Source organism: Micromonospora sp. NBRC 101691, from assembly GCF_030269285.1.
In the GTDB taxonomy this organism is placed as follows: domain Bacteria; phylum Actinomycetota; class Actinomycetes; order Mycobacteriales; family Micromonosporaceae; genus Micromonospora; species Micromonospora echinospora.
This window is the reverse complement of sequence record NZ_BSTB01000001.1, coordinates 57,672-173,014: the sequence shown is the minus strand read 5'-3', so window position 1 is coordinate 173,014 and position 115,343 is coordinate 57,672. Positions and strand designations below refer to the sequence as shown.

General features: G+C 73.1%; 89 protein-coding genes (2 of these 89 cut by a window edge). 51 read left to right on the top strand and 38 right to left on the bottom strand.

The features are described 5' to 3' along the window. Window positions 1-559, top strand: partial view of a GTP-binding protein gene (locus tag QSK20_RS00655; RefSeq protein ID WP_285786591.1) — the 3' portion only. 38 nt of this gene lie to the left of the window's left edge; 559 of the gene's 597 nt are visible here — the last part of the coding sequence; the start codon falls outside the window, past its left edge; it ends in the stop codon at window positions 557-559. A 25-nt stretch (window positions 560-584) separates the two neighbouring features. Here the strand turns inward: QSK20_RS00655 and QSK20_RS00650 are convergent, their stop codons facing one another. Genes QSK20_RS00650 through QSK20_RS00625 form a run of 6 tightly spaced genes read right to left on the bottom strand, consistent with a single transcriptional unit; the run spans window position 585 to window position 8,459 of the window. Further along, window positions 585-1,814: an ATP-grasp domain-containing protein gene (locus tag QSK20_RS00650; RefSeq protein ID WP_285786590.1), complete on the bottom strand. Its 1,230-nt coding sequence runs from the start codon at window positions 1,812-1,814 to the stop codon at window positions 585-587. Window positions 1,815-1,868: 54 nt separating this feature from the next. Further along, window positions 1,869-3,299 carry an MFS transporter gene (locus tag QSK20_RS00645; RefSeq protein WP_285786589.1) on the bottom strand — a complete coding sequence of 477 codons (1,431 nt, stop codon included), beginning with the start codon at window positions 3,297-3,299 and terminating at the stop codon, window positions 1,869-1,871. After that, entirely contained in the window at window positions 3,296-4,453 is a 1,158-nt protein-coding gene (locus QSK20_RS00640; RefSeq protein ID WP_285786588.1) for an AMP-binding protein, read from the bottom strand. Before QSK20_RS00640 ends, QSK20_RS00645 begins: the two co-directional genes overlap by 4 nt. After that, window positions 4,450-5,448: an ATP-grasp domain-containing protein gene (locus tag QSK20_RS00635; protein ID WP_285786587.1), complete on the bottom strand. Its 999-nt coding sequence runs from the start codon at window positions 5,446-5,448 to the stop codon at window positions 4,450-4,452. The genes QSK20_RS00640 and QSK20_RS00635 overlap by 4 nt, the downstream gene beginning before the upstream one ends. Continuing rightward, entirely contained in the window at window positions 5,445-7,727 is a 2,283-nt protein-coding gene (locus QSK20_RS00630) for an alpha/beta fold hydrolase (RefSeq protein WP_285786586.1), read from the bottom strand. The genes QSK20_RS00635 and QSK20_RS00630 overlap by 4 nt, the downstream gene beginning before the upstream one ends. A 45-nt stretch (window positions 7,728-7,772) precedes the next feature. Then, window positions 7,773-8,459, bottom strand: coding sequence for a class I SAM-dependent methyltransferase (locus QSK20_RS00625; protein ID WP_285786585.1), 687 nt, complete (start codon window positions 8,457-8,459; stop codon window positions 7,773-7,775). Window positions 8,460-8,978: 519 nt separating this feature from the next. Here QSK20_RS00625 and QSK20_RS00620 point away from each other — a divergent pair. Continuing rightward, on the top strand, window positions 8,979-10,970 hold the full coding sequence (locus QSK20_RS00620; RefSeq protein ID WP_285786584.1) for a pectate lyase family protein: 1,992 nt from the start codon (window positions 8,979-8,981) through the stop codon (window positions 10,968-10,970). Window positions 10,971-11,110: 140 nt separating this feature from the next. Here the strand turns inward: QSK20_RS00620 and QSK20_RS00615 are convergent, their stop codons facing one another. Both QSK20_RS00615 and QSK20_RS00610 read right to left on the bottom strand, forming a co-directional pair. Beyond that, on the bottom strand, window positions 11,111-13,966 hold the full coding sequence (locus QSK20_RS00615) for an aconitate hydratase (protein ID WP_285786583.1): 2,856 nt from the start codon (window positions 13,964-13,966) through the stop codon (window positions 11,111-11,113). Between the two features lie 241 nt (window positions 13,967-14,207). Beyond that, window positions 14,208-14,864 carry a C39 family peptidase gene (locus QSK20_RS00610; RefSeq protein ID WP_285786582.1) on the bottom strand — a complete coding sequence of 219 codons (657 nt, stop codon included), beginning with the start codon at window positions 14,862-14,864 and terminating at the stop codon, window positions 14,208-14,210. A 406-nt stretch (window positions 14,865-15,270) separates the two neighbouring features. Between QSK20_RS00610 and QSK20_RS00605 the strand changes: the two genes are divergently transcribed. Further along, window positions 15,271-16,938 (top strand): right-handed parallel beta-helix repeat-containing protein, encoded by a 1,668-nt coding sequence (locus QSK20_RS00605; RefSeq protein WP_285786581.1) that lies wholly within the window; start codon window positions 15,271-15,273, stop codon window positions 16,936-16,938. Window positions 16,939-16,942: 4 nt separating this feature from the next. Here QSK20_RS00605 and QSK20_RS00600 read toward each other — a convergent pair whose 3' ends face one another. Continuing rightward, window positions 16,943-17,131 (bottom strand): hypothetical protein, encoded by a 189-nt coding sequence (locus QSK20_RS00600; RefSeq protein WP_285786580.1) that lies wholly within the window; start codon window positions 17,129-17,131, stop codon window positions 16,943-16,945. Between the two features lie 19 nt (window positions 17,132-17,150). Between QSK20_RS00600 and QSK20_RS00595 the strand changes: the two genes are divergently transcribed. From QSK20_RS00595 to pulA, 4 genes are all read left to right on the top strand, one after another. After that, window positions 17,151-17,831 (top strand): hypothetical protein, encoded by a 681-nt coding sequence (locus tag QSK20_RS00595; RefSeq protein WP_285786579.1) that lies wholly within the window; start codon window positions 17,151-17,153, stop codon window positions 17,829-17,831. Window positions 17,832-17,868: 37 nt separating this feature from the next. Then, entirely contained in the window at window positions 17,869-18,258 is a 390-nt protein-coding gene (locus QSK20_RS00590) for a DUF6841 family protein (RefSeq protein WP_285786578.1), read from the top strand. Between the two features lie 113 nt (window positions 18,259-18,371). Beyond that, window positions 18,372-19,052 carry a cellulose binding domain-containing protein gene (locus tag QSK20_RS00585; protein ID WP_285786577.1) on the top strand — a complete coding sequence of 227 codons (681 nt, stop codon included), beginning with the start codon at window positions 18,372-18,374 and terminating at the stop codon, window positions 19,050-19,052. A 205-nt stretch (window positions 19,053-19,257) separates the two neighbouring features. After that, window positions 19,258-24,750: a pullulanase-type alpha-1,6-glucosidase gene (pulA, locus tag QSK20_RS00580; RefSeq protein ID WP_285786576.1), complete on the top strand. Its 5,493-nt coding sequence runs from the start codon at window positions 19,258-19,260 to the stop codon at window positions 24,748-24,750. 156 nt (window positions 24,751-24,906) lie between these two features. Here the strand turns inward: pulA and QSK20_RS00575 are convergent, their stop codons facing one another. Then, window positions 24,907-26,505, bottom strand: a complete 1,599-nt coding sequence (locus QSK20_RS00575; RefSeq protein WP_285786575.1) for an autotransporter outer membrane beta-barrel domain-containing protein — start codon at window positions 26,503-26,505, stop codon at window positions 24,907-24,909. A gap of 543 nt (window positions 26,506-27,048) precedes the next feature. Then, a complete protein-coding gene (locus tag QSK20_RS00570) occupies window positions 27,049-28,530 on the bottom strand; it encodes an aminopeptidase P family protein (RefSeq protein WP_285786574.1) in 1,482 nt (493 codons plus the stop codon). 112 nt (window positions 28,531-28,642) lie between these two features. Here QSK20_RS00570 and asnB point away from each other — a divergent pair, with 112 nt between their 5' ends. After that, on the top strand, window positions 28,643-30,604 hold the full coding sequence (asnB, locus tag QSK20_RS00565) for an asparagine synthase (glutamine-hydrolyzing) (RefSeq protein ID WP_285786573.1): 1,962 nt from the start codon (window positions 28,643-28,645) through the stop codon (window positions 30,602-30,604). A 46-nt stretch (window positions 30,605-30,650) separates the two neighbouring features. After that, a complete protein-coding gene (locus QSK20_RS00560) occupies window positions 30,651-31,583 on the top strand; it encodes a carbohydrate kinase family protein (protein ID WP_285786572.1) in 933 nt (310 codons plus the stop codon). Between the two features lie 357 nt (window positions 31,584-31,940). Here QSK20_RS00560 and QSK20_RS00555 read toward each other — a convergent pair whose 3' ends face one another. Both QSK20_RS00555 and QSK20_RS00550 read right to left on the bottom strand, forming a co-directional pair. Further along, complete coding sequence (locus tag QSK20_RS00555; protein ID WP_285786571.1) at window positions 31,941-32,771, bottom strand: MBL fold metallo-hydrolase; 831 nt, start codon at window positions 32,769-32,771, stop codon at window positions 31,941-31,943. Next, window positions 32,768-33,163, bottom strand: coding sequence for a thioesterase family protein (locus tag QSK20_RS00550; protein WP_088983095.1), 396 nt, complete (start codon window positions 33,161-33,163; stop codon window positions 32,768-32,770). The genes QSK20_RS00555 and QSK20_RS00550 overlap by 4 nt, the downstream gene beginning before the upstream one ends. 76 nt (window positions 33,164-33,239) lie before the next feature. Here QSK20_RS00550 and QSK20_RS00545 point away from each other — a divergent pair, with 76 nt between their 5' ends. Beyond that, complete coding sequence (locus QSK20_RS00545; RefSeq protein ID WP_285786570.1) at window positions 33,240-34,322, top strand: phosphatase PAP2 family protein; 1,083 nt, start codon at window positions 33,240-33,242, stop codon at window positions 34,320-34,322. Here QSK20_RS00545 and QSK20_RS00540 read toward each other — a convergent pair. The 3 genes from QSK20_RS00540 to QSK20_RS00530 form a co-directional block, all read right to left on the bottom strand. Beyond that, the gene (locus tag QSK20_RS00540) at window positions 34,312-35,604 is read right to left on the bottom strand and encodes a PH domain-containing protein (RefSeq protein ID WP_285787161.1); all 1,293 of its coding nucleotides are present in this window, start codon (window positions 35,602-35,604) and stop codon (window positions 34,312-34,314) included. The genes QSK20_RS00545 and QSK20_RS00540 overlap by 11 nt on opposite strands. Before the next feature lie 95 nt (window positions 35,605-35,699). Further along, window positions 35,700-36,227 (bottom strand): PH domain-containing protein, encoded by a 528-nt coding sequence (locus QSK20_RS00535; protein WP_285786569.1) that lies wholly within the window; start codon window positions 36,225-36,227, stop codon window positions 35,700-35,702. 18 nt (window positions 36,228-36,245) lie between these two features. Next, the gene (locus QSK20_RS00530) at window positions 36,246-36,482 is read right to left on the bottom strand and encodes an HAD family hydrolase (protein WP_285786568.1); all 237 of its coding nucleotides are present in this window, start codon (window positions 36,480-36,482) and stop codon (window positions 36,246-36,248) included. 268 nt (window positions 36,483-36,750) lie between these two features. On the opposite strand from QSK20_RS00530, the gene QSK20_RS00525 reads away from it, so the two are divergent. The 7 genes from QSK20_RS00525 to QSK20_RS00495 all read left to right on the top strand — a co-directional run bounded on the left by QSK20_RS00525 (window position 36,751) and on the right by QSK20_RS00495 (window position 43,896). Then, complete coding sequence (locus QSK20_RS00525) at window positions 36,751-37,872, top strand: AAA family ATPase (protein ID WP_285786567.1); 1,122 nt, start codon at window positions 36,751-36,753, stop codon at window positions 37,870-37,872. Next, window positions 37,851-38,846 carry a DUF58 domain-containing protein gene (locus tag QSK20_RS00520; protein ID WP_285787160.1) on the top strand — a complete coding sequence of 332 codons (996 nt, stop codon included), beginning with the start codon at window positions 37,851-37,853 and terminating at the stop codon, window positions 38,844-38,846. Before QSK20_RS00525 ends, QSK20_RS00520 begins: the two co-directional genes overlap by 22 nt. Continuing rightward, entirely contained in the window at window positions 38,843-39,793 is a 951-nt protein-coding gene (locus tag QSK20_RS00515) for a VWA domain-containing protein (protein WP_285786566.1), read from the top strand. The genes QSK20_RS00520 and QSK20_RS00515 overlap by 4 nt, the downstream gene beginning before the upstream one ends. A gap of 638 nt (window positions 39,794-40,431) precedes the next feature. Continuing rightward, on the top strand, window positions 40,432-41,136 hold the full coding sequence (fabG, locus tag QSK20_RS00510) for a 3-oxoacyl-ACP reductase FabG (protein ID WP_285786565.1): 705 nt from the start codon (window positions 40,432-40,434) through the stop codon (window positions 41,134-41,136). Window positions 41,137-41,178: 42 nt separating this feature from the next. Next, on the top strand, window positions 41,179-41,946 hold the full coding sequence (gene fabI / locus QSK20_RS00505) for an enoyl-ACP reductase FabI (RefSeq protein ID WP_285786564.1): 768 nt from the start codon (window positions 41,179-41,181) through the stop codon (window positions 41,944-41,946). A gap of 110 nt (window positions 41,947-42,056) precedes the next feature. Continuing rightward, window positions 42,057-43,082 (top strand): ferrochelatase, encoded by a 1,026-nt coding sequence (locus QSK20_RS00500; protein ID WP_285786563.1) that lies wholly within the window; start codon window positions 42,057-42,059, stop codon window positions 43,080-43,082. 34 nt (window positions 43,083-43,116) lie between these two features. Next, window positions 43,117-43,896, top strand: a complete 780-nt coding sequence (locus QSK20_RS00495; protein ID WP_285786562.1) for an HAD-IIA family hydrolase — start codon at window positions 43,117-43,119, stop codon at window positions 43,894-43,896. Window positions 43,897-43,987: 91 nt separating this feature from the next. Here the strand turns inward: QSK20_RS00495 and QSK20_RS00490 are convergent, their stop codons facing one another. Beyond that, a complete protein-coding gene (locus tag QSK20_RS00490; protein ID WP_285786561.1) occupies window positions 43,988-44,779 on the bottom strand; it encodes an Rv1486c family protein in 792 nt (263 codons plus the stop codon). Between the two features lie 154 nt (window positions 44,780-44,933). On the opposite strand from QSK20_RS00490, the gene QSK20_RS00485 reads away from it, so the two are divergent. Then, window positions 44,934-45,761, top strand: coding sequence for a DUF3097 domain-containing protein (locus tag QSK20_RS00485; RefSeq protein ID WP_285786560.1), 828 nt, complete (start codon window positions 44,934-44,936; stop codon window positions 45,759-45,761). Window positions 45,762-45,902: 141 nt separating this feature from the next. Here the strand turns inward: QSK20_RS00485 and QSK20_RS00480 are convergent, their stop codons facing one another. Next, entirely contained in the window at window positions 45,903-47,219 is a 1,317-nt protein-coding gene (locus tag QSK20_RS00480) for a serine hydrolase domain-containing protein (RefSeq protein WP_285786559.1), read from the bottom strand. Between the two features lie 92 nt (window positions 47,220-47,311). On the opposite strand from QSK20_RS00480, the gene QSK20_RS00475 reads away from it, so the two are divergent. From QSK20_RS00475 to QSK20_RS00460, 4 genes are all read left to right on the top strand, one after another. After that, complete coding sequence (locus QSK20_RS00475; protein WP_285787159.1) at window positions 47,312-47,782, top strand: NfeD family protein; 471 nt, start codon at window positions 47,312-47,314, stop codon at window positions 47,780-47,782. Window positions 47,783-47,786: 4 nt separating this feature from the next. After that, complete coding sequence (locus QSK20_RS00470) at window positions 47,787-48,896, top strand: SPFH domain-containing protein (protein ID WP_285786558.1); 1,110 nt, start codon at window positions 47,787-47,789, stop codon at window positions 48,894-48,896. Between the two features lie 206 nt (window positions 48,897-49,102). Then, the gene (locus QSK20_RS00465; protein ID WP_285786557.1) at window positions 49,103-49,882 is read left to right on the top strand and encodes a hypothetical protein; all 780 of its coding nucleotides are present in this window, start codon (window positions 49,103-49,105) and stop codon (window positions 49,880-49,882) included. Window positions 49,883-50,016: 134 nt separating this feature from the next. Then, window positions 50,017-52,215, top strand: a complete 2,199-nt coding sequence (locus tag QSK20_RS00460; protein WP_285786556.1) for a transglycosylase domain-containing protein — start codon at window positions 50,017-50,019, stop codon at window positions 52,213-52,215. A gap of 62 nt (window positions 52,216-52,277) precedes the next feature. On the opposite strand, the gene QSK20_RS00455 is transcribed toward QSK20_RS00460, so the two are convergent. Then, window positions 52,278-53,306, bottom strand: coding sequence for an Lrp/AsnC family transcriptional regulator (locus tag QSK20_RS00455; protein WP_285786555.1), 1,029 nt, complete (start codon window positions 53,304-53,306; stop codon window positions 52,278-52,280). Between the two features lie 93 nt (window positions 53,307-53,399). On the opposite strand from QSK20_RS00455, the gene QSK20_RS00450 reads away from it, so the two are divergent. From QSK20_RS00450 to QSK20_RS00420, 7 genes are all read left to right on the top strand, one after another. Continuing rightward, window positions 53,400-54,722 carry an alkaline phosphatase family protein gene (locus QSK20_RS00450; RefSeq protein ID WP_285786554.1) on the top strand — a complete coding sequence of 441 codons (1,323 nt, stop codon included), beginning with the start codon at window positions 53,400-53,402 and terminating at the stop codon, window positions 54,720-54,722. Between the two features lie 31 nt (window positions 54,723-54,753). Then, complete coding sequence (locus tag QSK20_RS00445) at window positions 54,754-56,127, top strand: ABC transporter substrate-binding protein (protein WP_285786553.1); 1,374 nt, start codon at window positions 54,754-54,756, stop codon at window positions 56,125-56,127. After that, a complete protein-coding gene (locus QSK20_RS00440; protein WP_285786552.1) occupies window positions 56,124-57,080 on the top strand; it encodes a carbohydrate ABC transporter permease in 957 nt (318 codons plus the stop codon). Before QSK20_RS00445 ends, QSK20_RS00440 begins: the two co-directional genes overlap by 4 nt. After that, entirely contained in the window at window positions 57,077-57,937 is an 861-nt protein-coding gene (locus QSK20_RS00435) for a carbohydrate ABC transporter permease (RefSeq protein ID WP_285786551.1), read from the top strand. Before QSK20_RS00440 ends, QSK20_RS00435 begins: the two co-directional genes overlap by 4 nt. A 20-nt stretch (window positions 57,938-57,957) precedes the next feature. Beyond that, window positions 57,958-59,292, top strand: coding sequence for a Gfo/Idh/MocA family protein (locus tag QSK20_RS00430; protein WP_285786550.1), 1,335 nt, complete (start codon window positions 57,958-57,960; stop codon window positions 59,290-59,292). Between the two features lie 3 nt (window positions 59,293-59,295). Continuing rightward, window positions 59,296-61,443 (top strand): alpha-N-acetylglucosaminidase, encoded by a 2,148-nt coding sequence (locus QSK20_RS00425; RefSeq protein WP_285786549.1) that lies wholly within the window; start codon window positions 59,296-59,298, stop codon window positions 61,441-61,443. Between the two features lie 132 nt (window positions 61,444-61,575). Beyond that, window positions 61,576-62,169: a hypothetical protein gene (locus QSK20_RS00420; protein ID WP_285786548.1), complete on the top strand. Its 594-nt coding sequence runs from the start codon at window positions 61,576-61,578 to the stop codon at window positions 62,167-62,169. Window positions 62,170-62,283: 114 nt separating this feature from the next. On the opposite strand, the gene eda is transcribed toward QSK20_RS00420, so the two are convergent. From eda to QSK20_RS00385, 7 genes are read right to left on the bottom strand one after another with little or no spacing between them, the layout of a single operon-like run. Beyond that, window positions 62,284-62,907 carry a bifunctional 4-hydroxy-2-oxoglutarate aldolase/2-dehydro-3-deoxy-phosphogluconate aldolase gene (eda, locus tag QSK20_RS00415; RefSeq protein WP_285786547.1) on the bottom strand — a complete coding sequence of 208 codons (624 nt, stop codon included), beginning with the start codon at window positions 62,905-62,907 and terminating at the stop codon, window positions 62,284-62,286. 10 nt (window positions 62,908-62,917) lie between these two features. Next, complete coding sequence (locus QSK20_RS00410; RefSeq protein ID WP_285786546.1) at window positions 62,918-64,237, bottom strand: FGGY-family carbohydrate kinase; 1,320 nt, start codon at window positions 64,235-64,237, stop codon at window positions 62,918-62,920. Further along, window positions 64,234-65,205 carry a 1-phosphofructokinase family hexose kinase gene (locus QSK20_RS00405; protein ID WP_285786545.1) on the bottom strand — a complete coding sequence of 324 codons (972 nt, stop codon included), beginning with the start codon at window positions 65,203-65,205 and terminating at the stop codon, window positions 64,234-64,236. Before QSK20_RS00405 ends, QSK20_RS00410 begins: the two co-directional genes overlap by 4 nt. A gap of 5 nt (window positions 65,206-65,210) precedes the next feature. Beyond that, the gene (locus tag QSK20_RS00400; RefSeq protein WP_285786544.1) at window positions 65,211-66,197 is read right to left on the bottom strand and encodes a sugar phosphate isomerase/epimerase family protein; all 987 of its coding nucleotides are present in this window, start codon (window positions 66,195-66,197) and stop codon (window positions 65,211-65,213) included. 29 nt (window positions 66,198-66,226) lie between these two features. Then, window positions 66,227-67,258, bottom strand: a complete 1,032-nt coding sequence (locus QSK20_RS00395; protein WP_285786543.1) for an ABC transporter permease — start codon at window positions 67,256-67,258, stop codon at window positions 66,227-66,229. After that, window positions 67,255-68,808 carry a sugar ABC transporter ATP-binding protein gene (locus tag QSK20_RS00390; protein ID WP_285786542.1) on the bottom strand — a complete coding sequence of 518 codons (1,554 nt, stop codon included), beginning with the start codon at window positions 68,806-68,808 and terminating at the stop codon, window positions 67,255-67,257. The genes QSK20_RS00395 and QSK20_RS00390 overlap by 4 nt, the downstream gene beginning before the upstream one ends. A gap of 19 nt (window positions 68,809-68,827) precedes the next feature. After that, window positions 68,828-69,892: a sugar ABC transporter substrate-binding protein gene (locus tag QSK20_RS00385; RefSeq protein WP_285786541.1), complete on the bottom strand. Its 1,065-nt coding sequence runs from the start codon at window positions 69,890-69,892 to the stop codon at window positions 68,828-68,830. 407 nt (window positions 69,893-70,299) lie between these two features. On the opposite strand from QSK20_RS00385, the gene QSK20_RS00380 reads away from it, so the two are divergent. The 8 genes from QSK20_RS00380 to QSK20_RS00345 are packed head-to-tail and all read left to right on the top strand — an operon-like array spanning window position 70,300 to window position 77,488. Continuing rightward, window positions 70,300-70,881, top strand: coding sequence for a glucose-6-phosphate isomerase family protein (locus tag QSK20_RS00380; protein ID WP_285786540.1), 582 nt, complete (start codon window positions 70,300-70,302; stop codon window positions 70,879-70,881). Continuing rightward, complete coding sequence (deoC, locus tag QSK20_RS00375; RefSeq protein ID WP_285786539.1) at window positions 70,868-71,551, top strand: deoxyribose-phosphate aldolase; 684 nt, start codon at window positions 70,868-70,870, stop codon at window positions 71,549-71,551. Before QSK20_RS00380 ends, deoC begins: the two co-directional genes overlap by 14 nt. Beyond that, window positions 71,548-72,486, top strand: coding sequence for a hypothetical protein (locus QSK20_RS00370; protein WP_285786538.1), 939 nt, complete (start codon window positions 71,548-71,550; stop codon window positions 72,484-72,486). The genes deoC and QSK20_RS00370 overlap by 4 nt, the downstream gene beginning before the upstream one ends. Further along, window positions 72,483-73,289, top strand: a complete 807-nt coding sequence (locus QSK20_RS00365) for an MBL fold metallo-hydrolase (RefSeq protein ID WP_285786537.1) — start codon at window positions 72,483-72,485, stop codon at window positions 73,287-73,289. Before QSK20_RS00370 ends, QSK20_RS00365 begins: the two co-directional genes overlap by 4 nt. Next, entirely contained in the window at window positions 73,286-74,173 is an 888-nt protein-coding gene (locus QSK20_RS00360) for a MurR/RpiR family transcriptional regulator (protein ID WP_088983124.1), read from the top strand. Before QSK20_RS00365 ends, QSK20_RS00360 begins: the two co-directional genes overlap by 4 nt. After that, window positions 74,170-75,696 carry a xylulokinase gene (locus QSK20_RS00355; RefSeq protein WP_285786536.1) on the top strand — a complete coding sequence of 509 codons (1,527 nt, stop codon included), beginning with the start codon at window positions 74,170-74,172 and terminating at the stop codon, window positions 75,694-75,696. Before QSK20_RS00360 ends, QSK20_RS00355 begins: the two co-directional genes overlap by 4 nt. A 5-nt stretch (window positions 75,697-75,701) precedes the next feature. Beyond that, the gene (locus QSK20_RS00350; RefSeq protein ID WP_285786535.1) at window positions 75,702-76,556 is read left to right on the top strand and encodes a class II fructose-bisphosphate aldolase; all 855 of its coding nucleotides are present in this window, start codon (window positions 75,702-75,704) and stop codon (window positions 76,554-76,556) included. Next, window positions 76,553-77,488 carry an NAD(P)-dependent oxidoreductase gene (locus QSK20_RS00345; RefSeq protein ID WP_285786534.1) on the top strand — a complete coding sequence of 312 codons (936 nt, stop codon included), beginning with the start codon at window positions 76,553-76,555 and terminating at the stop codon, window positions 77,486-77,488. Before QSK20_RS00350 ends, QSK20_RS00345 begins: the two co-directional genes overlap by 4 nt. Before the next feature lie 412 nt (window positions 77,489-77,900). Here the strand turns inward: QSK20_RS00345 and QSK20_RS00340 are convergent, their stop codons facing one another. Continuing rightward, the gene (locus QSK20_RS00340; protein WP_285786533.1) at window positions 77,901-79,106 is read right to left on the bottom strand and encodes a glycosyltransferase; all 1,206 of its coding nucleotides are present in this window, start codon (window positions 79,104-79,106) and stop codon (window positions 77,901-77,903) included. A 410-nt stretch (window positions 79,107-79,516) separates the two neighbouring features. Here QSK20_RS00340 and QSK20_RS00335 point away from each other — a divergent pair, with 410 nt between their 5' ends. Beyond that, on the top strand, window positions 79,517-80,728 hold the full coding sequence (locus QSK20_RS00335) for an esterase/lipase family protein (RefSeq protein WP_285786532.1): 1,212 nt from the start codon (window positions 79,517-79,519) through the stop codon (window positions 80,726-80,728). 59 nt (window positions 80,729-80,787) lie between these two features. On the opposite strand, the gene QSK20_RS00330 is transcribed toward QSK20_RS00335, so the two are convergent. The 4 genes from QSK20_RS00330 to QSK20_RS00315 form a co-directional block, all read right to left on the bottom strand. Continuing rightward, a complete protein-coding gene (locus QSK20_RS00330; RefSeq protein WP_285786531.1) occupies window positions 80,788-81,597 on the bottom strand; it encodes an SRPBCC family protein in 810 nt (269 codons plus the stop codon). After that, window positions 81,590-82,222 (bottom strand): ArsR/SmtB family transcription factor, encoded by a 633-nt coding sequence (locus tag QSK20_RS00325; protein WP_285786530.1) that lies wholly within the window; start codon window positions 82,220-82,222, stop codon window positions 81,590-81,592. The genes QSK20_RS00330 and QSK20_RS00325 overlap by 8 nt, the downstream gene beginning before the upstream one ends. A gap of 88 nt (window positions 82,223-82,310) precedes the next feature. Further along, a complete protein-coding gene (locus QSK20_RS00320; protein WP_285786529.1) occupies window positions 82,311-93,542 on the bottom strand; it encodes a non-ribosomal peptide synthetase/type I polyketide synthase in 11,232 nt (3,743 codons plus the stop codon). After that, window positions 93,539-94,750, bottom strand: coding sequence for an MFS transporter (locus QSK20_RS00315; protein ID WP_285786528.1), 1,212 nt, complete (start codon window positions 94,748-94,750; stop codon window positions 93,539-93,541). The genes QSK20_RS00320 and QSK20_RS00315 overlap by 4 nt, the downstream gene beginning before the upstream one ends. A 156-nt stretch (window positions 94,751-94,906) precedes the next feature. On the opposite strand from QSK20_RS00315, the gene QSK20_RS00310 reads away from it, so the two are divergent. Both QSK20_RS00310 and QSK20_RS00305 read left to right on the top strand, forming a co-directional pair. Further along, a complete protein-coding gene (locus QSK20_RS00310) occupies window positions 94,907-95,734 on the top strand; it encodes a TrmH family RNA methyltransferase (protein WP_285787158.1) in 828 nt (275 codons plus the stop codon). 51 nt (window positions 95,735-95,785) lie between these two features. Then, the gene (locus tag QSK20_RS00305) at window positions 95,786-97,459 is read left to right on the top strand and encodes a PucR family transcriptional regulator (protein WP_502888816.1); all 1,674 of its coding nucleotides are present in this window, start codon (window positions 95,786-95,788) and stop codon (window positions 97,457-97,459) included. A gap of 52 nt (window positions 97,460-97,511) precedes the next feature. On the opposite strand, the gene QSK20_RS00300 is transcribed toward QSK20_RS00305, so the two are convergent. Both QSK20_RS00300 and QSK20_RS00295 read right to left on the bottom strand, forming a co-directional pair. Beyond that, entirely contained in the window at window positions 97,512-98,381 is an 870-nt protein-coding gene (locus tag QSK20_RS00300) for a sulfotransferase domain-containing protein (protein WP_285786526.1), read from the bottom strand. Between the two features lie 218 nt (window positions 98,382-98,599). Next, complete coding sequence (locus tag QSK20_RS00295) at window positions 98,600-99,949, bottom strand: MurL-like N-terminal domain-containing (RefSeq protein WP_285786525.1); 1,350 nt, start codon at window positions 99,947-99,949, stop codon at window positions 98,600-98,602. Window positions 99,950-100,003: 54 nt separating this feature from the next. Between QSK20_RS00295 and murD the strand changes: the two genes are divergently transcribed. From murD to QSK20_RS00280, 3 genes are all read left to right on the top strand, one after another. Further along, the gene (gene murD, locus QSK20_RS00290) at window positions 100,004-101,347 is read left to right on the top strand and encodes a UDP-N-acetylmuramoyl-L-alanine--D-glutamate ligase (RefSeq protein ID WP_285786524.1); all 1,344 of its coding nucleotides are present in this window, start codon (window positions 100,004-100,006) and stop codon (window positions 101,345-101,347) included. A 71-nt stretch (window positions 101,348-101,418) separates the two neighbouring features. Beyond that, window positions 101,419-102,141, top strand: coding sequence for an AzlC family ABC transporter permease (locus tag QSK20_RS00285; protein WP_285786523.1), 723 nt, complete (start codon window positions 101,419-101,421; stop codon window positions 102,139-102,141). A 6-nt stretch (window positions 102,142-102,147) separates the two neighbouring features. Further along, entirely contained in the window at window positions 102,148-102,447 is a 300-nt protein-coding gene (locus tag QSK20_RS00280) for an AzlD domain-containing protein (RefSeq protein WP_088983139.1), read from the top strand. Window positions 102,448-102,625: 178 nt separating this feature from the next. On the opposite strand, the gene QSK20_RS00275 is transcribed toward QSK20_RS00280, so the two are convergent. The 3 genes from QSK20_RS00275 to QSK20_RS00265 all read right to left on the bottom strand — a co-directional run bounded on the left by QSK20_RS00275 (window position 102,626) and on the right by QSK20_RS00265 (window position 105,879). After that, window positions 102,626-103,108, bottom strand: a complete 483-nt coding sequence (locus tag QSK20_RS00275) for a GNAT family N-acetyltransferase (RefSeq protein WP_285786522.1) — start codon at window positions 103,106-103,108, stop codon at window positions 102,626-102,628. A gap of 179 nt (window positions 103,109-103,287) precedes the next feature. Continuing rightward, window positions 103,288-104,778, bottom strand: coding sequence for an acyltransferase family protein (locus tag QSK20_RS00270; RefSeq protein ID WP_285786521.1), 1,491 nt, complete (start codon window positions 104,776-104,778; stop codon window positions 103,288-103,290). 111 nt (window positions 104,779-104,889) lie between these two features. Next, window positions 104,890-105,879, bottom strand: a complete 990-nt coding sequence (locus tag QSK20_RS00265; protein ID WP_285786520.1) for an N-acetylglucosamine kinase — start codon at window positions 105,877-105,879, stop codon at window positions 104,890-104,892. Window positions 105,880-106,081: 202 nt separating this feature from the next. Here QSK20_RS00265 and QSK20_RS00260 point away from each other — a divergent pair, with 202 nt between their 5' ends. The 4 genes from QSK20_RS00260 (at window position 106,082) to QSK20_RS00245 (ending at window position 110,501) form a co-directional block, all read left to right on the top strand. Next, complete coding sequence (locus QSK20_RS00260) at window positions 106,082-107,041, top strand: MurR/RpiR family transcriptional regulator (RefSeq protein ID WP_088983142.1); 960 nt, start codon at window positions 106,082-106,084, stop codon at window positions 107,039-107,041. A gap of 137 nt (window positions 107,042-107,178) precedes the next feature. Next, window positions 107,179-108,612 carry an N-acetylglucosamine/diacetylchitobiose ABC transporter substrate-binding protein gene (gene ngcE, locus QSK20_RS00255; protein ID WP_285786519.1) on the top strand — a complete coding sequence of 478 codons (1,434 nt, stop codon included), beginning with the start codon at window positions 107,179-107,181 and terminating at the stop codon, window positions 108,610-108,612. A 36-nt stretch (window positions 108,613-108,648) separates the two neighbouring features. Then, the gene (locus QSK20_RS00250; RefSeq protein WP_285786518.1) at window positions 108,649-109,560 is read left to right on the top strand and encodes a carbohydrate ABC transporter permease; all 912 of its coding nucleotides are present in this window, start codon (window positions 108,649-108,651) and stop codon (window positions 109,558-109,560) included. A gap of 11 nt (window positions 109,561-109,571) precedes the next feature. After that, window positions 109,572-110,501 (top strand): carbohydrate ABC transporter permease, encoded by a 930-nt coding sequence (locus tag QSK20_RS00245; protein ID WP_285786517.1) that lies wholly within the window; start codon window positions 109,572-109,574, stop codon window positions 110,499-110,501. Window positions 110,502-110,690: 189 nt separating this feature from the next. Here QSK20_RS00245 and QSK20_RS00235 read toward each other — a convergent pair whose 3' ends face one another. Then, the gene (locus QSK20_RS00235) at window positions 110,691-111,938 is read right to left on the bottom strand and encodes a helix-turn-helix domain-containing protein (RefSeq protein WP_285786515.1); all 1,248 of its coding nucleotides are present in this window, start codon (window positions 111,936-111,938) and stop codon (window positions 110,691-110,693) included. A gap of 301 nt (window positions 111,939-112,239) precedes the next feature. On the opposite strand from QSK20_RS00235, the gene QSK20_RS00230 reads away from it, so the two are divergent. The 3 genes from QSK20_RS00230 (at window position 112,240) to QSK20_RS00220 (ending at window position 113,530) form a co-directional block, all read left to right on the top strand. Continuing rightward, window positions 112,240-112,395 (top strand): hypothetical protein, encoded by a 156-nt coding sequence (locus QSK20_RS00230; RefSeq protein WP_352232266.1) that lies wholly within the window; start codon window positions 112,240-112,242, stop codon window positions 112,393-112,395. Window positions 112,396-112,497: 102 nt separating this feature from the next. Continuing rightward, on the top strand, window positions 112,498-112,920 hold the full coding sequence (locus tag QSK20_RS00225) for a DUF6924 domain-containing protein (RefSeq protein ID WP_285786514.1): 423 nt from the start codon (window positions 112,498-112,500) through the stop codon (window positions 112,918-112,920). A 34-nt stretch (window positions 112,921-112,954) separates the two neighbouring features. Beyond that, a complete protein-coding gene (locus QSK20_RS00220) occupies window positions 112,955-113,530 on the top strand; it encodes a dihydrofolate reductase family protein (protein ID WP_285786513.1) in 576 nt (191 codons plus the stop codon). Here QSK20_RS00220 and QSK20_RS00215 read toward each other — a convergent pair. After that, window positions 113,477-114,223: a helix-turn-helix transcriptional regulator gene (locus tag QSK20_RS00215; protein WP_285786512.1), complete on the bottom strand. Its 747-nt coding sequence runs from the start codon at window positions 114,221-114,223 to the stop codon at window positions 113,477-113,479. The two genes, QSK20_RS00220 and QSK20_RS00215, sit on opposite strands and share 54 nt — an antisense overlap. 54 nt (window positions 114,224-114,277) lie before the next feature. Here QSK20_RS00215 and QSK20_RS00210 point away from each other — a divergent pair, with 54 nt between their 5' ends. Then, on the top strand, window positions 114,278-115,343 hold the 5' portion of the coding sequence (locus QSK20_RS00210) for a bifunctional 3'-5' exonuclease/DNA polymerase (RefSeq protein ID WP_285786511.1). Its footprint extends 614 nt past the window's final position; only the first 1,066 of its 1,680 coding nucleotides appear in the window; the start codon lies at window positions 114,278-114,280; its stop codon lies beyond the right edge, outside the window.

The following is a 115,343-nucleotide window of genomic DNA, read 5'->3' as shown; positions in this document are numbered from 1 at the left end:
GCCCACCGCGATCAAGATCCTGATCGCGGGTGGTTTCGGCGTGGGCAAGACGACCATGGTCGGTGCGGTCAGCGAGACCCGCCCGCTGCGTACCGAGGAGGTCCTCACCGAGTCGGGGGTCGGCATCGACGACCTGTCCGGGGTGGAGGAGAAGTCGACCACGACCGTGGCGATGGACTTCGGCCGGATCACCATCAGCGACGACCTGGTGCTCTACCTCTTCGGTACGCCGGGCCAGGACCGCTTCTGGTTCGTCTGGGACGAGTTGGCGCTCGGGGCGATCGGCGCGGTGGTCCTCGCGGACACCCGTCGGCTGGCGGACTGTTTCCCCTCGATCGACTACTTCGAGGGGCGGGGCACCCCGTTCGTGGTGGCGGTGAACTGCTTCGAGGGCGCCCGGCGGTACCGGCTCGACGAGGTGCAGGCGGCGCTCAACCTGGATCCGGACGTGCCGGTGCTGCTCTGCGACGCCCGGCAGCGCCAGTCCAGCAAGGAGGTGCTCATCACCCTGCTGGAGCACGCCATGAAGACGCGGGCCGCGCGCAGCGCCGCGGGGTGACCGGGAACGGCGGCGCCGCGCCGGTTCACGGGACGGGCGCCGTCGTCAACCGGTAGCGCTCGATGGTCCTGCGCACGTCGCGCCGTACCGTGACCTCGTCGGGGCCGTGGAAGCGGAACGTACCGCCGACGTGGAGGTAGCCGCCCGTACCGTCGAAGACCTCGCCGACCTCGGGGAGGACCTCGGCGTAGATCCCGTCGACCTCGCCCCGGGGTGAGGTCCGCGCGACCACCCGGCTGGGCAGCGGACGCGGCTCGGGGAAGATCAGCCAGCCACCCCCGGTGGGGGTGGTGTGCGCCGTGGCGGGGGTGGCCGGCGGGAGGCCGACCGTCGTGCGGAACGTCTCCGCGAGCAGGTCGATGCCGAACAGCTCCCGGTGCACGTCCGGCACCGGCCCGCCGCCGGGGCGCAACCCCACCTCCAGGAAGACCAGCTCGTCGTCGGGGGTGTGGAACAGTTCCAGGTGGAACGGGCCGTCCACCAGTTCGAGCGCGTCCAGACAGCGCGCGGCGAAGTTGGTCACCCGGTCGCGGAGCGGGCCGTGGTCGAGCAGCACCGAGCCGAGCGGCGCGCCGTTGGCGAAGGCGAAGCAGGTGTTCACGTACGCCGAGGCGCTCACGAAGTGGAAGTGGCCGCCCAGGCGTACCCCGTCGACGTGCAGCACCCGGCCGTCGACGAACTCCTCGCACTCGTGTGCGGCCAGGTCCCGTCCGCTCAGGGCCACGGCCAGCTCCCCGACGGTGTCCACCCGCAGCACCCCGGCCGAGGCGACCCCCGCGCGTGGCTTGACGATCACCGGCAGCCCCAGGTCGGCGGCGACCTCCTTGGCGAGCCGGGTGGGGTCCGCGCCGGGGACGAGTTCCACGAACCGGGGAGTGCGCAGCCCGGCCCCGGCCACCCGTTCCTTCATGTACGGCTTGTCGCGGAAGCGCCGGACGAAGTCCAGGCTCCACCCGGGCAGGTCCAGGGACTCCCGCAGTCGGGCGGCGGTGAGCAGGTCCCACTCGGAGATGCCGACCACGCCCGAGAAGGGTCCCAGCCGCGCGGTCAGTGCCCGCGCCGCCGGCAGCACCGTGTCGAGGTCGAGGTCCGCCACCACGACGGTGTCGAGGGCGTTCGCGGTGTCCAGGACCGACGTGCCGGCGGCCAGGGTCAGGTAGGCCATCCGCCCCTCGTGCGGGCGGAGATACCGGTGGTACTCCCCGAACTCGTTGCCGAAGCGGTTGAGGACCAGGTAACGCGGTACGTCGCTCACGCCGTCTCCGCTCTCTGCCGGTCGGCGGGGGACCCCGGGCCGGTCGATCCGCCGCTACGCCCGGTCATCGCTCATCTCCGCCGGCGTGGCCTCGGCCGGCGGGGCGGCCTCGGCCGGTTTCGCGGACGCCTCGGCGGCCAGGCAGACCAACGCGCCGACCGTGGCCGTGCCGACCAGGAGCAGCAGCACGGTGCGGACGGTGTCCACGGACGGGATCGTGCCGGTGCCCTCGCCGAGCACCGCGCCCATCACGGCGGTGCCCACCATCGAGCCGACCTGCATCGACGTGACCAGGACCCCGGCCGCGCCACCGGCGGACTCGGGCCGGACCCGGTGCAACGCGACGGTGGCCAGGGGGGTGAAGAGGAACGCGTTGCCGATGCCGATCACCACCATCGGCGCGACGAGCCCGGCCCAGCCGGCCCCCGGGCGGGTCTGGGCGAAGGTCCAGAGGAGACCGGCGACCGTGGCGGCCATCCCGAAGAACAGCAGGTGCTTGCCCTCGACCTTCTCCGAGAGCTTGCCGGCCACCGGGTCGAACGCGACCGAGAGCAGCGACGCCACCATGAGCAGCAGCCCGGCCCGCCAGGCGCCGAACTGCAACACGGACTGGAACGCCACCGAGAGCACGACGACGAGCCCGATCACGGTCAGCGAGACCACGACGGAGAAGACGTTCATCACCGCGAAGTTGCGGTCCCGGAAGAGCGCGAACGGCACCAGCGGCTCGCGGTCCTGGCGTCGCCGCTGCTGCGCCAGGAAGACGGCGAAGAGCACCAGCCCGGCCGCGATGACCGCCCAGATACCGCCGTTCCACGAGTAGCGCGCGCCCTGACTGACCCCGAAGGCCAGCAGGAGCAGGAAGGCCGTGGCCAGCACGACACCACCGAGGTCGAGGCGGTGTTCCTTCCGCCCGCCGGTCGCCGGGATGGTCACCGCGGCGAGGGCCAGCATGACCACGCCGACGGGGATGTTGACCAGGAAGACCCAGCGCCAGTCGAGGCTGCCCACCAGGAAACCGCCCACGACCGGGCCGAGTACGGCCGCCGTGCCACCGACACCGCCCCGGATCCCCAACGCCATGCCGCGCCGCTCCGGCGGGAACGCCTCGACCAGCAGGGCCATCGTCTGCGGGACGAAGAGGGCCGCCCCCACGCCCTGGATCGCGCGGGCGGCGATGAGCTGGGTGGGACTGTCGGCCAGGCCACCGGCGAGGCTGAAGACGGTGAAGACCGTGACGCCGAGGAGGAAGATGCGCCGGCGTCCGTAGAGGTCGCCGAGCCGGCCCGCCGTGATCAGCAGGGCGGCGAGCGCGAGGATGTAGCTGCTCAACGCCCAGACCACCTGGTCCAGGGAGGCGTCGAGGTCCCGCACGATGTCGGGAATGGCGATGGCGAGCACCGCGATGTCCAGTTGGGACATGAAGTACGCCAGGCACAGGACGGCCAGGATGGCCCACGGGTTGCCGCGCAGTCTCGTCGTCACCGGTCACGCCAGATCATCGGGGGCACCTTGTTGGTCCGTTCCACGCGGTGCAGTCGCCCGACCCGCTCGACCGTCACCGCCTCGGGATAGGTCTGCAGGATCGGGGGAAGGTCGTACCAGGTCCGCACCAGCCAGTCGCGGATCCGGGCCGGATCCGCGTCCCCGGTGAAGCGCACGGTCAGCTGCCGCACCGAGTGTCGCGACTCCGGACTGCGGGTGAGGACGAGTTGCGCCTCGGTCACGCCGGGATTCTCCCGTACGCCCGCGACGATCTCGCCGATGCCGAAGAGCGAGCCGTAGAGCTTGATGGCGTCGTCGGCGCGGCCGACCACCCGCAGCGCCCGTGGCCGCCCGCACCGGCAGGAGGCGGCGGCGACCCGGTCGCCGAGCCGGTAGCGCACCGTCGGCACGGTCCACCCGTCGCCGGTACGGGACAGCAGCGCTCCGTCGTCGTCGAGTTCCAGCAGCTGGTCCGGCATCAGGTGCAGCACCGACAGGTCGCAGCCGGGATCGTTGGTGGCGATGACGAACGTCTCCACCGAGCCGTAGTTCGCCCAGAAGCGCGCCTGCGGGAAGGCCGCCCGTACGGTCGCCTCCTTCGCCGGGGTCCACGGCTCGGCCATCCAGATCACCCGCCGGACGTCGAGGCCGACGCCGTGGTCGAGCACCCCCTGGGCCAGGTCGGCCAGCGCGGTGGGCGTACCGGCCAGCGCGTCGACGCCGACCTCCCGGAAGATCGGCAGCCAGTCCGCGACCTCGTCCGGGCCGTACGGACCGGCGGGCAGGACGTGGCACCGGCTGCGCTCGGCGAGGGTCTGCATGTAGTAGTGCGACGCCCACAACCGGCCCGGCGTGAAGAGGTTGAGCAGCACGTTGCCCGGTTCGAGCGGTCGCCAGACGGCGTGCAGCCGGTCGATGGCCTGGTGGTGGGCGACGAAGGTCAGCTTCGGTCGACCGGTGGTGCCGCCGCTGGACATCACCGCCGCGCCGCCGTCTGCGGTGAGGTGCCGCGACGTCGCGAGGATCTCGGCCGGGCCGGTGACGGCGAGGTCCGCCAGCCCGGTGACGGTGTCCGGCACCGGCGCCCCGCCGAGCGCGGCCAGCTCCTTCGCCTGCACCAGCAGCGCCTCCCAGGGCAGCTCGCCGATGGTCATCGACGCTCCCGGTCGGCCAGCCAGCGCGCGTGGCCCCGCTGGTACGCCTCGAACCGGGCGGTGACCAGGGACCGGGCGACGACGTCCTGCTCGGCGTCCATGGAGAACCCGATCGCGCCGTCCACCTCGATCTCGGAGAGCCAGAACCGCTCGCCGTCGGAGATGAAGTCGACCGAGAAGTACGGCGTGGGCAGGCGCTCGCTGAGGTAGGCGACGGTGCTGTCGAGTTCGGCCGGCAGGTCGGTGAACGCCCGCTCGTGCCGACCGCCCACGGTCTTGGTGACCATCAGGCAGTAGCCCTCCTTGTTGCCCTGCAACACGGTGTGCGCCCGCCCGTCGACGACGTAGACCCGGGTCTCGCGGGGGTCCTTGACGTAGAGCTGGGCCACCAGCGGTGTCTCCGCGCCACCGGCCAGTCCGATGACCCCGCGCAGGTCGTGCACGTTGTGCACCACCGAGATCCCGAGGCCCATGCCCCAGTTCGCCGGCTTGACGATCATGGGGTAGTCGAGGTTGGCGAAGGCCTCGTCGTAGTGGCCCGTCATCGCCTCGCGCCCGCTGGCCACCCGGACCGTGGGCAGCGGCGGCACCGGGCTCTGCGCCAGGTGCACGACGGTCGCCAGCTTGTCCTCGCCGAGGTAGGTCAGCCAGGGCGGGATCGGCAGGTAGAAGCCGAGCGTCTCCAGGACGGTGAAGAGGTACACCTGGTTGGCGACGTCGACCACCTGGTGCGGCAGGGAGTAGATGGCCGTGACGAAGATGGTGTCCTCCGGCGTGACCCGCTCGCCGTTGAGGAACACCTTCGGGCGCGCGGGATCGGTGCCGTCGACCGCCACCTCCTCCGGCTTGTGCAGGCTCATCCGCAGCCCGAGGGTCTCGGCGATCTCGCGGTAGGCGCCCCAGACGCCCTGCTCCTCGTAGTCGCGCTGCCAGGCGGTGCCCCGGTCGGGGTAGATCCAGCACAGTCTCGTCGCGGGGCTGGGCGATGTGGTCAACGGGTCTCCTTGACGAAGTCGCGGAGCACCGAGGTGAACTTCTCGGGCTCCTCCAGGAACGGCATGTGCCCGCTGTGCGCGAAGGTCTCCAGCCGGGCGTCGGGCATCGCCCCGCGCAGCCAGGAGCCGACGTCGGTGGGGTAGACCTGGCTGCGTGCCCCGTGCACGAGGAGCGTGGGCAGCGACGTCGTGGCGAGCTGTTCCCGCCAGTCCCGGGTCAGCACGTCCAGCCAGAGCGCCAGCACGGAGACGACCGCGCAACTCCTCGTCTCGGCGGTGAGCCGCCGCAGCGTCGCCGGGTCGGGCTCGGTCCCGGCGGCGAAGGAGCGGCGGACCAGGTCGTCCTGGAAGGCCTGCGGATCGGCCCAGAGGGCGCGCTGGGTCTGGATCGCGCCGGCCGCGTCGAGGCCGCCGAAGGCGGCGTGCGGCCAGTCCCCGTCGGCCAGGAGCCGTGGCGACATCTCGACCGAGACCAGCCGGGCCACCCGGTCGGTGCCGAAGAGGTCCAGGTAGGTCCAGGCGACCCCGGCGCCGAGCGACCAGCCGACGAGGGTGACATCCCGCAGGTCCAGGCGCTCGACGACACCCCGCACCGCCCGGGCCGCGTCGTCGATGGTCCAGCCCGGCCCCGGATCGGGGTTGCCCCCGTGCCCCGGCAGGTCCACCATGACCACCTCGTGGTCCTGGCTGAGGTCCGCCGCCACCCCGTCGAAGTACGCCGAGGTCATCGCCAGCCCGGGGACGAACAACAGGGTCGGCGTCCGGCTCAGGCGACGGTGGCGGAGCAGGTTGACGGTCCGGTCTGCGGTCACGGCTGTTTCCCCTTCCGGCGACACCCACTGTCTGCGTAGGAGCGACTTGTGCGGCTTGCCGACCGCGGTGTAGGCGAGGGCCGCCACGAGATGGATCGGACCGGTCAGGCCGTGCCCGTCGAGAACGGCCCGGACCGACGCCTCGACCTGCGCCGGGGGCACCTCCGGTTCGGGTCGGGCCACCACGACGACCCGGCTGCCGCCGGTGCCGGGCTCGACCGGCAGGGCGACGGACTCCCGTACCGGGCAGTGCTGCTGGATCTCCTCGTCGAGCATGGGGGCGAGCAGCAGCCCCTCCCGGGCCGTCAGCGCCTCGCTGACCCGCCCCAGGATGCGGTAGGAGCCGTCGGGGTTGCGCTGGGCGACGTCGCCGGTCCAGTACTCGCCGTCGCGGAAGGTGCGTGCGTGCGCCTGCGGATTGTTGAGGTAGCCCTCGCTGGTGTAGGCGGAGCGCAGGACCAGTTCCCCGACGGAGTCCCGGACGCCTCCCGGGTCGCCGGCCGACACCGGCTCCAGGCGGGCGCTCACGCCCCGTACCAGCGACATGTCCGCGTCGGTCTGCACCGTGTCGGTCAGGTTCACCGCGGCGAGGCCGAACTCGGTCGAGCCGTAGAGCTGTCGGATCCGCACCCCGAGCACCGCGTCGCAGTCGCGGATCAGCTGCGGGCTGACGTAGGTGCCGCCGCAGAAGGGCAGCCGCAACGAGCCGACGTCCGCGCCGGTCTGCCGCGCGGCCTCGATGAGCTGCTCGTAGTGACGCGGCAGCGCGCTCATCACCGTCGCGCCGCTTCCTTCCAGCGCGCGCAACTGCTCCTCGGGGCCGGCCTGCGGGTCGCCGAGCACCAGCTCGCCGCCGCCCAGCAGCGCGGAGAAGACGTGCAGGTCGGTGGCGTGCGCGACGTCCAGCGGGTGGCGACAGAAGAAGACGTCCCGCGCGGTGAGCCCGGTGTGCCGGATCCACCGGCGTCGCTCGGCCACGAACTTGTCCTGCCGCCAGGCCATCATCTTCGGGAAGCCGGTCGAGCCCGAGGTCCACAGCAGCCGGAAGCGCCCCGGGCTGGCGGCGGCCGGTGTGGGCGGGAGCGGCTCGGCCGCCAGCAGGTCGGCGAGGGTCGACACCGGCGTCGTGCCGGGCAGGGGAGCCCGGCGGCCGTCCGCGACGACCACCGTCGGCCCGGTCAACTCCAGCGCCGTGCGCACGTCCCCGGTGCCGAACTCGCGGATCATCGGCACGTAGGTCGCCCCGAGCCGGGCGACCGCCAGGATCAGGGCGACGTACCCGACGCTGTTGTCCATCGAGACCGCCACCACGTGGCCGTCGCCCACCCCGGCCCGGTTCAGCCCTCCGGCCACCCGGTCGGCCATGGCGCAGAGCTGCTCGTACGTCGCGGCGTCGCCGTCGGTGGTGCGGACCGCGGGAGCCTGCGGATCGCGGCGGGCGACGGCGCGTACGGCGTCGTAGAGCACGGCATTCCCCCTCGATCGGGTGCGGACACGGCCGGCGACGGCGGACTAGGCGGGCGCCCAACCCGCGTAGGTGGCGAACCGCCAGTCCTTGACCAGGCAGTCGACGTGGGCGAATCCGGCCTCGCGCAGCCAACGCAGTTGGCTGTCCAGGTCAGCGCAGATGTCGTGCTTCATGCGTTCCCGACCGGCGGCCCACTCGTCGGGCGGGGTGTCGGAGTCGATCACGTGGCGTTCGTGGCGTTCGTCGTAGACGGCGTCCAGCGCCGGGAAGGGAGCCAGGATCTGGTCGACGTTGACGAACACACCGCCGGGCCGCAGGGCACCCAGGACCCGTTTGAAGAGATCCTGCTTGTCGGGGTGGGACAGGTGGTGGATGGCCAGTCCGGAGACCACCGCGTCGAAGGGTCCGTCGGGCAGCGGCTGGGTGAGGTCGGCGACCCGGATGTCGATGCCCGTGTCGTCGGCGAAACGCTGCCGCGCCTTCGTCAGCATGAGTTCGGACCGGTCGACCAGGGTCAACCGCGCGTTCGGCAGGCTGCCGCGCAGGATGGCGCTGAGCAGGCCGGTTCCGGCGCCGAGGTCGAGAATTCTGCCGTCGGCCGGGACGTTCGCCGTGACGGCGACCGTCGCGCTCGAATAGAGCAGGTCGAACGAGGGGATCAGTTGACGCCGTAGTCCGTCGTACGACTCGGGATTCCAGAGATCCTTGCCGTTGGCGGGCGGACGTGCCATGCGGCACCCTCCTTGTGGGAGATCGTGCACGAGGTTCGACCCGATCGATTCATGATCGCGTGGTCGCGAAGGGCATCGTGGCACGGGCCGTCAGGGACGGCACCCCCTGTCCGGCAAGCGTTATTCAATCGAAACTTATCCATGCCTGGCTGCTGGGAGATCATTCACGCGTCTGGTTTGTCATCCATGAGCATGAATTGATATGGCTCGGCGGGTGAATGCTGTCGATTGCCGCCGTGTCGGCGCGGGGGCGTCGTGTCCGCCCGGAGCGCCGCAGCGCCCCCGGGGGCTGGATGGTTGACGGAGAAGGCTACGACATCGGTGGCTATTTATTGACATGAGCCGATGTACGTTTCTAGCATGGGCGAGGAAAGCGCTTTCCAGATCGTAGGCCACCACCTGCCGGATCGCCAGGCCCGCAACCGGACCGTCCCCGTTCCCGGACCGCCCGGCGGCACGTCCCCGCCGCCCCGCGCGTCCAGCCCGCCTGGCCGTCCGCCCTGCGAAAGGCGGAACCCCGTGACCACCACCAACCCACCGCCCCGTCACCCCCGATGGCGGCGGCACACCGCCGCCGGCCTGCTCACCGCCCTGGCCCTGTCCGCCACCGCCCTGCCACAGCCCGCCACGGCGGCTCCCGGCCCGGCCGCCGGTGCCCCGGCCGCGCTGGCCGCCGCCACGCCCGACGGGTTCGCCACCGTCAACGCCCTCGGCCAGAACGGCACCACCGGCGGCGCCGGTGGGCCGGTCGTCACCGTTACCACCGCCGCCCAGTTCCTGGACTACATCTCCCGCCCCGGGCCGTACGTCGTCCAGGTCTCCGGGACCATCAACCTGCCCACCGGCGCCAACGACGGGATGCACAACGTCGCCTCCGACAAGACGATCGTCGGGCTCGGCGCGAACGCCACCCTCTCCGGCGGCGGGCTGAACATCGGTCTGCCGGTGGACGACGACGTCACCTCGCCCCCGGCGAACGCCGTCCACAACATCATCATCCGGAACGTGCACATCACCGGGGCGACCGACGACCTGATCAACGTCCAGATGTTCTCGCACCACATCTGGATCGACCACAACGAGTTCTCCAACGGCGACGACGGCGCGGTCGACATCAAGCGCGGCTCCGACTTCGTCACCGTCTCCTGGAACCACTTCCACGACCACGACAAGACGCTGCTGCTCGGGCACGACGACGACAACGCGGCGCAGGACGTCGGACGGCTGCGGGTCACCTACCACCACAACTACTTCGACGCCTCGGACCAGCGGAACCCCCGGGTGCGCTTCTCCGCGCTGGCCCACGTCTACAACAACTACTACTACGACAACAGCTACGGCGTCGCCTCCACCAACGACTCGGCCGTGCTGATGGAGAACAACTACTTCTACAGCGTCAACAACCCGGGCCGGGTCGACTTCAGCGGGCCCCTCGGCCGGATCGTCCAGCGCGGCAACATCCTGGTCGACTGCAACCACGCCATCGAGACCCGGGGCACCGTGCCCGACCCGCGCAGCTACTACCCGTACACGCTGGACCCGGCCGCCAACGTACCGACGATCGTCCCGGCCGGCGCCGGGGTCGGCCGGATCTCACCGACCGCCCAGGCGGCCTCCGCGGCCGGGCCCGGGATCACCGCCCAGCCGGACGGGTTCGCCAGCGTCAACGCGCTCGGCCAGAACGGCACCACCGGTGGACTCGGCGGCCCGGTGGTCACCGCGACCAACGCGAACGACTTCCTCGACTACATCGACACCGTCGGGCCGATGATCATCCAGGTCACCGGTCGGATCCAGATCAGCAGCAAGCAGGGCGTACGCCCCAACAAAACCATCATCGGCGTCGGGAACGCCGAGATCACCGGTGGCGGCCTGGACTTCTACCGGTCGTACAACGTGATCGTCCGGAACATCAACTTCACCAACGCCGAGGACGACGCGATCAACGTCGGGCAGAACTCGCACCACATCTGGATCGACCACAACCGGTTCGCCGGAGCGGTGGACGGCTCGGTCGACGTGGTCCGGGGCGCGGACTACGTGACCGTCTCCTGGAACCACTTCGACCACTCCGACAAGAGCATGCTGATCGGCCACTCCGACGGGTCCGGGTCGACCGACATCGGGCACCTGAAGGTGAGCATCCACCACAACTTCTTCGACAACAGCCGGCAGCGGCACCCCCGGATCCGGTTCGCCGAGCCGGTGCACGTCTACAACAACTACTTCCTCGGCAACGCGCTCTACGGGGTCGCCTCCACCGAGAACGCCGGGGTCGTCGTGGAGGGCAACTACTTCCGCGACGTGCCCCACCCGATGTACTCGGCCAGCGGGTACGCCGACAGCGGCCCGGGACGGGCGGTGCAGCGCAACAACGTCTTCGTCAACTCCGGCACCCCGGAGACCGCCGGCACGGTGACCGAGCCGCGCACCTACTACCCGTACACCCTCGACCCGGCGGCGAACGTGCCCGCCCTGGTGACCGCGGGCGCCGGCGTCGGCCGGATCTGACCCGCCGGCACCACCGCACCGTCCCGCACCACACCGCCCCGCACCGCCGTGCTCCGCCCCGCCCCGGACACTGCAGGGGTCCCCTGTTCATCAGAAACGATGAACAGGGGACCCCTGCTACCACCAAACGGGGGTGCGGGCTAGCTGGCGATCATCCGCCGGAGCACGTACTGGAGGATGCCGCCGTGGCGGTAGTAGTCCGCCTCACCCGGGGTGTCGATCCGGACCACCGCGTCGAACTCCACGCCGGTGTCGGTGGTGACCTTCACGGTGCGCGGGGTCTCGCCGTCGTTCAGCGCCGTGACCCCGGCGATCGAGAAGGTCTCGGTGCCGGTCAGGCCCAGGCTGTCGGCGGTCTCGCCGGCCGGGAACTGGAGCGGAAGCACACCCATGCCGATCAGGTTCGAGCGGTGGATCCGCTCGTACGACTCGGCGATGACCGCCCGGACGCCGAGCAGCATGGTGCCCTTCGCCGCCCAGTCCCGGGACGAGCCGGAACCGTACTCCTTGCCCGCGAGGACGACCAGCGGGATGCCGGCCTCCTGGTACGCGACCGAGGCGTCGTAGATCGAGGTCTGCTCGCCGGTCAGGTGGTTGACGGTCACGCCACCCTCCACACCCGGGACGAGCTGGTTGCGCAGCCGGATGTTGGCGAACGTGCCCCGGATCATCACCTCGTGGTTGCCCCGGCGCGAGCCGTACGAGTTGAACTCGTGCCGCGGCACACCGTGCTCGGCGAGGTACGTCCCGGCGGGGGAGTCGGCCTTGATCGAGCCGGCCGGGGAGATGTGGTCGGTGGTGACGGAGTCGCCCAGCTTGGCCAGCACCCGCGCCCCGTCGATGTCGACGACCGCCTTCGGGTCCTTCTCCATGCCCTCGAAGTACGGGGGCTTGCGGACGTAGGTCGACTCGCCCGCCCAGGCGAAGGTGTCACCGGTCGGGGTGGGCAGCGACTGCCAACGCTCGTCACCGGCGAAGACGTCCTCGTACGCCGCGCTGAACCCGGTCGCGCCGATCGCCGAGGCGATGACGTCCTGGATCTCGGCGGTGTTCGGCCAGATCTCCCGCAGGTAGACCGGGTTGCCCTGGCTGTCCTCGCCGATCGGCTCGTTGGCCAGGTCGATGTCCATGGTGCCGGCGAGCGCGTACGCCACCACCAGCGGCGGGGACGCCAGGTAGTTCATCTTGACGTCCGGGTTGATCCGGCCCTCGAAGTTCCGGTTGCCGGACAGCACCGAGACGACCGCGAGGTCGGCCTCGTTGACGGCGGCGGAGATCTCCTCCGGCAGCGGGCCGGAGTTGCCGATGCAGGTGGTGCAGCCGTAGCCGACCAGGTGGAAGCCGAGCTTCTCCAGGTACGGCGTGAGCCCGGCCCGCTCGTAGTAGTCCATGACGACCTTCGAGCCGGGAGCCAGGGTGGTCTTCACCCACGGCTTGCGGGCGAGCCCCTTCTCCACCGCGTTGCGGGCCAGCAGCGCCGCCCCGATCATGACCTGCGGGTTCGAGGTGTTGGTGCAGGAGGTGATCGCGGCGATCACCACCGCGCCGTGGTCCAGCTCGAACTCGGTGCCGTCGGCCCCGGTCACCCGGATCGGGTTGCTGGCCCGGCCGCCCGAGCCGACCGCGCCGTTGACCAGCTCACGCGGGGCGTCGGCCGGGTCGTTCGCCCCGTCGACCGCTGGCGAGTCGCTGGCCGGGAAGGACTCGGCGCTCGCCTCGTCGGCGCGACCCTGCACGCCGAACGGCTTCTCCTGCTGCGGGACACCGGGCTTCCGGTCGTCGCCGCCGGTCTCGTCGGCGGCCACGTAGTCGGTCAGCGCCGAGCGGAACAGCGTCTTGGCGTTGCCCAGCGGCACCCGGTCCTGCGGGCGCTTCGGCCCGGCCAGGGACGGCTCGATGGTGCTCAGGTCCAGCTCGAGGCGCTCCGAGTACTCCGGCTCGGCCGCCGGGTCGTGCCAGAGGCCCTGCTCCTTGGCGTACGCCTCGACCAGCGCGACCTGCTGCGGGTCGCGGCCGGTCAGCTCCAGGTAGCGGACGGTCTCCGCGTCGATCGGGAAGATCGCCACGGTGGAGCCGTACTCGGGGGACATGTTGCCGATGGTGGCCCGGTTGGCCAGCGGCACCGCGCTCACGCCGGGGCCGTAGAACTCGACGAACTTGCCGACCACGCCGTGCTTGCGCAGCATCTCGGTGATGGTCAGCACCAGGTCGGTGGCGGTGGTGCCGGCCGGCATCTCACCGGAGAGCTTGAAGCCGACCACCCGCGGGATGAGCATGCTGACCGGCTGGCCCAGCATGGCGGCCTCGGCCTCGATGCCGCCGACGCCCCAGCCCAGTACACCCAGGCCGTTGACCATGGTGGTGTGCGAGTCGGTGCCGACGACCGTGTCCGGGTACGCCTGGCCGCCCCGCTCCATCACGGTACGGGCCAGGTACTCGATGTTGACCTGGTGCACGATGCCGGTGCCCGGCGGGACGACCTTGAACTCGTTGAAGGCGGTCTGGCCCCAGCGCAGGAACTGGTAGCGCTCCTTGTTGCGCTCGTACTCCAGCTCGACGTTGCGGGTGAAGGCGTCCTCGCGGCCGAACAGGTCGGCGATGACCGAGTGGTCGATGACCAGCTCGGCCGGGGCGAGCGGGTTCACCTTGGTCGGGTCGCCGCCCAGGTCGCGGACGGCCTCGCGCATGGTGGCCAGGTCGACCACGCAGGGTACGCCGGTGAAGTCCTGCATCAGCACCCGGGCCGGGGTGAACTGGATCTCCACGCTCGGGTCGGCGGCGGCGTCCCACGCGCCGAGCTGGCGGATGTGGTCGGCGGTGATGTTCGCGCCGTCCTCGGTCCGCAGCAGGTTCTCCAGCAGGATCTTCAGGCTGTAGGGCAGTCGTTCGTGGCCCTCCACCTTGCTGATCTTGAAAATCTCGTAGCTCGCGTCTCCGACGCGTAGCTGGGTCTTCGCACCGAAGGTGTCGAGGCTCGCCACGTCGTACTCCTTCACACCAGCGACCGTGAGTAGTCCTGAGCAGTCTGTCGCACCGGTCGGGGTGCCGCCCCGGTTAGGCGACACTAACCAGCGATTCCGCAGTCCTACAAAACCGTACGTCCGTCTTGCTATTCGTGCAACCGGGTGTCAGGCTCTGGGACGGGGAGATGGCACCCATGATCCACCACCCGCCCCGGCGCACGTGAACGGGCCGGCCCCCTGTGGTGGGGGCCGGCCCGTCGTGTGTCTATGTGTGTCAGGCGGAGTAGCCGCGGGTGGCGATCCAGTCGGCGAGGGCGTCGGTGGTGATCCAGTAGCTGGCCTGGTTGGGGTTGGCGGAGTCGGCGATTTTGACGGTGTCGGCGTTGTCGCGGTAGCCGACGACGCTGATGTAGTGGCCGCCTTCGAAGGAGTGGGTGGTGCCGTTGGTGTCGGTGGCGGTGCCGGCGATGTTGGCGACGACGGCGCGTCCGTTGTCGACGGCGGTGCGGATGTCGTGGCGGAGGGTGTCGGTCTGCTTGTCGTCGGCGTTGGGGGTGGTGATTTCGATGGTGCGCCAGTCGTTCTTGCCGCTCTTGGTGTTGAGGGCCTTGGTGATGAGGTGGGCGCTGTCGGTGCCGTTCTCGGTGGTGCCCATCTCCCGGGCGAGGTCGTCCTGGGAGACGTCCTTGTCGAGGGTGGTGAGGGCGTTACGGGCGGCGGCGGGGCCGCAGTAGTAGAAGTTCGGCTGCGCCTCGTAACGCACGTTCAGCTCCCGCTGACCCTTGCCGTGCCCGCGCTCGGCGGCCATCGCCATCGGCTGGGAGTTGCTGTCGACGGCGGCGCTCGCGGCGACCGGGCCGGCGATCATCCCACCGGCGAACACGGCGCCGGCAGCGGTCAGAACGGTCTTGCGGAACAGATCGGTACGCATGTCGTCACCTCTCGCTCGGGGGAACGCGGCACCCGGACGATCCGGGGGTTGGGTGCCACGCGAGGAAGGGTTCGCGGTGCGTGGGCGACGCCGGTCAGATGTCCGGCGGCCAGGAAGATGCAACCAACCCGGCGGGCCCGTCATTCCGGCCTCCGCTCCCCGGGGCCGGGGTGGGGCGGTCGCACGGTGGTCACAACGGCCGGCGGCCCGCGTCCATGCCCGGTCGGCCGGTGACCGGCGTCACCGCACACGGCGCGAACGGCGCATCCGGTCACGTACGCCTCCCGGGTTCCGGTGTTTCCGGACACCGGGGACGGGAAAGCGGGCGCCGACGACCGGGACGAGGCGACGAGACGACCGGGACGAGGCGACGACCGGGACGACCGGCCGACGAGGGGAGAGTCCGGTGCCGTACCAGGTGCCCACCGCAGCGCCACAGCGGCGGACGCGGGTGTCCGCAGCGCCGCTGTGGTGCGATGCGCGGGAGTTCGGACTCCGGGGCGACGGGGTCACCAACGACCAACCGGCGCTGGCCGCCCTGGTGGACCGCCTCGGCGAGGCGTACGCCGCCGACGGCCAGCCCCGGGTCATCCACTGCCCACCGGGGAGCTACTCGATCCGGGACGCCGGTACGGTCTGGCGCAGTGGCGTGTCCCTGGTCGGCTCCGGTCCGGCGGCCACCCGGTTCCTGCTCAGCAACGAGGGCAACCGGGCCGATCCCACCCCGCTGGCCTTCTGGACGACCGTGCAGCACGGCGCGGACCGGGACCGGCACATCGCCGACTGCACCTTCGCCGACTTCGAGATCGACGGCTCCGGGGTGGGGATGGCCGACTACAACTACCTCGCGAAGGGCCTCGGCCTGCAATACGTGGTCCGGGGCGTGTTCCGCAACCTCTACATCCACCACACCGGGGCCACCGGGCTCGGCTGTGACTTCCTCCAGGACAGTCTCGTCGACGGGGTGGTGGTGGTCGGCTGCGGTCGCCTGGACAACGGGCAGCAGATGGGTGGGGCCGGTATCGGCATCGGGGTCGGTGGCTGGGGCGGGGTCGAACGGTGCACCATCGCCAACTGCACCACGGTCGGCAACGGCACCAACGGCATCTTCCTGGAACTCCAGAAGGACTACTGGACCCGGCCGCGCGGCTACCGCATCGTCGGCTGCCACAGCGAGGGCAACCGGTTCGGTATCTCCGACTGGGGCGTGGACGGGCTGATCGTGTCGGCCTGCACCCTCATCGGCAACCTGGAGGCCGGCTTCGACGTCTCCGCCAACGGCACCGCCGGTGTCGCCGGCCGGGGCGGGATCGTCAGCGACTGCGTCATCGACGGCAACGTCCTGGACGGGATCAGCATGGGCAACACGCCGGGTCCGTACACGGTGCGCGGCAACCGGATCAGCGGGAACGGGGCGTACGGCTACCACGAGCACGACCTCGGCCACGGGTACACCGGGCCGGCGTCCGACGTCACGATCGACGGCAACGAACTCTGGGACAACGGGCTGGACGCGATCCGGATCGACCGCCCGATGGCCGACCTGACGGTCACCGGCAACCGGATCCGCAACAACGGTCGCCGGTGCGCCGCCGCGACCCGTGGCGGCGGTTCGGTGCGGTACGACCACCGGTCCGTGACCGACCCGGCCGCGCGCTGGCCGGTGGACGGGCACCGGGGCAAGGTGGTGTGGGTCGGCACCCGCCGGGCGGTGGTGACCGGCAACACCCGGACCGAGCTGACGCTGGCCGAACTGCGCCCGGACACCACCACCGGCTGGAACGAGGACGTCCCGCCGCCCGGTGCGGCCTACGACCTGCCCGCCGCGCCGCCGACGCGGGCCGGGATCGCCGTGAACGCCGAGGTCGACTCGGCCACGGTGCGGGGCAACCGGATCTGGGACAACCGCGCCGAGCCCACCCAGACCCACGGACTGTGGATCACCGATCGGGGGTCCTGCGTCTCCTGCCGGGTCGAGGAGAACGACCTCGCCCGCAACGCGGTGGCCGCCCTACGGCTGGACAACCCGCCGACGGGCGGGCACTGGCACCGTAACGTCACCGAACGGGACTGACCGCTCAGCGTTCCCCGTCGGCCGGCGCGCTCGCGGTGGCCTCCGCGTGCCGGTCCCGCAGCCGGGCCCGGATCTCCTCCGGGGTGTACGCCCGGCGTCGCCGCTCCGCGCGCGCGACCACCACACCGGTCGCCGCGACGCCGACCACACCGGCCAGTCCGAGGAGCTTCCACCACTGCATCCGCTGCCGCATGGGCCTAGGGTAGTGCCCCATGAGCATCAGCCTGGACGAGGCGGTCGAGCTGACCCGCACCGGCGACGTCTGGGTGTTCCGGGGACGCAGCGTGCCGGACCGGGCCATCCAGCTCACCACGAACAGTCCGGTCAACCACGTCGGCATGGCCGTGGTGCTGGACGACATGCCGCCGCTGATGTGGCACGCCGAGCTGGGCCGCTCCCTGCCGGACCTGTGGACCGGCACGCACCAGCGCGGCGTGCAGCTGCACGACCTGCGGGACGCGGTCTGCGTCTGGGCCGAGCGGTACGGCCAGCGGGCCTGGCTGCGGCAGTTGGAGCCGCCCGCCGGGCCGGCGATGGAGGACGCCGTGCTGCGCACCGTCGCCCGGCTCGACGGCACGCCCTTCCCGTCCACCGCCCAACTCGCCTGGCGCTGGCTGCGCGGCCGGGTCCCGGCGCTGCCCCGACCGGCGCTGCCCGGCCGGCGCGGCCCCGTGCCGGCACCCCCCGCCCCGGGCGACGTCCCGGACCGCCTGCTGGAGACCGCGTACTGCGCGGAAGTGGTCGCCGTGACCTACGAGGCGATGGGGCTGCTCCCGCCGGGACGGCGGCCGAACTGGTACGACCCGGGCCGCTTCTGGAGCGGTGACGACCTCGACCTCGAAGCGGGCGCGACGCTCGGCGCGGAGATCGAGGTGCGGATCCCGCCCCGGTGAGGTTTGCTCGGACGCCCGGCCGGCAACTCCTGACGCCGTGACAGCCTCCACCGACCTCGGTACGCTCACCGACTTCTTCGACCGGTACGGCGTGGCGCTGACGACCGGCGACGTCTCCGCCATCGCCGGCTGCTACGCCCTGCCCGGCCTGGTGGTGGCCGACACCTACAGCTTCTCCTTCAGTTCGCCGGCTGCGGTGGCGCTCTCGTTCGTGGGGGCCGCACCCGACTACCAGGACCGGGAGCTGGTGGCCGCCAACGCGGTGATCCTCCAGGTGGAACCGGTCTCCGCGCTGCTGACCCTGGTGGCCGTGCAGTGGGAGTTCCTGGACAGCGGGGGGCATGCGGTGCCCGGCGAGCGTTACCGTTACCTGCTGCGCGGCACCGACGACGGCCCGGTCATCTGCACCGTGATCCGGGCCGGCTGACCTGCCCGGCGGGCGTCGACCGACCGGGACGACCGATCTGCCCGCGCCGGGCGGGTGCGGCGGTCGACCGTGCTGGCTAGGCTTCCCGTTCGGGGAACCGACGAGGGAGGACCATGGCCGGGAAGCGTCGTGCGCGGAACGGGTCCACTGTGGCCCTGCTCTCGCCCTGGGCGGTGGTGTCGGTCGGTGTGCTGGTGATGGTCGTCCTGCTGGGCGTCGCGCTCGGCACGGCCGTCGGCGACCGCCCGTCGGCCGGTCCCGGGCCGTCCCTGCCGACCGGTCCGGTGCCGGCGATCTCCGCGTCCTCCTTCGCCGCGTCGCGCAGCGCGGCCCCGACGGCGAGCCGGACGGCACGTCCCTCCCCGACCCCCTCGGCGAGTCCGACCCGCGTGGCGTCCCCGACCCCGTCGCGTAGCCCGAGCCCGACCGCCGAGTCGGTCCCGATTCCGTTGCTCAGCCAGCCGCCGTCCCCGTCGACGCAGGTCACCGGCGTCTACCGGGCGGTGGAGACCTACACCGGGGCGTTCATCGGCGAGGTGCGGGTGACCAACCGGTCCGACACGCCCCGGTCCTGGACGGTGCGGGTGGAGGTGCCGGGCGCGCGTCTGGTGTCGGCCTGGGTGGAGGGATCGGCGCAGGCCGAGGCGAGTGGTTCCCGGTCCCGTTTCACGTTCACCAGCGGGGCCGCCCTCGCGCCCGGGGCCTCGGCGTCGCTGCGGTTCCACCTCGCCGACACCGGTGCCGCCACCGGACCCGCGAGCTGCACGGTGGACGGCGCTGCCTGCGGTCGCTGACCGCCCCCGTCAGGTGGTAGCAGGGGACCCCTGTTACCGCTTTCTGCCGAGCAGGGGCCCCTGCAACCACATCAGCGGCGGCGAACCCGTCGAGACGCCGTCCTGCAAGCCGGCCGCAATATTTCGACTTGGTTTGCAAACTATTGCAGAACGTTTCGGTAAGGACTAGCGTGCGGGCCAATCTACGACCACGGAAAGGCCGTCGATGAAACCCCCGCCAAGATCTTCCAAGGCCCTGTTGGGCCTGGTTTCCCTGCTCACCCTGGCCCTCGTCGGCACCCCCGTCGCCGCGAGCCCGTCCCGTGCCACCGCCACCGGGAGCACCGATCCCCTCGCCGCGACCGGTGCGCCACAGTGGCGCAGCGAGCCCGGCGTCGAGGCGATGCTGCGCGCCGGCGCCAACGACGCTCGCGCCGAGCAGTTCTACTTCGTCCTGCCGGACCGGTTCGCCAACGGCGACCCGCGCAACGACCGGGGCGGCCTGACCGGCGACCGGCTCTCCACCGGTCTCGACCCGACCGACAAGGGCTTCTACCACGGTGGCGACCTCAAGGGCCTGATCGACAAGCTCGACTACGTCCAGGGGCTCGGCACCACCGCGATCTGGCTGGCCCCGATCTTCAAGAACCGGCCCGTGCAGGGCACCGGCGACGACGTCTCGGCCGGCTACCACGGCTACTGGATCACGGACTTCACCCAGGTCGATCCGCACTTCGGCACCAACGAGGAACTCAAGCGACTGGTCCAGCTCGCCCACCGGCGGGGGATCAAGGTCTACCTGGACGTCATCGTCAACCACACCGCCGACGTCATCAGGTACGCCGAGGACAAGTACGCGTACGTCGACAAGAAGACCAGCCCGTACACGGACGCGCAGGGGCGGGCCTTCGAGGACCGTAACTACGCCGACGGCAGCCGGGACTTCCCGAAGGTGACCGCGGACGCGGGCCCGTACACCCCGACCTTCGCCAGCGAGGCGGACCGGACGGTCAAGGTCCCGGCGTGGCTGAACGACGCCACCATGTACCACAACCGGGGCGACTCCACCTTCGCCGGCGAGAACAGCGAGTACGGCGACTTCTTCGGCCTCGACGACCTGTGGACCGAGCGCCCCGAGGTGGTGCGCGGGCTGACCAAGGTCTACGGCGACTGGATCGCCAGCACCGGCGTGGACGGGTTCCGCCTGGACACCGTCAAGCACGTCAACCTCGACTTCTGGCCGCAGTTCGCCCGGGGCGTCGAGCGCGCCGCCGAGAAGGCCGGCAAGAAGGACTTCTTCATGTTCGGTGAGGTCTACAGCGCCGACCCGGAGATCACCTCCACCTACGTCCGGCAGGGCGGCCTGCCGGCCACCCTCGACTTCGCCTTCCAGGCGGCGGCCACCGGCTACACCGCCGGCAACGGCTCGGCCAAGGCGCTCGCCGACGTGTACGCCCGCGACGACCTCTACTCCTCCCGGGACACCCACGCCGACCGGCTGACCACCTTCCTCGGCAACCACGACATGGGCCGGATCGGCTCGTTCATCGCCGGTGGCGGCACCGACCCGGGCACCCACCTGCGCCGTGACCAGCTCGCCCACCAGCTGATGTTCCTCACCCGGGGCCAGCCGGTGGTCTACTCCGGCGACGAGCAGGGCTTCACCGGGCCCGGCGGCGACAAGGACTCCCGGCAGGACATGTTCGCGTCGAAGACTCCCGACTACCTCGACGACGACCTGATCGGCACCGACCGCACGCACGCGGTCGACCAGTACGACCGGAACCACCCGCTCTACCGCACCATCGCCGAGCTGGGCGCGCTGCGCAAGGCGCACCCGGCGCTGCGCGACGGTGTCCAGGTCACCCGGCACGCGGCCGACGGCCCCGGCGTCTTCGCGTTCTCCCGGATCGAGCCGAAGCAGCGCGTCGAGTACGTCGTCGCGGTGAACAACGCCGCCACCCCGCAGACCGTCACCGTGGACACCTGGTCGGCGAACGCCACCTTCACCGGCGTGTACGGGGCCACCGGCACCGCGACGGCCGCCGGGGACGGGAAGCTGACCGTCACCGTGCCGCCGCTGTCGGCGGTGGTGCACCGGGCCGGCACGGCGATCCCGCAGCCGGCCGCCGCCCCGGCCGTCACCATCACCGCCCCGGCCGTCGACGCCGCCGTGGCCACCCGCGCGCCGGTCACCGCCCAGGTCACCGGGGACCCGCTCGCCACCGTCGCGGTGGCCGCCCGGGTCGGCAGCGGGAAGTGGACGCTGCTGGGCACCGCCGAGCAGGCCCCGTACACGCTGCACCACGACCTGACCGGGCTGCCCGGCGGCACCCGGATCGAGTACAAGGCCGTGGTCCGGGACGGCAAGGGCCGCACCGCGAGCACCCGTTCCACCGCCACCGTGGGCACCCCTGACCAGGGTGCCTCCCGGGACTGGGCGATCGTGCACTACCAGCGGCCCGACGGCGACTACGCCGACTGGAGCCTCTACGCCTGGGGCGACATCGATCCGGCGTACGTGACCGAGTGGCCCAAGGGGCAGCCGTTCGCCGGGCAGGACGCCTACGGCCGGTTCGCCTGGGTGAAGCTCAAGCCGGGCGCGCAGTCGGTCGGGTTCCTGGTGATCGACAAGGACGGGAACAAGGACGTGGCCCAGGACCGGACGATCGACGTCACCCGCACGGGGGAGGTCTGGATCAAGCAGGGCGACCCCACCGTGCACCCCAGCTACTCCGACGCCGTCGGCGAACCCGCGCCGCCGGTCGAGGAGGGGGTCGCGGTCATCCACTACCGGCGGGCCGACGGCAACTACGACGGCTGGGGTCTGCACCTCTGGGACGGCGCGGCCAACCCGACCGACTGGGCGTCGCCGCTCGCCCCGACGAAGGTCGACGCGTTCGGCGCGGTGTTCCGGGTGCCGCTCGCGACCGGGGCCACCGGACTGAGCTACATCATCCACAAGGGGGACGAGAAGGACCTGCCGCAGGACCAGCGGCTCGACTTCGCCAGCGCCGGACGGGAGGTGTGGCTGCTCGCCGCGACCCCGGGCCGGCTGCTCCCGGCGACCACCAGCGGCACCGCGAAGGACGTCGACATCACGAAGCAGAAGGCGCACTGGATCGACCGGTCCACTGTGGCCTGGGCCACCGGCCCGACCGACGGCACAACGTTCGCCCTGGTCACCGCAGCGGCCGGCGGGGTGACCGTGGTCGACGGCGAGCTGTCCGGGACGTACGCCTCGCTGCCGCTGACCGCGGTGCGCAACGGACTCACCGAGGCCCAGCGCGCGCGGTTCCCGCACCTCTGGGCCCACCAGGCGTTCACCCTCGCCGACCGTGACCTGGCCAGGGTGCCGGCCGCGCTGCGCGGGCAGCTCCTGGTGACCGAGCGGGACCACGAGGGCACCCTGCTCGGCGCCACCGGCGTGCAGATCGCCGGCGTCCTCGACGACGTCTACTCCCGGGCCACGTCCGCGAAGCTCGGCCCGACCATCGAGGGCAACCGCCCGAACCTGGCGGTCTGGGCGCCCACCGCCCGGACCGTCGCGCTGGAGCTGTTCGACCAGCCGACCGGGGAGCCGCGCGTCGTGCCGATGCGCCGGGACGACCGCACCGGCGTCTGGTCGGTGCGCGGCGAGCGCTCCTGGACCGGAAAGTACTACCGCTACCGGGTGCAGGCCTGGCAGCCCGCCACGCAGAAGATGGCCACCGCCTCGGTGACCGACCCGTACTCGGTGGCGCTCGCGCCGAACTCCACACACAGCCAGATCGTCGACCTGACCGACCCGGCGCTCGCCCCGACCGGGTGGGCGAAGCTGCGCAAGCCGGCGGCGGTGCCGTCGTCGAAGGTGCAGATCACCGAACTGTCGGTGCGGGACTTCTCCGTCGCCGACAGCAGCGTCCCGGCCGAGCGGCGGGGTACCTTCCTCGCCTTCACCGACCCGGCCACGGCGGGTATGACCCACCTGCGCAAGCTCGGCGATGCCGGGGTCACCCACCTGCACCTGCTGCCCGCGTTCGACTTCGCCACCATCCCCGAGCGGCGCAGCGAGCAGAAGCAGCCCGCCTGCGACCTGGCGAAGCTGCCGCCGGACTCCGACCAGCAGCAGAAGTGCGTCGCCGGGGTCGCCGACACCGACGGCTACAACTGGGGGTACGACCCGCTGCACTACACCGTCCCCGAGGGCGGGTACGCCGTCGACCCGACCGGGCCGGCGCGCACCACCGAGTTCCGGCAGATGGTCGCCGGGGTCAACGCCGCCGGCCTGCGCGTCGTGATGGACGTGGTCTACAACCACACCTCGGCCGCCGGCGCCGACCCGAAGTCGGTGCTCGACCAGGTGGTGCCCGGTTACTACCACCGGCTGCTGGAGGACGGCACGGTCGCCAACTCCACCTGCTGCGCCAACACCGCCCCCGAGCACGCGATGATGGGCAAGCTCGTGGTCGACTCCATCGTCACCTGGGCCAAGGCGTACAAGGTGGACGGCTTCCGGTTCGACCTGATGGGTCACCACCCGAAGGCCAACATGCTCGACGTGCGCCGGGCGCTGGACAAGCTGACCGTCGCCCGGGACGGGGTGGACGGAAAGTCGATCCTGCTCTACGGCGAGGGCTGGAACTTCGGCGAGGTGGCGAACGACGCCCGCTTCGTCCAGGCCACCCAGGCCAACATGGCCGGCACCGGCATCGGCACCTTCAACGACCGGCTCCGTGACGCGGTGCGCGGTGGAGGGCCGTTCGACGCCAACCCGCGGGTGCAGGGCTTCGCCTCCGGGCTGTTCACCGACCCGAACGGCGACCCGGTCAACGGCACCGCCGAGCAGCAGCGCGCCCGGCTGCTGCACGCCCACGACCAGATCAAGGTCGGGCTGGTCGGCAACCTGGCCGGCTACCGGTTCACCGACACGCAGGGCCGGACGGTGACCGGCGCGCAGGTCGACTACAACGGCTCACCGGCCGGCTACACCGCCGCGCCGGGGGAGGCGGTGACCTACGTCGACGCGCACGACAACGAGATCCTGTACGACGCGTTGGCGTACAAGCTGCCGCAGGACACCCCGATGACGGACCGGGCCCGGATGCAGGTGCTCGCCCTCTCCACGGTGGTGCTGGGGCAGGGGAGCGGCTTCGTGACCACCGGCACCGAGCGGCTGCGGTCGAAGTCGCTGGACCGCAACTCGTACAACTCCGGTGACTGGTTCAACCAGATCAGGTGGGACTGCGCCCAGGGCAACGGGTTCGGGGCCGGCCTGGCCCCGGCGGCGGACAACCAGGACAAGTGGCCGTACGCGAAGCCGCTGCTGGCCGACCCGGCACTGGTGCCGGACTGCGCGGCGGTGAACCTGACCGACGCCCGGTACGCCGAGATGCTGCGCGTGCGGGCCTCGTCGCCGGTGTTCGGGCTGACCGACGCCCGCGAGGTGCAGAAGCGGGTGGCCTTCCCGCTCTCCGGCCCGCAGGAGACCCCGGGTGTGCTCACCATGACGCTCGACGGTCGGGGGCTCGACCGGCAGTGGACGTCGGTGACCGTGGTCTTCAACACCACCCCGCAGGCGGCGACCCAACAGGTCGACGGCCTCCGGGGAGCGGACGTGTCGCTGCATCCGGTGCTGCGGAACTCGGCGGATCCGGTGCTGCGTACCGCCTCGTTCGACCGGGCCGGCGGCACGTTCACGGTGCCGGCGCGGAGCGTGGCGGTCTTCGTCCAACGATGACCGCCACGGGCCTGTCCCGCCGGCAGCGGTGGGACAGGCCCGTGATTCCGGTGATCCGTACGGTGTCCGGCCCCGTCCGGGTGGTCGCAGGGACCACGCGGACGGGGCCGGGCCGTCTCGTCCCGGCTGGTGCCGGTACCGAGCGCCACCTGCCGTTCAGCCCTGGCAGTTCGGGATCGCCCGGCCGGCGCAGTTGGTCGAGTTGTTGCCGGTCACCCGCGACTGGAGGTCGATGGTGGCCGCTCCGGCCGCCGCCAGGTGGTGGATGCCGCCGCCGGCGATCCGGGCCTGGTTCAGGGTGACGTTGGTGCCCAGCAGGGTGACCTCGCCGGTGGCGCCGTTGTGGATGCCCCCGCCGGTGGTGCCGGCCTGGTTGCCGGTGAACACGCCACCGCTCATCGCCAGGTCGCCGAGGTTGGACACGCCGCCGCCGACGCCCAGGCTGGCGCTGTTGCCGGTCAGCCGGACGCCGCTCAGGGCGGTCACCGTGCTCTCGGTGCCGTTGAAGATCCCGCCGCCGCCCCGGTTGGCGCCGGCCACCGCCGCCGCGGTGTTCTCCAGCAGCGTGACCTCCCGCAGCCGGAGCTGGGTGCCGCCCTCGTTGGCGATCGCGCCGCCCGAGGCCGCGGCGGTGTTCCCGGTGAACTGGGAGTTGGCGATGTCCGCCGCGCCGCCCCTGGTGTGCAGGGCGCCGCCGTTGCCGCCGCTCTCGTTGCCGAGGAATCGGGTGTCCCGGATGGTCGCCGTGCCGGTGCTCTCGATGGCGCCCCCGCCGTGGTTGGTGCCGGCGGTGACCGGAGCGACCGACTTGTTCGCCTCGAACAGGCTCTTCTCCACCACCAGGACGCCGGTGCTGCGGAGGGCGCCACCGCCACTGGCCGCGTTGTTCAGGGCCAGTTTGGTGTTGCGGAGCGTGGTGATCCCGGCGTTCTCGACGGCGCCACCGGTGCCCGTGGCTCCCAGGGCGCTGTTCCCGGTCAGCGTGCTGTTCTCGATGACGGCCTCGCCGCCGGCCCGCACCGCGATCGCTCCGCCGCGCTCCGCGCCGGACACCATGCCGTTGCGCAGGGTCACGTCCCGTAGGGTCAGGTGTCCGCCGTTGGCGACCTCGAAGAAGCGGAACAGGGACGTGCCGGCGTTGGTCGAGCTGTAGGCACGCTCGATGATCGACCGCTCACCGAGGACGGTGATCCGGCTGGTGATCGGCGGGAGGGCGTTGGCGCCGGTGGCCGCGCGCAGCTCGTACGTGCACTCGGCGGCCAGCCGCAGCGTGCCGCCCTGGCGCGCGTTCGCCTGGTTGATCGCCGCGAACAACGCGTCGCGGTTGCACGGCACCGCCGTGGCCTGCTGCCCCTGGGTGTTCTGCCCCTGGGTGTTCTGGCCCCGGCCGTTCTGCCCCTGGGTGTTCTGACCCTGACCGTTCTGGCTCCGGCCGTTCTGACCCTGACCGTTCTGGCCGCGCCAGTCACCCTTCCCGTCGTGGCCCTTGCCCTCGTGGCCCTTCCCCTTGTGGCCCTTGTCGTCCTTGTGGCCGCCCTCCGGCGACGTGCCGTCGCCGGTGAGAATCGACTGGGCGTTGGCCCAGTTCAGGGCGGCGAGGCTGGGCGTCCCGGCGACCGCCGCGCCGCCGATCGCACCCAGACCCACCACGCCGGCCAGGCCCGCAGCACCAGTGGCCAACCACAGCCGACGGCGGTTCCTCGGTGGCACCGCCTGCGGGGTGGCCTCCTCATTGTTTCCAAGGTAGTTGGACATCGGAGCTCTCTGCCCTCTCCTCGTACCAGACAAGGTCGCTCCGCCATGGCGAGGCGTCCTTCGCTACAAATCGGTTGTAGCTGCTGAACCACACCGTATGAGAAGTTTCCTCGCTATGCGGGCGAACCTGAAACAAGCCCGCATTAGGCGGGTTCCTGGCGTGAGAGGACGTTCGGTGCAGGCGTGTGCGGACACCCACGACGGGCGGCCCCGCTCCGAAACGTGCCGGAGCGGGGCCGCCCTCGCTATATGTGGATCAGCCGGTACACCGCAGGGCATCCGGCAGCAGACCCCACGCCCACGGTGAGGTGTGCGGCACGGGGAGGAACCGGGCGGCCCAGACGGATCGTGGGTGACCCGTCCGGACCGCCCCTGACGGGAAGAAGTTTCCGAACACACCGTAAGAGAAGGATCGCCCCAGAGTGCTGGTTTCCCCGGGAAACGCCGAGGTCAGGCGATCCGGCAGACGAAACGCCGGACCCCGCCGCCGGCACCCGGACAACAGGCACCGATGGCGGGGTTCGCCGAGGGTGGGTCGTGCGGTCAGCCGGGCAGGCGGGGACCCGCCTCCCGCTGCTCGGCCAGCCAGGTCTCCACCTCGTCCGACCGTCGGGGCAGGCCCGCCGAGAGGTTCACCGCGCCGGTGGCGGTCACCAGGACGTCGTCCTCGATCCGGATGCCGATGCCGCGCAGTTCCTCCGGGACGAGATCGTCCTCCGGCTGGAAGTACAGCCCCGGCTCGACGGTGAGGACGAAGCCCTCACCGAGGGCACCGTCGCGGTAGACCTCCTTGCGGGCGTTCGCGCAGTCGTGCACGTCGATGCCGAGCATGTGCCCGAACCCGTGCAGCGTCCAGCGCCGGTAGACGGTCGACTTCTCGTCCATCGCCTCGTCCACGCTCACCGGCAGCAGACCCAGGTCGGCCAGCCCCTCGGCGAGCACCCGCATGCAGGTCCGGTGGACGTCCTTGAACTTCGCCCCGGGCCGGATGGCCTCGATGCCGGCCTGCTGGGAGGCGTACACGACGTCGTACACCTGACGCTGGAGATCGGTGAACCGGCCGCCCACCGGCAGGACCCGGGTGACGTCGGCGGTGTAGAGGTGGCGGTTCTCCACCCCCATGTCCATCAGCAGCAGCTCACCCGGGCGGGTGGTGCCGTGGTTGTGCACCCAGTGCAGGATCGTGGCGTGCTCGCCGGCCCCGACGATCGAGCCGTACCCCACGTCGTTGCCGTCGTGGCGGGCCCGCAGCGCGAAGATCCCCTCCAGCAGCCGCTCCGAGACGCCCCGGTCGGCCGGGAGCACCCGGGCGACGTCCTCGAAGCCCCGGACGGTCGCGTCGATCGCGTCCTGGAGCTGCGCGATCTCCCACTCGTCCTTGACCAGCTTCAGTTCCGAGATCGCGATGGCCAGCTCGCGGTCCCGGCCCGGCTGCCCCTCGGCGCGGGCGCCGTTCCACGGGCGCACCGCCGCGTCCACCCGGGCGTCGAAGCCGCGCAGCACCCGGGTACGGCCGGGAGCGGCATCGGCCAGCACCGCGTCCAGTTCGGTCAGGTCGGCGGTGGGCAGGCCGAGTTCGCTCGACTTCTCGGCCAGGGTGTGCCGGCGTCCCACCCACAGCTCGCCGTGCCGGCTGCGGAAGAACTCGTCGTTCTCCCGGGAGGAGCGGGGCCGCATGTAGAGGACGGCGTCGTGGCCGGACCCGTTGGGCCGCAGCACCAGCACGCCGTCCGGGGCGTGGTCGCCGGTCAGGTAGGCGAAGTCGCTGCCGGGGCGGAAGCGGTACTCGGTGTCGTTGGCGCGTACCTTCTCACCGCCGGTCGGGATGACCAGCGTCTCGCCGGGGAAGGACGCGGAGAGCGCGGCCCGCCGCTTGGCGTAGTTGGGCACCTCGGGGCGCGGGCCCACCGGCAGGGTGGTGTCCCGCCAGCCCTGGCGCATGAAGGCCAGGAAGGCCTCCGGGAAATCGGGGTCGTGCGATTCGGTGCCGTCCGTCGGCGTCGTCTCGGTCCGCTTCTCAGCCATGATCCGCTCCCTCCGGTGGCGTCGCTGACGCAGACGGTACCGCGCGGACCCGGCACGGGGAGAGCCCGTGGTGCCGCGACGGAGCGTTCCGGCGCGTGGAAAGATGGCCCACATGTGCGGACTCCTGGCCTTTTTCAGCGCGCGCGGCGACGCCGGCGCGCACCGCGACGCCATCGCCGGAGCGTTGGAATGCCTGCACCACCGCGGGCCGGACGAGACCGGTGTCGAGCTGGTCGGTGACGCCACCGGCCGGTACGCGGACGGGGTGTTCGCCCACAAGCGGCTCGCCATCATCGACGTGGCGTCCAGCCACGAGCCGCTGCCCTATGCGGGCGGCCGGTACCTCCTCACCTTCAACGGTGAGATCTACAACTACATCGAGCTGCGCGAGGAACTGATCCGCAACTTCGGGGCCCAGTTCGCCACCGCGGGCGACGGGGAGGTGATCGTCGCCGGCTACCACTACTGGGGCGAGCAGGTGCTCACCCGGCTGCGCGGCATGTTCGCCTTCGTCATCTGGGACCGGCAGGAGCGGCGGGCCTTCGGCGCCCGGGACCACTTCGGCATCAAGCCGCTGCACTACCTGGAGACCATGGACGGTCTCTACCTGGCTTCGGAGAAGAAGGCGCTGCTGCCCTTCGCGCAGTCCGCGTACGCCGGGGACGCCGGAGTGGACGCGGCCAACCTCTCGCACTACCTGACGTTGCAGTACGTCCCGGAGCCCGGCACGCTGCACCAGGGCATCAGCCGGATCGGCTCGGGCGAGTACCTCACCTGGTCGCCGGGTGGCCGGATCGACGTGCGGCGGTGGTACCGCCCGGTGTTCCGGCCCGCCCCGGTCTCCGACGAGCAGCGCCTCTACCACCAGATCCGGGAGACGCTGCGGGAGAGCGTCCGGATGCACATGCGCTCGGACGTGCCGGTCGGCTCCTTCCTCTCCAGCGGCATCGACTCCACCGCCGTGGTGGCGCTGGCCCGCGAGTTCAACCCGAACATCCTGACCTTCACCGTCGGGTACGACGTCCCGGGATACTCCGAGATCGACGTCGCCCAGGACTCGGCCCGGCACCTCGGGGTGACCACCATCCCGACCAAGATCGGGCCGCAGGACATGATCGAGGCGCTGCCGAAGATCGTCTGGCACCTGGACGACCCGGTGGCCGACCCGGCGCTGGTGCCCCTCTACTTCGTCGCCAAGAAGGCCGCCGAGCACGTCACCGTGGTGCTCTCCGGCGAGGGGGCCGACGAGTTCTTCGGCGGCTACACGATCTACCGCGAGCCGCTCTCGCTGAGCAGCGTCAACGGCCTGCCCGACGGGGTGCAGAAGGGCCTGCGGGCGGTGTCGAAGGCCATTCCGCAGGGCGTCAAGGGCAAGAGCTTCCTGGAGCGCGGCACCACCCCGATCGAGCAGCGCTACTACGGCAACGCCCGGATGTTCACCGAGGAGGAGAAGCAGCACCTGCTGCGCCGGTACGACCCCTCGGTGCGCTACACCGACGTGACCGCCCCGATCTACGCCGAGTGCACCGAGCTGGACGACGTCACCAAGATGCAGTACGTCGACCTCTACACCTGGCTGCGCGGCGACATCCTGGTCAAGGCGGACCGGATCTCGATGGCGCACTCGCTGGAGGTCCGGGTGCCCTTCCTCGACCGGGACGTCTTCGAGGTGGCCGCCGGCATCCCGGTCGACCTGAAGCTGCCGCCCCGCTCCGACGCCACCAAGTACGCCATGCGCCAGGCGTTGCAGGGCGTGGTGCCCCCGGCGATCGTCAACCGGAAGAAGCTGGGCTTCCCGACCCCGACCCGGGTCTGGCTGCGCGGCGAGATGTACGAGTGGGCCCGCTGGGTGCTCTCCACCTCCGGTGCCGGCGAACTGCTCGACCTGTCGTACGCGATGCGGCTGCTGGAGGAGCACAAGCGGGAGGAGGCGGACCACTCCCGCAAGGTGTGGACGGTGCTGATCTTCTGCATCTGGCACGCCATCTTCGTCGCCAAGACCCTCGACCCGGGCATCCAGCGCAACCAGTCGGCGCTGCTGACCAAGCCGGTGGTCGGTTCCATGGTCCGCTGACCCACGGTCGCGGCACCGCCCGGCGTGGACGAGAGGTGGGGAGGCGATGGGGTACGCGGTGGTGCTCGGTGAGGCGCTGATCGACCTGCTCGACACCGAGTGTGCCGGCGAGCCGGTCTACCGGCAGGCGATCGGCGGCGGGCCGCTCAACGTCGCGGTCGGGGTGGCCCGCCTCGGTGGGGACGCCCGCTTCGTCGGCTCCCTCGGCGACGACGTGCTCGCCGAGCGGATCCGGCGGTTCCTCACCACGGCCGGGGTCGACGTCGGCGCGACGGTCACCGTGCCCGCGCCGACCACGCTCGCCGTGGCCACCTTCGCCGGGGCGGAACCCGACTTCCGCTTCTACGGCGAGCCGCCCTCCTACGGGCTGCTGACCGCCGACGACCTCGACGTCGCGCTGGTCGCCGGCGCGGACGTGCTCTACTGCGGGTCGATCGTGCTGCTCTGCCCGGCGACCCTCGCCGCCGCCCGCCGGGCCTGGCGCCTGACCAGCGGCGTGCGGGTGTTCGACCCGAACATCCGACCCCGGCTGCTCTCCGGCCCGGACGCGCTCGCCACGGTCCGCCGGACGACCGCCGAGTTCGCCGCCACCGCACACCTGGTCAAGCTCAGCGCCGCCGACGCCGAGGCGCTCTATCCCGGGGAACCGGTCGAGCGGGTCGCCGCCCACCTGCGTGACCGGGGCGCCGGCACCGTGGTGGTCACCCTCGGCGCGCGGGGCGCGCTGGTCGCGGCCGGTCCCGACCCGGTACGCGTGTCCGCGCCCACCGTCCGCGCGGTCGACGCCACCGGCGCCGGTGACTCGGTGATGGCCGCGCTCGTCGCCGATCTGCTGGCCGACGGTCCGCCCCGCGACCCGGCCGGCTGGACCGCCCGGGTGGCGTTCGCGCTCCGGGTGGCCGGCCTGGTCTGCGAGTCGTCCGGTGGCGCGGTCGCCATGCCGACCCGGGACGAGGTCGCCCGCCGCTTTCCCGGCTGACCCCGGTCCCGCCTGGCTGTTTTCCGCCTGGCCGGCTGTCCGTCGCTCGTGGCACCGCCGCCCGGCCGCGCGGGCGGGGCCGGGCGGTGGGCGTATTGCCGGCCGGACGCTTTGGAGCTGCCCCGTCTGTGCTATCGGAGCCCGGCGTGCGTGGTGTGAGCGTCTGGTGATGAGGTCGGCTGGCGGAGCGGGGGCGTCCGCTGTCCGGTGCCCGGCGAGCACGTTGCCCCGTTCGCGCGGGCAGCTCTACAGCGTGTGCAGGGCGACCCGACCGCTCGGTGACCGGGACCTTCCCACTGTTTGCGCGGGCGGTCCGGTGAACGCGCAGGGCGGCACCGGACGGTGCAGGCTTCGCGGTCAGGCGGTGCCGTCGAGTTCGGCGTACCCGCGGCGGGCGGCCACCAGCGCGGCACGGGCACCGAACGGCGCCTCGGCGGCGACCCGCTCCGGGGGCGCGCCGCCGGTGTGCCCGGCCCGGATCAGCCAGGCCAGGTCCGCGAGCTGCCCGTGCTGGGCCCGGACGAAGGCGACGTCCACCGGGTCGCCGTGGCCGGGGACGACCGTCGTGTCCGGCGTGGTGAGGCGCAGCAGCGCGGCCACCGCCTCCGGCCACTGCAACGGGTACGACTCCTCGAAGGCCGGCGGCCCGCTCTGCTCCACCAGGTCCCCGGCGACCACGACGTCCGCGTCCGGCACGTGCACCACCAGGTCACCGGCGGTGTGGCCGCGCCCGGGATGGTGCAGCACCACGCGGCGACCGCCCACGTCCAGCACCGTCTCGGTGTGCACCGGGTGCGTCGGCGCCAGCAGCGCCGTCCGGGCCAGCTCGGCGGCGAGGGTCGGCTGCTCCGCGCGCATCTCCTCGTACGCCAGGTGACGCAGCTCGTCGGGACGGTCCCGGAGCCACCCGGCGGTCGCCTCGTGCGCGTACACCGGGCGGGGCGGGTCGGTGGCGAGCGTGGCGTTGCCGAAGCAGTGGTCGAAGTGGTGGTGGGTGTTCACCAGCGTCAACGGGTGCCCGGTGACCGCGCGGACGGCGGCGGCCAGCGCGGTGGCCTGTTCCGCCGTGGAGAGGGTGTCCACCAGCAGCGCCGCGCCGTCACCGACCACCAGCGTGACGTTGACGTCGAGCAGCGGCTCGCGCAGCACGTGCACGCCGTCGCGGATCTCGACGAACCGGCCGGTCATGACGCCCCGGAGGCGCGTTCCACGAAGCGCTGCCGGTCCAGCAGCACCCGTTCCACCCGCCCCTGGGCCACCGTCTCGCCACCGTCGTCGACGGTGACGGTGAAGACCAGGCGTCGGCCGTCCACCTCGTCCAGCCGCGCCTCGGCGGCCACGGTACGACCGACCGGGGTGGGGGCCCGGTGCTCCAGCTCCACCCGGACGCCGACGGTGGTCGTCCCCGGCGGCAGGTGCCGGGCGGTGGCCGCGACGGTGGCCGCCTCGGCCAGCGCGAGGACCCGGGGCGTGCCCAGCACCGGCACGTCACCGGAGCCGACCGCCTGGGCGGTGTCGGCGTCGGTCACGGTGAGTTCGACCCGGGCCTTGAGCCCGGGCGTGACAGTCTGCTCCGGCATGGCGACAGCCTACGCCGACCGCCGTACCGCCGGTCGGCGTTCGTCGATGCGCTGGTCGCCGTTAACCTGAATGGTGATGGCCGTTGTCACTGACCCCCAGCCCCCTGCCCCGTCCGGTCCGCCGGTGTCGTCCGAGGGTGGACGTCGCCGCGTGGTCGCCATGTCGATCTGGAGCGCCCTGTTCGTCGCCGGTTGGCTGACGATCGGACTACCCACAGACCCGGCGTACGCCTTCGTCTGGATCTGGTCCGCCGTCATCGCCTGGAACTGGGGCCGCCCGTGGCGCAGCCACCTGGGCTTCGCCCGGGACTGGCTGCCGGTGGTGCTGCTCCTCGCCGCCTACAACCTCTCCCGGGGCTTCGCCGACAACGGCGCGATCCCGTACTCCTACGACCTGATCGTCGCCGACCGGTTCCTGGTCGGCTGGGCGACCGGCGGTGAGGTCCCCACCATCTGGTTGCAGGAGCGGCTCTACAAGCCGCAGGTGCAGTGGTGGGACGTGCTGGCGGCCTGGGTCTACTTCTCGCACTTCGTGGCGACCCTGGCGGCGGCGGTGGTGCTCTGGATGCGCGACCGCGCCCGCTGGGGGGCGTACATGCGGCGGTGGGGTTTCCTCTGCGCCGCCGGTCTGGCCACCTACTTCCTCTACCCGGCCGCCCCGCCCTGGTGGGCGGCGCAGAACGGGCTCCTCGGCGAGGTGGCCCGGATCTCCACCCGGGGGTGGAAGGAGTTCGGCATGCACGGCGCGGGCAACATGCTCAACGCCGGGCAGATCGCCTCGAACCCGGTGGCCGCGATGCCGTCCCTGCACACCGCCTGGGCACTCTTCGTGGTGCTGTTCTTCCTCACCTCGACCCGTCGCCGCTGGTGGCCGCTGCTGCTGGCGTACCCGCTGGCGATGACCTTCACCCTGGTCTACTCCGGCGAGCACTACATCATCGACGTGCTGGTCGGCTGGGCGTACGTGGGACTGACCTTCCTGGTGGTCGGTCTGGCCGAGCGGTGGTGGGCGGCGCGGCGCGCCCGTCGCGCCCCGACGGAACCGGTCGGGGCCGCCCCCGCCGGGCCGGGGCCCCGGGCGGACGACGGGACGGCCGAGGGCACCGTCGGGGACGGGCCGTCCCCGGCCGAGGAGCCGACGGCGCCGGTCAGCCGCTGAGCCGGGCGGCGTGGGCCCGCGCCGTCAGCTCGGCGGCGAGGGCCCACGCCTCGGCCAGGTCCCGGTGCAGCGCCGCCGCGCCGGCACCGCCCGCGGTGTCGGCGTGCACGGTGGCCAGGCCCAGCCGCCGTTGCAACGGCCCCTGCACCACCCGGACGCTCTGGATCCGGGCGTACGGCACGATGGTGAGCTGCCGGGTGACCAGGCCCGAGCGGACCACGAAAACCCGCTCGGCCAGACCGGCGCCGAGGACACGCCGGCTCAGTGGCCGCAACCAGCGGGCCTGCGGCGGCGGCGCGGTCAGCGGTAGCGCCGAGACGACCACGCCGGGCAGCACCTCGGCGGTGATCATCTCGCCGGTCGCCAGGTCGCCCACGGGCAGGAGCCGGTCCGGGCGGTTGCGGTCGTCCGGCTCGGCCGCCGAGTAGCCGGCGACCTCCAGGCGCAGCCGCAGCCAGCCCCTGGTCCGCCAGAGCAGCGGCCAGGTCACCCCGACCGCCTGCACCCGGTTGAGCGGCACGGTCTGGGCGCGGGTCTCCAGCAGGCCGTTGCGGATGCGCAGCCGGTCGCCGTCCCGGTCGAGCCGGAAGTTCCAGTCGTCGAGGACCCGCCGGACCGGTTGCAGCAGCACCCCGGCCATCGCGGTGACCGTGCTGGCCACCGCGATGAACGACCAGGAACCCTCGGAGAGGAACTGCACCACGACGAACGCCACGCCCACCGGCAGCATGAACGCCTGCGGGGTGAGTAGTTGGCTGACCAGCAGGTCGCGGTTGGTGACGGTGTGCAGCGGTCGGCCGACCGGCGCCGGTGGCCCCTCCGTGGCGGCCTCCGGGGCGACGCCGTGCGGGGCGGCAGCGTGCGGGACGCGGCCGGCCAGGTCGAGCAGGCGGGTCCGCAGGGCGGTCGCGTCGGCCACGCTCAGGAACGCCAGCGGCGCCTCGGTCTTGCCGCCGCCGACCACCTCCAGGCGTAGTTCGGCCAGGCCGGTGAGCTGGGCGAGCAGGGGGCGGACCACCTCCACGGCCTGCAACCGCTCCAACGGGATGGCCCGGGTGCGTCGCCACACCAGACCCTCGTAGACGCGCAGTTCCCGACCGACCACGTGGTAGCCGGTGTTGTACCAGCTGACCACCGAGAGGACCGTCGCGCCGAGGGCGAGCACCGCGACCATCGCCGCGAAGGTGCCGAAGCCGACCCGGGACAGCGTCGACCAGGAGAGCCCGGCGATCACCACCACCAGGGACTTCGCCCCGTGCAGGGCGGGGCTCAGCGGGTGCAGGCGCTGCCGTGGCTCGACGTGTTCCGGCGCCGGGGCGACCGGGACGGGCCAGGGGGGCGGGACGTCCGGCCCGGTCTCCTCCGCCGGGCCGCCGGTCACAGGCCCTCCGCGCGGTCTTCGCCGAGCGCGGTGAGCCGGTCGCGCAGGCGGGACGCCTCGGCCGGACGCAGTCCGGGCACCCGGGCGTCACTCGCGGCGGCGGCGGTGTGCAACTGCACGGTGGCCAGTCCGAAGGCCCGTTCCAGCGGACCGGCGGTGACGTCGACGAACTGCATCCGGGCGTACGGCACGATCGACAGCCGGCGGACCAGCAACCCGTGCCGGACCAGCAGGTCGTCGTCGCGTTCGGCGTACCCCCAGGCGTGCACCGCCCGGACGATCGCCACCGCCCGCAGGAGGCTGAACAGCGCGACGAGCCCGAGCGCGACGCCGAACAGCCAGTGTCCGCTCAGCGCCCAGGCCACCGCGACACCGACCACCACGACGAGGACGCCGATGCCCAGCCGGACGAGTTCCACCCAGATCAGATCGGTGGAGACCCGCTGCCAGGCGACCGTCTCCGGCCAGGGTTCGAGCGGGTCGACCGGGGTGGGGACGGGCCCGTCGCCGCGCTGCGTGTTCATCGGCGTGCCCCGCTGCGATCACTCACCCGTCGAGCGTAACGATCCGGGCAACGGTTCGACCTCCCGGAGAAAGCTCCGTGTGGTGAGAAAGTCACCGAGTGTGCCCCGGTGCTCGGCGCACGCGAGCCAGGTCTTGCGTCGCTCGGGATCGTGCAACCGGGGATTGTTCCACCGCAGGGCCCAGAGCGCCGGGGTGCGGCAGCCACGGGCCGAGCAGACGGGCGGACCGTCCGGAGCGGGGGAGGACTCGGTCATCGGGGCCAGTCTAGGTGGCAGCAGGGTCACCTCCGCCGCGCCCCCGGCGGCACCGGAAGGATGAGCGCCGGGCGGCCACGGGGGGAGCCGCCCGGCGACGGCTGAATCGTACACGCGGCGGCGACTTTCGGACACCCCCGACCGGCGATTCGGCGTACGGACGCGGCGCGGTGACAATCGGCTTTCCGCCCGGTTGGCTCTCAGCCGGACATGCGAGGCTTGACACGCACCTCGTCGCCCGAGATCACGAACACGCTGTGGAGGACCGGTGGCCCAGCCGACCACGCCCGACCCGACCGCGACCGACGCCGCCCCGGCACCACCGAGCACACCCGCCGAGGACGCCACGCTGGTGGAGCGGGCGTTGTTCGAGATCAAGCGGGTCATCGTCGGGCAGGACCGGATGGTCGAGCGGATGTTCGTCGCCCTGCTCGCCCGGGGCCACTGCCTGCTCGAAGGGGTGCCGGGGGTGGCCAAGACCCTGGCCGTGGAGACCCTCGCCAAGGTCGTCGGCGGCTCGTTCGCCCGGGTCCAGTTCACCCCCGACCTGGTGCCCGCCGACATCATGGGCACCCGCATCTACCGGCAGTCCAGCGAGAAGTTCGACGTGGAGCTGGGACCGGTGTTCGTCAACTTCCTGCTCGCCGACGAGATCAACCGGGCTCCGGCGAAGGTGCAGTCGGCCCTGCTGGAGGTGATGAGCGAGCGTCAGGTGTCGATCGGTGGCGAGACCCACCGGGTACCGGACCCGTTCCTGGTGATGGCGACCCAGAACCCGATCGAACAGGAGGGGGTCTACCCGCTGCCCGAGGCGCAGCGGGACCGCTTCCTGATGAAGATCGTCGTCGGGTACCCGACGGACGCCGAGGAGCGGGAGATCGTCTACCGGATGGGGGTGGCCGCGCCCGTGCCGGCGCCGGTGTTCACCACCACCGACCTGCTCGCCCTGCAACGCAAGGCCGACCAGGTCTTCGTGCACAACGCCCTGGTCGACTACGCCGTCCGGCTGGTGCTGGCCACCCGTACCCCGGCGGAGCACGGGATGCCCGACGTCGCCCAGCTCATCCAGTACGGCGCGAGTCCCCGGGCGTCGCTCGGCCTGGTCCGGGCCACCCGCGCGCTGGCCCTGCTGCGCGGGCGGGACTACGCGTTGCCGCAGGACGTCCAGGACATCGCGCCGGACATCCTGCGGCACCGGTTGGTGCTCAGCTACGACGCGCTCGCCGACGACGTCCCGGCCGACCACGTCGTGCACCGGGTGATGTCGACCATCCCGCTGCCGTCGGTGGCACCCCGGCAGCAGGCGACGCCGCCGGCCGGGCCGCCGCCGGCCGGGCAGCCGAACGCCGGCCCGGCCCCGGGCGCCAACTGGCCCGGGCAGCGGCCGTGACCCCACCCGTCCGCCGGCCCTCCGGCGTCACCCCCGGACGGAGCGAGGCGGTCCTGTCCCGCCTGCAACTCCTGGTCACCCGGAAACTCGACGGCCTGCTCCAGGGCGACTACGCCGGTCTCCTGCCCGGGCCGGGCAGCGAGGCGGGGGAGTCCCGGGAGTACCGCCCCGGCGACGACGTACGCCGGATGGACTGGCCGGTCACCGCGCGGACGACGACGCCGCACGTCCGGCGTACGGTCGCCGACCGGGAGTTGGAGACGTGGCTCGCGGTGGACCTCTCGGCGAGCCTGGACTTCGGCACCGGGCAGTGGCTCAAGCGCGAGGTGGTGGTCGCGGCGGTGGCGGCCCTGGCACACCTGACCGTCCGGGGCGGCAACCGCATCGGCGCGGTGGTCGGCACCGGCGGTGCGCCATCCGCGCCCCGGCGGTGGGGCACGACGCCGCCCGCCGCGCCGGTGGTCCGGCGGTTGCCGGCCCGTAGCGGGCGCAAGGAGGCGCAGGGGCTGGTCCGCGCCGTCGCCGGCACCGAGATCGGGCCGGGCCGCGCCGACCTCGGCACCCTGGTCGACCTGCTCAACCGGCCGCCCCGGCGGCGGGGCGTGGCGGTGGTGATCTCCGACTTCCTCGCGCCGCCGGAGCAGTGGGGACGACCGGTCCGTAAGCTGCGGGTCCGGCACGACGTGCTGGCGATCGAGGTGGTCGACCCGCGCGAACTGGACCTGCCGGACGTGGGGGTGCTGCCGGTGGTGGACCCGGAGACCGGGGAACTGCACGAGGTGCAGACCGCCGATCCACGGCTGCGCCGCCGGTACGCCGAGGCGGCCGCCGCCCAGCGCGCGGCGATCGCCCGCGAGCTGCGGGCGGCCGGCGCCGCCCACCTGCGTCTGCGTACCGACACCGACTGGCTGCTGGACATGGTGCGTTTCGTGGCCGCGCAGCGGCACGCCCGCACCCGGGGGACGACTCGATGATCCGTATGTTGCAACCGTGGTGGCTGCTGACCCTGCTGCCCGTGCTCGCCGTCGCCGCGCTCTACGTCTGGCGGCTACGCCACCGTCGGGCGTACGCGATGCGGTTCACCAACGTGGACCTGCTGCGCACCCTCGCCCCGAAAGGGCTGGGCTGGCGGCGGCACGTCGCGGCGGTCGCGCTGCTGCTCTGTCTGCTGACGCTGGCCACCGCCACCGCCCGGCCGGCGATCGACACCCGGGAGCCGTTGGAACGGGCGACCATCATGCTCGCCGTCGACGTGTCGCTCTCCATGCAGGCCGACGACGTCGCCCCGAACCGGTTGCAGGCGGCCCAGGAGGCGGCCAAGCAGTTCGTCGGCGAGCTGCCGGAGACGTACAACCTGGGGTTGGTCTCGTTCGCCAAGTCGGCGAACGTGCTGGTGCCGCCGACGAAGGACCGCTCGGCGGTGAACGCGGCGATCGACGGTCTGGTGCTGGCCGAGGCGACCGCGACCGGAGAGGCGGTCTTCACCTGTCTGGAGGCGATCCGCTCGGTGCCGGCCGACGGCGCGGCGGGTATCCCGCCGGCCCGGATCGTGTTGCTCTCCGACGGGTTCCGCACGGCGGGCCGGTCGGTGGAGGAGGCCGCGGCGGCGGCGCAGGCGGCGAACGTGCCGGTCTCCACGATCGCCTTCGGCACCGACTCCGGGCAGGTGGAGATCGGCGGCCAGGCCCAGCGGGTGCCGGTGGACCGCCTGGCCCTGGCGGACCTGGCGGAGACCACCGAGGGGCACTTCTACGAGGCGGCCTCGGTGACCGAGTTGAAGCAGGTGTACCAGGACATGGGCAGCTCGATCGGGTTCCGGACCGAACCCCGGGAGATCACCCAGTGGTACGCGGGGGTGGCGCTGCTCTTCGCGCTGGCGGCGGCCGGCGCGAGTCTGCTCTGGACCTCCCGCATCCTCTGACCCCGGCTCCGCGTACGCCGGTGCGGGGCTGTCGTCGACGCGCTGACCAGGTGTCGACGGCGGTCCCGCCGGCGGGCGGCGACCGCGTCGGGAGCGGCGTTCCCCGCTGGTGGGGTCAGTGGCTGCCGCTGGCGAGGACGAAGAGGACCGCCACCCAGACGGCGGCGAGGGTGAAGCCCAGCGGGGCGACGTAGCGGCTCATGGACGCACTCCGGTGGCGACTCGACGGTCCGGCGGGACGCCGGTACCGGGGGAGGGGGACAGGACGCGCACACCAGTCGTGACCGGGGGGCTCCACCCGCGACCGCCCGGGAATCGGGCGGGTGACCGGCGCCCACGGCGGGATGGCCGGAGCGGCGGTGCGGAACGCGGGGAGCGGGAACGGGTCAGCTCAGGCTGAGTCGTGGCTCAGCGGAACTGACGGACGGCCCGGCCACGACTGGGAGGATCGCTATCTCGCACAGCGATCACCTCCAGCGGTCGACGGGGCCCGGAACGCGGATCATCGTACACCCGTGTCCGGTGTGGTTCCCGCCGGGCCGCGCCACGCGCGCGACCCCTCCCGGGTTCACGCTTACCTGCGGGTAACCCCTAGTCTCCAACCCGTCTGTGCAGTCGTTTTCGCGCAAGGGGGACTCGTGGCCCGTACCGTGCTGGTGACCGGGGGCAACCGGGGGATCGGCCTGGCCATCGCGCAGGCCTTCGCCAAGCAGGGCGACCGGGTCGCGGTCACCCACCGCTCCGGCGACGCCCCCGACGGGCTGTTCGGGGTCCGCTGCGACGTCACCGACTCGGCCTCGGTCGACGAGGCCTTCACCGCCGTGGAGGCGGAACTGGGCGGCGTCGAGGTGCTGGTGGCCAACGCCGGCATCACCGACGACACGCTGCTCATGCGGATGTCCGAGGAGCAGTTCACCCGGGTGCTGGACACCAACCTGACCGGGGCCTTCCGGTGCGCCCAGCGCGCCTCCCGCAAGATGCTCCGCGCCCGCTGGGGACGCATGATCTTCGTCTCCTCGGTGGTCGGCCTGTACGGCGGCATGGGCCAGGTCAACTACGCGGCCAGCAAGGCCGGTCTGGTGGGCGTGGCCCGGTCGATCACCCGTGAGCTGGGTTCCCGCAACATCACCGCCAACGTCGTCGCCCCCGGTTTCGTCGAGACCGACATGACCGGGGCACTGCCGCAGGAGCGGCGCGACCAGTACCTGGGCGCCATCCCGGCCGGGCGGTTCGCCGCCGCCGACGAGGTGGCCGGGGTGATCACCTGGCTGGCCGGCGACAGCGCGGCCTACGTCTCCGGTGCGGTCATCCCGGTCGACGGCGGCCTCGGCATGGGCCACTGACGCCGGCCACCCGCACCGACACAACGACGAGGAGATCCCAACATGTCCGGACTGCTGGCCGGTAAGCGGCTGCTGGTCACCGGTGTCATCACCGACGCCTCGATCGCCTTCTCGGTGGCGAAGCTGGCCCAGGAGAACGGCGCCCAGGTCGTGCTCACCGGGTACGGGCGGCTCTCGCTGGTCGAGCGGATCGCCAAGCGGCTGCCCCAGCCCGCTCCGGTGATCGAACTCGACGTCACCGACGCCGAGCAGCTCGCCGGCCTCCCGGACAGGGTCCGCGAGCACGTCGACGGCCTGGACGGGGTGGTGCACTCGATCGGCTTCGCCCCGCAGAGCTGCCTCGGCGGCGGCTTCCTCGACGCCCCCTGGGAGGACGTGGCGACCGCGCTGCACGTCTCCACGTACTCGTACAAGTCCCTGGCCATGGCGGCGCTGCCGCTGATGTCCCCGGGCGGCGCGGTGGTCGGCCTGACCTTCGACGCGACCAAGGCGTGGCCGGTCTACGACTGGATGGGCGTGGCCAAGGCCGGGCTGGAGTCCGCCTCCCGCTACCTGGCGGCGCACCTGGGCCCGAAGGGCATCCGGAGCAACCTGGTCGCCGCCGGCCCGCTGCGCACCATCGCGGCGAAGTCCATCCCCGGGTTCGAGCAGTTCGAGACCGCGTGGACCGAGCGGGCCCCGCTGGGCTGGAACCTGACCGACCAGGAACCGGCCGCGCGGGCCTGCCTGGCGCTGCTCTCCGACTGGTTCCCGGCCACCACCGGCGAGATCGTCCACGTCGACGGCGGGTACCACGCCCTCGGCGCCTGACCACGCCACACGGCCCCCCACTGTCGGCTGCGCCACAGTCGGGGGCCGTCCGCCGCGTGGAGGCGAGGGCCGTCGCGGGGCCGCCCCGGGGCCCGGGGGACAATGGGGGCATGGCGTACGACGCGGTGGTGCTGGTCTCCTTCGGTGGCCCGGAGCGGCCCGAGGACGTGGTGCCGTTCCTCCAGAACGTGACCCGGGGCCGGGGGATCCCGCCGGAGCGGCTCGCCGAGGTCGCCGAGCACTACCAGCACTTCGGCGGGGTCTCCCCGATCAACCAGCAGTGCCGTGACCTGCTCGCCGCCATCCGGGCCGACTTCGCCGCCAACGGGCTCGACCTGCCGGTGTACTGGGGCAACCGCAACTGGCACCCGATGCTCGCCGACACCGTCGCCCAGATGCGCGACGACGGGGTGCGCCGCGCGCTGGCGTTCGTGACCAGCGCGTACGGCGGCTACTCCTCCTGCCGGCAGTATCAGGAGGACATCGCCGCGGCCCGGGCCGCGGTCGGCCCGGACGCGCCCGTGGTCGACAAGCTCCGCCAGTTCTGGGACCACCCCGGTTTCGTCGAGCCGCACGTCGACGCGGTCCGGGCGGCGCTGCACCGGCTCGACCCGGCGAAGCGGGCCACCACCCGGGTGGTCTTCACCGCGCACTCGGTGCCCACCTCGATGGCGGCCACCGCCGGCCCGCACGGGGGCCGGTACGAGGCCCAGCTGCACGAGACGGCCCGGCTGGTCGCCGCGGCGGCCGCCCCCGACCTGCTGTACGACCTGGTGTGGCAGAGCCGCTCCGGCCCGCCGCACGTGCCGTGGCTGGAGCCGGACGTCAACGACCACCTCGGCAAGCTCGCCGGGGAGGGCGTCACCAGCGTGGTGGTCAGCCCGATCGGTTTCGTCTCCGACCACCTGGAGGTGGTCTGGGACCTGGACACCGAGGCCCTGGCCACGGCCCGGCAGCACGGCCTGGACTTCGTCCGGGCCGGCACCCCCGGCACCGACCCCCGGTTCGTGGCGATGGTCCGGGAGCTGGTCACCGAGCGGCTCGACCCGGACGCCACCGCGCAGCGACGGCTCGGGGAGGTGCCCTGCTGGGACACCTGCCCCACGGCGTGCTGCGTCCCCGCCCGCCGTCCCTGAGCCCGTCCGACCCGACCCACCCCTGAGGAACACGATGATCGAGCGGAAGCCGGTGGCCAGTTGGCTCACCGACATGGACGGCGTGCTGGTGCACGAGGGCCAGCCGGTGCCGGGCGCCCCGGAGTTCGTCAACCGGTTGCGCGCCTCCGGCAAGCCGTTCCTGGTGCTGACCAACAACTCCATCTACACGCCCCGCGACCTGGTCGCCCGGCTCAACCGGATGGGCTTCGAGGTGCCGGAGCACGCGATCTGGACGGCCGCGCTGGCCACCGCGCAGTTCCTGGCCGACCAGCGCCCCAGCGGCACCGCGTACGTGATCGGCGAGGCGGGGCTGACCACCGCGCTGCACGCGGTCGGGTACGTCCTCACCGACTTCGAGCCGGACTACGTGGTGCTGGGGGAGACCCGCACCTACAGCTTCGAGGCGATCACCAAGGCGGTCCGGCTGATCAACGGCGGGGCGAGGTTCATCTGCACCAACCCGGACGTGACCGGTCCGTCCGTGGAGGGGGCGTTGCCGGCGGCCGGTTCGGTCGCGGCGATGATCTCCAAGGCGACCGGGGTGGAGCCGTACTTCGTCGGCAAGCCGAACCCGATGATGATGCGCTCGGCGCTGAACACCATCGAGGCGCACTCGGAGAGCACCGCGATGATCGGCGACCGGATGGACACCGACATCCTCTGCGGCCTCGAGGCGGGGCTGGAGACCATCCTCGTGCTCACCGGCATCAGCACCCGGGCCGAGGCGGAGCGGTACCCGTACCGGCCGTCGCGGATCGTCAACTCGGTCGTCGACCTGATCGACGAGATCTGAGCCGCGCCCCGGCCGTGCGCCCCGCGCACCGGGCCGCAGGTCGTCAGGTTCAGGGTGTCCGGTCAGGGCCGCGAGCCGTCAGGGTGTCCGGTCAGGGCCGCAGCGGGGCGTTGCACGCGGCGACCAGGGCGCGCCGGCACGCGGTGGTCAGCGGGCGCAGGGCGGCGTCGCGCTGCTGGGCTTCGTACCCGTTGACCGCCCCGCCCGGTGCGGCGTGCTCGGCCAGCGCGAGCACCCGGTCGAGCACGGCGGCGCGGGCGAACAGCCGCCGCGACCGTGGGTCGAACCCGGGGGGCAGGTCGGTCGCGCCGTCCGGACGACGCAGCGCGGCCAGCGCCCCGGCCAGTTCGGGCCGCCACTGGGCGACGTCCAGCCGGGTCAGCGCGGCCGTGGTCTCGGCCAGCGCGACGGCGAGTTCCGCCTCCGCCTCGGCGGCACACGGCATCGCCAGCGAGGCGGCGGGGGCGTCGGCCGGCAGCGGGTAGAACCGCCACAGCACCGTCTCCCAGGTCATCCCCGAGCCGGAGGTGTGCGTGCGGACCTCCGGGATCAGGCCCAGCCCACCGGCGACGACCGCCTCACCGGCGAGCAGCGCCGCACCGGTGAAGTCGCCCGGACCGGGCAGCCCGCGCGGGTCGCCCGGCGCGGGCAGCACGAGTCGGATCTCGTCCGGGGAGAGCCGGGCCAGGGTGGGCAGGGCGTCGCGCAGCGGCACGTCCGTCCAGGTGCCCGGGGTGTCGGCGACGAGGTGTTCCTCGTCGCCGGCCACCGCGTCCGGCACCTCGTCGAACGGGACCAGTCCGGCGCGCCACGCGCGCACCCAGGCCACGAACCGGCTCGACCGGCGCGGAGCGAGAGTGACCGCGCCCGTTGCGGGAGACATGCAGAGAAGGGTACGTCGTGTCGGCGGCTCTGTCTCGACCGTCGCGGGGGCCGTACGGCCTGCCCCGTCTTGCCCCGTTTCAACCCGTGGTGACCCGGGCGACGGGCGGCGTGCCTGCGTCGTCCGACCCGGCCGGGCGGTTACCGTCACGACCATGGGGAGGCGATACGGCGAGGACGTGCTGGCGGGGGACTGGCGGCGGCGCAGGACGGTGCCCGAGGTGGACGCCGAACCCGACCTGGTGGTCGAGGACGCCGACTCGGGCTTCTGCGGCGCGGTGGTCGGCTTCGAGGCCGGTGCGGTGGTGCTGGAGGACCGACACGGCCGGCGACGCAACTTCCCGCTGCTGCCGGCGGCGTTCCTGCTCGACGGGAAACCGGTCACGCTGCGCCGGCCGACCCGCGCGCCGGTGCCGGCCGCCCGTCGCCGCACCGCCTCCGGCTCGATCGCCGTCGACGGGGTACGCGCCCAGGTGGCGAAGGCCAGCCGGATCTGGGTGGAGGGCGTGCACGACGCCGCCCTGGTGGAACGGATCTGGGGCGACGACCTGCGGATCGAGGGCGTCGTCGTGGAGCCGCTGGACGGCATCGACGCCCTCGACGCCGAGGTGCGCGCCTTCGCCCCCGGCCCGACCCGGCGGCTCGGTGTGCTCGTCGACCACCTGGTGCCCGGCTCGAAGGAGAGCCGCATCGTGGCCCGGGTCGACTCGCCGTACGTGCTGGTGACCGGGCACCCCTACGTCGACGTGTGGCAGGCCGTGAAGCCCGCCGCGCTCGGCATCCGGGCCTGGCCGGTGGTGCCGCCGGGCCGCCCGTGGAAGGAGGGGGTCTGCGCCGCGCTCGGGGTGGCCGAACCGGCCGACATGTGGCGGCACATCCTCTCCCGGGTCGACAGCTTCGCCGACGTGGAGACCCCGTTGATCAACGCGATGGAACGCCTCATCGACTTCGTCACCGACCCGCCCGCCGACCCCGACCGCTGACCGGGGCGGCGCTCGGGGCGCCGGCTGAGGTGGTAGCAGGGGTCCCTTGTTACCGCTTTTTGTCGTGCAGGGGTCCCCTGCTACCACCCCAGCCCCACCCCAGCCGCAGCCGCAGCCCCGGGCCCGGAGTCCGGGCGATCGTCAGGGCTCCTCGTCGGGGGTGCGGGTGAGGACGAAGGTCGCCACGTCCAGGGCCACCGTCCGGCCGCTGTCGTCGCGCAGCACGGTGAGTACCTCGCCGTCCTCCGAGCCGGAACAGCCCCGCCACCGGTCCGGCCCCTCGGGGGCGAAGCGGAGCGTCCGACCGCCCCGGCCGTACGTCACCAGGTGCCCCGCCTCGGCGTCCCAGGTGACGTCGGTCGGGTGCCCCATCCACCACCAGCGGCCGGTCAGCCCGGCCACCTCGGCCGGGGGCGGTGCGGCGGCGGGCCGCCACGGCGTCGTCCGGGCGGGCTCGGCGTCCAGCACGGTGGTCAGCACCTCCAGCCCGAGCGAGCCGATCCCACCGGCCCGGAAGTTGTACACGTTGGCGAAGCCGACGATGCCGGTGCGCGACGGGCGGTGCACCAGCAGGGCGGCGACGTAGCCGGGCATCGAGCCGCCGTGGCCGACGTACACCCGGTCGCCCTGACGGTAGAGCTCCAGCCCGAGGCCGTGGCCACCGCGCCAGGAGTCGAGGTCGCTGATCACGACGGGCGCGCACATCTCGGTCAGGCTGGTGGCGGCGAGCACCTCCGGTGCCGGGTCGGCGAGGAAGGCCGCCCAGGTGGCCAGGTCGGCGGCGGTGGCCCAGAGCTGGCCGGCGGGGGCCATCGCGCCGGTGTCGGTGCGGGGCTCCTCGCGGAGCGTGTCGTGCCAGGGGTGTACCACGTAGCCCCGGGCGAACGGCTCGGTGGCCTGGTACGTGGTGCGACGCATGCCGAGCGGTTCGAGGATCCGCTCCCGCAGCAGGTCGTACCAGCCGGTGCCGGTGAGCCGTTCGAGCACGCCGCCGAGCAGCCCGTACGCCAGGTTGGAGTAGTGGTAGCCCCGGTACGGCGGGTACGGGGTCTTGTCGCCGGTCAGCCCGGCGAGCAGGGCGGCCAGGTCGCCGCCCTCGGTGCGCTCCCACCACTGCCCGTCCGGCTCCCGTTGCAGGCCGCTGGCGTGGCCGAGGAGTTGGCGCAGGGTGAGCGTGCCGAGCGGGGTGCCGGGCAGGTGCCGGTCCAGGGGGTCGTCGAGGGCGAGCCGTCCCGCGTCGCGCTCCTGCATGACCAGCACCGCGGTCATGGTCTTGCTGATCGAGCCGATCCGGAACTGGAGGTCGACGTCCGGGCGGGGGTGATCGCCGGCGACGGCGAGGTGGACCAGGGCGCCGTCGCGGACCACGCCCGTCACCAGGGCGGGGACCCGGCCGGTGACCTGCGCCTCGGCCACGAGGCCGTCCACCCGACGAACGGTCTCCGGTAACAGGGACATGTCGCTCCTTCGGGGCGGGTACGGGACGTCGCCCCGAGCTTACTGATCTTCAAGGTGGGATACGGGTGCGCCGACGTGCCAGTATCGAAGACGTGGACGCGGTGGTGTGGATTGTGCTGGGTGTGGTGCTGGCCGTCGCCGAGATCTTCACGGCGACGCTGTTCCTGCTGATGTTCGCGGTCGGCGCGTTCGCCGCGGCCGGCGCGGCGGCGCTCGGCGCGCCGGTGGCGATCCAGGCCGTCGTCTTCGCGGCCGTGTCGGCGCTGACCGTCGTCGCGGCGCGGCCGACCATCCAGAAGCACCGCCGCTCGGCGGCCGAGAGCGGTGAGCAGCCGTTCGGGGTCGAGGCCCTGGAGGGGGCGACCGCGCTGGTGCTGGAGCGGGTCGACACCGACAGCGGACTGGTCAAGATCGACGGCGAGTTGTGGACCGCCCGGCCGTACGACGCCACCCAGGTGTTCGTGCCGGGCCAGCGTGTGCAGGTCATCCAGGTGCGGGGCGCGACCGCCCTGGTCTGGCAGGACGACGTCTCCCCGGGCGCGCTGCCCGGGTCGGAAAGGTGAACGTATGGAACTGGTGATCGCGGTACTGCTCATCGCCATGGCCCTGATCGGGGTGGTGGCGTTGGCGAAGGCGGTGCGGATCGTGCCGCAGCAGCGCCAGGACGTGGTGGAGCGGTTCGGTCGCTACCGGCGCACGCTGAACCCGGGCCTGAACCTCCTGGTGCCGTTCGTCGACGCGGTCCGGACCAAGGTCGACCTGCGCGAGCAGGTGGTCAGCTTCCCGCCGCAGCCGGTGATCACGTCGGACAACCTGGTCGTCTCGATCGACACGGTGCTCTACTTCAAGGTGGTCGACTCGGTCCGGGCCACGTACGAGATCTCGAACTTCCTCCAGGCGATCGAGCAGCTCACCGTCACCACGCTGCGGAACGTGATCGGCTCGCTGGACCTGGAGCGGGCGCTGACCAGCCGGGAGGAGATCAACCGGCACCTCTCCGGGGTGCTGGACGAGACCACCGGCCGCTGGGGCATCAAGGTGACCCGGGTGGAGATCAAGGCCATCGAGCCGCCGCCGAGCATCCGCGACTCGATGGAGAAGCAGATGCGCGCCGAGCGGGACCGCCGGGCGGCGATCCTCAACGCCGAGGGGCACAAGCAGTCGCAGATCCTCACCGCCGAGGGTGAGAAGCAGGCGGCGGTGCTGCGGGCCGACGGTGACCGGCAGGCGCGGATCCTCCAGGCCGAGGGTCAGGCGAAGGCGATCCGCACCGTCTTCGACGCGATCCACCAGGCCAACCCGAGCCAGAAGGTGCTCGCCTACCAGTACCTCCAGGCCCTTCCGCAGATCGCCAACGGCCAGGCCAACAAGGTCTGGATCGTGCCGGCCGAGCTGACCAAGGCCCTGGAGGGCATGGGCGGCGCGCTCGGTGGGCTGAGCCAGATGGTCGGGGACGCCCCGTCCCCGCAGGCCTCGTCCGGGGCGAGCGACGTGGAGCGGGAGGCGGCCGAGGCCGCGCAGGCCGCCGCGGCCGCCGCCCAGCAGATCCACGACGAGGTACGCGTCGCCGAGGCGCAGGCCACCGGCGGCAACGGTCCGCAGGGGCTGCCCGCGCCGGAGCCGGTCTCGCCGCAGAGTCTGCTCCAGGACCCGTCCGACCAGCGCGAACGGGGCTGACCAGGGCGAAGGGCACCGACCCCGAGTCCGGGGGCAAAAAGCGAATAGCACTCATACGGCGCTCCGGTGCCTGCCACGATCGGTGTTGAGGACCGATGGTGACCAGGTGCCGGGGCGCCGTACGCGTCTGCGGCCACCGGCCGGTCCGCCTCGCCGACCCTGCGGTCGGTGGGCCCGACCGGCCCCGGAGCAGAGCGAGGTGACGCATGAACGACCCGACGAGACCGGTTCGTCGCGCGGTGGTGCCCGGGGCGCACGACCCGACGGGGCCCCTCGGCTCCCGCCGCACCGGGGGTGGGTTCGGGGTGTTGCCCTTCGTCGTCGAGCCGACGCCGACCGGCCCGGCCACGAACGCCACCTGGGCCTGGTCGATGCGCCGGCTGGCCCGTGCGTCGGTGTGGCTGCTGCCGGCGTACGCGCTCCTCTACGGCACGGTGGCCCTGGCCAGTGACGGCGGAGTCGGCAACGACCCGTACCCCGCCGACGGTCGGCCGATCTACCTGGTCGGCTGGGTCGCAGCGGTCTGGGTGGGCCTGCTCGCCCTGCTGGCGCTGGCCGGTCTGCTGGTCACCACCCGCAGTCGCCGCAGCGCCGCGACCGGTCTGCTGGTGAGCCTCGCCGGTACGGTGCTGATGCTGCCGTTCGCCGGACTCACCGAGCAGACCCCGGTCTTCGGCACCACCGCCCGGAGCCTGGTGCTGATCGGGGCGACCTGCTACAGCGTCGGCTGGGCCCTGACCGGCTGGGCGGTCGCCCGCTCCGGGGTGTTCAGCATCGGCGACGGCGTCCTGCTGGTCATCGCCGCGCCCCTGCTCGGCCTCGGCGGTGCCCTGTTCGGCTCGTTGCAGACCTTCGGCGCGGTGTTCGCCCTGATCGCCGGGATCGGCATCGCCTACCGCGCGGGTCGACTGGTGCCGAAGCAGATCGTCCGGGACGCCGCCGCCGCGAGTCTCGCCACCCCGACGCCGCCGGCCGGCTCCCGATGAGCGGGGGACGAAACGGACACCGTCCGCCATCGGGCCCCAGACGGTGGAGCGGGTCCCGAGGGGTCGCCGTGAGTTTCCTGGCAACCCGCGCCGGACGGTGGGCGATGCGCGGAAGACCGCGTCAACCTGGGAAAATGCGTTCCCGATCGCTGGTGGGCCGGCTGGCCACCGTGCTGCTCTGCGGTGTCCTCGCCGGTCTCGTCCTGGCCGCCGCCGTGTTCCCCGGCAACCTGCTGTTCGGCCTGGCGGTGAAGTCGGCCAGCGAAGCCTGGGGCGGCCTGCCGCAGGAACTGCGGACCCCGACCCCCGCCCAGCGCACCGTCGTCTACGCGGCCGACGGGCGGACGCCGATCACCAGCTTCTACGACGTCAACCGGCGGGACGTGCCGTTGGCCGAGATCGCGCCGGTGATGCGCCAGGCGGTCGTGGCCGCCGAGGACCGGCGCTTCTACTCCCACGGCGGCGTGGACCTGCGCGGCCTGGCCCGCGCCCTGGTCAGCAACGCCAAGGAGGGGACCACGCAGGGCGCCTCCACGCTGACCATGCAGTACGTCCGCAACGTGCTCAAGAGCGACCCGGAGCGCACCGCCGAGGAGCGCCAGAGCGCGACCGAGGTGAGCGTCGGGCGCAAGCTCCAGGAGATCCGGTACGCCGCCGCGGTGGAGCAGACCCTCGACAAGGACGAGATCCTCGCCCGCTACCTGAACATCGCGTACTTCGGCTCCGGGGCGTACGGCATCGCGGCGGCCAGCGAACGGTACTTCAGCGTCACCCCGGCGGAGCTGACCCTCGCCCAGGCCGCCCTGCTGGCCGGGCTGGTGCAGTCGCCGAACGAGTACAGCCCGATCGACGGCGACCGGGACGCGGCCCTGGTCCGCCGTTCGTACGTGCTCGACTCGATGGTGGTCACCGGCGCGATCACCGCCGAGCAGGCGGAGCAGGCCCGCGCCGAGGAGTTGACGCTCGACCCGACCGAGCAGCCCAACGGCTGCACCGCGCTCTCCGGCGACCACGCCGACTGGGGCTTCTTCTGCGACTACCTGCGCAGCTGGTGGCTGGAGCAACCGGCCTTCGGCAGCACGGTCGCCGAACGCGAGCAGGCCCTGAACCGGGGCGGGTACACGATCGTGACCTCGCTGGACCCGGCGGTGCAGGCGAGCGCGTTGCGGCAGTCGCTGGCGGTCTTCGACGCCGACGAGCCCCGGGCGCTGCCGATCGCCGCGGTCGAGCCGGGCACCGGCCGGGTGCTGGCGATGGCCGTCAACCGGAACTACAGCCTCGCCGACAACCCCGACGGGCAGGACAACCGCCCGAACACGGTCAACCAGCTCGTGGCCGGCGGCGGGGCCATCGACGGCTACCAGGCCGGGTCCACGTTCAAGCTGTTCACCATGCTCGCCGCCCTGGAGTCGGGGCTGCCCCTGGACACCGAGTACTACGCGCCGACCCGGCTGGTCACCCGTCACCCGGCCGAGAACACGACGGCGGTCTGCGGTGACCGGTGGTGCCCGTCCAACGCCGACCCGGCCAGCATGAACGGCTACCGGACCATGTGGGACGGCTTCGGCCGCTCGGTGAACACCTACTTCGTCCGCCTCTCGGAGGAGGTCGGACCGGCCAAGGTGGTCGAGATGGCGGAGCGGCTCGGCATCCGGTTCCGTTCCGACCTCGACGAGAACCTGGCCCGCACCGACGCCGCCGACTGGGGGGCCTTCACCCTCGGCGTGTCGGCGACCACGCCGCTGGACCTGGCCAACGCGTACGCCACGGTGGCCGCCGAGGGCACGTACTGCGAGCCGCTGCCGGTGCTCTCGATCACCGGTCCGGACGGCACGAAGCTCCCGGCCGGGGACCCGTCCTGCCGGCGGGTGCTCGACGCCGACGTGGCGCGGGCGGCCACCGACGCGGCCCGCTGCCCGGTCGGCCAGGATCCCGCGTACGGCCGGTGCACCGGCGGCACCGCCACCACCGCCGACCGGATCGTCGGCGGTCGCCCGCTGGCCGGCAAGTCCGGCACCTCGGACCAGGACGCCGCCAAGTCGTTCGTGGCGTACACCCCGCAGGTCGCCGTCGCCGGCATCGCGGCCAACCCCGACGACCCGACCGACCGGGTGGGCATCTCGGCGCAGTCCGGTGTGGTGGGGGCGGTGGCCCGGGTGATCGACGTCGCCACCGAGGGTAAACCGGCTGTCGACTTCACCCCGCCGAGCCGGCGGATCGCCCTGGGCGAGGACGGCCAGGCGCCCCCGTCGTCCAGCCGCTCCGGACGGGACCTCGACCTGGACCTGGACCTGCGGGACTGGTTCGACCGGCTCGGGGGCGTGCCCCGCTGACCCGTGTGGTCCGCCGCCCCGGGCGGCCGGTGCTGGCCGCACCCGGCCGGCTGGCCGCCGGGTCATCGGGGCGGCGGTTGCCCGGCGAGGGGAAGGACGAGGCCGGCCCGCTTGACGGAACGCAGGGCGACCGCCACGTCCGCGTGCTGGAGACCGGGAAGTCCCCCGACCGTGCCGGACAGGAACTCGTAGAGCGCGGCGTCGCTCTCCAGGGCGATCTCGCCGCACAGGTTCCGGTCGCCGGTCGTCGCGGCCATCATCAGCACGGCCGGGTGCCCGGCGAGCAGCTCACCGGCCTGTCCGAGCTGGGTGGGGTTGACGCTGAGGCAGACGAACGCGTTCACCGCGAGCCCGACCACGCTGGGCTCGACGACCGTACGCATGCGCAGGACACCGGCGGTCATCATCGCCTCGGCCCGGCGGCGTACGGTCGCCGCGCTCACCCGGCACCGTTCGGCGACCTGCTGCCAACCCTGCCGGCCGTCCACCGCGAGCTGGGCGACGATCGCCTCGTCGAGCGGGCTGAGCCGGGGCGGTTCCCCGGCGGGCGGCTGTTCGTCCCAGCGGTCCACGCGCTGGGCCCGCAACCGGTCGACCATCTCGGGCGGCAGGAGCTGCGGGCTCCAGTTGTGCGGGGTGGAGAACCGCCGGATCACCTGGTTGCTCCAGACCGCGAGGACGCCGTCCAGACCGGGTAGCTGCTCCGACATGAGCTGGAGCAGGTGCTGGTTCGAGGTGTAGGAAAGTTCGGCCAGGCAGTCGACACTGCCGGTGAGCAGCTTGACCGATCCGCACTCCTGCCACCGGGCCAGATGCTCCGCCGACCGGCTCGCCGCGTCGGGACGGCAGCGCAGCCGGACGAAGAGCGAACGGGCCCGCCGGGTCGCCTCGCCGTCCATCACCCCGATGACCCGTACCCGCCCGGTGCGCAGCAGCCGGGGGATCCGCCGGGAGACGGTCGCCTCCGAGGTGAACACCGCCTCGCCGATCTGGGCGTGGGTGGCGCGCGGGTGGGCGAGGAGCGCGCCGATGATCCGCCGGTCGAGTTCGTCCAGGGATCCGTCATTGCCGTCACCAGGGCGGTCGTTCATGCTTGAATCTTGCAACCCCGGCAGCGATCTTGACAATCTGCCTCGCCTGTCCGGCAGACTCTGGCCGACGGTCCGAAGTCTGGGGAGGCAGGGATGGCGCAGGTCAGGAGGCGTTCGGCGGTCAGGGCGACGGCGGCCGGGACCGCCGCGCTCGTCGCGGTGGCGGCGCTGCCGGCCGGTTCGGCGACCGCGACGGCGGCACCGGCGCGGCCCGCCCAACACGTGATCATGTTCGACTTCGACGGGTTCGATCCCCGGTTCCTCGACGGACGGTACGCCGACCTGGCGGCGATGCCCCACCTCCGGGCACTGATCGCCGACGGCGTCCACGGCGTGGCCGAGGGCTCGTACTCGTCGTACTCGAACTCGTCGCGCGCCACCACCGCGACCGGCGCGTACCCGGCCGTGCACCGCAACACCGGCTACTACCTGAACCAGGAGACCGACCGGACCGTCTCGCAGGAGCGGTACGTCGAACCCGGCGTCGAGACGATCGCGCAGTCGCTGCGCCGCCAGGGCCGCACCGCCGCCTACCTCCAGTGGTACGTGGTGCAGAACCACGGCGCCACCTACGGCGACCCCGAGGCGCTGTACGTCCAGCCCGGCGGGAACTGCGAGAGCCGCGCGGACCAGGCGGTCAAGCTGCTGCGCGGTGAGCCCGTCGACTCCGGCGGCACCCTCGTCGACCCGCCCCGGATCCCGGACCTGATCACCGTGTACTGCGACGACGCGGACGGCGTCCTGCACGAGGGCGGCTTCTCCGCCCCCGATCTGCCCGCCACGCTCGCCCGCCTCGACGCCCAGATCGGCCGGGTCCGGGAGGCCGCCCGGGACGCCGGCATCCTGGACCGGACGACGTTCCTGGTCACCGCCGACCACGGGGTCCGCGAGTGGACCGTCCCGCTGCTGCCCGAGGTGGTGGAGCGGCTCACCGCCACCGGCCTGAGAGTCCAGGTACTGCCCTCCTCCGGAGCCGCCCCGGACCCGGCCAGCGAGATCGTCGTGGTCGCCGCGCCCCGGACCGCCGACATCACCCTGCGCGGCCGGGCGGACACCCCGGAGAACGCCCGCCGGATCGCCCGGATCATCGAGGGCATCCCCGGGATCGCGGCGGTGCGCGACGCCGGTGACCTGCGCCGGCTGAAGGCCAGCGACAAGCTCGGCGACCTGGTGGTGGAGCCGGTGGAGCCGTACCACCTCTCCACGCTCACCGACGGCGCGCCGCGCGGCTCGCACGGCGCGCTGGCGGAGGCGGAGGTTCCGATGGTGCTCTCCGGCGCCGGGATCCGCCGGGGCGTTCCGCTGCGCAACGTCGGCCTGGTCGACGTGGCGCCCACCATCAGCGCCCTGCTCGGGGTGCGACCGCCGTCGACCGCACAGGGCCGCGTCATGCGCGGCGCGCTGGAGCGGTCCTGACCGTCACCACGCAGATCGAGGAGATGGACACATGGCTCACCTGATCACGCGCCGGGTCGCGGCGGCGGTCGCCGCCGCGACCGCGCTCACCCTGCTCGCCGCCTGCGGCGGGTCCGGCGAGTCGGGGGACGACGCCAAGGAGATCACCTTCTGGACGCCGCAGACGACCCCGGCCCGGGTCGCGGCGCAGGAGAAGGTGGCGGCCCGGTTCACCGAGAAGACCGGCATCACCGTGAAGGTCGTCCCGCTCAGCGAGACCGACCAGCAGCAGTCCCTGGCCACCGGCGCCGCGTCCGGCGACGTGCCCGACGTGATGCTGCACAGCGCCACGACCACCGCGGCCTGGCGCAACCAGGGGCTGCTCGACACGGAGGCCGCCGACAAGGTCGTCAAGGACCTCGGCGCCGACACGTTCAACGCCAACGCGATCAAGGCGTTCAGCCTGGACGGCACGGTCGGCGCGGTGCCGAGCGACGGCTGGGTGCACCTCGTCGTGTACCGCAAGGACCTCCTCCGGGCCGCCGGGGTCGAGGTGCCCACCAACCTGGAGCAACTGGCCCAGGCGGCCACCCGGATGAAGGCGACCGGGGTGAGCGGCATCGCCCTGGGTACGCAGGCCGGCACCGCCTCCGGGACCGAGGGCGTCTACTCGACGTTCCAGAGCGCCGGGTGCCAGCTCGTCCAGGCGGGCAAGGTCACCATCGACTCCCCGGAGTGCACCCGGGCGGCCGAGCAGTTCAAGGTGCTGCGGGACTCCAGCACGCAGGGGGACTTCGACGTCACCAGCGCCCGCGCGGCGTACCTGGCCGGACGTGCCTCGATGCTGCTCTTCTCCACCCACATCCTCGACGAGCTGGCCGGTCTCGACTCGGCCAACCCGGCGACCTGCCCGGAGTGCAAGGCCGATCCGGCGTTCCTCGCGAAGAACTCGGGCTTCATCACGGTGCTCGACCGCAACCAGCCCGCCCAGTACGGCGCGACCCTGGGCTACGGCATCCCCGAGGGGGCCAACACCGACGCGGCGCAGCAGTTCATCCGGTTCATGCTGGAGGACGGCTACGCCGACGTGCTCGCCTCGGCGACCGAGGGCCGGATCCCGCTACGCAACGGCACCAAGGCCGACCCGAACGCCTACCTCGACGCGTGGAGCAAGCTCGGCATCGGGCCGGAGGCCAAGAGTTCCGTCGCCGACCTGTACGGCCCGGAGATGGTCACCGCCATCCGGGACGGGATGAACGCGGTGAGCCTCTGGGGCATGGGCACCAAGGACTCCCCGCTCTCCGGCGCGGTCACCGCCCAGAACGTCCTCGCGCAGTTCCTGGAGCGCCTCTACGGCGGCGAGCCGGCCGCGCAGGTGACGAAGGCGATGGCCGAGGAGGCGCGGAAGGTCCAGGCCGAACTGTGAGCACGCCGACGATGCGGACCTCCCGCTGGGACCGACTGAGTCGGTCCCAGCGGGAGAACCTCAGCGGTCAGCTCCTCACCGGACCGACCCTGGCGCTGGTCGCGTTGGTCGTCCTGCTGCCGTTCCTGCTGGTCGTCGTCTTCGCGTTCTCCGACACCCGGCTGATCGACATCCCCCGGCTGTCGCCGTCGACGATCGAGTGGACGTCCGAGAACATCGCCGACGCCATGCGTTCCGACGCGTTCTGGGGCTCGCTCCGGACCACCGTCGCCTACGCGACCCTGACCACGCTCGGATCGATCGGCGTCGGACTGGCCCTCGCCCTCGCCCTGCGCCGGCCCTTCCGGGGGCGCGGCCTGGTCCGGGCGCTGCTGCTGGTCCCGTACGTGCTGCCGGTGATCGCCGCGGCGATGATCTGGCGCACGATGCTCAACCCGCAGTACGGCATCGTCAACGCGTTCGGCCAGGAGTACCTCGGCTGGGACGGGCCGATCGGCTTCCTCAGCACCTCGTCGGCGGACCTGGCCGGGCTGCCGGTGCCGGTGTCCCTGCTCGTCGTGGTCGCCTTCGAGATCTGGAAGTCGTTCCCGCTGGCCTTCCTCTTCGTCACCGCCCGCCTTCAGAACGTGCCGGCCGGGATCGAGGAGGCGGCGGCCCTGGACGGTGCGTCCCGCTGGCAGAACCTGCGGTACGTCATCCTGCCGCAGCTGCGTGGCGTGATCCTGTTGCTGCTGCTGATCCGCTTCATCTGGTCGTTCCAGAACTTCAACGACGTCTACCTGCTGACCGAGGGCGCCGGCGGCACCCAGGTCATGGCGATCAAGGTCTACACCGAGCTGATCACCCGCTCGGACATCGGCAGCTCCGCCGCGTACGGCCTGCTGATGTCGCTGATCCTCGGCGTGCTGCTGGCCGGCTACGTGCTGGTCTCCCGGCGGAAGGAGACGTTGTGAGTTCGCCGTCGCGCTCCTCGCGCCCGGTGTCCGTGCTGCGCTGGACGCTCGTCACCGTCGCGCTGTTCTGCAGCGTGGGGCCGGTCCTCTACGGCGTGCTGCTCTCGCTGCGTCCGTTCTCCGCGGTGCTGCTCGAACCCCTCGACGTCGTACCCGGCCTCGGCGAGATCGACCTGTCCAGCTACACCACGGCGATGAAGGACGAGTCGGCGGGCGGCTTCGGGCTCGGCCGGTTCGTGCTCAACTCCCTGCTGGTCGCTCTCGCCACCGTCGCGGTGAGCATCGTCGCCTGCATCTTCGGGGCGTACGCGGTGGCCCGCCTGCGCTACCGGGGCCGCCGCTTCACCAGCGGGGTCGTCCTCGCCGTCTACCTGTTCCCCGGGATCGTGCTCGCGGTGCCGAAGTTCGTCATCCTGAGCCGGATGGGCCTGACCCGGTCGCTCGTCGGACTGCTGGTCATCTACGTCGCGGCCACCGTCCCGGTGGCGCTGTACATGATGCGCAACTACTTCCTCGCCCTGCCGGAGAGCGTCGAGGAGGCGGCCCTGCTCGACGGCTGCTCGCTGCCGACCATGCTGCGCCGCGTGGTGCTGCCGATCGCGCTGCCCGGCGTGGTGGCGACCGCCATCTACGTGTTCATGATCGCCTGGAACGAGTACTTCTACGCGCTGCTCTTCCTCGTCCAGGACCGGTCCCGGTGGACGGCGCCGCTCGGACTCTCCCAGCTCACCGACTTCCAGGTGCCGGTGACCGTGCTGCTGGCCGGCTCCATCGCGGTGACCGTACCGGTCATCGTCATCTTCTTCCTCGCCCAGCGCTACATCGTCTCCGGCCTGACCTCGGGGTCGGACAAGTGATCCGCGAAAGGATGATCGACGTGACAGGCCCTGTGCCACCGGGAACGCCTCCGGCGCGACTGCTCGTGCTCGGCGCCGGAGGACGCGGCGCGCACGCGTACGCGCAGTGGTGTCTGGAACACCCGCAGGAGGCCCGCGTGGTCGCGGTCGCCGAGCCGGACGCCGAACGCCGCGACCGGCTGGGCGACGCGCACGACGTAGCGGCGGCCCACCGCTTCCCCGACTGGCGGCAGGCGCTCGCGGCACCCGGACCCTGGGACGCGGTGGTCGTGGCGACCCCCGACCGGGACCACGTCGACCCCACGCTGCGCGCCCTCGACCTGGGCCTGCACGTCCTGCTGGAGAAGCCCATCGCGCCGACGGAGGAGGAGCTGCACCGGCTCACCTCGGCCGCCCGACTCAGCTCCGGCACGGTGACCGTGGCGCACGTGCTGCGCTACACGCCGTTCTTCCGCACCCTGCGCCGCCTGCTCGACGAGGGCCGGATCGGCCAGTTGCAGGGAATCTCGCACATCGAGAACGTGGCGTACTGGCACTTCGCGCACAGCTACGTGCGCGGCAACTGGCACCGCGCCGACCGGTCCAGCCCGATGCTGTTGGCCAAGGCCTGCCACGACCTCGACATCCTCCGCTGGCTGGTGGGGGCGCCCTGCACCGAGGTCGTCTCGTTCGGCGAGCGCCGCCACTTCCGGGCCGAACACGCCCCGGCCGGCTCCACCGAACGCTGCGTGGACGGCTGCGCCGTCGCCGACACCTGCCCGTACAACGCCGAGCGGCTCTACGTCGACCAGCTCGCCGCCGTCGACGGGCCACCGGTCACCGTCGTCACCAACGACACCAGCGTCGCCGGCCGGCGACGCGCCCTCCGGCTCACCGACTACGGCCGGTGCGTCTACCGGATGGACAACGACGTGGTCGACCACCAGACGGCGGCGCTGCGGTTCGGCAACGGCGTCACCGCGTCGCTGGTGGTCTCGGCGTTCACCGCGCAGAACACCCGGACCATCACCCTGATGGGCAGCCACGGGGAGATCAGCGCCGACATGCGCTCCGGCCGGATCAGCCTGACCACCTTCGCCGAGACACCGCCCAGCGTGGACACCGGGCGACCGGACCAGACCTTCCAGGTCGGCGCCGGCAGCCACGGGGTGGTCGACGAGGTCATCGAGGCGTTCACCGGACACGGGGGCGGCGACGCCGGCCTGATGCGCGACTTCACCGGACGGGTCCGCCGCTGGCTGGCGGGGGAGGACGTCGAGGCCGCCCCGAGCTCGCTGGAGGAGAGCGTGGAGAGCCACCTCGTCGCCTTCGCCGCCGAGCGGTCCCGGCTCCACCACACCGTCGAGGAGCTGTGACCGATGGACGAGGTGCGCGCGCTGGTCGCCCGGGTCGCCGGTGCGGCCCACGACGTACGGGTGGAGCGGGTACCCGCCGACGGTGACGCCGCCGTCGGCGGGTACGAGTGCCGCGACGGGGTCCTCGTCCTGCGCGGCTCGGACGCCGTCGCGGCGGCGTCCGCGTTCGGGCAGTACCTGAAGACCGTCGTCGGCCGGCAGGTGACCTGGGAACAGCCCCGGCTGGTGTCCCGGCCGCAACGGTGGCCGGACGCCCCGCCGACCCGGCTGGCCACCCCCTTCCCGATCCGCTACCACCTCAACGCGGTGACCTACGGCTACTCGACGGCCTGGTGGGACTGGGACCGCTGGGAGCAGGAGATCGACTGGATGGCGCTGCACGGCGTCACCCACCCGCTGATGCAGGTCGGCCACGAGGCGGTGCTGACCGAGATGTTCCGCCGCGCCGGGCTCGACGCGGACCGGACCGCCGCCTGGATCGGCAGCGCGGCGCACTTCCCGTGGACGTGGATGGGGAACATGAACTCGTTCGGCGGTCCGCTGCCGGCGAGCTGGATCGACCGGCACGTGGCGTTGGCCCGGCGGATCCTCGACCGGCAACGCGCTCTCGGCATGACCCCGGTCCTGCCGATGTTCGGTGGACACGTCCCGCCGGAACTGGCCGACGCCTCGGCCGGCGAGATCGAGTGGCAGGGCTGGCACACCCACCTGCTCGGCCCGGACAGCGCCCGGTTCGCGTCGCTGACCGCCGACTTCCTGGACGTCCAGCGCACGCTCTTCGGCACCGACCACCACTACGCCACCGACCCGTTCACCGAGTCGGTGCCGCCCTCCGGCGACCTCGATCACCTGGCCGCCGTCGGCCGGGCGGTCTACCAGTCCATGGCCGACCGGGACCCGGACGCGGTCTGGGTGCTCGCCGGCTGGCCGTTCCACTACCACCGGGACTTCTGGCGACCCGACCGGGTGCGGGCCTACCTCTCCGGCGTGCCGGAGGACCGGCTCGTCCTGCTCGACCTCTGGGGCGAGCACGCGCCGATGTGGCGACGCGACGACATGTTCGACCGGCGCTGGGTCTGGTGCGCGATCCACAACTTCGGCGGCCGGTTCGCCCTCTTCGGCGACCTGCGCGGACTCCGTGACGACGTCGAGGAACTGCGGCGGGAGCGGCCGTCCCGGCTGGTCGGCGTCGGGCTCGCCCCGGAGGCCATCGAGAACAACACCGTCTTCTACGAACTCGCCACCGACCTCGTGTGGCAGGCGTCGCCGGTGGACGACTGGCTGGCCGGGTTCGCCCGGCAGCGCTACGCCTGCGACCACGACGACGTCGTGCGGGCGTGGCGGATCCTCGCCGACACGCTCTACGGTCCCGGGCGTACCCGGTCCATCCCGTCGCCGGTGATCGCCCGCCCGTGGTCGGCGCAGGCCCCGTTCGCCGCGCAGCGCCTCGCCGGTGAGTTCGTGCCGGCCGACCAGGAGCCGCAGCGGCAGTCGGCGAACATCGACGCCGAGAACGACCCGACGGTGCTCGGCGACCTGCCCCGGATCGCCACAGCGGCCCGACTCCTCATCGGACGGGCCGCCGGGGCCGGCGTGCCGGACGTCGTCGCACGCGACGTCGCCGAACTGGTCGGACACGTGCTGGCGCAGGGCGTCCGGCGGCACATCCGGGGCATCCTGGCCGCCGCCGCGACCGGCGACGCCGCCGCCATCCGGGACCATCTCGCCCGCCTCCGGACCGACCTGCTCGACCTCGACGACCTCGCCGGCACCCGCGCCGAGAGCCGGGTCGGGCGCTGGATCGCCGACGCACGTGCCTGGGGCGACACCCCGGCCGAGGCCGACACCATGGAACGGGACGCCCGCAGCCTCGTCTCCGTCTGGGGCCACCAGTCCAGCGGACTGCACGACTACTCCGGACGGCACTGGGCCGGCCTGGTCCGCGACTACTACCTGCCTCGCTGGGAGCTGTGGGGGACCTGGCTGGCCGAGGCCGCCGAGACGGGCGGGGAGCCGGACGTCACCGTGCTCCGGGACCGGGTCGTCGCGCACGAGGAGACCTGGCGGAACGCGACCGGCGGATACCCCGTCGACCCGGAGGGCGACACCCTCCGGGTGGCCATCCGCCTCCTCGACCGCCTCGGCCACTGACCACTCGGGCCGGCCGCCCGCACCGTGGCTCCGAGCTTCGGTCCGGCCCGGCGGTGCGCTGTCTGCCGGTGGCTCGGCGGTTGCGGGTGACCCTGGGTAGTGCGGTCAGGCGGGATGGGTCATCCTGGGCGGATGCGCTCACGTCTCGTCTCTGCCGCTGTCACTGCCGTCCTGCTGGTCGCCGCCACCAGCTGCTCGTCCGATGCGGACGACCCGGCCGGCCCGTCCGAGTCTGATGCTGTCGCGCCGAGCCCGTCGGTCGACGTCTTCGAGGGACCGGCGTCGAGGCCGGCGTTGTGGCCGGACGGGGTGTCGGCGACGTTGCGGGCGGTGGAGCGGGTGCCGTCGCAGTGGGGTGTGGACGTGGCCGAGTCCGATGCGATCATCCGCCTCACCCTGGAGGTGTCGAACGCGTCGGAGACGCCGCTGCCGGTGGAGCCGTCGTCGAAGGAGATGACCCTGTCGTACGGACCGAGCCGTGCGGAGGGCCAGGCGGTGACGTCGAACCGGTACGACAGCCCGGCAGAGCAGAAGCGGAAGGAGCTCGACCGGGACGGGGGCAGGGAGATCGCGGCGGCGGGTACGGCGACGTTCGTGGAGTCGCAGCTCGTGCCGGCGGACCAGCTCGGCTCGTTGACGGTGCGGATCGAGTTGCCGTCCGTGGACGGGCCTCGCGAGCCGTTCACGCTGACCGAGGTCGAGAAGTTGTTGACGACGGTGCGCTGACGCCGGGGGCCCCGGCCTGCTGCGATGGCGCAGGCCGGGGCACGACCGGGTGTCGGCCGAAAGCGGACGTGGCGCGGCCGGCGACGGTGGTCGGGGTGGCCCGACGCCGGCCGGTCAGCGGGCGACGGCGGCGACGCTGGCGCGGACCAGCTCCGCGACCTGGGCGAACTCGCCGGCCGCGATGGCCTTGCGGGGCACCATCCAGCTGCCGCCCACGGCGAGCACCGACGGCAGTCGCAGGTAATCGGCGGCCGAGTCGGCGTCGATGCCGCCGGTGGGGACGAACCGGACCTGCGGGAACGGCGCGGAGAGCGCGGCGACCGCCGGGGCTCCGCCGGAGGTGCCGGCCGGGAAGAACTTGAGCACGTCGACGCCGGCGTCGAGGGCGGTCATCACCTCGGTCGCGGTGCTCGCGCCGGGCAGCACGAAGATGCCGTGCTCCTGGCAGCGGCGGACCACGGCCGCGCTGAACCCGGGGGAGACGACGAACCGTGCGCCGGCCCGGACCGCCTGGTCGACCTGGTCGACGGTGGTGACGGTGCCCGCGCCGACGGTGACGCCGCCGTGGGCGGCCATCCGGGCGATCGCCTCGGCCGCCGCCGGGGTGCGGAAGGTGACCTCGGCGACCGGCAGGCCGCCGGTGGCCAGCGCGTCGGCGAGCGGTTCGGCGTGCGCGGCGTCGTCGAGGACGACGACTGGGACGAGACGGTTCGTGCGCAGCAGCTCAGTCGGTTCCATCGTCGTCTCCTCAGGGTCGGGTGCTGGTCAGGTGCACCGGGACGTCGGCCCGGCCGGTGACACCGTATTGGGCGAGGACGGCGACGCCGAGGACGGTCGCCTCGGGCTCGTCCACGAACCGGAGCCGGCGGTCGGTGGCATCCTGGCGCAGTCGACGCCACGTGGGCCAGCCGGCGGCCACGCCCGCGACGGTGACGTCGGCGATGTCGACGCCGCCGAGCCGGCCCAGCCGCACGGTGGTCGCCTCGGCCTCGACCGCGAGCCCCTTGAGCAGGCTGGCCAGCACGTGGGCCCGGGTGACGTCCATCGGCAGGGCGGCGAGCCGGAGGCTGCGCAGCGCGGCGTCGATGGTGGCCGGGTCGACCTGGTCGACGACCCGGTCCAGTTCCGCCCACATCGTCGCGTCGGGGACGCCGGAGTAGAGCATGTCGTGCCACGCCTGGTAGTACCGGCCGGACGGGGTGGCGCGGTGCACGAACCGCAGGCCGCCGGCCACGAAGATGCCGGTGTCCAGGCCCGGGTCGACCACGTCGGGCAGGGCGTCGACCAGCAGCACCTGCGCCTCGGAGGTGCCCGCCGAGACGTAGACGTCGCCGGCGGCCCGCACGCCGGTGCCGAAGGCCCCGCACATGTGGTCGTGGCCGCCGGCCACCACCGGCACCCCGGCCGGCAGCACGCCGTCGCCCGACGTGCGGCCCACGACGGTGGCGCTGTCGACCAGGGCGGGCAGGGCCAGCGTGGTCAGGCCGAGGTCGGGCAGGGCGTCGGTGCGCAGCACGCCGGCCCGGACGTCGAGCAGTCCGGTGCGGGAGGCGTGCGAGACGTTGAGGAACACCGGGGCCGTGCGGTCGGCGAGCAGGTCCCGCGCCACGAAGTCGGCGAGCGAGGTGAAGGTGCGCGCCGCCGCCAGGTCGTGGGGCAGGTGCTCGGCCAGCCAGCGCAGCTTGAACACCGAGAAGGTGTCGTCCGTGTCGGCCCAGCCGCTGCCCTCGCCGAGGGCCGCTCTGGCCTGCTGGCCGTGGCCGGCGAACCAGGCCAGCACCGGGGCGGTGACGCTGCCGTCGGCGGCGAGCAGCACGACCTCCTCGCCGACCGACCCGACCCCGACCCCGGCCAGGTCGTCGGGGCGTACCGCCGGGTCGGCCAGCAGTCGCGCCAGCAGGTCGCCGACGGACGCCGCGAGCCGGGCGGCGTCCCGACGGCCGCCCCACGGGTCGGGGTCGACCACGGTGGGCGCGTGCCGGAGCGCGACGAGCCGGCCGGCGTCGGCGTCGTAGCAGCCGACCTTCGTCCGGGTGGTGCCGATGTCGACGCCGATGAACTGGCTCATCGGCCGGTCGCCTCCCGGCTCACCGTGACCTCGTGCCGGAGCCGTTCGACCAGCGCCGGGTCGACGTCGGGCTCCAGCGACGCGGCGTTGGCCGCCCCCATCGCCGACGCCAGGACCAGGGCCGACGCCGGGTCGTCGCCCCGGCCGAGGGCGACCGCGAGGCCGGCGAGGAAGGAGTCGCCGGAGCCGGTCGCGTTGACCGTGTCGACGCGCGGCGTGTCCACCGCCAGCTCGTCGACGCCGTCGACCCAGACCGCCCCGTCGACGCCGAGCGTGACCACGAAGGTGACCCCGGTGGTCGCGTGCAGTTCACGTACGGCGGCCGTGGTCGCGGCCCGGTCCGGCAGCGGGCGGCCCAGGACGCCGGAGAGTTCCTCGGCGTTGGGTTTGACCACCAACCGACCGGCGGGCCGGGTGGCGCGGGCGTCCTCGACGACCCGGGCGAGGGGCTCGCCGTGGGCGTCGACGACGGCCGTCGCGCCCCGGTCGAGCGCCAGCCGGGCGACCCGGGCGTGCAGGTCGGCGGCGCTGCCCGGCGGCAGACTGCCGGTGGCGACCACGACGTCGCCCGGGGACACCGTCTCCGCCAGGCCGGCGAGCAGCCGGTCCTGGTCGGCGGCGGTGACCTCGGGGCCGCGTTCGTTGAGCACCGTGGACCGACCGGTGGCCCGGTCGATGACGACCGGGGTCACCCGGGTCTCCCCGGCGATCCCGACGTGCCGGTCGTGCACGCCGAGGTCGCCGCACCCGTCGCGGATCACCTGGCCGGTGCCGCCGCCGACGAAGCCGTGGGCGGTGACCGTGGCCCCGAGACGGCGGGCGCCCCGGCAGACGATCAGGCCCTTGCCGCCGGGGAGGCTGCGCACCTCCGCCACCCGGTTGACCTCGAACGGCCGGAACCGTTCCACCACCTGGAGCCGGTCGACGGCCGGGTTGGGGCAGACCACGTGCAGCGTGAACGCCGGCATCGTCACTACTCGGAGTCGATCTGGTAGAGGGCGAACAGCTCCTCGTCGCTCGCGCCGAGCACCTCGTCCTCGCGCTCGCGGAACGTGCGCACGGTGTCCCGGACCAGCTCGTCGAGGCGCTCCGGCTGCGGCGGCAGGTTCATCGCGGCGTACGGGTTGCCGCCCGCGCCGAGGGGCTCCGCCGAGCAGTAGTTGTCACCCCGCTGGTAGCCGACCGCGTACAGTGCCATGATCACCACGTCCAGGTCGAGCAGCCCGTGTCCGAGGGCACGCCGGTTGGTGTCCGCCAGGTGCAGGTTGATCATACGGTCGCCGTGGTCGAGGAGCGTGGCGCCGATGTGCAGCTCCCCGCTGAGCATGTGGTAGAGATCCCCGTTGACGTGCGCGATGGCCGGGTGGTCCACCAGGTCGAGCAGGCGCAGCGCCTCGGCGAAGGTGTGCACCACGCTGGTCTCCTCGGGCCGGATCGGCTCGACCGCGCCCCGGATGCCGGCGGCGGCGAAGTCGTCGGCCACCAGGCGCATGGTCTGGGCGGACCGCTCCAGCTCGTAGGAGTCGAACGCGGTGGGCCGTCCCACCGAACCCGCGCCGAAGAGCAGGTACGAGCCGCCCACCGCGGCGGTGAACTCGGCCTGGCGACGGAAGTACTCGATGGCGCGGGCCCGCACGTGCGGCAGGTTGTGCGCGAACTCCTGGTCCGGGGTGACCATGCCGCAGACCCCGGAGACGGTGATGCCGTGGTCGCCGAGCACCCGGAGGGTCTCGTCGGGGCGGTAGCCGAGGTCGGGGGAGTAGAGGTTGCCGTGCAGCTCGACGTACCGCACGTCGTTGCGCTCCAGCCGGGCCGCCGTGGTCGCCAGGTCCTCGGTGCCGAAGCCCCAGTTGCTCCAGCCGAACTTCAGCCGCGGCTCGGTGGCGGTGTGGCCCCGGCGGGCCTCGACGAAGGCACGGACGACACGCTGGTCGTGCTGGCGGAACGGTTGCGGTTTCATGGTCGCGGGTCCTTTCCCGGTAGCGGAGGTCACGCCTTCCGACGGACGAGCTTCTGACGGAGTCGGCGCGGGTGCAGGTGGTGCAGGTTGCCCTGACGCCACTGGTCGAAGATCGCCGCCAGGACGATGACCAGACCGATGCTGAGCTGCTGGAGGAACGGCGAGAGCGCCAGCAGGATGAACGCGTTGCGGAGCAGGCCCAGCAGGCAGGCGCCGAGGAAGGCGCCGATGATCGAGCCCCGGCCGCCGGAGAGGCTGGCGCCGCCGATGACGGCCGCCGCGATGACGTCCAGTTCGTAGCCCAGGCCCGCCTGGGCCTCGGCCACGCCGACCTGGGTGGAGAAGACGATCCCGGCGACGCCGGCGAGGGTGCCGATCAGCACGAAGGTGAGCACCCGGGTCCAGGCGACCGGAATACCACCGGTACGGGCGGCGGCGTCGTTGTCGCCGATGGCGGTCACCCGCAGGCCGAAGACGGTCCGGGTGAGCAGGAGCTGGCCGAGCAACACCAGCACCAGGAAGATGATGACGCTGACCGGGATGCCGCCGAAGACCCGCCCCTGGCCGATGAAGGACAGCTCGCTCGGCATGCTCTGCGGCAGGCCGCCGGTGATGAGCTGGGTCAGGCCCCGCGCGATGGAGAGCATGCCGAGGGTGACGATGAACGAGCTGACCCGGCCGAGCACGACCACCGACCCGACGGCGAAGCCGCAGAGCGCGCCGACGCCGATGCCGACGGCCGCGGCGACCCACGGGTTGGCCCCGCTGCCGTACACCGAGCCGGCGGTCACCGCCGAGAGGGCCAGGACCGAGCCGACCGACAGGTCGATCTCCTTGGCGATCAGGACGAACGTCTGCCCGACGGCGATGATGCCGACCACGACCACCGTCTGGAGGACGTTGTAGAGGTTGTCCTTGCGCAGGAAGTTCTCGTTGGCGAGGCTGACCGCCAGGGCCAGCACGACGATGACGCCGAACAGTCCGGTCTCCTGGCGCTTGACCAGCGACAGGGCGCTGTCCTTCCAGGAGCGCTCCTGCCGCTTGGCGAGAGTGGCACTCATGTCGTTCCTTCGGTCGCGCCCATGGCCGCGGCGACGATGGGCTGGGGTCCGGCGTTGTTCGGGGCATCGAGGGTGACGCGTCCGTTGCGAACGACCACCACGCGGTCGGCCAGCTCGACGACCTCTTCGAGTTCGGACGAGATGAACCAGACCGCCAGGCCCTCCTCGTGGGCGAGGGCGCGCAGCGTCGCGTAGATCTCCGCCTTGGTGCCGACGTCGACGCCCCGCGTCGGCTCGTCCAGGATCAGCACCTTCGGCCGGGCGGCGAGGGCCCGCGCGAGCAGCACCTTCTGCTGGTTGCCGCCGGAGAGCGAGGTGATCAGCGCCTCGCTGGAGGCGGCCTTGACGCCGAAGCGTTCGGTCAGCTCCCGTGCCTTGGCGTTGGTCCGACGGGGGGAGACCCAGCCGAGCCGGCCGAGGCTGGACAGCACCCGGACGGTCAGGTTGTAGCCGACGCTCTGGGCGTGGAAGACCTCGGTGCGGCGTTCCTCCGCGACGTAGGCGAGGCCGAGCCGCTGGGCGCGGCCGGGGCTGGGGATCCGTACCGGTCGGCCGGCGACGCGGATGCCGCCCCGGGTCGGCGTGCGCAGCCCGATCACCGCCTCGGCGATCTCGGTACGACCGGCGCCGACCAGCCCGGACATGCCGACGATCTCGCCCCGGCGCACGGTGAAGCTGACATCGGTGAAACCGTCACCGGTCAGGCCCTCCAGCTCCAGCGCCACCTCGGCCCCGGCGATCGTGTCGGCCCGGTCGGCGACGACCTCCGCCACGACCGCCCGCTTGCGTTCGCCGGCCATCAGGGCGACGGCACGCTGCTGGTGGATCTCGTCGGGCGGCCCGGCGGCGACGAACGTGCCGTCGCGCAGCACGATCACGTTGTCGACGATCGAGTAGACCTCGGCCAGCCGGTGGCTGACCAGGACGACCGCGACACCCTCGTCGCGCAGCCGGGACATCACCGCGAAGAGCCGCTCGGACTCCTCGTGGGTGAGGCTGGAGTTGGGCTCGTCGAGGAAGAGCACCTTGGGCTGGCGGGAGAGTGCCCGGACGATGTCGACCATCTGCCGGGACGCCGCCGACAGGTCGCGGCAGAGCGTCGACGGGTCGGGCAGGTAGCTGGTCATCCCGAGCCGGTCGAGCAGCTCGCGGGCCCGCTGGACGTTCGCTCCACGGCGGGCGACCGCGTACCCGGGGCGCTCCCCGAGGTCGTAGAGGAACAGGTTGTCGGCGATGGTCAGCTCGCTGATCAGCAGCGGTTCCTGGTTGACCACGACCACCCCGGCGGCGATCGCCTCCAGCGGGTTGCCGAAGGAGACCTCCCGGCCGTCGAGGACGAGCCGGCCGGTGTCCGGCTGCATCTGGCCGGAGCAGAGGCGGATGAGTGTGGACTTGCCGGCGCCGTTCTCGCCGAGCAGGCCGGTGACCTGGCCGGCCGGGAACTCCAGCGACACGTCGCGGAGCGCCCGGACGGCGCCGAAGGACTTGGTCAGGCCGACGGCCGCGAGGGCCGCCGACCTGACACCGTCCGCATGGGGTGTCGGTTCCATGAGGGGATGACTCTCCCGATCAGGACGCGCCCGGGGTGCCGAGCGGCAGGGTCGCGGGGTCGTGCTCGGCGAGGTTGTCCTTGGTGACGAAGGGGGCGACCGCCTCCTGCTTCACCTCGGCCGGCTGGTCACCGGTGACCGCCGCGTTGAACAGTTCGATCGCGGTGTTGTAGCCCTGGCCGAAGGCGTCCTGGCCGATCACGCCGTACATCGAGCCGTTCTTGATGGCGTCGATGTTCTCGGTGGTGATGTCGAAGCCGATCACCTTCACGGTGTCCTGCTTGTTGGCGGCGGCCACGGCCTGGGCGGCGCCGAACGGGCCACCGGCGGTGGCGTAGATGCCGACCAGGTCGGCGTGGGACTGGAGGAAGTTCTGCGCGGCCGAGAAGGTGTTCGACGCGGAGTCCTTGGCCTCGACGCCCTGGTTGACCGGGGTCAGCTTGGAGCCCTTGAGCCCGTCGACGAAGCCCTGCCGGCGCTGCTCGGAGCCGGGCGCGGTGAACTGGCTGACGATGATGCCGACCTTGCCGGCCTTGTCACCGGCGGCCTTGACCATCTCCTGGGCCGCGGTCTGACCGGCCTTGTACTGCTCCTGCGCGTAGTTGATGGTGCCGCCCGAGTCGGCCACGCAGTCGAAGAGCGTGTTGTAGGCGCCCATCTTGATGCCCTTGGCGGAGAGGGTCTTGATGTCGGCGCAGTTGCCCTCGCCGGCGATGAAGAACCCGACGCCCTTGTAGCCCTGGGCGTCGGCGGCGCGGATCGCGCTGGAGACCGTCTGGACGTCGATGTTGTCGCCCGCGACGATCCAGTCGACCTTGCCGTTCTTGTCGCTGAGCACCCGGTTGGCGTAGTCGGCGCCGGACTTCACCGAGACCCAGTAGGGGTTGTTGGCGAAGCCGATCATGGCGATCTTGGTCTCGGAGTCCGGGGCCTGGTCGGTGGGCGTGGGACGCCCGGCGATCGGGTCGGCCGGCTCGCCGTTGCCCGCCTCGTCCCCGCCACCGCACGCCGCTACGGCCAGGGTGACGGTCAGCAGTGCGGCGACGCTACGGGCGAGCGCCTTGCCGCGTGTCCGGTGGGACATCTGTTCCTCCAGGGGTGGTGGGCGGGGGCGTCCCCCGTCTGTGCGAGGAGCCGGAGGGCGTCGGCGACGGACACCGTGACGTGCGTCGTGGTGATCGAGGCAGAGACCCGCTCGGTTGGGAGCAACACTACATTCGGCCCCTCGCATGTCAACGGCAGGTTTCCTGATCGTTAGCTTCGTGAGCTGGAGTTTGGTAGCTGAACTACATCAGCCGGTCCCTTTTAAGGGGATATTCCGTTATTGCTAGGTCGAGTTCTCCAGTAACCGGGGAAATCTGGGGCTGTTCCACTACAAACGGTGCGACGAGGCGATGCGGTGGGGTGACATGGGGTTGTAACTTTGCTACAAAGTGAGCCGGCAGGTGGGGACCGTACCGGGGTCCGTGCCGACGGAGCAGGAGGAACACGGTGACCACACCGCAGCAGGGACCGGCCCTGGTCGTCACGCCCGAGGGGATGACCGGACGCACCGGTCGCTACGAGAAGAAGCTGGCCGACCTCACCGGGTTGTTCACCGACACCGCGGCGTTCGACGCGCGCCTGGCGACCGAGGCCGACCGGGTGATCTACCACGTCGACGAGTTTCGTCCCTCGGGTGACGCGGGCGACCTGATCACCGGGATCTCCACCCTGTCGCCCGGCCGGGTCGGCACGGAGTTCCACATGACCCGGGGGCACATCCACGCCCAGCAGGACCGCACCGAGATCTACCACTGCCTGTCCGGCCACGGACTGATGCTGATGGAGACCCTCGACGGGCAGACCGTGGTGACCGAGATGCGTCCGGGCGTCGTCGCGTACGTGCCGCCGGCGCACATCCACCGCAGCGTCAACCTGGGCGACACCGACCTGGTCACCCTCTTCTGCTACCCGGCCGACGCCGGCCAGGACTACGACATCATCGCCCGCTCCGGCGGCATGCGGCACCGGGTCGTCGCCGACGGCGACGGCTGGCGTCTGGAGGAGAACGGCTCCTATGTCCCCCGTTGAGCCCACCGGCCACGCGCTGGCCCGCATGATCGACATCAGTGCCGTACAGGCCCAGCACGGCCGGGCGGACGTGGAGGCGCTGGCCCGCCACGCGCTCGCCGGTGACTTCGTCGCCGCCCACGTCCTGCCGTCCTGGGTGCCGGTGCTGCGCCCGCTGCTCGACGGGTCGCACACCAACGCCGGATCCCCGGTCGGTTTCCCCTCCGGCGGCTCGGCCACCCCGGTCAAGGTGACCGAGGCCCGCTGGCTGCTCGACGCGGGCGTCCAGGAGATGGACGTGGTGATGAACGTCGGACTGGTCCGCTCCGGCGAACTCGCCGCGGCCACCCGCGACGTCGCCGCCGTGCTGGCGGCCGTCGACAACCGGGTGCCCGTCAAGGTCATCCTCGAGGTCGGCCTGCTCGACGAGGCCCAGCTGCGCGACGCGGCCCGGGTGGCGGTCGACGCCGGTGCCGCCTCGCTCAAGACCGGCACCGGCTGGCAGGGCGTGCCCACCACGCCCGAGCACGTCCGCGTGATCCGGGAGATCGCCGGCCCGAACCGCGAGATCAAGGCGTCCGGCGGCATCCGATCGCTGGCCCAGCTCCACGCCCTGCTCGACGCCGGGGCGACCCGGTTCGGCATCAACACCGCGTACGCCGTCCAACTGGTTGCGGAGGCGACCCCGTGACCCCCGACGACCTGCGGCCGGCCACCCGGCCGACGATGTACTTCATCGGCGTCAGCACCACGTCGTCGGCGATCCACCGGGTCTTCGCGGCCTGGCGTCCCCTCCTCGGCCTGGACGGGGTCGACCTCGTCGGCATCGACGTGCCGGTCGGCGCGGAGCCCGAGGTCTACCGGCGGGTCGTCGCGCACCTGCGTGACGACGAACACTCCCGCGGCGCGCTGGTGACCACCCACAAGCTCGACCTCTACGCGGCCAGCCGCGACCTGTTCCGGCAGGTCAACGATGACGCCGCCCGGCTCGCCGAGACCAGCGCGCTGGTGGCCCGGGACGGCTGGATCGACGGTCTGGCCCTGGACACCATCACCAGCCAGATGGCCCTGCGGTCCATCGTGCCGGGCATGGCCGGCCGGGACGTGCTGGTCATGGGGGCCGGCGGAGCCGCCCTCGCCCTCTGCGACTACTTCGCCCACCGGGCCGGCGACGACGCCCCCGCCCGGGTGACCGTCACCGACATCGCCGACCAGCGGCTCGCCGCCATCACCGCCGACGTCGCCACCGGGAACCCGGCGATCACCTGGCGGACCCACCGCCTCGCCCCCGGCGACGTGCACGACGACCTGCTCGCCGACCTCGCCCCGGGCGCGCTGGTGGTCAACGCCACCGGCATGGGCAAGGACCGGCCCGGCTCCCCGCTCAGCGACGCGGCCGCCTTCCCGCACGGCGGGTACGCCTGGGAGTTCAACTACCGGGGCGAACTCGGCTTCCTGCGCCAGGCCCGGAACCGGGCCGAGGCCGACGCGCTCACCGTCTCCGACGGCTGGCGCTACTTCGTGCACGGCTGGACCCGGGCGATCGACGCCGTCTTCGACCTCGACATCCCCACCGAGGGAGCGGACTTCGAGCGGCTCTACGACGCGGCGCAGGAGCTCCGATGACGCTACGGGCGCGTTGGCTCGGACAGGCCGGGTTCTGGCTCACCGCCACCGGCTCCGACGGTGACGCGCACCTGCTCGTCGACCCGTACCTGTCGGACTCGCTGGCCCGAAAGTACGCCGGCACGACGTTCCCGCACGTCCGGATGCTCCCCGCCCCGGTCGCCCCGACGGACCTGCCGCCGCTGCGTGCGGTGCTCTGCTCGCACGCGCACACCGACCACATGGATCCGGACACCCTCACCCCGCTGATGGCCGCCCAGCCGGACCTCCGGTTGGCCTGCCCCCGCGCGGTGCTCGACGAGGCGCAGCGCCGCTCCCGCGCCACCCTGTCGCGGATCGACGCCCTCGCCGACGGCGACCGGATCGACTACGGCCCCTTCACGGTCACGGCGGTGCCGGCCGCCCACGAGGAACGCGTCCGGGACGGCAACGGCGACGACCACTTCCTCGGCTACGTCGTCGAGGCCCACGGGGTCCGGGTCTACCACTCCGGCGACTGCGCCCCCTGGGACGGTCAGGCCGAACGGCTCGCCGACCTGGGCATCGACGTGGCGCTGCTGCCGGTCAACGGGCGGGACGCGCACCGGCTCGCCCACGGGGTGCCCGGAAACTTCGACTTCGCCGAGGCCGTCGACCTCTGCGCGCGCGCCGGAATCGACACCCTGGTGCCACATCATTGGGGCATGTTTGCCTTCAACACCGTCGATCCGGCCACTTTCGACCTCGACGCCGCCGCCCGGCGCGGCGTGCGGGTCCGCGTTCCCCGCCACGACGGCACCCTCGCCCTGGCGGTCGCCCGATGAACGCCGGCACCGTGCTGGAGCGCATCAACAAGGGTCTGGAGACGCTGCGCCGCTCCGAGCGCAAGGTGGCCGACGCGGTGCTCGCCGACCCGCACGGGACGGTCCGGATGACGCTTGCCGAACTCGCCGAGACGGTCGGGGTCAGCCAGCCGACCATCGTCCGGTTCGCGAACGCCATCGGCTGCGACGGGTTCCACGACTTCCGCATCCAGTTGGCGCAGAGCGTCGCGCTCGGCATCCCGGCCACCCAGTCGGTGATCGAGGCCCAGGACGACACGGCCACCACGGTCAGCAAGGTCTTCGACTTCTCGATCACCTCGCTCGACCACGTACGACGCCACCTCGACCTGACCGCCCTCGACCGGGCGGTGGCGGCCATCGTCGCCGCCAGCCGGGTCGTCTTCATCGGGCTCGGCGCGTCGGGCATCGTGGCGATGGACGCGGAGCAGAAGTTCCCCCTGCTGGGGGTGCCGTGCTCGGCGCCGATCGACACGCACCAGCAGTTCCTCGCCGCCTCCACCAGCACCCCGTCGACGGTCCTGGTGGCCATCTCGAACACCGGGCGCACCGCCTCGATCCTGGACACCGTGCGGGTCGCCCGGGACCGGGGGGCGACCGTCGTCGGCATCACCGGCGGGCTGTCCCCGCTGGCGGAGCTGAGCGACATCGCCCTGATCGTGGAGTCCCTCGACAACACCGACGTCTACACCCCGACGATCTCGCGGCTCGCCCAGCTCGTGGTCGTCGACACCATCGCCACGATGACCCTGCTCCGCCGGGGGGAGTCGGCGCTCGGGGACGTCCGCGACATGAAGACCCTGCTGGCGCAGATGCGGTCCGGACTGCCGTACCAGGGCGTGCCGGAGCGGAGGGAGCTGGCATGAGCGACGTCGTGCTCGCCGTCGACCTCGGCACCGGAGGGTGCAAGGCCGCGCTCGTCGACCCGGCCGCCCGGGTCGTCGCCACCACCTTCGCCGCCTACCCCACCACCTACCCGGCACCGGGACGGCACGAGCAGCGCCCGGCGGACTGGTGGGCGGCGGTCGTCCGCTCGTCCCGGGAACTGCTGGCCGCCGACGCCGGCCGGCACCGGGTCGTCGCGGTCGGGCTCTCCGGCCACAGCCTGGCCATGGTGCCGGTCGACGCGGACGGCACACCGCTGCTGGACACGGTGCCGATCTGGTCGGACACCCGGGGCGAGGACGCGGCGGCGGCCTACTTCGCCGACGCCGACGAGACCGGGTGGTACGCCCGCACCGGCAACGGCTTCCCGCGCGGCATGTACACCGTCTTCAAGGCCGCCTGGCTGCGTGCCGCGCACCCCGACGTCGCCGCCCGGACCACGCGCATCCTCGGCAGCAAGGACTGGGTCAACGCCCGGCTCACCGGGGTCCAGCGCACCGACCCCAGCTACGCCTCGGGCAGCGGCGCGTACGACCTCACCACCCGTCGGATGCTGCCCGACGTGCTGGCCGCCCTCGGGCTGCCCGCCGACTGGTGGCCGCCGGTCGTGCCGTCGACCGGGGTGGTCGGCCGGCTCACCCCGGACGCCGCGACCGCCACCGGCCTGCCCGCCGGGGTGCCCGTGGTGGCCGGCGGGGTCGACAACTCGTGCATGGCGCTCGGCGCGGGCCTGGACCGCCCCGGCGAGGCGTACCTCTCGCTCGGCTCGTCGAACTGGGTCACCGTGGCCGGTGCCGAGCCGGTGCTCGACCCGGTGGGTCGGCCGTACGTCTTCGACCACGTCCTGCCCGGCCTGTACGTCTCGGCCCTGTCGACGTTCGGCGGCGGCAGCAGCCTGACCTGGCTGGCCGCCCTGCTCGGCCGGGAGGACGACCTGGACAGCCTGTTCGACGAGGCCGCCGCCGTGCCGGTCGGCGCGGACGGGCTGACCTGCGTGCCCACGCTCGCCGGGGGCACCGTCGCCGAGGGCGGCCCGGCCGTGCGCGGCGCCTACCTGGGGCTGGACCTCGGACACACGCACGGCCACCTGGCCCGCGCCCTGGTCGAGGGCATCGGTTTCAGCCTGGCCGACGCCGCGCGCACGATGCTCGCCGTGGCGCCGGCCGACCGGGAGATCAGCGCCACCGGCGGTGGCGCCCGTGGGGCGCTGATGCTCCAGGTGCTCGCCGACCTGCTCGGCCGCCCGGTCAGCCGTCCGGACGACGCGCAGCACGGGGCCGCGCTCGGCGCCGCCGCGCTCGCCCTGCTCGGCACCGGCACCTGGACGGACACCGCGCCCCTGCGGTCGGCGCGGCGCGCGGCGCTGCGCGTCGACCCGCGCCCGGACCTCGCCGCCGCCTACGCCGCACCCCGCGCCCGGTTCGACGCCGCCCGCGCGGCGACCCGGGCGCACGCCGCCGTCACCGCGGCCGACCACGACGACCGAACACCGAACCAGGAGTAGTCACCATGCCCCTCGCCGACCCACGTCCCATCCTCGCCGCCGCCCGCAGCGCGCGACACGGCGTCGGGGCCTTCAACGCGACCCTGCTGGAACACGCCGAGGCCCTGGTCAGCGGGGCCGAGGCCGCCCGCGCGCCACTGGTGTTGCAGATCAGCGAGAACGCGGTCCGCTACCACGGCGGCCTGCGTCCCCTCGCGCTCGCCGCCCGCGCGCTGGCCGAGGCGGCGACGGTCCCCGTCGCGCTGCACCTCGACCACGCGGAGGACGTCGACCTGGTCCGCGAGGCGGTGGACCTCGGGTTCACCTCGGTCATGTACGACGGCTCCCGACTGCCCGACGACGAGAACCGGGCGGTGACGCGCCAGGTCGTGGCGCACTGCCATGCGCACGACGTCGCCGTCGAGGCGGAACTCGGCGAGGTCGGCGGCAAGGACGGCGTGCACGCCCCGGGCGTGCGGACCGACCCCGCCGAGGCGCGCCGGTTCTGCGAGGAGACCGGCGTCGACGCGCTCGCCGTCGCGGTCGGCACCTCGCACGCGATGGCCTCCCGCGACGCGGTGGTCGACCTGGACCTGGTCGCCGCGATCGCCGAACGGGTGCCGGTGCCCCTGGTGCTGCACGGCTCCTCCGGCGTGGACGACGAGACCCTGCGGACCGTGGTGACCCGGGGCATGACGAAGGTCAACATCGCCACCCACCTCAACAAGGTGTTCACCGGCGTGGTGCGTGACCGGCTCGCCGCCGACCCGAAGCTGCTCGACGCGCGCAAGTACGTCGCCCCGGCCCGGGACGCCATGGCGAAGGAGGTCGAGCGCCTGATCACGCTGCTCGGACCGGGCACACCGGAGGTGCGGTCGTGACCGAGCCCCGGATCCTGGTCACCCCCCGCTCGATGTCGCACCCGGACTCGCCCGCCGTGCGGCGGCTGCGGGCGGCCGGCTTCACCGTCGTCACCCCCACCCCGGGCCGCCAGCCGACCGGCGCGGACCTCGCCGCCACCGTGCCGGGCGTCGTCGGCTGGATCGCCGGGGTCGAGCCGATCGGCGCGGACGTCCTGGCCCACGCCGACGCGCTGAAGGTGATCAGTCGCAACGGCGCCGGCCGGGACGCCATCGACGCCGGCGCGGCGGACGCGGCCGGCGTGCGGGTGCTCACCGCCCGGGGGGCCAACGCGCAGGGCGTCGCCGAACTCGCCCTCGCGCTCGCCCTCATGGGTCTGCGCGGACTGCCCGAGGCCAGCGCCGCGCTCCGCGCCGGACAGTGGCGGCGCAGCACCGGGCGGGAGGCCGCCGGCCGTACCCTCGGCGTGGTCGGGTTCGGGGCGATCGGGCGGCGGCTCGCGCAGCTGGCCCAGGGGCTCGGCATGCGGGTCGTGGCGCACGACCCGTACGTCACCGACGGCGGCGACGTGCCGCTGCTGCCGCTGGCGGAGCTGCTCCGCGGCAGCGAGGTCGTGTCGCTGCACGTCCCGCCGTCACCGGACGGGCCGCTGCTCACCGCCGCCGAACTGGCCCTGCTCCGCGACGACGTGGTCCTGCTCAACACCGCCCGGTCGACCCTCGTCGACGAGGTGGCCCTGCTGGCGCAGTTGGAGTCCGGGCGCATCGCGCTCTACTCGGTCGACGCCTTCGACCGGGAGCCACCGGAGCCGTCGGCCCTGCTCGCCCACCCCCGGGTGGTGCCGACACCGCACCTGGGCGCCGCGACGGTCGAGAGCGTCGGCCGGGCCTCGGACGCGGCCGTGGAGAACCTGCTCGACGCCCTCGCCGCACTCGGGATCCGGGGCGGCTAGGCTCTGTCGCCCGGATCGCGTAGATCGTTCGTGGGCGCTGCGGCAGTGTTGGGGGCAACCGTGTCTGGTCACGCAGCGTGCGGTGTGGTCGAGGCAATGGGGACTGTCACGGTGGGTGAATTCGCGTCGGGTGATGCCCTCCCCCCGAACGCCCTTTGCTCTGCACCCGAATAAGCGACACCGGCACTGAGCAGCGCCTGTGGTGTGGCGGCGTGTTCCCGCGTGTGGGGACGATGCTCACCGAGGGTATTCGGCGCGTACAGGGGTGCAGAGCAAAGGGCGTCGTGGGGTGTGGGTCTTCCGGCCCGGCGGTCACCCGGAGTGAGGTGCTGCGCCGTCGGTGTGGGCAGTTCCGCGAGACGGCACCTGGCCGGCCGTCCGCTCGCCGGGGCGGTGGGGCGGGGCGGGAAGGTCACGTCGCCTGGACCAGCCGGCGGGCTGCCGTGGCCGCGCCGTCCGTGCGGATGGCCCGGGCCGTGGTCCGGGCCGCCTCCGCCACCGGGGAACGCAGGGCCCGGTCAAGGGCGGCGGTGACCGACGCGACGGTGGGACCACCGGGCGGGTGCGCGACGCCGACACCGAGCCGCTCGACCCGCCCGGCGAAGTAGAACTGGTCGTACACCTGCGGGACGATCACCTGCGGCACACCGGCCCGGGCGGCAGTGGTGGTGGTGCCCGCCCCGCCGTGGTGGACGACCACAGCGACCCGGGCGAACAGCGCCTGCTGGTTGACCTCGCCGACCGGCAGGCAGTCAGGTGCGTCGTCCACCGGTGCCAGCTCCGCCCAACCACGCCCGACGACCACCCGCCGCCCGAGCGCGCGGGCGGCGCCGACCACCGCCGCGACGACGCCGTCCGGGGCGCGGACACTGCCGAACCCGACGTAGACCGGTGGGTCACCGGCGTCGAGGAACGCCCGCACCTCGTCGGGGAGCGGCCGGTCGTCCGGCAGGATCCACGCGCCGGTCTGCACCACGCCCGACGTCGCGGAACCGGGCCACGGCGCGAGCGTCGGATCAGCGGCCAGCCACGGCGTCGCGGTGAGGAGGTGGTCCCGTACGTCCGTGACGGGCGGGAGGCCGAGGGCCGCCCGGCGGGCGTTGAGCGGCGGCCCCCACAGCAGGTTCCACCCCTGCGCGTCCTGCGCCCAGCGGGCGTCGTTGTCGACAGTGCCCTCCGGCCCGGGGCTCCGCCCCGGGTGCGGCGGCGGCGCGTGACCGGGCGAGGGGAGCGTGACCGGGGCGAACGCGGTGTAGACGTAGCCGATGCCGCGCCGTTCGGCCACCGAGTGCGCGGCGATCGCCAGCGCCCCACCCGCCACCACGACGTCACAGCCCTCGGCTGCCGCGTCGACCGCCGCGAACTGGTCGGCAATGGTCCCCTCGACGAGGAGCCGACGCTGCTCGGCGGTGCCCAGCACGTTCGTGCTCCGGCTGGCCGTCGTGCGCAATCGCGGGCCCACCGGCACGTATCGGACGCCCCACCGTTGCGCCCACCCGTGGAAGTCGGGCGGCCCGCACATCACCACCTGCTGCCCCGAGGCGGTCAGCCGTGACGCCAGGGCCACCATCGGCTGGGCCTCGCCCCGGGACCCGATGGTGGAGAGCAGAACCCGCATCTCTTTCCTCCCGTATCCGCCGCCGCACGGTGCGGCGGAAGGCAATTCTGGGCCCACCGGGTGGTCTTGCGGCAAGACCCCCCTTCTGCTATACGTTCCAATGGGGATGATTCGCTCCCCGTCGTGGTCTGCCCACCACGCCGTCGGTCGCGCGGCGGCTCCCGTCGGTGTCCTTTCCCGGTCGGGTCGGAATCCCGGGAATTCGAACCGGTTTACCGTTTCCGAGGTGAGCGGAAATCGTGACCGTGCCGTGGAAGTTCCAGGTCGTGTCTTTCACGCTTTCGGGGGAATATTGCGGGCGGCAATTCTGGTCTATCGTCCCCGGTAATGGTGGAGGTCACCGGTCCCGCAACCGCCGCGCGGACGTTTCCGTCCGGCAGTCGGCGCGCGGGTACGAGAGGGGAGAGCGCGTGTCCGAACAGGAGCAGGCGGTGGGCAGGACGTCCCTGGCGGCCCGGGTGGCCGGTGCGCCGGCCGTGCCGGTCGAGGTGCCGGCGGCGGACGAGGAGTGGGCCGAGGGGATTCCCCGGGGTTTCGCGCGGGTCTACTACGGGGACGGGCCGCCCGGCATCCGGCGACCGGTGGTCATGGCCGACGGATTCAACCTCGGCCGCAGTGACCTGGACTGGCTCTACCAGGGGCTGGACGGCACCTTCCCGCTGATCACCACGCTCCGGCGACTGGGCCGGACCGTGATCCTGCTCGGTTTCGACGAACGCACCGCCCCGATCACCATCAACGCGCAGGCGGCGATCGAGGTGATCCGGCGGACCGTCGAGAACCAGATCGGGACCGATCCGCTGACCGTCGGCGGATTCAGCATGGGCGGCCTCATCACCCGCTATGCGCTCGCCCGGATGGAACACGAGAACATCCCGCACCGGACCGCTCTCTACTTCTCCTACGACACCCCGCACCGGGGCGGTCACATTCCTGTCGGCATCCAGGCGTTCGCCCATTTCATCCCCGGACCCGAGAACGATTTCGCCGTCCAGATGAACAGTCCTGCCGCCAAGGAGATGATGTGGCGGCACTACGACAGCGAGGACGGCACGATCCGCCGTCACCCCGACCGGGACGAATTCCTGGAACAGTTGCGGGCCGTCGGCGAATGGCCGGTGGGTCCACGGAAGATCGGTGTCGCGAACGGCTCCGGCGAGGGCATGCCGATCCCGGTGGAACCGGGTGAGATCGCGTTGACCGTCGACGGACTGCTCTTCCCCGGCACCACCTTCCGCATCCAGGCGACCGGGGACGACGTCACGGTGGCCGAACTGGTCCGGACCCTTCCGCCCGCCCGCGAGGTCGTCACGACGAGCGGTTTCCCGGAGATCGACGGCGCGCCGGGCGGCACCCTGGACTCCTACCGGATCATCGCCGAGGCGCTGCGGGAGAACGGCGGCCTGGTCGACCTGCGTAAACCCACCGTGTGCTTCGTGCCCACCGTCAGCGCGGTCGCGATCCGGGACCTCGACGACCAGGACGACCTGTACGCCAAGGTCAACGCGCTCGACCCGAACGAGAGCGAACTCGACGAGTTCCTCTGCTCCTCCACCACCACCCCGCACACCGCGGTCACCGAGGAACTCTGCACCTGGATCCTCGACCGCCTGCCCGACTGACCCGCTCCGCCGTACCGGTGCCGGCGCGACCTCTCCATGGCCGCGCCGGCACCCGGGACCTATCCGGTGGTGGTGCCGGTGAGGCGCTCGGCCCAGGCCGACCACGCCTGCCGTTCCCGGTCCCGGACGGCGGGCCCCTGATCGCCGTAGAGGTACCACCGGACCATGACCGACGACGTCCCGCCGTACCGCATGCTGGCGACCTCGGCGATGCCGGGCGGTTCCTGCGTGCGGACGGTGACCGACGTGTCGTCGATCTGCTCGACCACGCCGGACAGCGACGGGGCCGGCGCGGCGGTGGCGACCTCGTCGCCGACCTTCCCGGTGCGCAGGCCGGCCGCGTCCACCACGTCCGGGACCTCGCCCGGTCCGGGCACCTCGTGCTGCACGAGCAGCGTGGTCACCGGCAGCCCGGCGAAGTGGGTGAGGTAGAGCCGCATGGTGCGCAGGGCGGCGGTCCAGCCGTCGAGGGTCTGGTCGACGTCGTCGCGCCACTCGTCGCCGCCGACGAGGAAACCGCTGGTCAGCCGGACGACGCAGGTGTCCCCGGAACGCGCCTCGACCAGGATCTCGGTGTTCCACGTCCGGGTGCCCCGGTCCGGCCCCATCTCCTCGGGCTCGTCGAAGACGAGGCGACGCGGCGGGTCCCAGGCGGTGATCGTCCCCTCCGAGTCGCCGTAGGACCCGTGGTGCGTGACGATCCGGCCGCCCGGCCCGGGGTCGACCTCGGCGGGGACGAACCAGGTCTCCAGTCCGGGCCCCGTGGCGATCAGTTCCCACACCTGCTCGGGGGTTCCGGGAACGTCGACCTCGGCGACCGCGCGGTAGCGACCGTCCTCGTCGTCGATGGATGCGCGGATGTCAGTCATGGCTCTGCTCTCTGTCTTGGCCGTCGTCGGCCGGCGTGTGGGGCGGCATCGGGTAGGCACCGACGACCAGGCGGTGGCGTCGTCCGCCCGGACCCTCGACGTGGTGTCGGGCGATCACCTCGGTGACGGCCTCGGCCAGGTCCCGGGCGAAGTCGGCGCGCGCCGCCGGGCTGCGGAAGGTGATCTCGGCGTCGAGGGTGAACGTCTCGGCCGGTCGCCCGGTCTCCCGGGACCGGCGCAGCAGCGCACCGACCTCCTGCACGACCCGACCGGCGACCGCGACGAGGTAGGCGGCGGAGAGGCGGTCCGGGCGTTCGCCCGGCGACGGGCGGGCGGCGGCGGTGCCGAGCACCTCGGGCGACACGAGGTACGCCTCGGCGGTGGCGACGAGCAGCCGTTCGGTGAGCCCGCCCCAGCGCCGCTCGCCCGCGCCGGTCACCAGGCCCTGCGCCTCGAGCTGCCGCACGTGGTAGTGCACCCGCTGGCGCGGCAGGTCGAGCGTCCGGGCCAGCTCGGCCGCCGAGCGGGGCTGGCGCAGCTCGGCGAGCATGCGGGACCGGACCGGATCGAGCGCCACGATCGCCGCGGCCGGAGCCGCGATGACGTCTACAGCTTCGATGGACATGCCCCCACTATGCCCTTGACAGGAAATATTGTCAAGGGAAGCCGCAGGTGGGGACGCGTCCGAGTCGGTGCGACAGACGCGGCCCCGGTCAGCCGGCAGCGGGCAGCCGGTAGCCGGCCGGGTCGGCGAGTGCGGCGGTGAGCAGGTCGACGTACTCGGCGCACCACCGGGCCACCGTGGAGCGGTCGTACAGGTCGGTGGAGTACTCCACCACCCCGCGCAGCACCGGCCCGGCGGGCGAGAACACCACCCCCAGGTCGCGGCGGGCGCAGGCCAGGCCCAGGTCCACCACCTCCGTGTCGAGGTCGGGCAGGGACAGCGACGGGATCCCCGGATTCCAGCCGAACAGGGCGGTGCCGACCGGTGGCGGCTCCCCGGGCCGCCACGTCGGGTCGACGGTGGCGTAGACCGCCCCCACCGGGGCCGGCTGGTGGCGCAGCGCGTCCAGGAACACCCGGTCGGTGCCGGCCACCAGGTCGGCGAAGGAGCCCGCCCCGGCCAGCGGCACCCGCAGCGGGACGACGCTGGTGAACAGACCGACGACCGGTTCGACGTCGGCGGTGTCCCGGTGCGCGTACGGGGCGGCGAGCACCACGTCGGCCGTCCCGGTGAGCCGGCCGATCAGCAGCGCCCAGCCACTGGCCAGGACGGGCAGGACACTGCCGGACGGGCCGACGCCCCCGCGTACCCGGTCGGCGAGGGCGGCGGGGAGGTCGAAGGCGTACTCGTCGCCGTCTCCGCTCAGCTTCGCCGGCCGGGGCCGGTCGGTCGGCAGCGCCACGCTCCTCGGCGCGCCCGCCAACTGCTCCCGCCAGTACCGCCGGACCGGCTCCGGTGTGCCGGCGTCCCGTTGCCGGCGGGCGTACCCGGTGTACCGGAGACCACCGCGCTCGCCGGGGAGGGACCGGCCGGACCGCAGCGCCGGGTACGCCTCCGCCAGCTCACGCAGCAACTGCTGGATGGACCAACCGTCGCCGTTGAGGTGGTGGACGACGAGCATGAGCACGTGCCGGTCGTCGGCCAGCCGCGCCAGCCGGGCCCGCAGCCACGGTCCGTCGTCCGGGAACGGCTCCCGGCCGGTCGACACGCACCAGGCGTCCACCTCCGACCCGGACACGTCCGTCACCGGCACGACCAGCGGCCGGTGGGGCAGCACCTCCTGGGTCAGCGTGCCGTCCCGCTCGACCAGGCGGGTCCGCAGCGCGTCGTGCCGGGCGACCAGGGCGTCCAGCGCCGCCCGCAGCGCCGGCACGTCGAGGTCGCCGGTGAGGGCGACCCGGACCGGCATGTGCACGGCGGCCGGGTTCGGGGCCCGTCGCTGCCCGTGCCACATCGTCTCCTGCTGGTACGTCGCCGGCGCGCTCTCCTCGATGCCGTCGCCGGTGGTGGCGGCCGCGTCGACGACCTCGTCCTCCCCGACCGGCACCGGGGCGGTGAGGGCGGCGGCCATCGCCCGGATACCGGGGGCCTGGAGGACGCGGTGCACGCCGACGTCGGTGCCGAGCAGCCCGGACAGCCGGTTGGCGAGCCGGACGGCGGCCAGCGAGTGCCCACCGGCGGCGAAGAACGACGCGTCCAGGGGTAACCGGTCCACGCCCAGCTCGGCGCACCAGGCGTCGTGGACGAGCCGTTCCACCCCCGCCTGCGGCACCTGGTCGCCGGCCGCCACCACCGGGGCGGGCAGCCGGGCCGGGTCGACCTTGCCGGTCTCCCCGAGGGGCAGCGCGTCCAGCAGCACCCACGCCCGGGGCACCAGGTACGGCGGGAGCCGGTCGGCCAGGGCGGCGGTCAACCGGGCCTCCCGGGCGGCCGGCGGCGCACCGTCGTCGGCGGGCACCACGTACGCGGCCAGATACGGCTCGTCACCCCGGTCGTACCGGGCGACGACGGCGGCCTGCCGGACGCCGGGCAGCCCGACGAGCACCGCGGCGGCCTCGCCCGGCTCGACCCGGTGACCGGCGATCTTGACCTGGTCGTCGAGGCGGCCGAGGAACTCCAGGGTCCCGTCACCACGCACCCGTACCCGGTCCCCGGTCCGGTACATCCGGGCACCCTTCACCGTCGAGTACGGGTCGGGCGGGAAGGCGGCGGCGGTCTCCGCCGGCCGACCGAGGTAGCCCCGGGCCAGCCCGTCGCCGCCCACGTGCAGCTCGCCGGCCGCCCCGGGCGGGACGGGTCGGCCGTGCGGGTCGAGCACGTACAGGCGGTGGGCGGCGACGGGGACGCCGATGTCGATCGGGCCGGTGCCGTCCGGAGCCACCGGCCCGGCGGTGGTGACGATGGCCGCCTCGGTCGGGCCGTACGCGTTGACGACGGTGGCGGGGAACCCGGCCGGCGGTCGGCGGCGCAGCTGGCTGCCCCCGACCACCAGGGTCCGCAGCGTGGCGGGAGGCGGCACGGGTGACGCGAAGACCAGCTCCGCGAGGGGCGCCGGCAGGAACGCCACGGTGACCCCGTGCCGGGCCCACCAGGCGCACAGGGCCGCCGGGTCGGCGCGGACCCCGTCCGGTACGAGCCGGACGGTCGCTCCGGCGGTGAGCGCCGGCCAGATCTCGGCGAGGTTCGCGTCGAAGCCGAGGCCGAGCCCGTGGGCGACGACGTCCGCGCCGGTCAGCCCGAGCGACTCCGCGTGCCAGGTGACGGCGTGGACGGCCGGGCGGTGCGGGACCAGCACCCCCTTGGGGCGGCCGGTCGAGCCGGAGGTGTAGACGCACCAGGCCAGGTGCTCCGGCCCGGACCCGGTCGGGTCGGCGGCCGGCGGACGGGGCGGTTCCCCGTCGGCGGGTGTGTACCCGGCGTCGGCCTCGACGGCGATCTCCTCGACCAGCAGTCGGGGCGGGGCCACCGGGTGGTCGAACGCCGTGGAGGTGACCACCAGCCGGGCGCCGCTGTCGGCGAGGACGGCGGCCAGCCGGGCGGGCGGCAGATCGGGGTCGAGCGGCAGGAAGGCCGCCCCGGCGAGCAGCACCCCGAGCTGCGCCGCGACCAGTTCCGGCCGGCGGGGCAACAGCACCGCGACCAGGTCGTCCGCCCCCACCCCCGTGCCGGCGATCCGGCGGGCCAGCGCCTCGGCCCACACCCGCAGGTCCCGGTACGTCCAGCGGGCCGCGCCGTCGACCACCGCCGGAGCGTCCGGCGTCCGACCGGCCTGCCGGAGGACCAGGTCGTGCAGTCGACCGGCCTGCCGGAGGACCGGGTCGTGCAGTCGTTCGGCGGTGGGTGCGGTGTCCCGCCCGGCGTGCGACTCGACGGTCCCGGACAACCGGGACAGGGGAACGTCGGGCTCCCGGGTCAGCCCGTCGAGCAGCCGGACCCAGTGGTCGAGCAGCCGGCGTACGGTCACCGGGTCGAACACCTCGGTGCGGTACTCGACGTGGCAGCGGACGGTGTCGGTGTGCGACAGGTAGACCATGAGGTCGACCGGGGCCTTGTCCAGTCCCACCGGCAGCGGTTCGGCGGTCACGCCGGGCAGGTCGAAGGCGAACGCCCCGCCGGTCTCGTACTCGACGACGACGTCGAAGAGCGGGTGCCGGCCGGCCTCCCGGTGCGGGGCGAGCGCGCGGACCAGGGCGTCGAACGGCACGGCGGCGTGCTCGTAGGCGTCGGCGGCAGCGGCCCGGACGCGGGTGAGGATCTCCCGGAAGGTCGGGTCGCCGGTGAGGTCCAGACGCAACGGCAGGGTGTCGACGAAGAAGCCGACCAGGTCGGCGGTGCGCTCGTCCCGGCCGTCGAACCCGGTGCCGACCACCAGGTCCGGTTGCCCGCTGAACCGGAACAGCATCACGCCGAAGGCGCTGAGGAGCGTGGTGAACGGGGTGACCCGTTCGACCCCGCTGAACCGCCGGATCCGGGCGGTCAGCTCGGGCGGGACCTCGGTGAAGACGCTCCGGCCGGCAGGCGAGGGCAGGGCCGGACGGGGCAGGTCGGAGGGGAGGACGAGGGTGGGCGGCGGCGGGTCGAAGCGGGCCAGCCAGTACCCCAGGTCCCCGTCGTCGACGGCGGCACGTCGTCCGGCGGCGGCCCGGGCCAGCTCCGGATAGTCGACCGGCAGGGCGGCCAGCTCCGGGGTGCTGCCGGACACCCGGGCCCGGTAGACGACCGAGACCTCCCGGGTGAGGACGGTGTACGAGCCACCGTCGGTGGACAGGTGGTGGAACGCCAGCACCAGCACGTGATAATCGGCGGAGAGCCGCAGCAGCGTGAAGGCGAACACCGGGCCCTCGGCCAGGTCGAAGACCCGTCGGCTCTCCCCGGCCATCGCCTCCGCGACGGCCGGCTCCTCGGCCCGTCCGGTCAGGTCCCGTACCGGCAGCTCCACCGGCACCACCGGCCGGACGACCTGGCACGGCTCGCCGTCCACCTCCCGGTAGGTGGTGCGCAGTGGGGCGTGCCGGGCCACCACGTCACCGAGCGCGCCGCGCAGCGCCGCCACGTCCAGCGGTCCGCGCAGGCGCACCGCCACCGCCTCGGTGTACGCGGGCGTGCCGGGGTGGAGCTGCTCGACCAGCCACAGCCGGCGCTGTCCGGGCGTGAGCGGCGCGATCTCCTCCCGTACCGGCTGCGGCGCGGCCGGACGGCGCGGGGTGGCCCGCCGCAGCACGTCGATGAAGGGCAGTCCGGCGCGGACGTCGGGAGCGGGCAGGCCGAAGTCCACGAAACAGGCGATCTCGTCGGCGCCCGCGTCGAGCACCGCGTCCAGCACCGGACGGGAGCTCTCCGGGGTGCCGATCAGCGCCCGCTGCTCGCAGTACCGCCGGTACGCCCGGGACAGCACGAACCGGACGTCCTCGTCCGGGGTGTCGGCCAGGTCGATGCTCATCCCGAGGCTGTTCACCACCTGCCCGAGCAGGCTGAACGACGACCGCAGGTAGGCGCAGAACGGGTCGAACGCCGCCTCGCGCACCCGGTCGAGGTCGTCGCCGAGGTACGTGTGCAGCAGCACCACCACCCGACCGGCGGCCGGGTCGAGGCCGTGCTCGGCGCGGGTCCGCCGGTACAGGGCGATGTTCTCGGCGAGCTGGGCGACGTCCTGGGTCATCAGGTTCGTCACCACCCCGACGTCGCGCCGGGCGGCCTCCCGGTAGCTGTCCGGGTTGCCGACGATCGCGGTGAAGAACGGCGGGACGTCCTGCACCGGACGGGGGAAGAGCCGGACGTCGACCGGGTCACCACTGCCGGACGTGGCGGGGACCGCGTCGCCCCGCCAGAGCCGGCGCACCGTCTCCAGGTGTTCGTACATCACCTGCTTGTGCCGGCCGAAGTTCTCCGGCTGGAAGACGAAGTCGTTGGCGTGCCAGCCGGGGGCACAGCCGAGCCCGACCCGGCCGCCGGAGAGGTTGTCCACCATGGACCACTCCTCGGCAACCCGGACCGGGTGGTGCAGGGGCAGCACCACCGAGCCGGCGTTCAGCCGGATCCGCTCGGTCCGTACGGCGAGCGCGGCGGCGAGCACCGACGGGTTCGGGAAGATGCCGCCGAAGGAGTGGAAGTGGCGTTCCGGGAACCAGACGGCGTGGAACCCGTGGGTGTCGGCGTACTGCGCGGCGTCGAGGATCAGGCCGTACCGGTCGTCGGCGCGTTGGTCGGGGTAGTCGCCGAAGAAGTACAGGCTGACGTCGACGGTCTCCCCGGCCTCCTCCGCCCCGACCGCCTGGGTCGAGGTGCCCGGGTCGACCGGGTCTGCCGGCACCACCCGGGTCGGGGTCGTCCGAACCGGGCGCTCGGCGGTCACCGCCGTCGGGGTGGTCGCCCCCGCCGCGCCGAGCAGGGCGAGTTGCTGCTGCATCAGGTCGAGCTGGCGGTGGACGATCGCGCTCAGGTCGCTTCCCGGCGTCACCTCCCCGACCGGACCCCCTCCCGTCGCCCGTCCCGGCCGCCCGTCACCGCCTTGATCCACTCGAGATGCGGCATCCGGGGGTGTCCCGGGCCCTCCGACAGCCCGACTTGCCGCATGTCGCGGCGCAGCCGGCGGCGGGGCCGTCGCCGGGGCAGCTCCGGGCAGGGGTCGGCCGGAGCCGGCGATGATCCGCTCGGCGAGTCGACGCGGCGTGTCGACGTCCTCGAAGAGTTCCCGGATCGGCACCCGGACCCCGTAGGCCTGGTCGATCTCCCGGGACATGCTGATCAGCAGCAGGGAGTCCGCCCCGAGGGAGAAGAAGGTTTCGTCGGGGCCGACCGCCGCGACCTCCAGCCCCAGCTTGCCGGCGGTCGACGCGCGGACCCGGTCCAGCACGGCACCGTCGACCGTCCCACTGCTCGCCGCCAGGTCGCCGGCTCCGGGAGCCCGGTGCGCCCCGTCGGCCGCAGTGGCGCCGTTCGCCGGGTCGGGCAGGGCGTCGGGGGTGGCCTTTGCCGGTGCGGTGGGGTCGGGTGCGGGGCCCTGTGGAGCTGCCCGCACCGGCGGGGCAGCACCATCAGCCGAAGCCGAAGCCGAAGCCGAAGCCGAAACCGAAGCCGGAGCCGAAGCCGGAGCCGGAGCCGGAGCCGAGCCCGAAACCGAGTCCCGAGCCGGAGCCGAGTCCGGAGCCGGGTGGGCGTCGATCCAGTACCGGCGGCGCTGGAACGGGTACCCGGGCAACGACACCCGGCGTCCGGCGCAGCCCTCGGTGACCGCCACCCAGTCGACCGGAGCGCCCGCGCAGTACAGCTCCGCCACCGCCTGCCACACCCCGTCGACCGGGTCGAGGCCGCGTCGCTGGGACGGGATCCAGGTCGCCGTCGACCGGGCCGCCCGGGCCAGTCGGGTGAGCGCGGCCTCCGGCCCCGCCTCGACGAACGTCCGGCAGTCCCGGTCGACGGCCGTCCGGACGGCGGCGTGGAACTCGACGGTCCCGCGTGCCTGCCGGTACAGGTGCTCGGCGTCGGGGCGCCAGCCCGGTTCGCGGACCCGACCGTCGACGGTGCTGACCACCGGCACCCGGACCGGCCGCAGGTCCACCCGCCCGGCCAGTTCCCGCAGCCGGTCGCGCAGCGGCTCGACGGCCGAGGTGTGGAAGGCCCGGCCGACCGGCAACCGCCGGGTCGACAGTCCGAGCCGGGCGGCCCGGGCGGCGACGGCGGAGACCTCGTCGGGCGACCCGGCCAGGACGTGCCGGTCGGGTCCGTTCACCACGGCAACCTCCACCGGGGTGCCCGCGACCAGGTCGTCGACGACCGTCCGTGCGGCGAGCACCGCCAGCATCGCGCCCGGCCCCAGCTCGTCGTGCATGAGCCGGCCACGCCAGGCGGCGAGGCGCACCGCGTCGGCGAACGGGAGCGCGCCGGCCACGGCCAGGGCGGTGTACTCGCCGACGCTGTGACCGAGCACGTAGTCGGGGGTGACCCCCCAGGAGCGCCACAGTTCGGCGAGGGCCAGGCCGACGACGACCAGCACCGGCTGGACCAGGTCGGTGGTGGGCCCGGCGGGGTCGGGAGCGTCCCGCAGCCGGGCGAGGAGGTCACCACCGACCGCGTCCCGGTACGCCGACGCGGCCTCGGCCAAAACGTCCCGTACCACCGGAAAGCGGTCCGCGAGCGGCAGCAGCACCGGACGGAGGTCGCCCTGTCCGGGGAAGGCCAGCACGATCGGCCCGGCGGCGGCCGTGCCGGTGACCAGGGTGTCCGGGGCGGCGGTGCCGGCGACGTACCGGTCCAGTGCCGAGGCGAGGGCGGCGGGGGAGCCGCCCCGCGCGACGAGGCGGTGCCGCAGGTGCCGGCGGCCCCGTCCCGTGGTGGTCACCAGGTCCGCCAGCGCCAGGTCGGGGTGGGCGCGGAGGTGGTCCCGGTGGCGGGTGGCGAGCGCGGTGAGCGCGGCCGGGTCGGCCGCCGAGAGCGGCAGCAGGCCGGGTGCGGTGACCTCCGGGCGGGCGGTGCCCGGCAGGGCGGCACCGGTCGGAGCGACGGCGGCGACACCGGCGGCCGACGGGGCGACGACCGGCTCGGGTGGCTGCTCGACGATGACGTGGGCGTTGGTGCCGCCGACGCCGAGGGCGCTCACTGCCGCCCGGCGTGGGGTGCCGGACCCGGACCACCCGACGCCGGTGGTGCTGACGGTGAAGGGGGCCAGGTCGACCGCCGGCCGGGTGAAGTTGATCTGCGGGGGGATCCGGCCGGTCCGGACCGCCAGCACCGCCTTGACCAGCCCGGCCATGCCGGCGCAGCTGTCCAGGTGGCCGATGTTCGCCTTCACCGAGCCGAGGAACGGCCGGGCCGATGCGTACGCCTCGGCGAGGGCGTGGTGTTCCACCGGGTCACCGAGGGCGGTGCCGGTGCCGTGCGCCTCGACGTACCCGATCGAGGAGGCGGGCACGGCGGCGTCCCGCAGCGCCTGCCGGATCACCTCGACCTGCCCGGTGACGCTCGGCGCGGTGAAGCCGACCTTGCCCGCGCCGTCGTTGTTCACCGCCGAACCGAGGATCACCGCGTACACCGGGTCGCCGTCGGCGACGGCGCGGGCGTACGGCTTGAGCACCACCGCCGCGACCCCGTTGCCGCCGACCGTGCCGTCGGCGGCGGCGTCGAAGGGCCGGCACCGGCCCTGCGCGGAGAGGATCGAGCCGGGGGTGTGCCGGTAGCCGGTGACCTGGGGGACGTGCACGGCGACGGCGCCGGCCACCGCCAGGTCGGCGTCCCCGGTGAGCAGTGAGCGGGCGGCCAGGTGCACCGCGACCAGGGAGGTGGAACACGCGGTCTGCACGGTGATCGCCGGCCCGGTCAGCCCCAGCCGGTACGCCACCCGGGTGGCCAGGAAGTCCGGCTGGTTGCCCAGCGCCGTGCCGACCAACGTGGCCGGGTCGTCGACGCGGGTGGCCGCGTCGAGGTTGTTCCGCAGGTAGGTGTGGTGGGTGTAGAGGTTCATCCCGCCACCGGCGAAGAGCCCGACCCGGGCCCGGTCGCCGGCGCCGGCGTACCCGGCGTCCTCCAGCGCGTGCTGGCAGGTCTCCAGGAAGAGCCGGTGCTGCGGGTCGAGCAGTTCGGCCTCCCGGGCACTGATGCCGAAGAAGCCCGCGTCGAAGCCGGTGACGTCGTCGAGGACGCCGCTGGCCGCGACGAATCCGGGGGCGTCCGCGTCCGGCACGCGCGCGGCGGCCAGCTCCTCGGGGGTGAAGAAGCGGACGCTCTCCACCCCGGCGAGAAGGTTCGACCAGAACTCGTCGACGTCGGCGGCACCGGGGAAGCGGCCCGCCATGCCGATGACGGCGATCCGGTGGTCCGGGCCGACCGGGGCAGGGCCGGTGGCGTCGGCGGGGGCGGTGTCGGTGAGGTGCCGGACGAGCGCGTCGACGGTCGGGTGCGCGAAGAACGCCGGGGGCGGGACCGACCGGCCGAGGGCCTGTTCCAGCCGGGCCCGGAGCCGGACGATCTCCACCGAGCCGATGCCGAGCTCCCAGAACGGCCGGTCGGTGTCGACCGGGCCGCCGAGCAGGTCACCGAGCGCGTCCAGGACCGCCCGGCGCACCGTCGCCCGGGTGGGCGGGGCAGCCGCGTGCCCGTCCGACCGGGAACCGGCCGGGACGACCGCCGGATGCGGAGCCGACGCGGGTGGGATGACGGGCCGGCGGGCGGCCGGGACGGGGAAGGGCGGCGCGTCGGCGGTCGGCACCGGGCGGCGGTCGGTGTCGAAGTCGCCGGCGGTGAGGCGGCGGCGCAGCGCGGCCCGTTGGATCTTCCCACCGGTGGTGCGGGGGAACTCCACTTCGGGCACCGCGACGACCCGGGCCGGCGCGATGCCCCAGCGCCGGGCCACCGCGGCGGTGACGTCCCGGGCCACCTCCGACGCCGGCCGGCCCGCGTCGGCGTCGGGCACGTGGAACAGGACCAGCGACTCGGTTCCGGTACGGGGGTCGGGCACGCCGCAGGCGGCGACCAGTCCGGCGGCGACGCCGGACACCTCCCCGGCGACCTGTTCGACCTCGTGGCAGGGCAGGTTGTGCCCGTTGATGATGATCAGGTCCTTCTCCCGGCCGGTGACGGTGATCCGGCCGTCCACCATGTACGCCAGGTCGCCGGTGTCCCACCAGCCGCCGGGTCGCAGGGCCGCGCGGGTCGCCTCCGGGTCGGCGAGGTAGCCGGGGGTGAGCCGGGGCGAGCGGACCTGGAGCCGTCCGATCCGTCCCTCGGGCAGCACCTCGTCGTCGGAGTCGACGATCCGCAGGGCGGCGCCGGGGGCGGGCGCGCCGACGGAGAGGAACACGACGCAGTCGGCGGGACCGTCGTCGGCGGTGGCCCACTCCAGGTCCCCGTCGAGGCTGGCGGCGCGGACCCGCTGCCGGCAGCCCGGCTCGCCGAGCGACGCGAAGGTGATCGCGGTGCTGGTCTCGGACATTCCCCACGCCGGGGTCATCGCGGCGACGGGCACGCCGGTCGCCGCCACGAAGGCGTCGAAGGTCTCCGGCCGGCACTGCTCGCCGCCGCTGACCATCCGCCGTACGTGCCGTAGCTCCCACCGGCGGCCCGGGTCGCGGGCCACCGCGTCGGCCACCAGCCGGAGCCCGAAGTTCGGCGCCCAGCTGTGGGTGACCCGGTGCCGGCGCATCAGGTCCAGCCAGCGCAGCGGGTCGGCCAGTACCTGTTCGGTGTCGACGTGGACGCTGGTCGCGCCGAGGAACACGCCGCCGAGGTGGTAGAGGAGCAGCCCGGCGACGTGGTCCACCGGGAGCCAGTTGAGCAGCACGTCGCCGGGACGGATGTCGAGCATCTCCCGCGCGCCGAGGGCGTACTGGGACAGACCGAGGTGGGTCAGCGGGATGATCTTGGGGGTGCCGGTGCTGCCGGAGGAGAGTTGCAGCACCGCCACCTCCTCCGGCGCGGCGTGGTGGTCGGTGTCCGGCGCGGGCCGGTGCCCGTCGGCCAGTTCGGCCACGGTGACCACCCGCCCGCCGAGCGGGAGGTGGCGTAGTCCGGCCGCGTCGGCCGCCCCGGCGACGACGACCGGTTCCCCGAGTGTTCGCCAGGCGTGCCGGAGCGCGTCGAGCGCCGGGGAGTCCCCGGTGTGGCCGGGCCCGGCGGCGGTGGTCAGCGGCACCACCCCGGCCAGCACGCAACCGAAGAACGCCGGCCAGTACTCGACGGACGCGCCGACCCGCAGGATCGCGTACCCGCCGGGGTCCACGTTCCGGGCCCGCAGGCCGTCGCGGACCGCGCGGGCCCGGTCGAGCAGGTCGGGGTGGGCCAGGAAGTCGGTGCCGCCGTCGGCGGCGACCAGGTGGAGGCCGGCCTCGGGGAACCGTTCCGCCGCACGGGTCAGCGCCTCGCCCAGGGTCCGGGGGTGCTTCGGGTCGTCGGGCAGTTCGGCACCGTGGCTGACGGCGGGCCGACGGCCGGACGGGTGGGGAACGGTCACGGGGCTACCTCGGCAGGTTGACGGCGTGCTGCGGTCCGGAGGCGGACATGGGCCACGAGGAAGACGAGCGCGACGGCCAGGGCCAGCCCGTGGGCGGCCCCGACGACCGGCAGCGGCGGGAACCGGTCCAGCAGCGCGGCGCAGACGATCATGCCGACCCCGAAGCCGGCGTTCTGCGCCGCGCTGGCGAAGCCGAACAGGCGGGGCCGCAGGTCGGCGTCGACCGCCTGGAGGCGGGTGGTGTAGCTGATCTCGGCGTAGCCGTCGGCCGCGCCGGCCGCCAGGGTCACCGGGACCAGCAGCCAGACCGGCAGGCCGGTGAAGGCGAGCACGAAACAGACCGACATCAGGCAGGTGGCCACGCCGAAGGGCAGCTCCGTGGGGCCCCGGTCGGCGCGGCGGGCCCGCCGGGCGGCCCAGCGGCCGGCGAGCAGGCTGCCGGCCGCCCAGGCGGTGGTGAAGGTGGCGGCGAACGTGGCGGGGGAGTCGGGGCGGACCAGGGTCGCGTACACCGGCAGCCCGATGTTGTGCGACGCGGAGCCGAGCGCGTCGACGGCGCGTACCGCGATCATCGCCGACACCACCGGGGCGACGGCCCGCAGCAGGCCGAACCGGCCGAGCGCCCGCCCGGCGGCGGCTGCGGGTCGCCCGGCGGCGGCCGGGCGGTCGGCGGCCCTGGCCCGCCGGGCCACCGGGAGCAGGAGCAGGGCGGAGAGCAGGTACGTGGCGGCGTCGACCAGGAAGGCCACGTGGTAGCCGAGCCACCCCACCAGCACGCCCGCCGAGGCGAACCCGAGCAGCATCCCCACCGAGCGCAGCGTGACCACCAGGCCGTTGGCCCGGGTCAACCGGTCCGCGCCGACCATGGTGGGCAGGTGCGTGCGCATCGCCACGCCCCAGAGCGTCTGACCGGCGCCGAGCGCGACCGCGAGCCCGTACAGCACGGGGGTCCGGGCCCCGGCGGGGACCGTGACGAGCAGGACGAGCATGCCGGCCGCGAGCAGGTCGGCGCCGATCATCAGGTACGGGCGACGGTGGCGGGCGGCGAGCCGGCCGGCGACCGGCCCGGTGAGGAACCCGGCGGCCAGCCGGACGGCCATGAAGACGCCGGTCTGCACCGTGGAGCCGGTCAGGTGCAGGACGAACAGGCCCAGCGCCACCAGGTTCAGGAAGCTGCCGAAGGTCGACACGGCGTGTGCGGTGGCCACGAGCCGAAGGTCGCCCCACGACTGGTCCACCCCTGCTGGTCCGCCCAACCTGATCTCGTTTCCCCCTGGTGCGTGACTGGCAATCATGCCGTCGACGGCAATGCATTTCAATTCCCAGATGTCGGACGTACGCCCGGTGACCGGCCCGGTACGGGAATTGGGCAGAATCCTCCGGTGCCCGTCCACCAGATCACCGACCCCGACGACGACCGGATCGCCGACTACCGGGCGTTGACCGACGTCGAGCTGCGTACCCGCTGGGAGCCGCCACACGGACTCTTCATCGCCGAGGGGGAGCTGGTGCTGCGGCGGGCGCTGCGGGCCGGCTACCCGCCCCGGTCCTTCCTGGTCGACGCCAAGCGGGTCGACCAGCTCGCCGACCTGGACACCGGCGACGCCCCGGTCTACGCGGCCACGCCGGACGTGCTGGAACGGGCCACCGGCTTCCACGTGCACCGGGGGGTGCTCGCCTCGTTCCGCCGCCTGCCCCTGCCCAGCCCGGCCGAGCTGCTCGCCACCGCCAGGCGGGTGGTGATTCTGGAGGACGTCAACAACCACACCAACCTGGGGGCGATCTTCCGGGCGGTGGCCGCGCTCGGGGTGGACGGGGTGCTGCTCTCCCCGTCCTGCGCGGACCCGCTCTACCGGCGCAGCGTCCGGGTCAGCATGGGCGAGGTGTTCGCCGTGCCGTACGCCAAGCTGGAGCCCTGGCCGGACGGCCTGGCGCAGGTCCGCGCGGCCGGCTTCACGGTGCTGGCGATGACCCCCGCCCCGGACGCGGTGCCGATCCAGCGGCTCACCGCCGGGCAGCGCGCCCGTGCCGCGCTGCTGCTCGGCGCGGAGGGTCCCGGACTGAGCCGGGCCGCGCAGGCCGCCAGCGACGTCCGGGTGGTGATCCCGATGCGCCGCAACGTCGACTCGCTCAACGTCGCCGCCGCCACCGCCGTGGCCTGCTGGGAGTTGGGCCGCGACGACCCACTGTGAGCACGTCGGGCCTGGTCAACCGGGTAGGTCACGCACGGTAGCGTGTCGCCCGTGTTCCCTACCGTCCGTGAGGTGCTGGCGCTGGACCCGGTCCGGCACGGTGCGCCGCGCCTGGTCGCCGGGGAGAAGGCGGTGGACCGGCCGGTGCGCTGGGTGCACGTCGCCGAGGTGCCGGACATCGCCACCCTGCTGCGCGGCGGCGAACTGGTCCTCACCACCGGCATCGGACTGCCCGCCGACGACGCGGGGCTGCGCGCGTTCATCGAGACGCTCGCCGACGTCCGGGTTTCCGGCCTCGTCGTCGAGCTGGGCCGCCGCTACTTCGGCGGGGTGCCCCGGGCGATGGCCGCCGCCGCCGCGCGACGCGGACTGCCCCTGGTGGAGCTGCGCCGGGCCACGCCGTTCGTGCGGATCACCGAGGCCGTGCACGCGCTGATCGTCGACGCCCAGCTGCACGAGCTGCGCGCCACCGAGGAGATCCACCAGCGGTTCACCGAGCTGTCGGTCTCCGGGGCGGGACCGCAGGAGGTGGTCCGGCAGGCCGCCGAGCTGGCCGGCTGCCCGGTGGTGCTGGAGAACCTCGCCCGCCAGGTGCTCGCCTACGACCCGGCGGGGGAGAGCGCCGAACTGCTGCTCGACGGCTGGGAACAGCACTCCCGGCGGATCCAGCCGGCCGGGCGTACCGCGTACGACACGGACAGCGGCTGGCTGGTCACCACGGTCGGCGCGCGGGAACAGGACTGGGGACGGCTGCTGCTGCGCTGGCCGGGCCGGGAGGCGACCACCGCCCCGCCCGGCGGGACCACCCCGCCGACCCGGCTGACCATCCTGGTCGAACGGGCCGCCTCCACCCTGGCGCTCGGGCGGCTGATCCGCCGGGACGCCGAGGGGCTGGAACGGCAGCTGCACCGGACCCTGCTCACCGCCCTGCTCGACCACTCCCGGCCGGTGGACGAGGTGGCGCTGCGGGCCCGCGCGATCGGGGTGACCCTGGACCGGCGGCACCTGGTCGGCGTGGTGGTCCGGCACCGCGCCGACGACGGGGAGGACGGACCGGAGGAAACTGGCCCGGCGCGACTGCGGGACCTCGCCGAAGCGGTCGGCCAGGCGTTACGGGAAGCGAAGCTGACCGCGCTGACCAGCGCGCTGGACGACCAGGCGGTGGGAGCCCTGCTCGCGCTCGCCGACCCCGGCACCGAGGCGAAGGCGCTCGCCGCGTTCGCCGCCGCGCTGCGTCGGGTACGCGTCGACGCCCGTCCCGCCCCCGGCACGCCCGGCGCGGTGCTGGTGGCGGCCGGCTCCGGGGTGGGCAGCCTCCGGGAGGCCCACCGGTCGCTGGTCGAGGCGCGGCAGGTCGCCGACGCCGCCCGGCGGGACCGGCGGGACCTGCCGGTGTTCCGGCTGCCGCACGTCGGCCTCGCCGGGCTGTTGCACCTGCTGCGGGAGGACCCCCGGGTGCAGACCTTCGTGGAGCGGGAACTCGGGCCGCTGCTGGCGTACGACGCCCGCCATCCCCGGGACCAACTGCTCGGGACCCTGCGGGCCTACCTGGAGCAGGGCCGGAACAAGTCCGCGGCGGCGGTCGCCGCGCACCTGTCCCGGCCGGCGTTCTACGAGCGGCTGGCCCGGATCGCCCGGATCCTCGACGTCGACCTGGACTCGGTGGACGCCTGTCTCTCGCTGCACGTCGCCCTGCTCGCCCTGGACGCCGTCCGCGCCCGCTGACCGCCGGCCGACCCGTGTCGCCGGGTGGGGCGGATGGACGGCGGCGACACGCTCAGGGGGTCTGGTCACGCGCCGGGTAGCCGAGGACCTCCACGAGGTCGCCCGTCGCCGCGGTGAAGGCTTCGTAGAGTTCGTCGTCGAAGTGGTTGCGCCAGTCGCCGGCCTTGCCCTTCCGGTAGTGCGAGATCTGCCCCGCGCTCTCCCGGTCCTTCTTCATCTTCGAGAAGCTGTAGCGGGCGAGGAGGTCCTCCAGTTCGGACGTCGGCACGGTGATCCCGCAGTGCCGCAGCAACTGGTCCACTTCGTCTGTCTGCCGTTCGCCGGTCAGGTCCTCGTAACGGAACAGGCGGAAGGTCTCGGATTTCGGAGCGACCGCCCAGGACCGGAGCTGCTTGAAGGTGTATCTCTCGGAGAGGCGGTTGATGCAGTACAACAGCCCTTCCTTCATCGGCTTCTCGCGCAGGATCTTCCGGGCCTGCAGGATGTCGCCCATCGGGGCGTGCGAGTTCCTGAGGGAGAAGTAGCTGGAGATGACGACGTCGCGCGGGTCCCGGATCACGAAGAAAGCGCGGTAGGTGCCGGGTTTGACGATCTGCTCGAAGCGTGGATAGGAGTGGAAAAGGGCCAGGGCCGCGCGACCGCGCGGAACGACCGGCAGGGACCGGCGCTTGTAGAAACGCGGATCGTACGGCAGTAACCCGGAATGGCGGTAGACGGTGGGATCACTGAACAGGGCCTTGATCCATTGGCTGCCGGTCTTGTGCACCGTACAGTGGTAGACGTTGTCGTACTCGCACCGCGAGACCACCGGAACGGTGAGCCGCATTCTGCTGTTGCGGGCTTCGAGTTGTGCTCGTCGCGCCAGAATGCGCATCTGGTTGGGTGTGTGGTGCTTGGCGAACTCGACGGTTCTTTTGATCATCGCTTAAGCCTTATTCGTACCCGCGAAGCAGGGGATTTCCAGTTGTCGTACAGAGGGTCGTGTCGGTCGAAAACTCCAGGCTTCGCCTCTCCTCTCGGGGGCCGACATGACGCTAGGAATATCCCCGACGGCCCTATTGAAGTCAATCCCCGGTGGTGGGTGGCCGCACGCGCCGGCGGAGCCGGACCGGGGTCGGCTCCGACGTTCGGCAGCGCGGGTCAGGCCAGCGCGTCCAGGGCCTTGGCGTACGCCGGGGGGACGAAGTTCGGCCCGCCCGGGGTGAACACGTCGGAGTCCGCCGCCGCCGACCACGCGGTGTCCGGCACCGCCTCGACCAGAGCGCGGACCACCGGAGCGTCCCGCCACTGCTCCTGCCCGGCCAGCAGGCTCAACGCCACCACCGACTCCTCGACCTCGCCGACGCACTCGAACGGCTTGTGTCCGTCCACGCCGAGCAGTTCCCGGTAACCGGGTATCTGCGTGTCGTCGGCGAGCAGGTCGCCGCCGAAGATGTGGGTGATCCGCTCACGGGGCATGAACGGGGCGAGGGCGAGGAAGACGAACCGGCACTTCGGGCAGTCCCGGCACCAGCGGGCGCTCGGGTCGTGCAGCTTGAACGCCGCGTTGCAGCTGGTCACCACGTCGTCGTACCGGGTGAAGGCGGCGAAGAGACGGGCGATGTGCAGCTCCGACAGGGAGCGCAGCAGCGAGAAGTACGGCTCGGTGAGCCCGGCGTGCTCGGCGAGCGCGGCCCGCAGCAGCCCCTCTGCCTCGACGCCCTTGGACCACTGGTGGTTGATCTCGTGACCGTTCCAGATGAGGTTCGGGTCGGAGGCGGAGCGCTCGTTGGACATCACCACCGGCCCGAGCCCGTGCAGCACGGCGGTGGCCACGGCGATCAGCGAGTTGATCGCGGTGACCGGGATGTGCCCGTTGAGCGCGCCGGCCTTGTTGAGGGCGAACAGCTCCGGGTCGAGCCGCCGCCGGGCGGCGAGCGGGGTCAGCCCGGACGCCGCGTTCACCGCGTCGATCACGTGGTTCGGGTTGACCGAGAAGGGCACCGGTTCCATGCCGGCCCGGCGCAGTGCCTCCAGGCTGACGATGGAGTCCTTGCCGCCGCCCACCGCCGAGAGGGGACGCCGGTCGGTGGTGTCCACCGGGGCCGCCGGGGGCACCGAGCCGGTCGGGATCTCCGGGGTCAGCTCCAGCACGTGCGGCAGCTGGTTGCGGTAGGCGTACTCGGCGAGGCCGTGGGTGTAGACGGCGGTGAGCCAGCCGGCGGCGGCCGAACCGAGCGGCGCGGGCGCGACCAGGCGGGGCGGGGCGGCGGCCTTGTAGTAGCTCACCCCGGCGGCCAGGTGCAGCAGGTCCAGCACCCGGTCGAGGGTGGCGAGGGTGGCCTGCGACGGCGGCTCGGGCGGTGGCGGAAGGGTGATCACCTCGGTGAACCGCCGCTCACCGTCCGGGCCGGTAAGCGCGTAGTCGAGACGCACCTCGCCGGTGGCCGGGTCGATCGAGCGGGCCGGGAAGGTGAAGGCGTCCATCCGCCGGAGCTGTTCGTTGGGCACACGCCATACTAGGCCGTGACAAATGAGCCCGTACCCGGCTGGAGGAGATCCCCTGTGCGCCTGTCTGACCTGCGCGGACGGTCCGTCGCTGTCTGGGGCACCGGCCGGGAGGGGCGGGCCGCGGTGACCGCCGTCGCGGCGCACGGCCCGGCGGCGCTGGTCGCCGTCGACGACAGCGCGAACTTCCTGTCGCTGGACTGGTCCGGGCCGCTGGCCGAGGCCGCGCCGTTGGTCACCGGGGAGGAGGGCTTCGCCCGGCTGGCCGCCGCCGACGTGGTGGTCCGCTCGCCGGGGGTGCCGCAGACCCACCCGTGGCTGGTCGAGCTGCGCCGTCGGGGCGTGACCGTGACCGGCGGCAGCGCCCTCTGGATGGCCGACCACGCCGCCCGCACCGTCGGGGTCACCGGCAGCAAGGGCAAGAGCACCACGTCCAGTCTGATCTCCCACCTGCTCACCGCGCTCGGCCGGCCGAACGTGTTCGGCGGCAACATCGGGGTGCCCCTGCTCGACCTGCCGGAGGCCGAGCTGTACGTGTTGGAACTGTCCAGCTACCAGTGCAGCGACCTGACCGACTCGCCCCGGGTGGCGGTGGTCACCGCGCTGTTCCCGGAGCACCTGGACGCGCACGGCGGTGAGCGGGAGTACTACCGGGACAAGCTCAACCTGCTCGCCCACGACCCGGAGACGGTGGTGGTCAACGGCACCGACGAGCGGCTCGCCGCCGAGCTGGGCGACCGTCCGGCGGTCCGCGCCGGCCGTCCCGACGGCTTCCACGTCGCCCCCGGCCCGGACGGCGAGCCGTGGTTCCACGCCGCCGACCGACCGCTCTTCGTCCGTACGACGCTGCCGCTGGTCGGCGCGCACAACGCCGGCAACCTCTGCGTGGCCCTGGCGGTGCTCGACGCGCTCGGCGTGGACGTGCCTTCCCGGTCCGACGAGGTCGCGGCGGCGGTCACCGCGTTCCAGGGGCTCGCCCACCGGCTCACCGAGATCGCCGACCCGTCGGGGCTGACCTTCGTCGACGACACCCTCGCCACCAGCCCGTACGCGGCGATGCACGCGATCGACGCGTACGCCGCCCGGCCGTTGACGGTGATCGTCGGGGGCACCGACCGGGGGCTGGACTACACCCCGCTCCGGGAGCACCTGGCCGACCGGGAGATCACCGTGATCGGCATCCCGGACAGCGGTCCCCGGATCGTCGAGGCCCTCGCCGGGCTGCCCCGGGTGCGTACCGAACTCGCCGACGACCTGGTCGCGGCGGTCCGGCTGTCCCGCAAGCTCACCCCCGCCGACGGGGTGGTGCTGCTCTCCCCGGCCGCGCCGAGCTACGGCCGGTTCCGCAACTTCGAGCACCGCTCCGAGGTGTTCGCCGAGGCCGTCCGGGACACCGCCTGACCTGCCCTTCCGGCCCGCCGGCATGATGGGCACCGCCGGGCGCGGGGCGACCCGGCGGGAAGGGGAACGGCGTGGGCGTCGCGGTGGTCGACCAGGAGTGGCCGAAGGCCCGGCGGGCGGTGCTGGCCGACGCGGCCGGGGTGGGGGTCGCGGTCGGTGCGCTGGGACTGTCGTTCGGGGCCCTGGCGGTGGTGTCCGGGTTCTCGGTGTGGCAGGCGTGCGCACTGTCGCTGTTGATGTTCTCCGGGGCGTCCCAGTTCGCGGTGATCGGTGTGCTGGCGGCCGGCGGTGGGGCGTTCACCGGAGCGGCCACCGCCACGCTGCTGGGGGTGCGCAACGCCCTCTACGGGCTCAACCTCTCGTCGCTGCTGCGGGTGCGCGGCCTGCGCCGGCTGTTCGGCGCGCAGCTCGTCGTCGACGAGAGTTCGGCGATGGCGCTGGTCCGGGACGATCCCCGGCAGGCCCGGCTGGCGTTCTGGGCCACCGGCACCTCGGTCTTCGTGTTCTGGAACGTGGCCACCCTGGTCGGGGCGTTCGGCGCGCAGGTGCTGCCCGACCCGGAGGCGCTCGGACTCGACGTCGCCGCCCCGGCGGCGTTCCTCGCCCTGCTCATGCCCCGGCTGCGCGACCGGCGGCTCTGGGCGGTCGCCGTCGCCGCCGCCGCGACGGCGCTGCTCACCGTGCCGGTGCTGCCCGCCGGTCTCCCGGTCCTGGCCGCCGGACTGGTCGCGGTGGTGGTGGCCCTGCGCGGCCGACGCGACCGCCCCGGTGCCGGCCACCGGTGGGGACGGTGACCGCTGATGTGGACCGCGATCCTGCTCGGCACCCTCGGCGTCTACCTGCTCAAGCTCGTCGGCCTGGCCGTGCCCCGGTCGGTGCTGGAGAAACCCCAGGTGGAGGAGGCCTCGGCGCTGTTGCCCGTGGCCCTGTTGGCGGCCCTCGTCGCGGTGCAGACCTTCGCCACCGGGTCGCACCTGGCGCTGGACGCCCGGGCGGCCGGGTTCGCCGTCGCCCTGGTGGCCGTGCTGCTGCGCGCGCCCTTCCTGCTGGTGGTCGCTCTCGGCGCGGGCACCGCCGCCCTGCTGCGTCTGCTCACCTGACCGGGACGACGGCCGGCCGGGGACGCCCGGCCGGCGGTGGCCGGCGTCCGCCCGGGTCAGTCCGCCGCCCGTCGGCGTCCGCCGGGGCCAGGGCGCTGCCCGTCGGCGTCCGCCCGGGTCAGGGCCCGTCGGCGGGGTCGACTCCGGTCCGGGTGCCCGTTGCCGGGATCAGCTCGGGTCAGGGCGTGGCGGCCGGCGTCAGCTCGGCGACGATCTCGTCGTCCTCGGTGTCGCCGGTCGGCCGGAAGCCGGCCGCCTCGTAGAGCCGCCGGGCCGGGGCGTTCTCCGGGTGGTACGACAGCCGGATCGCCCGGCATCCCGGCTGCCCCGCCAGCCAGGCCGTGACGGTCCGCAGCAGGGCCGACCCGAGTCCCCGGCCCTGCTCGGCGGCGTCGACGACCATGCCGCCGAGCCAGTACGAGCCGTCCTCGTCCACGCCCCACATCACGTGCCCGACGACGGTGTCGTCGGCGTGGACCGCCAGGGACGTCCACACGTCCTCACGCGTGGACAGCAGCAGGTAACGGGCGGCCAGGGCGGCGACGAACCGGCGTTGGTCGTCACGGGGCGCGACGTCGGCGACGGCACGCCAGTTGCCGTCGTCCACCTCACGCAGGGTGACGAGTCGTCCGGTCCGGTCGCGGATTCCGTGGTCGATCACCGGCAGATGGTAGGCCGGACCGGGTTCGACCACGAGCGGTTTCCGACGCCCTGCGCGGGCGGCGGATCGGCGCGCGTCCGTCGGCGTCGACGGGCGTGTCCAGCCCTGATCGACTCGCGCTGCGGCATGTCGGGGTGTCCGGCCGGGCGGATGCCCCGACCTGCCGCACCTTGAGTTGATCAGCGGGGCGAGCCGGGCGGCGTCGGTCCGCGTGTGCCGGGCCATTCCCGCAGCAGCCGCAGGACACCCGCCCCGGCCACGTAGGCCACCAGCGCCGGGACCGGCAGCCCGAGCGGTTCGGCGGCGTGGCGGGGGGTCACCGCGTTGACCGCGAGCGCGGCGACCACGGCGACGAAGCCCGCCACCGCGAGGCCGGCGCGGATCCGGGGCGGTGGGTGCCGGCGGGCCGGCGGCCGGTCCGGGGAACCCGGTCCGGCACCCGGGTCCCGGGGCCCTGGTCCGTCGCGCCGCTCCGGGGGACGCGGCCGGGCCGTCGGTTCGCGCCGCACTGGCCGCCGCCCGGTGGAGGCCCGCACTGGCCGCCGCCCGGTGCGGGCCTCCACCGGGCCGAAGACCGCGACCAGCACCGCCAGCACCGCCGAGAGCATCAGCAGCCACGGCACCCGCCAGGCGAACCAGGCCGGTGAGCCCACCGGCGGGGTGGGCAGCAGATCCACCGCGTCGAGGCCGCCGACCAGCAGGATCGCCGCGCTCAGGTGCCAGAGGAAGACGGTCAGCACCACCGCGTTGACCGCGATCACCGCCTGCCAGGGGCCGGGGCGGCGCAGCCAGCGCTCGGCCGGGTCGCGGAGCACCATGACCAGGCCGACCTGGGCGGTGGCCAGGACGAGCAGCGCCAGGCTCGGCGGCGCGGCGTTGTCCAGCCGCTCACCCGGGATATTGATCATGCTGACCGGGTACGGGCCGACGGTGGTCAGGGCCACCAGCGTGGCCACCCCGCCGAGCAGCAGCGTCCACCCGAGCCGTCGGGTCGGTGGGAACCGGAGACCGACGCCACGGCGGGCGTCGTACCAGGCGTAGCCGAGCTGGTGCACGGCGAGCCAGCCGAACAGGTAGTTGCCGACCGCGAGTCCGGGCCGGTCGGCGAGCCGGGCCAGGTCGCCGAGACCGACCAGGGCCGCCATCACCACCGGCACGGCCAGCCCGTACCGCCGGTGCAGGGCGTAGGTGAGCGGGGTCAGCGGGACGACGAGCAGGTAGGCGGCGAGGAACCACAGCGGCACGGTGGCGAACCAGACCACGGTACGGGTCAGCGACGGATCGACCCCGGCCAGGCGGGCGACCAGCGCGCCGGCGGCGAGCACCAGAACGAGGACGGTGGTCGGCCGGACCAGCCGGGCGCTGCGGTCGAGCAACCAGTCGGCGGCGTCCCCGCCCCGGGCGCGTCGGGCGGCCAGCGAGGCGGCGTTGGCGAACCCGCCCACGACGAAGAAGACCGGCATCACCTGGACCAGCCAGGTCAGCGGGTACGCCCAGGGCAGGTCGGGCAGGGCGGAGCGTCCGGTCGGCCGTCCGGCCGCGTCGTGTCCGATGACGGCGACGGTCCAGTGCCCGAGGACGACGGCGGTGATCGCCACCGCGCGGAGCAGGTCGACGTACCGTTCCCGGTCGGCCGGCGTCCGCTCGGCGAGCTGCCGGAGGCGGCGCATGGCGTCAGGCTATGCCACCGGGGCGGACCCGGCAGCCCGGTCGAGGTCGCCGGCCGGGGCGCGGATGGTCCGTCGAGGCGGAGGGCCCGGCCGAGATCCTCGACGATCCGGTCAGGCCGCCGGTGGCACCAGCAGCGCGTGCAGCGCGGCCGGATCCGTCGCCCCGGGCAGGTCGCGGGCGGCGAGCCAGGCTGCTGCCGCCGCGCCGTCGCCGGCCCGCCGCAGGGGCGCGTGCGGCCATCGGCGGCGCAGTTCGGCCTGGAGCGCGGTGGCCAGCGGGGTGTCCCCGGTGAGCAGCCCGCCGCCGAGGACGATCGGGTCGCCTGCGTCCGGTGGGCGGATCCGGGAGGCGCTCTCCGCGAGGTGTCCGGCGGCCTCGCCGACGATGGCGGCGGCGGTGGGCTCGTCCTGGCGGGCGGCGTCGACGACCAGCGGGGCCAGCCGGGCCAGCTCGACCGGGGAGCGTCGGGTGACCGCCTGGACCAGCGCGTCGACGGTGTCCCGGGGGCGGGGGGCGATCTCGGCGTGCCCGAGCAGTTCGGTGAGGACGCGGGCGCCGAGCGGTCCGGGCCGGTGGGCATGGTCCAGGTCGGCCAGCACCCGCCGGACCGCCTCGCGGCCCAGCCAGAAGCCGGAGCCGGCGTCGCCCAGCAGCCAGCCGTGTCCGTCGGCGATCCGGTCCAGTTCCAGTCCGCGTACCTGGGCGGCGACGGCTCCGGTCCCGGCGATCAGGACGGTGCCGTCCGGGGCGGGGGTGCCGGAGGCGTAGGCGACCAGGGCGTCCTTCTGCACCGTGTACGGGCAGCGCAGGCCGGCGTCGTGCCAGGCCCGGTCGAAGGCGGCCCGGCCGGCGGGGTCGGCGAGGAGCCGGCCCGCCCCGGCCAGCCCGATCACCCCGGCGGCGACCCGGGCGGGGTCGACGTCGGTGAGCGCCGCGCGCAGGGCGGTGCGGAGTTCGGTGGCGGCCCGCTCGGCGCCGTGGCTGGTGGGGTTGCCGCCCCCGGCGCGGCCGGTGCCGAGCCGTTCCCCGGTGGTGGTGACGACCGCGGCCCGGGTGGAGGTGCCGCCGACGTCCAGGCCGACCACGATGCTGCCGGACATGCCGTTGAACCTCCCGGGGGATCGTCGCTGCGGCGATTCATGCTGGTCGACCCGGGTGCGCCTGGCAAGGTCAAGTCGGACCACGGAGGGTGTGGCCCGGGTAACAGTTTGAAAACTTCGCCCACGGACTTGACACGGAGGGCCCTTCAGTAAGAACTTTTACCACTAACGGTTAACACTCTTTTCAGAAAGGCGGACCCCGATGGTCGGTCACGAGGTGGACACCACCGCGGCTGCGGTGGTCCACACCGACGGGCCCGACCGCCGGGTCCCGCTCGGGGTCGCCTCCGACGGTGTGCTGGCCCGCGTCCGTGCCGGCGCGGGCGAGCTGACCGGGGCGCTGCGCCGGGTCGCCGAGCACGTGCTCAGCGACCCGGAGGCGGCGGCCCGGGCCACCATCGTGGAACTCGCCGAACGCAGCGGCACCTCACCGGCCACGGTCACCCGGTTCTGCCGGGCGATGGGCTTCGAGGGCTACGCCGACCTGCGGCTCGGTATCGCCGCCGAGACCGGTCGGTCCCGTTCCGCCGGCTGGACCGTCGACATCGGTCGGGAGATCCAGCCGGGCGACCCGCTCGAACGGGTGCTCGGGCAGATCATGGCCGCCGACACCCGGGCCATGCACGACACCGCCGCCCTGCTCGACCTGGCCGAGGTGGAACGCGCCGCCGTCGCCATCGCCGGGGCCGACCGGGTGAACATCTTCGGGGCCAGCGGCAGCGCGCTGGTCGGCGAGGAGATGCAGTTCAGCCTGCACCGCATCGGCGTGGCCGCGTGGGCCTGGAACGACGTGCACGAAGGGCTGGCCAGTGCCGCGCTGCTGCGCCCCGGCGACGTGGCGCTGGGCATCTCGCACACCGGGCAGACCCGGGAGACCATCGAGATGCTCGCCGAGGCGGGCAGCCGGGGCGCGACCACCGTCGCGCTGACCGGTTTCCCCCGCTCGCCCCTGGCCGAACTGGCCGACGTCGTGCTCCTCACGGCCAGCCAGGCCACCACCTTCCGTCCCGACGCGTTGTCCGCCCGCCACCCCCAGCTCGTCGTGCTCGACCTGCTCTACGTGGCGGTCGCGCAACGCACCCACGACCGCGCCCACGCGGCGTTCCGGCGTACCGCGCAGGCGGTCGACGGGCACAAGGCCGCGCGGGGAGCCCTGCCATGACCCACGTCCGGTGGACCACCGGGCATGTCCGCCGCACCGGCTGACCCGATCCACCGGGCCGCCGACGGTCCGTCACCCGGCCCGATCCGACCCGCACGCCAGGCCCGATCCGACTTTCACGTCAAGGAGAGACGACGATGTCCGTTACCCCCGAGCTCCCGGCCGACCTGAGCCGTCGTACCGTGCTGCGCCGCGCCGCCGCCGTGGGCCTGCTGGCCACCCCGGCCGTCGGGCTGCTCAGCGGCTGCGTCGGCGGCGGCGACGACGAGCCGGTCGAGCAGGCCGCCGGCGAGAAGTCGGCCACCAACCCGCTGGGTGTCAAGGAGGACGCCCCGCTGGAGGTGGTCATCTTCAACGGCGGGCTGGGCACCAAGTACGCCACCGACGTGCACATCCCGTCGTACAAGAAGGCGTTCCCCTCCGCCGAGGTGAAGCACTCGGCGACCGAGGAGGTCGGCACCGTCCTCCAGCCCCGGTTCACCAGCAACACCCCGCCGGACATGGTCAACAACGCCGGCTCGAAGCTGATGGACCAGGGCGCGCTGGTGCAGGCCGGCCAGGTGCAGGACCTGACCGAGCTCTACGACGCCCCGTCGCTGGACGACCCGTCGAAGAAGGTGCGGGACCTGCTCATCCCGGGCACCGTCGAGCAGGGCACCTTCAACGGCAAGCCGTACGTGCTGAACTACGCGTTCACCGTCTTCGGCCTCTGGTACGACGGCGCGCTGTTCGAGAAGAACGGCTGGACCGCGCCGAAGACCTGGGCCGACTTCACCGCGCTCTGCGACAAGATCAAGGCCGCCGGGATCACGCCGTACTCGTACGCCGGCGCGAACGCCGCCTACTACCAGTACCTCGTCCTGCTCACCAGCGCCGCCAAGATCGGCGGTCCGGACGTGCTGAAGAACATCGACAACCTGGAGGACGGCGCCTGGCAGGCCGAGCCGGTCAAGCAGGCCGCCGCCGCGTGGGCCGAGATCGGCGCGAAGTACGGCAACAAGGCGCACCTGGGCCTCAAGCACACCGAGGTCCAGCTCCAGCAGAACCAGGGCAAGGTGGCGTTCTACCCGAGCGGCTCCTGGCTGGAGAACGAGCAGGCCAAGGACACCCCGCCCGGCTTCAAGTACGCGGTGACGCCGGTGCCGAGCGTGACCGCCTCGGACGCGCTGCCGCCGACCGCGATCTACGCGGCGGCCGGCGAGATGTACTTCGTCGCCGCCAAGGGCAAGAACCCGCGCGGCGGCATGGAGTACCTGCGGCACATGCTCTCCAAGGCCGGCGCGAAGGGCTTCACCGAGCTGACCAAGGTGCTCACCGTGGTCCAGGGCGCGGTCGACGGCGTCGACATCTCGCCCGGTCTGACCAGCGGCAACGCCATGCTGGCGGCGGCCGGCAAGGACTACTTCAGCTACCGCTTCGACGCCTGGTACAAGAAGCTCGACGACGAGGCCCGCGCCGCGACCAACGAGCTGATGTTCTCCGGGGGCACCGCGCAGAAGTTCTGCGACCGGATGCAGAAGGTCGCCGACGCGGTCAAGAAGGACTCCTCCATCGAGAAGTTCAAGCGCTGATCCGGGCGTAGCGAGGCGAGCGGAGACGAGACAACCATGCGGCATGGCAGGTACCCGTTCATCATCGGCTTCCTGGCGGCGCCGGTCGCGATCTACGTGACCTTCGTCCTGGGGCCGTACGCCCAGGCCTTCTACCTGGCCCTCACCAACTGGCGGGGGGTCAGCGCGAACCCGGAGTTCGTCGGTCTGGAGAACTTCACCCGACTCCTGGACGACGACGTCTTCTGGAAGGCCATCCGGCACCACGGGCTCCTGCTGCTCGCCCTGCCGCTGCTCACGATCCTCCTCGCGCTCTTCTTCGCCTTCATGCTCAACGTGGGCGGGGGGAGCCGGGGCGGCGTGATGACCGGGGTCTGGGGGTCGAAGTTCTACCGGGTGGTGTTCTTCTTCCCCCAGGTCCTGGCGGTGGTCATCGTCGGGGTCATCTTCAGCCGGGTGTACGCCCCGGACGACAGCGGCCTGGTCAACGGGGCGCTGGGCGCGGTCGGCATCGACCCGGTGCTCTTCATGGCCGACCCGGACATCGCGCTCTGGTCGATCATCGCGGTGCTGGTCTGGCAGGCGGTCGGCTTCTACGTGGTGCTCTTCAGCGCCGGCATGTCCTCGGTGCCGAAGGACATCTACGAGGCGGCCACCATCGACGGGGCCGGACGGACGGCGATGTTCTTCAAGGTGACCCTGCCGCTGCTCTGGGACACCCTCCAGGTGGCCTGGGTCTACCTGGGCATCGCCGCCTTCGACGCCTTCGCCATCGTGCAGGTGCTCTCCGTCGACCAGGGCGGCCCGGACGGGGCCACCACCGTGCTCGGCATGGAGATCTACCGCAACGCGTTCAGCTACTCCCAGTTCGGCTACGCCTCGGCGATGGGCGTGGCGCTGTTCTTCCTGACGATCACGTTCGCCGCGCTCACCCTGCGCGTCAGCAAGCGTGACACGATCGAGCTGTAGAGGCGGCACCGATGACGACGGAGATCGCACCCAGCGCCCCGGCCGCCCCGGTCGGGTCCGCCCCGGGGGGCCGTAAGCACACCGCCGCCCGTCGGCAGCGCTCCGAGGTGGGACTGCTGACCGGGCTGGGCCACCTGGCCCTGCTGGTCTGGGCGATCCTGGTGATCGCCCCGCTGCTCTGGACGATCCTCGCCTCGTTCAAGAGCAACACCGAGATCTTCCTCGGCAACCCGTTCGCGCTGCCCGACGCGTTCAACTTCGACAGCTACGCCCGGGCGTGGAGCGAGGCGAACGTCGGGCGGTACTTCCTCAACAGCGTCTTCGTGGTGACGCTGAGCACCAGCGGCACCATGCTGCTCGGGGCGATGGCCGCGTACGTGCTGGCCCGCTACCCGTTCCCGGGCAACCGGGTCATCTACTACCTGTTCGTCTCCGGCCTGGCGTTCCCGGTCTTCCTCGCCCTGGTGCCGCTCTTCCTGGTGGTCAACAACCTCGGGCTGCTGAACACGTACACCGGGCTGATCCTGGTCTACATCGCGTACTCGCTGCCGTTCACGGTGTTCTTCCTGGCCGCGTTCTTCAAGACGTTGCCGAACTCGGTGGCCGAGGCCGCGATGATCGACGGGGCCTCGCACACCCGGCTGTTCTTCCAGGTCATGATGCCGATGGCCCGGCCGGGGCTGGTCAGCATCGCGATCTTCAACGTGATCGGCCAGTGGAACCAGTACCTGCTGCCGGTGGCGCTGATGCAGGGCGAGGGGGCGGACCGCAAGTGGGTGCTCACCCAGGGCATCGCCAGCATCTCCACCTCCGCCGGCTACCAGGCCGACTGGGCGGCGCTCTTCGCGGCGCTCACCCTCTCCATCCTGCCGATGATCATCGTGTACGCGTTCTTCCAGCGACAGATCCAGTCCGGCCTCACCGCCGGGGCGGTCAAGTAGCCCACCGTGGTCGCGTCGGCGGCTGCCCGACCCCCGTCAGGTAGCCCCGCGCGGCCCGCGCCGCCGCACAGTCGGCCACCCGGCAGATCCGGCAGCGCCCGTCGTCGCCGGGCCGGTGGTCGCGCAGGATCCACCGCGCCGACAATATGAGCCGATTCTGAATCTGGGCGGGGGAGAGCGACGCGCCGGTCATCGCCCGGTGAGCCCGACCGCCGTGGCCAGTCGCGCGACATCGGCCGGCACCGGCCCGCCACGCGTGAGTTCCCGGAGCACGGTACGCCCGGCGGGGCGTGTACGGACCTCGGCCGGTGCGGTCCGGTCCGCCTCGATCAGCGTCCGGCAGGCCCCGTCCAGGTCCCCGGTCAGCAGGTACGCCCGTGCGGCGTTGAGCAGGTGCGCCGCGCGGTGCTCGGCGGACAGCCGTCGCCAGGACTCGCGGGTGATCACCTGTTCGTGGCGGACGACCGCCTCGGCGCTTCGCCCCAGCTCAACGGCGGCCACGACCCGGGCCAGTTCCACCGTGGTCGAATCGAAGACGATCCAGTGCTGACCAGGCCCGTCGCCGACCTGTTCGGCGATCTCGGCGGCCTGGTCGACCAACTCCCGGACGCTTGGTGCGTCGCCGCAGGACGCGGCGGCGAGTGCGGCCTGGAGCAGCAGCGCTCCGCAGACGGCGAGTTCGTCGTGCGGACCGTCATGGGGCACGGCGGGAGCGATGCGGTGGGCCGCGGCGATCGTCGCGGCCATCGCGAGCCGACCCCTGCCGATGGCGCGTAGTGCCTCGCCGAGCTGGATCGTGCTGGTGGCGATGAGCAGCGACTGGTCGGCGGCGGCCACGGCACGGTCGGCGGCGAGCCAGGCCAGGCCACCCTCACCGCATTTCACCAGCACCGACGCGGTGACCCGGTACACCTGCACCAGCAGCGCGGTCGCGTCCCCGGCGTAGTGGGCGCGCTGGGCGTCGACGATCAGGGCGGGCAGCGTCCGCAGCAGTTGCGGGTATCGGGCGTGCCGGTAGGTCAACCAGGCGTGCTCCACGCTCCGGGCCAGTTCCGTAGGCGGCGACATCGGACCGGCACCCGGCTCGCTCAGGGCGGCGTCGTATCGGGCGAGGGCCGCGCGGACCCCGTCCACCCCGGCACTCGCGCCGTTCGCCCCGACCGACGGGGTGGCTTCCCGGCCGAGCAGCACCAGCGGATCGACGCGGAGGACTGCGGCGACTTCCTGGATCACCGAGAACCGGTCCAGAGTACGGACGCCTCGCTCCACCTTGTCGACCCAGCTCGCAGACTTGCCCAACCGGTCGGCGAACACCTGCTGCGTCATGCCCCGCCGCGTCCGCCACTGCGCCACCCGGCGTCCGATCGGCAAGCCGCTTCCCGCCACGCCGTCACCGCCGATCTGCTGGTTCGTCGACTGGTCGGAAGGGATCGCCAAGGAATGCGTCGTTCATTGCGGTCACCTTTCGACGGGCGGTGCCGGCCCCGGAGTGTCCCGGTCCCGAGCCGGACCGCTGCGACTCTGGTCCTCGTTCACGAAACCCCAACTGCTACCCCCTGTCAAGTTGTAAAGGGAAGGCGATGTGGGTCCAACTGGCTAATGAACAGTGCTTTTGGGTGACGCACGCGGGGGTTTCAAGTTCGTAAGTGGGTAGACTGATGATGCTTCAACTATGGTCCGGAGGAGGTTGTACGGCTCGGCAGAGCTACAGGAGCGCCTGGGTGTCTCGCGCGTCCGGGTGGTTCAGCTCACCAGCCGTCCGGACTTCCCGGAGCCGTTCGATCGACTGGCCGGCGGTTCGGTGTGGCTGGTCGAGGACGTGGAAGCCTGGATCAGCGAGCACCAGCCGTGGAAGGCCAGAGGGGCGGACGAACCCCCGCCGCCAGAAGACTGAACCGCGAATGATGCCCCGGCGGCCGGCGTTCCAGTCGGCGGCGTGGGACGCCCCGCGGTGAGGAGGAAGCAGGTTAAGTCGGTTGCGCCCTACGCTGTCCTCATGATCACTCTGCCGGAGACGTGGTGCGCTCCCGTGGTGCGAGGGGACTTCCGTGACGACGGGGTGTGGGAGCGGCTCAAACACGAGATCGCCAATCCCACCGACGAGGGCTTCCGGGCCGGGGTCGAGTTCGTCGAGGACCGTGCGCTGAACGTGGACTTCTTCGAGTTCGCGCGGGCGACGGACCCGGACGGCGTCTTCCGGGGTTTTCAGCCGTACCGGGCGCATGGACGGGGCAGCTCGACAGCGTCGCAGACCCATGTGCCCGTCCCGCGGCACCACCACAGGCCGCACCGGATCAGCCAGGCGGACCTACACCCGGCCGCACCTCGACATGGCTCCGCTCGGCTGTCGTTTCCGTCCAAGACCCGGCCCGGCCCGGCCGATAGCCTCGGGACGTGGGCCGGGAACGAACCGGCCTGAGCTGCGGTGTCGGACGACGGATGCGGAGATTGTGGTGACGCGCGAACTGGTGTGGACCGGGTTCATCTCGCTCGACGGGATCGTGGACTCGCCCGGGGGGACGGCCGAGGGGCACCCGGCCGGGGGATGGGTGTTCCGGACGCCGTTCGACCCGGAGTCCTTCTCCCTGAAGGGTGAGGAGCTTCAGGAGACCACCGCGCTGATGTTCGGACGCCGCAGCTACGAGGCGTTCGCCTCGGTGTGGCCGCAGTCCGACGACCATGCGGCCTACCGGGACCTCCCGAAGTACGTGGTGTCCACGACGCTGGACGAGGGCGGGCTGGTCGACGGGTGGGGCGAGCAGCAGATCCTGCGCTCGGTGGCGGACGTCGCCGCCCTCAAGAAGACCGACGGTGGTGCGATCTTCGTCCACGGCAGCGCCGAGTTGGCGCGCAACCTGGCCGACGCCGGCCTCGTCGACCGGTACAACCTCCTGGTCTTCCCGGTGCTGCTCGGCGCGGGGAAGAGCGTGTTCCCCCGGCGCGAGCAGGAGGAACAGAGGCTGGCGCTGCGCGAGTCAGCCGCCTACCCCAACGGGATCCTCAAGGCCGTGTACGACGTCGTCCGATAGGTGCGACAGCCCGATCGCACCGCCGAGGCGGCCCCGGAGCTGGCCGGCGGTGCGTCCCACGTACCGCCGTAGCGTCCGCGCGAGGTGCGGTTCGTCGTAGTAGCCGAGCAGGCCCACCACGACGCCCACCTCCTCGCCGCAGGACAGCAGGTCCGCGGCGGTCCGGGCGCGTTCGATCTGCCCGACGGCACCACGGGTGAGCCCGGTGACGGTACGGAACCTCCGCTCCAGGGTCCGGGACCCGCCGGCCGGGAGACGGCCGTCCAGCGCCGCCGTCACCAGCGGGTCCCGCACGAGGACGCCGGTGCGGACGAGCCGCGCCACCAGCGCTTCGGCATCGTCGTCGACGCGCGGCGTCGTCCAGCGCGCGCCGTCGAGCCAGAACCGCCCCGCCGTCGTGTCGGGCAGCTCCAACCCCGAATTGACGAACGACGACGTGGGAGCCATCCGCAACGCGGTGCCGACGGCGAACTGGATGCCGACGAAACGGGCATCCGCCGGCACGGGCGCCGTCCGGGTGCGTTCCTCCGGACCCGTGACAGCCGCGTACGACGTCCCGTCGCTCTCCCAGAACACGAGCCCCCAGGTCTCGCTCGCGACCGAGGTCATCTGCGACACTCCCGCGCTGCGGCTGGCCCACACGGAGGAGATCCACGGAGACTCCGAGGAACGCGAGGTGATCAGCAGTCCCACGTCGGAAACCCTACGACGCACGCCGGCCGGTGGGTGTCGTAGGGCGGGGGCAGGATGGGGGACGTGCTGGTCGCGGTGGTGGCGGGGGAGGGCGGCGGGGGCGTGCTGTGTCCGCTGCGCGCCGACGGGAGCCCGGCCGGTCCCGCCGAGCCGGTCGACGACCTCGCCGTCGCCGTCGCGACCCGGGAGCGCGCCGACCGGCCCCGCTGGGTCTGGGCGTCCGGCGCGACGGTCTACCCCGGGCTGCTGCGCGCCGGGGTCCGGGTCGAGCGCTGCCACGACGTCGAGCTGACCGAGGCGCTGCTGCTCGGGTACGCCGGCCACTGGGGCGAGCCGCGTTCGCTGGCGGCGGCCTGGGCCCGGCTGACCGGCGCGCCGGTGCCGCCCGACCCGCCGCCGCGTCCGCCCGCGCCGCCCGGTGACGGTCAGGTCGCGCTCTTCGACGCGCCGTCCGGGCCGCCCGGTCCGGGCATCGAGGCGTTGACCCGGGTGTACGCCGACCAGCTCGCCCGGATCGCCGCCACCGCCCACCCCGGCCGGTTCCGGCTGCTGGTGGCCGCCGAGTCGGCCGGCGCGCTGATCGCGGTGGAGATGGGCACGGTCGGCCTGCCCTGGCGGGTCGACGTGCACGACCGTGTCCTCACCGAGCTGCTCGGCGAGCCGTCCCCGGTGGGCGGGCCGCCGCGCCGCCTGGCCGAGCTGGGCACCCGGATCGCCGACGCGTTCGGGCTGCGGCAGCTGCACGCCGACTCCCCGGCCGAGCTGCTGCGCGCGTTCGCCCGGGCCGGTATCGAACTGCCGAACACCCGGGCCTGGGTGCTGCGGGGGGTGGAGCATCCGGCGGTGCCGCTGGTCCTGGAGTACAAGGAGCTCTACCGGATCTGGACGGCGCACGGCTGGGCCTGGCGGGACGCGTGGGTCCGCGACGGCCGGTTCCGCCCCGAGTACGTGCCCGGTGGGGTGGTCTCCGGTCGGTGGGCCACCCGGGGCGGCGGGGCGTTGCAGATCCCGAAGGTGATCCGCCGGGCGGTGGTGGCCGACCCGGGGTGGCGGTTCGTGGCGGCCGACGCCGGCCAGTTGGAGCCCCGGGTGCTCGCCGCGGTCTCCGGCGACGCCCGGT

Excerpts from the sequence above, each read along its gene's own strand:
- QSK20_RS00640 (WP_285786588.1), bottom strand. The coding sequence starts at position 4,453 with ATGACCATCGGCGAGCTGCCCTGGGAGGCGCTGCTGGTGCAGGCGAAG.
- QSK20_RS00625 (WP_285786585.1), bottom strand. The coding sequence starts at position 8,459 with ATGGCACGTCCGCCCGCCAACGGCAAGGATCTCTGGAATCCCGAGTCG.
- QSK20_RS00610 (WP_285786582.1), bottom strand. The coding sequence starts at position 14,864 with ATGCGTACCGATCTGTTCCGCAAGACCGTTCTGACCGCTGCCGGCGCC.
- QSK20_RS00600 (WP_285786580.1), bottom strand. The coding sequence starts at position 17,131 with ATGCGGCAGCGGATGCAGTGGTGGAAGCTCCTCGGACTGGCCGGTGTG.
- QSK20_RS00595 (WP_285786579.1), top strand. The coding sequence starts at position 17,151 with ATGAGCATCAGCCTGGACGAGGCGGTCGAGCTGACCCGCACCGGCGAC.
- QSK20_RS00585 (WP_285786577.1), top strand. The coding sequence starts at position 18,372 with ATGGCCGGGAAGCGTCGTGCGCGGAACGGGTCCACTGTGGCCCTGCTC.
- pulA (WP_285786576.1), top strand. The coding sequence starts at position 19,258 with ATGAAACCCCCGCCAAGATCTTCCAAGGCCCTGTTGGGCCTGGTTTCC.
- QSK20_RS00575 (WP_285786575.1), bottom strand. The coding sequence starts at position 26,505 with ATGTCCAACTACCTTGGAAACAATGAGGAGGCCACCCCGCAGGCGGTG.
- QSK20_RS00570 (WP_285786574.1), bottom strand. The coding sequence starts at position 28,530 with ATGGCTGAGAAGCGGACCGAGACGACGCCGACGGACGGCACCGAATCG.
- asnB (WP_285786573.1), top strand. The coding sequence starts at position 28,643 with ATGTGCGGACTCCTGGCCTTTTTCAGCGCGCGCGGCGACGCCGGCGCG.
- QSK20_RS00560 (WP_285786572.1), top strand. The coding sequence starts at position 30,651 with ATGGGGTACGCGGTGGTGCTCGGTGAGGCGCTGATCGACCTGCTCGAC.
- QSK20_RS00555 (WP_285786571.1), bottom strand. The coding sequence starts at position 32,771 with ATGACCGGCCGGTTCGTCGAGATCCGCGACGGCGTGCACGTGCTGCGC.
- QSK20_RS00550 (WP_088983095.1), bottom strand. The coding sequence starts at position 33,163 with ATGCCGGAGCAGACTGTCACGCCCGGGCTCAAGGCCCGGGTCGAACTC.
- QSK20_RS00545 (WP_285786570.1), top strand. The coding sequence starts at position 33,240 with ATGGCCGTTGTCACTGACCCCCAGCCCCCTGCCCCGTCCGGTCCGCCG.
- QSK20_RS00535 (WP_285786569.1), bottom strand. The coding sequence starts at position 36,227 with ATGAACACGCAGCGCGGCGACGGGCCCGTCCCCACCCCGGTCGACCCG.
- QSK20_RS00530 (WP_285786568.1), bottom strand. The coding sequence starts at position 36,482 with ATGACCGAGTCCTCCCCCGCTCCGGACGGTCCGCCCGTCTGCTCGGCC.
- QSK20_RS00515 (WP_285786566.1), top strand. The coding sequence starts at position 38,843 with ATGATCCGTATGTTGCAACCGTGGTGGCTGCTGACCCTGCTGCCCGTG.
- fabI (WP_285786564.1), top strand. The coding sequence starts at position 41,179 with ATGTCCGGACTGCTGGCCGGTAAGCGGCTGCTGGTCACCGGTGTCATC.
- QSK20_RS00500 (WP_285786563.1), top strand. The coding sequence starts at position 42,057 with ATGGCGTACGACGCGGTGGTGCTGGTCTCCTTCGGTGGCCCGGAGCGG.
- QSK20_RS00495 (WP_285786562.1), top strand. The coding sequence starts at position 43,117 with ATGATCGAGCGGAAGCCGGTGGCCAGTTGGCTCACCGACATGGACGGC.
- QSK20_RS00490 (WP_285786561.1), bottom strand. The coding sequence starts at position 44,779 with ATGTCTCCCGCAACGGGCGCGGTCACTCTCGCTCCGCGCCGGTCGAGC.
- QSK20_RS00485 (WP_285786560.1), top strand. The coding sequence starts at position 44,934 with ATGGGGAGGCGATACGGCGAGGACGTGCTGGCGGGGGACTGGCGGCGG.
- QSK20_RS00480 (WP_285786559.1), bottom strand. The coding sequence starts at position 47,219 with ATGTCCCTGTTACCGGAGACCGTTCGTCGGGTGGACGGCCTCGTGGCC.
- QSK20_RS00470 (WP_285786558.1), top strand. The coding sequence starts at position 47,787 with ATGGAACTGGTGATCGCGGTACTGCTCATCGCCATGGCCCTGATCGGG.
- QSK20_RS00465 (WP_285786557.1), top strand. The coding sequence starts at position 49,103 with ATGAACGACCCGACGAGACCGGTTCGTCGCGCGGTGGTGCCCGGGGCG.
- QSK20_RS00460 (WP_285786556.1), top strand. The coding sequence starts at position 50,017 with ATGCGTTCCCGATCGCTGGTGGGCCGGCTGGCCACCGTGCTGCTCTGC.
- QSK20_RS00455 (WP_285786555.1), bottom strand. The coding sequence starts at position 53,306 with ATGAACGACCGCCCTGGTGACGGCAATGACGGATCCCTGGACGAACTC.
- QSK20_RS00450 (WP_285786554.1), top strand. The coding sequence starts at position 53,400 with ATGGCGCAGGTCAGGAGGCGTTCGGCGGTCAGGGCGACGGCGGCCGGG.
- QSK20_RS00445 (WP_285786553.1), top strand. The coding sequence starts at position 54,754 with ATGGCTCACCTGATCACGCGCCGGGTCGCGGCGGCGGTCGCCGCCGCG.
- QSK20_RS00425 (WP_285786549.1), top strand. The coding sequence starts at position 59,296 with ATGGACGAGGTGCGCGCGCTGGTCGCCCGGGTCGCCGGTGCGGCCCAC.
- QSK20_RS00420 (WP_285786548.1), top strand. The coding sequence starts at position 61,576 with ATGCGCTCACGTCTCGTCTCTGCCGCTGTCACTGCCGTCCTGCTGGTC.
- eda (WP_285786547.1), bottom strand. The coding sequence starts at position 62,907 with ATGGAACCGACTGAGCTGCTGCGCACGAACCGTCTCGTCCCAGTCGTC.
- QSK20_RS00410 (WP_285786546.1), bottom strand. The coding sequence starts at position 64,237 with ATGAGCCAGTTCATCGGCGTCGACATCGGCACCACCCGGACGAAGGTC.
- QSK20_RS00405 (WP_285786545.1), bottom strand. The coding sequence starts at position 65,205 with ATGCCGGCGTTCACGCTGCACGTGGTCTGCCCCAACCCGGCCGTCGAC.
- QSK20_RS00400 (WP_285786544.1), bottom strand. The coding sequence starts at position 66,197 with ATGAAACCGCAACCGTTCCGCCAGCACGACCAGCGTGTCGTCCGTGCC.
- QSK20_RS00395 (WP_285786543.1), bottom strand. The coding sequence starts at position 67,258 with ATGAGTGCCACTCTCGCCAAGCGGCAGGAGCGCTCCTGGAAGGACAGC.
- QSK20_RS00390 (WP_285786542.1), bottom strand. The coding sequence starts at position 68,808 with ATGGAACCGACACCCCATGCGGACGGTGTCAGGTCGGCGGCCCTCGCG.
- QSK20_RS00385 (WP_285786541.1), bottom strand. The coding sequence starts at position 69,892 with ATGTCCCACCGGACACGCGGCAAGGCGCTCGCCCGTAGCGTCGCCGCA.
- deoC (WP_285786539.1), top strand. The coding sequence starts at position 70,868 with ATGTCCCCCGTTGAGCCCACCGGCCACGCGCTGGCCCGCATGATCGAC.
- QSK20_RS00365 (WP_285786537.1), top strand. The coding sequence starts at position 72,483 with ATGACGCTACGGGCGCGTTGGCTCGGACAGGCCGGGTTCTGGCTCACC.
- QSK20_RS00360 (WP_088983124.1), top strand. The coding sequence starts at position 73,286 with ATGAACGCCGGCACCGTGCTGGAGCGCATCAACAAGGGTCTGGAGACG.
- QSK20_RS00355 (WP_285786536.1), top strand. The coding sequence starts at position 74,170 with ATGAGCGACGTCGTGCTCGCCGTCGACCTCGGCACCGGAGGGTGCAAG.
- QSK20_RS00350 (WP_285786535.1), top strand. The coding sequence starts at position 75,702 with ATGCCCCTCGCCGACCCACGTCCCATCCTCGCCGCCGCCCGCAGCGCG.
- QSK20_RS00340 (WP_285786533.1), bottom strand. The coding sequence starts at position 79,106 with ATGCGGGTTCTGCTCTCCACCATCGGGTCCCGGGGCGAGGCCCAGCCG.
- QSK20_RS00330 (WP_285786531.1), bottom strand. The coding sequence starts at position 81,597 with ATGACTGACATCCGCGCATCCATCGACGACGAGGACGGTCGCTACCGC.
- QSK20_RS00325 (WP_285786530.1), bottom strand. The coding sequence starts at position 82,222 with ATGTCCATCGAAGCTGTAGACGTCATCGCGGCTCCGGCCGCGGCGATC.
- QSK20_RS00300 (WP_285786526.1), bottom strand. The coding sequence starts at position 98,381 with ATGATCAAAAGAACCGTCGAGTTCGCCAAGCACCACACACCCAACCAG.
- QSK20_RS00280 (WP_088983139.1), top strand. The coding sequence starts at position 102,148 with ATGTGGACCGCGATCCTGCTCGGCACCCTCGGCGTCTACCTGCTCAAG.
- QSK20_RS00270 (WP_285786521.1), bottom strand. The coding sequence starts at position 104,778 with ATGCGCCGCCTCCGGCAGCTCGCCGAGCGGACGCCGGCCGACCGGGAA.
- QSK20_RS00265 (WP_285786520.1), bottom strand. The coding sequence starts at position 105,879 with ATGTCCGGCAGCATCGTGGTCGGCCTGGACGTCGGCGGCACCTCCACC.
- QSK20_RS00260 (WP_088983142.1), top strand. The coding sequence starts at position 106,082 with ATGGTCGGTCACGAGGTGGACACCACCGCGGCTGCGGTGGTCCACACC.
- ngcE (WP_285786519.1), top strand. The coding sequence starts at position 107,179 with ATGTCCGTTACCCCCGAGCTCCCGGCCGACCTGAGCCGTCGTACCGTG.
- QSK20_RS00250 (WP_285786518.1), top strand. The coding sequence starts at position 108,649 with ATGCGGCATGGCAGGTACCCGTTCATCATCGGCTTCCTGGCGGCGCCG.
- QSK20_RS00245 (WP_285786517.1), top strand. The coding sequence starts at position 109,572 with ATGACGACGGAGATCGCACCCAGCGCCCCGGCCGCCCCGGTCGGGTCC.
- QSK20_RS00225 (WP_285786514.1), top strand. The coding sequence starts at position 112,498 with ATGATCACTCTGCCGGAGACGTGGTGCGCTCCCGTGGTGCGAGGGGAC.